Raw genomic sequence first — 114,083 nt, 5'->3', positions numbered from 1 at the left:
AAAGCATGACGCGGCCCAGCACCTGGAGGCCCAGGACGAGAGCGACGTCGAACGCGGCTTCCCGCTTGGAGTTCCAGAGCAGCCGCCACAGCGGACGCTTCACGGTCACCACACTAGGCAGGATCGCGCTGCCGAACCGGGAATCACCGCCTTTCCGCCCACAGCTCTAGACGAAAGTTGTGAGGGCGACGAGACGGCACGACTTTCGGCCAGGCAGGAGACAACCGGCGGCCGTGTCGCGGAGGTGCTCGCCCGGGCTTCACTCGGTGCCGTTCCGCACGACGACTGGGGGAGACCATGCGAACCGAGCTCATCGACCCGGTGGCGACGGAGGGCCGGCCGGGCGCACCGGACCACCGGTTCGCCCGGTGGCCGGTGCTGTCCATCACCGGGCTCGTCGCCGCGCTGCACCTCGCGTTCAGCGCGTCCGGCCAGCACTGGATCGACGAGGTGTACATGCTCGCGGCGGGCAGGTTCCACCTCGACTGGGGTTTCGCCGACCAACCGCCGCTGGTGCCGCTGCTGGCCGCGGCGATGGACCTGCTCGCACCGGGTTCGTTGCTGGTCCTGCGGCTGCCCGCCGTGCTCGCCACGGCCGCGGCCGTGGTCGTGACGGCCCTGATCGCGCGGGAGCTCGGAGCCGACCGGCGGGCCCAGGTGCTGGCCTCCGGTGCCGCCGCGACCGGCCTGTGGGTGAGCACCGTCGGCCACTGGCTGACGCCCTACACCGTCGAGCCGCTGCTCTGGCTGCTGATCACGCTCGTGCTGGTGCGGTGGATCCGGTTGCACCGGGCGGGTCGGGACGACGACCGGCTGCTCCTGCTGCTCGGCGTCGTCGTCGGGATCACCGTGCAGGCCAAGTTCCAGGTCCTGCTGCTGTGCGCGGTGCTGCTGGCCGGGGTGGCCCTCTTCGGCCCGCGGGCGCTGCTCCGGCGTCCGGCCTTGTGGGGCGGTGCCGGCATCGCCCTGCTCATCGCGCTGCCGACCCTGCTCTGGCAGGCGTTCCACGGCTGGCCGCAGCTCGCGATGGGAGCGGTGGTGGCGGGGGAATCCTCGTTGCTGTCCGGTGGGCGAGCGGGCACCGCGGCATCGCAACTGGTCTACGCCGGGCTGGCGGGCCTCTTCCTGCTGAGCTACGGCCTCTGGCGGCTGCTGCGGTCCGCCGAGCTGCGGAGCTACCGGTTCTTCGGGATCGCCTTCGTGTTCCTGTACGTGTTCTTCGTCGCCACCGCCGGGCGGCCGTACTACCTGATCGGCCTGTACGGCATCGCGATGGCCGCCGGTGCGGTCGGGCTGCAACGCCGCCGGGAGGCGGTGCGGGCCCGCGGACGCACGCCGCGCCTGAGCTGGACCGCGTGGCCCGCCTACGCGCTGTCGATCGCGCTGGCCGGGTCCTCGATCGTCGCCAGCGGCGGCCTCACCTCCCTTTTCGGAGCCATGAACGATCAGCGGATCATCGCCGAAACGATCAGCACGTACCGGCAGCTCCCCGCCCAGCAGCGCTCGGACCTCGGCCTCGTCGTCGAGAACTACATCAGCGCCGCGACGATCGAGGTCGGCGCGCGGGGCACCGAAGTGCCGCCGGTGCACAGCCCGCACCGCGGCTACGGGTACTTCGGCCCGCCCGCCGAGCACGTCGACTCGGTGCTCTACGTGGGGAAGGACCCGTCCCGCCTGCGCGAGCACTTCGCCGAAGTCCGGTTGGTGCGCGAGGCCACCACGAGCTACTGGTTGTGCACCGGGCGCGAGGGCCCGTGGTCCTCGATATGGCCTGAACTGCGGTTCCTGTGATGTCCGTGCTGCCACAATGGAACCTCGCCCCGCTCGACGGAAGAGAGGCCGCAGTGCCCGCCGAACGACCTCCGCTCCAGCTCCGACCACCCCGTCACCGCGTGGAGCGACGCGCCATCGCGTGGTGGACCGCGCAAGCCGCCCTGCTCGTCCTCCCGCTGTTGGCCGCGCTCCTGGTGTGCGCCTTGCTCATCCCACCCGCGCGGTTCTGGCTGCTACTCGCCCTGGTGGTGGTCGGTGTCCTCGGCTTGGCCTACATCGGCGTGATGCCGCAGTGGCGGTACCGGGTGCACCGCTGGGAGACCACGGAGGACGCCGTCTACGCGTCCGCCGGCTGGCTCAGCCAGGAATGGCGAGTGGCGCCCATGTCGCGCATCCAGACCGTCGACACCGTGCGCGGCCCGCTGCAGCAGCTCTTCAACCTGTCCAGCGTCACGGTCACCACGGCTTCGGCCGCCGGGCCGCTGACCATCGACGGGCTGGACCGGCAGGTCGCCGCGGACGTCGTCGCCAGGCTGACCGAAACCACCCAGGCGACCCCGGGAGATGCGACATGAACGCCGCGGCGGACGACGACTGGCAGCGGCTCGATCCCAAGGTCGTGCTGGCCGTGCTGGCGCTCGTGCTGGCCCCGATGTTCCCGGCCCTGGCGGTCATGCTCATCGCCGGAGCGGAGCCGACGGCCGTGCTCACGACGCTGGGGATCTGGCTGGCGTCGGCGGTCGCGATCGGTGGCCTCACCGCGTCGAGCTGGTACTTCACCCGGTACCGGGTCACCGGCGAGCGGTTGGAGATGCGCACGGGCGCCGTGACCCGGAGCCACCGCTCGGTCCCGCGCGACCGGATCCGCAGCGTGGACATCACGGCCGGTCCGGCGCACCGGGTGTTCGGCCTAGCGGTGCTGAAGGTCGGTGCCGGGAGCCAGGGCAGCGGCAGCACCGAGCTGAAGCTCGACGCGGTCACCCGGCCGGTGGCCGAAGCGCTCCGGCAGGAACTGCTCTACGGCAGCGCGACCGCACCGCAGGAACAGGCCGCCGAGGAAACACCCGACGGCGCGCTGGCGGTGATGCGGCCGGCGTGGTTCGGCTACTCGGCCCTGACCCTGTCGATGATGGCGGTGGTGTGGGGTGCGATCGCCTCGGCGGTCGGCTCGTTCTCCGAGCTGCTGACCGCGTTCGGGTTCTGGGGCGCCGTCTACACCGCGGCGACGTCGATCCCGCTGTGGTTGATCGTCCTCGCGAGCGCGGCCGTCGTGCTGCTCACCGGAATGCTCGGCTCGCTGCTGCTCTCCCTGGAGGCGTGGTGGGGCTTCCGGCTGACCCGCGATCGCGGGGACACGCTGCGGGTCCGGCGCGGTCTGCTCACCACGAGGTCGATCTCGCTGGAGGAACGGCGACTGCGCGGCGTCGAGCTCGTCGAACCGCTGCTGCTGCGGTGGGTCCGCGGGGCGCGGGTGCACGCGGTCACCACCGGGCTCAGCGAGTCCAAGGGCGACAAGCAGCCGGACAACAACACCCTGCTCCCGCCCGCCCCTCGGGGCGTGGCGCAGCAGGTCGCCGCGAACGTGCTGCGCGACGAGGAACGACCGACCGCCCTGGCGCTGCGCGGCCACCCGCGCGCGGCGCTGCGGCGACGGCTCAACTGGGCCGTCCTCTGGGCGCTCCCGGTGGTGATCGCCGCCGTGGTGCTCGGCGTGCTGGACCTGGTCCCGGTGTGGCTCGCGGTGGTGGTCCCGGTCGCGGTGCTCGCGGTGGGCGTGGGCTTCGCGGTGGACGCCTACCGCGGTCTGGGACGCGCCTTGGGCGAGCGGTACCTGGTGAGCCGGTCGGGTTCGGGCTTGCGGCGCACCGTCGCCCTCCAGCGGAGCGGCATCATCGGGTGGCGGATCAAGCAGTCGATGTTCCAGCGGCGCTCCGACCTGATCACCGTGGGGGCCACCACGGCGGCGGGGCGCGGGGTCTACCACGTCCACGACGTCCTCTCGGCGGATGGCTTGGAGTTCGCCGACGAAGCAGCTCCGGGGATCCTGGCGCCGTTCCTGGAACGGCGCTGACGTGGCGAGAGGAGGGAACGCGCGGTCCGATCGGTGAGGAAGCGGTGGCTCCGCTCCGGCAGAGCGGAGCCACGTGCGCCTAGCAGTCGTACTGTCCGCGCTTGATCTCGCTGACGAACTCCCACCAGCGCTGCGGTGCGATCATGAGGTGCCCCGAGGCACGATCCTTCGTGTCCCGGATGCCCACGCAGTCGGCACCGAAGCCGACCTCGACGCACTGGCCCTGCCCCTGGGTGCGGGTGCTCGTGCGCCAGTCGGTGATGTATCCCATCCTAAAGCTCTCCAATGCGTTCGTTGATGAGTTGCAGAGACCCTTCAGGGCTTATCGCATGAGCCCGCAAATGGTCCATCATCGTCACGTAGTTGTGCAGTTCTATCTCTCTTTCGAGGTAGAGGCCGCCCACGTGAGTCTCCAAATAAACCACGTCCGGGTCGATGTGATTCGAGTAACGCAGGATCACGAACGGCCCGGCCTGTGCCGGGTGAGCACCCGCGTCCAGGGGCATGACCTGAAGGGTCACATGCGGTAATTCCACCAGTTTGATGACGTGCTCGAGTTGTCTGCGGAGGACGTCCGCACCGCCCACGCAACGGCGCAGCGCCGCTTCACCCACCACTGCCCACAACTCGAGAGGGTTGGAACCGGTAACGCGTTGTTGGCGTTGTATGCGGAGATCAACTCTTCGGGTTATTTCGGAGTCGTCCGCTCGAATGAGCGTGGATTTAGTAATGGCATACGCATATTCGCGCGTTTGGAGCAGACCGGGAATCGCCTCGGACTCGTAGGTGTGGATCGACGATGCCTCCGCCTCCAGCCCGACGTAGGTCTCGTACCACTCGGGCAGGACGTCGCTGTAGGAATGCCACCACCCGCGCTTGCGCGCATCGCGGGCCAGGTTCACGAGCTGTTCCCGCTCGGAACCGTCCACTCCGTAGAAGTCCAGGAGCGCCGAGACGTCACCGACCGAGGGCGACCGCTTGGCCGTCTCGAACCGTCCGATCTTGGCCTGGGTGCAGCCGAGGTGCGTCGCAGCCTGCTGTTGGGTGACCTCCGCCCGCCCCCGGATGCGGCGGAGCTCGGCAGCCAGACGACGGCGACGCACAGTGGGGCTCACTGTCATGCGGACAGTCTCCTCCGCGTGTCCACACCAGGTGATCACCCCGTCACCCTTGTGACATCTAGCGATTTGGCATATTCCAACGGATGCTGGTGCGAGGACGACGAAGCGGTCCGCACCAGGGGGTGTTCAGCAGATGTACTACCTTCTCGCGGCGTCCGTGCTGCTCTGGGCGTTGCTGTTCGGGGCGGGTTTCGCCGCGTGGTGGGTGGCGAGCAGGCCCCGGCGGCCACGCCCGAAACCGCGCTCGCGCTGACCCGGCCGCCGAGCTGCCCGGGAGAACTCGCCGGGCTCCGACCGGGCGCGCCCGCGATCTCACGTCACGTGATCAACTTCGCACTCAAGATCACCCGACCGGTTCCGATCCGTTCGGGCGTCCGCTCCGAAACATCCGCGACGAACGCTCACGGACGGGGGACGTTCCGGAGGTTGCTCCGGGCGAGCTGCACCATCTTGCCGACCCCGCCGGAGAGCACCGTCCGGCTGACCGCCAGGGCGAATCCCTTGACCTGAGCGCTGGTGATCTTCGGCGGCAGGGACAGCGCGTTGGCGTCGGTCACGATGTCCACCAACGCGGGACCGGGGCGGCGCAGCGCTTCGGCCAGCGCCTCCCGCACCTCCGACGGCCGCTGCACCCGCACCGCGTGCAGACCGGCGGCCGTCGCGATGGCCGCGTAGTCGATGCCGTCGTGGTCGGTGCCGAAGTCCGGCATGCCGTCCACCAGCATCTCCAGCTTCACCATGCCCAGCGAGGAGTTGTTGAAGACGACCACCTTCACCGGCAGGTCGTGGGTGCGCAGCGTCAGCAGATCACCGAGCAACATGGACAGCCCGCCGTCCCCGGACATCGAGATGACCTGCCGTCGCCGGTCGGTCTGCTGCGCCCCGATCGCCTGCGGCAGCGCGTTGGCCATCGACCCGTGCACGAAGGACCCGAGCATCCGCCGCCGCCCGTTCGGCGTGATGTACCGCGCCTGCCACACGTTGCACATGCCGGTGTCCACGGTGAACACCGCGTCGTCGGCGGCCACGTCGTCGAGCACGTCGGCGACGAACTCGGGGTGGATGGGCTCCTGCGACTCGACGTCGCGGGTGTAGGCCGACACCACCCGCTCCAGCGTTTCGGCGTGCTCCCGCAGGCAGCGGTCCAGGAACGAGCGGTCCTGCTTGGTTTCCAGCAGCGGCAGCAACGCCTCGATCGTCTCCCGGACGTCGCCCTGCACGGCCAGGTCCAGCACCGTGCGCCGTCCCAGGTGCGCCGGCTCGATGTCCACCTGCACCGTGTTGGCCTGCGGCAGGAAGTTGTCGTACGGGAAGTCGGTGCCCAGCAGCACCACGAGGTCGGCCCGGTGCATCGCCTCGTAGCAGGCGCCGTAGCCGAGCAGCCCGCTCATCCCGACGTCGTACTGGTTGTCGTACTGGATCCACTCCTTGCCGCGCAACGCGTGCCCGACCGGCGCCTTGAGCACCTCGGCCAGCTCCATCACCTGCTGGTGCGCCCCGCGGGTCCCCGCGCCGCAGAACAGCATCACGCGTTCGGCCCCGTTGAGCTTGTCGGCCAGCGCCTCCACCTGGGCGGGGGCGGGGACCACGGTGGGCGGCGCGCAGTCCACCACGCCGTGCCCGGTCGCGCGCACCGCCTCCTGCTGCGCGACGTCGCCGGGCAGCACCAGCACCGACACCCCGCGCCGCCCGGCGGCGGTCTGCATCGCGGTGCGCAGCAGCCGCGGCATCTGGGCGGGCTGCGACATGAGCTCGCAGAAGTGGCTGCACTCGTTGAACAGCTCCTCCGGGTGCGTCTCCTGGAAGAACCCGGTGCCGATCTGCTCCGACGGGATGTGCGAGGCCAGCGCGAGCACCGGGGCTCCGCTGCGGTGCGCGTCGTAGAGGCCGTTGATCAGGTGCAGGTTGCCCGGGCCGCAACTGCCCGCGCACACCGCGAGCCGCCCGGTGAGCTGAGCTTCCGCGCTGGCCGCGAAGGCCGCGGTCTCCTCGTGCCGCACGTGCACCCATTCGATGCCCTCGGTCCGGCGCACCGCGTCCACCACGGGGTTGAGGCTGTCCCCCACGATGCCGTAGATCCGTTCGACGCCCGCCTGCACGAGCACGTCGATGAACTGGTCGGCGACTGTTGGCATGGGCCCCTCCGGATCTGCGGCTGACCCTGTCCCGTCTACGCGGGCACCCGGCTACCTGCAACTCGAGGACGTCACCACCCGGGCGGGTGAAAGCGGTAACGATTCCGGTGAATCCCGCGATCTCCACGACGTCGCACGCCCCAACTTGAGAGAGGAACAGCGGTGAGCATCCGCGTCTACACCTTCTGCGCGACCGCCGTGACGGTCTCGGCAGTCGCCGGTCTGCTGGTGGGTGGCTATCTCGCGACGACCGCTGAGCAACCGAGCACCCGGCATGCCGAGGTGACCCACGTGACCGAGGTCGGTCCCGCGGAAGCGACCCTCCCGCCGCGCTGAACGCATCGGCTAGCGTCGGGCGCATGACCGAACAACGACTCTCCGTCGGCGATCAGGCGCCCGACTTCGCGCTGCCCGACGCGGACGGCAAGACCGTGGCGCTGGCCGACTACCAGGACCGCTCCCTGGTCGTCTACTTCTACCCCGCCGCCAGCACGCCGGGCTGCACCAAGGAGGCCTGCGACTTCCGGGACAGCCTCGCGCCGCTCAACGAGGCGGGTTTCGACGTGGTCGGCATCTCGCCGGACAAGCCGGAGAAGCTGGCGGCGTTCCGCGATGCGGAGGGCCTGACCTTCCCGCTGCTGTCCGACCAGGACAAATCGGTGATGACGGCGTGGGGCGCCTTCGGCGAGAAGACGAACTACGGCAAGGTCGTGCAGGGCGTGATCCGCTCCACGTTCGTGGTGCGGCCCGACGGCACGATCGGCTCCGCCCTCTACAACGTCAAGGCCACCGGCCACGTCGACCGGCTCCGCAAGGAGCTCGGCGTCTGATCGCGCGCGGGGCGTCCGGGACCTCCCGGGCGCCCCGCCCGGCTCAGTCCACGACGAGGTAGACGGCGACGGCGGCGGCGATCACCACCACCAGGTAGCGCAGGAAGTTGGCCGGGAGCCGCTGGGCGAGCTTGCCGCCGACGAACCCGCCGAGCACGGTGGTGGGCACCAGGGTCAGCACCGCGATCCAGTCCACCGGCGCGACCAGCGCGTACACCACCAGGGTGACGGCGCTGCCCACCATGCCGAGCCAGCTCTTGAGCGCGTTGAGCCTGCGCATCACGTCGGAGGCGGCCAGCACCAGGATCGCGATGAGGATCACGCTGCGCGCCCCGCCGAAGTACCCGCCGTAGATCGAGGCCAGGAAGATCCCGATCGTCAGCAGCACGAGCCGGTCGGACCCGCCGGCCTCGGGACTGCCCATCCAGCGGCGGATGGTGGTCTGGAACGCCATGAGCACCGCGGACAGCCCGACCAGCGCGGGCACCACCGCGTCGAACACCGAACCGGGCAGCACCAGCAGCAGCACGCAGCCGATCGCCGATCCCACCGCCGCGGCGCCCGTGGTCAGCCACAGCCGCTTGCGCGAGTCCTTGAGGTCCGCCCGCTGGCTCACCGCCGCGCCGACGAACCCGGGCCCCTGGGCGACGGAGTTCGTCACGTTCGCGACCAGGGGCGGCATCCCGGTCGCCAGCAGCGCGGGGAAGACCAGCAGGGAGCCACCCCCGGCCACGGCGTTGATCGCCCCGGAGAAGAACCCCACGACGATCAGCAGCGCCAGTTCCAGCGATTCGGTCAGCACGACTTCGCAAGTTAGCCGGTCGGTGCCGCCGACCTCCCGATGGGGCGAGCCGTCTCACACCCCCGGCTTGTGGTGTCACTCGGGGTGACGGGAAGATCACCGGAACGAGAACGGAGGTTCACGTGTCCGGTGTGGAAAGCGCGGCGCTGCGGCTCGGCTCGGCGGTGGTCGGGCAGGTGGCGCGGACGTGGCTCGGTCGCAAGCGCGCCGAAGTGCGCCGCGGTGCGGACCTGACCGAGCTGATCGGCTTCCGCTTCGGCGGGCTCCGCGAACGCGACCGGCGCGGCCTGCACCGCAGGCTCGACGAGGTCGCCGAGCACGTCGGCGACCGCCTGGAGCAGCTCTGCGACCGCGAGTTCGCCGCCCTGCCGGAGCACGAGCGCGTCGCCGCGCTGGACGCGGTGGCCGACGCGCTCGCCGAGGCCGACCTGTCGGACACCGCGCTGCTCGGCGCCGACCTGGACCCGGTGCGGCTGGCCCGCCGGGTCCGGCGGCAGGTCCCCCCGGCCGCCCCGCGCACCGGGCTGGGCGAGGTGGGCCGGGCGCTGTTCGACCGCGCGCTGGACGACGGCTGCGTGCAACTGGTCCACCTGGTCCGCGAACTCCCCGAGTACGACGCCCGGCTCGCCGAGGAATCGCTGCGCCGCGCCACCGGCATCCTCGCCGAGGTCCGCGAGGTCCTGGACCGGCTGCCGGTCACCAGCCTGGACGCCCCGTCCGGCACCGACCACGACGAGGCGTTCCGCCGCCGCTACCTCGACCTCCTCGCCCGGCACCACGACGACTTGGAGCTCATCGGCGTCAGCGTCCGCAACTTCCGCCCGCGCACCCGCCTCTCGGTGGCCTACCTGAGCCTGACGGTCAGCGGCGGGCTCCCGAAGCCGGACCACCACGAGCACTGGCTCACCGGCCACGACGACCGGGCCCGGAGCCTGCGCGTGGAGGCGGCGCTGTCGCTGACCCAGCGCACCCTGGTGCGCGGGGACGCCGGGTCGGGCAAGAGCACCCTGCTGCGCTGGATCGCGGTGCGCGCCGCGCGCGGTGACTTCGGCCCGGACCTCGCCAGCTGGAACGACCGCGTCCCGGTGCTGATCAAGCTGCGCAGCCACGCGGGCGGCGCGCTGCCCAGGCCGGAGGATTTCCTCGACGAACCGGACGGGCCGATGCCGGGACCGGCACCGGAGGGGTGGATGCACCGCCAGCTCACCGCGGGCCGGGTGGTACTGCTGGTCGACGGCGTGGACGAGCTCACCGCCGCGGAGCGGCCGAAGGTGCGCCGCTGGCTGGACGCCCTGCTCACCAGCTACCCGGACACCCGCATCGTGATCACCTCGCGCCCGGCGGCTGCGGGAACGAAGTGGCTCCGCTCCGAAGGATTCACCACCGTCGACCTCGAACAGCTCACGCCCGGCGACGTGCGGGAATTCCTGCGCCGCTGGCACGACGCGCTGCTGGCCGCCGACACCGGGGCGCTGCCGTTCAGCCGAGCCGAGGTCGAGCAGCAGCACCGGGGTCTGCTCGCCAAGCTCGACGCGCGCCCGCACCTGCGCAGCCTCGCCCGCAGCCCGCTGATGTGCGCGATGCTCTGCGCGCTCAACCTCGACCGGGGCGGCGAGCTCCCCCGGGACCGCAAGGGCCTCTACGAGGCGGCGCTGGAAATGATCCTGGACCGGCGGGACTCGGTCCGCGAGATCCCCTCGACGGTCGCGCTGGAGTACCGGGACAAGCTCGTCCTGCTCCAGGAACTCGCCTTCTGGCTCAACCTCAACGGCCGGGCCGAGCTCCCCCGCGAGCAGGCGCTCGCGCTGCTCGCGGCCAAGACCGCCGAGCCCGAAGCGGTTCTCACTCACCTCATCGAGCGCAGCGGCGTCATCCGCGAACCCGCCGAAGGTCGCGTCGACTTCGTGCACCGGACCTTCCAGGAGTTCCTCGCCGCCCGCAAAGCCGCCGACGAAAGCCACGTGGGACTCCTGGTCCAGAAGGCGCACTCCGACCAGTGGCGCGAGACGGTGATCATGTCCGCCGGTCTGCTCAACCGCCGGGGGCGGGCCGACCTGCTCAACGGCGTGCTCGACCGCGCCGACTCCGGCAGGCCGAAGCCGCGACGACGGCTGCGCCTGCTCGCCGCGGCCTGCCGGGAATCCGCCCACGACCTCCCACCCGAGGTCTCGGACCGGCTGGACGCCGCGATCGGGGCGCTCGTACCGCCGCGCAGCCATCGGGAAAGCCAGTCCTTGGCGACGATCGGCGAACCCGTGCTGGACCGCCTCCCGGACGACCTCAGCGCGCTCACCGAGGCGCAGGCAGCGGCGACCGTCCGCACCGTCGCACTGGTCAACGGGCCGGAAGCGCTGCACAAGCTCTCCCGCTTCGCCGCGGACGAACGTGCGGCGGTGCAACGCGAGCTCGCCGAAAGGTGGCCCCTCTTCGAACCGGAGAGCTACGCGCGCAGCGTGCTCGCCAACGCACCACTCGACGGAGGGGACCTGTTCGTGCGGGAGTGGGGCCTGCTCCCGCACCTGCACCACGTGCGGGAACTCGCGGATCTCAACGTGTCTGTGACAGGCAGCGGGGAACACGGCCTGAGCCCGCTCAGCCACGCCCGCCACCTGTCGGCGCTGAGCCTCCACGATGCGGGCGAGATCTCCCTGCGACCACTCGAAGAGCACCTCGGGCTGCAATCGGTCATGCTCGACACCCGAGTCCGATTTCACGACCTCGACGTCCTCTCGGGGCTGCGGCAACTCACGGACTTGGTCCTCGTCCAACAAGCACCCTTCGAGGATCTCTCGTTCCTCGAAGGGTGCCCGCCGTTGCGAGGGCTCGCTCTGAGCAGCAAACCGCTGGATGTCGACTACGGTCCCGCCGCCTCCATCAAGTCGCTGTACTACCTCCACGTCTACAACGTTCACCGGGCGTCGGCCCTGCGCCCGTTCAGCACGCACAAGGGGCTGAACTCGCTGTCGGTGTCGACCAGCGACACTTCCGGCTTGGCCGAGGTACTGCCGAACTTCACCGGTATCCGAGAGCTCTACGTGTTCATGGGATCGCTCACCGACTTGGAACCGCTGCCGAGCATGGAACTCGCGAAGCTCGTGCTGTCCCGCCATCCACCGACCCTCGATCTCACACCGGTGCGCTCGATGAGTTCGTTGCGAGACCTCCACCTGTCGTACTGCGACGGCCTCGACCTGGCGCCGCTGGCGGACCTGGACCTGCGGTTGAAGCTCCACCGCCGGGGCACCTACCGGGGGCTCGACCAGCTCGGCCCCGGCGTGCGCGTCACCTGGATCCGGTAGCCAACTCCCGCAGGGCGGGCAGCAGGAGCCGGAGGGCTCGGCCGCGGTGGGAGTCGGCGTCCTTCTCCTCGGGGGTGAGCTCCGCGCTGGTGCGGGTCTCGCCCTCGGGGACGAAGATCGGGTCGTAGCCGAAGCCGTTCGCGCCGCGCTCGGCCCGGACGAGGGTACCGCGCCATTCGCCGCGCACCACGGTCTCGGTCCCGTCGGGCAGCACGAGGGCCGCCGCGGAGACGAAGCCCGCGCCCCGGCGCTCGTCCGGGACGTCGCCGAGCTGGCCGAGCAGCAGGTCCAGGTTGGCCTGGTCATCGCCGTGCCTGCCGCTCCAGCGCGCGGAGAGCACCCCGGGCATCCCGTTGAGCGCGTCGACCTCGAGACCGGAGTCGTCGGCGACGGCGGGCAGCCCGGTGGCGCGCGCCGCGTCGGCCGCCTTGGCCACCGCGTTGTCCTCGAAGGTCGCGCCGGTCTCCGGCGCCTCCGGGAATTCCGGCACGTCGGCGAGGCCGATGACCTCCACGCCGTGCACCCCTTCGGCGTCGAGGATGCGCCGCAGCTCGACGAGCTTCTTGGTGTTGCGGGTCGCCAGCAGCAGCCGGGTCACGCCTTGCCCCCGGGCAGCGGGCCGGGGTAGGGCTGGGCCAGCGCCTCGGTCTGGAGCTCGGCGAGCCGGGTGCAGCCCGCCAGCGCGTAATCGATCATGGTGTCCATCGTGGAGCGGGTGAAGGTGGCGCCCTCGCCGGTGCCCTGCACCTCGACCAGCGTGCCGTGGTCGGTGGCCACCACGTTCATGTCCACCTCGGCGCGGGAGTCCTCCTCGTAGGGCAGGTCCAGCCGGACCCGGCCGTCCACGACGCCGACGCTCACCGCCGCGACCCCGCAGGACAGCGGCTTCGGGTCGGACAGCCGCTTCGCGGCGCCGAGCCAGGTGATCGCGTCGGCCAGCGCCACGTAGGCGCCGGTGATGGCCGCGGTGCGGGTGCCGCCGTCGGCCTGGATGACGTCGCAGTCCAGGGTGATGGTGTTCTCGCCCAACGCGGACAGGTCGATGCAGGCGCGCAGCGACCGGCCGACGAGCCTGCTGATCTCGTGGGTGCGACCGCCGATGCGGCCCTTCACCGATTCGCGGGCGCTCCGGGTGTTCGTCGCCGAGGGCAACATCGCGTACTCGGCGGTCACCCAGCCCAGCCCGGAGCCGGTCCGCCAGCGCGGCACGCCCTCCTGGACGCTGGCCGCGCACAGCACCCGCGTCCGGCCGAACTCGACCAGCACCGAACCGGCAGGCCAGTCCTGGTATCCCCGGGTGATCCGCACCTCGCGGAGCTCGTCGTCGCTCCGCCCGTCAGCTCGTGCCACGCCCCCACCCTATGCCCGAACCCGCACCACGCTCGCCCGGGGCAACCAGAACCCCCACCGCCAAGCAAGCGGGCGAAGCCGCTCCCGCACAACCGGCACCACCGCCAGGCAAGCGGCGAAGCCGCTTCCGCTTCACCCCACCTCAGCAACCGGCACCGCCGCGGGTTCTCAGCGGCCTTCTCGCGAGGACGCCCTGACGCTGTGTACGCGCTTGTACATGAGGAAGGGCGCCCGGAGCGAGAAGGCCGCTGAGGTTCCGCCACCCGCACCGCGCGCCAAAACGACCACAACACCTTCCCGACGAGAAGGCCGCTGAGGTTCCGCCACTTGCACCGCGCGCCAACCGGACCACGGCACCATCAAACGACATACTCGCGGCCTGGTTCTACTACTTCTACCGGCCCGTCGAACACGGCCGCCGCCTCGGCGCGGATGGCGTGCGGGTCGGACCACGGTTGCAGGTGGGTCAGCAGCAGCCGCCGCGCTCCCGAGGACACCGCGGCCTCCGCGGCTTGGAGCCCGGACAGGTGCAGGCCGTCGGGCGCTTCCGGGTGGTGCGGCCAGGACGCCTCGGCGAGCAGCACGTCGGCGTCGCGGCCGAGTTCGTCGAGCGCCGGGCAGGGGCCGGTGTCGCCGGTGTAGGCCAGCACGGCGTCGTCGGCGGTGATCCGGAACCCCCAGGCCGGGCAGACGTGCGCCACCGGCACGGGCTGGACGTGGAACGGGCCGATCCGCAGCTCCTGGGGCATCGGGACGAAGTCGAACACGTCGCTCAGGTCGGTCTGCTGCCGTTCGGCCTCGTCGGTGGCGTGCAGCGCGGCGAAGCGCTCGGGGGCCTCGGCCGGGGCGAACACCGGCAGCCGCCGCTGCCGGGTGTCGTAGGGCGGCGCCGGGTGGTAGCGGCGCAGCACCGTCAGCGCGCCGAAGTCCGCGCAGTGGTCCGGGTGCAGGTGGCTGAACAGCACCGCGTCCAGCTCGAACGGGTCGGCGACGCGCTGCAGCGCCCCGAGGGTGCCGTTGCCGAGGTCGAGCACGATGCGGCTGCCGCCGGATTCCACCAGGTAGCCGGAGGCCGGTGACTCCGGCCCGGGGATGCTGCCGGAGCAACCGAGGATCGTCAGCTTCACGCGGTCGAGCTTGGCACGAGCAGCGGCCCGACGGCATCCACCGGGAGCGCGGGACCGAGGAACCGGCCCGCCATCCGGGCGAACCGCTCCGGGGTCCCGGTGACCCGGAACTCGTGGCGCACCGGTTCGGCGCCCGGGGTGAGCAGGTCGTGCTCGGTGAGCTTGCGGACCACGTCCTTGGCGGTCTCCTCGGCGCTGGAGACGAGCGTCACCTGCTCGCCCATCGCGAGCTGGAGCACGCCGGTGAGCATCGGGTAGTGCGTGCAGCCGAGCACGAGGGTGTCCACGTCGGCGCGTTGCAGCGGGTCGAGGTAGTTCTGCGCGAGGCCGAGGACCTGCCTGCCGCTGGTGATGCCGCGCTCCACGAAGTCGGCGAAGCGGGGGCAGGCGGCGGTGGTCAGCTCGATGTCCGGGGCGGCGGTGAAGGCGTCGTCGTAGGCGCCGGACCGGATGGTGGCCTGGGTGCCGATCACGCCGACCCGGCGGTTGCGGGTGGTCGCCACGGCGCGGCGCACCGCGGGCAGCACCACCTCGACGACCGGCACGTCGTAGCGCTCGCGGGCGTCGCGCAGGCAGGCGGACGAGGCGGTGTTGCAGGCGATGACCAGCATCTTGACGCCCTCGTCGACGAGCGCGTCGGTGATCGCGAGGGTGCGTTCGCGGATCTCGGCGACCGGCATCGGACCGTAGGGCGCGTTGGCGGTGTCGCCGACGTAGCGCAGCGCCTCGCCGGGGAGCTGGTCCATGATCGCGCGGGCCACCGTGAGCCCGCCCACCCCGGAGTCGAAGATCCCGATCGGCGCGTTGGTCACCCGTTCAGTCTGCCAGAGCGGGGCCGGGAGCGGCGGGCCAGCAGCAACGCCGCCAGCAGCCCGCCGAGCGCCCCGAACAGGTGACCTTCCCAGGACACGTTCGGCTGACCCGGCAGCACGCCCCACAACATGCCGCCCCAGTAGAAGAACAGCACCAGGGCGACCACGATCTGCCCCGCGCTGCGCTGCACGAACCCGCGCAGCAGCAGGAACACCATCCAGCCGAACACCACGCCCGAGGCCCCCGCGTGCGTCGTCCCGCCGTCGGCGACCAGCCAGGTGCCCGCGCCCGCGACCAGCCACACCACGGCGGTGACCCCGAGGAACTGCCGCACCCCGCCGGACAGCAGCAGCCAGCCCAGCACGAACAGCGGCACGCTGTTGGCGATCAGGTGGCCGAACCCGAAGTGCAGCAGCGGCGCCCACAGGATGCCGTCGAGCCCGTCGACGTCGCGCGGCTCGATGCCGGCGCCGTCCAGCCTCAACGTGGGCAGGAGCAGGTCGACGAGCTCGATCGCCCAGAGCACCACGAGGAACCCGAGCATCCCGACGGCGGATCGCAGCGGCTTCTCCGGCAACACCCGCGCCCGGCGCCGCTCAGGCAACTCATTCACACCGACGAGGTTACGCGGTTCGTCCGGTTCCGGGCTCCGGAATCACCCTGAGTCCACCCGTGACCGCCGGTGGGCGGAACCTCCGCTTCGCCCGGGTGACCTCGGGCGCTCGCCCGGTGACGACCCGGGGCGTCGCGGGCGCGGTCGGCTCCTAAGATCGAGGGCCGTCGGGTCCGGGTTCGGAGAGGTGACGTGGTGGGCGTCGAGGTCGACATCGCGGTGCGGGCGCAGGCCCGCCGAGGCGGGGCACCCACCTGGGACGTCCGCACCGACACGGTGCTCTGGGTGGACGGCCCCGCGCGCAGCGTGCACCGCTTCACGCCGGGCCGCGCGGATCACGAGATGGACGTCCCGCAGCTCATCGGCGCCGGGAAGCCGCGCGCCCTCGGCGGCCTGGTGCTGCACCTCGACGAGGGCATCGCGCTGTTCGAGTCGACCGGGACCACCCGCACCTGGCTGGTGTACTGGGCGCGGGAGGGCGTCACCGCCGGGGCCACCGCGATCGACGGCAAGGGCCGGTTGTGGGCGACCACCATCAGCCCCGACCGGTCCGACGGCTGGCTGGCGCGGGTCTCCGCCTCCGGTTCGGCGACCATCGCGCTGGGCGGGCTCACCGCCGTCACCGGCCTCGACTGGAGCCCGGACGGCGCCCTGATGTACCTGGCGGTGGACGGGCGGCTCGACGTGCTCGACCACGACCCCGCCACCGGTGAGATCGCTGCCCGACGCCCGTTGTGCGAGGTCGGCGAGGCCCTCGGCGGGATGTGCGTGGACGCCGACGGCGGGATCTGGGTCGCCCTGCGCGAGGCCGGGGAGCTGCGGCGGTTCACCCCGGACGGGGCGCTGGACCGCACCGCGGCGCTGCCCGCGCGGCGGCCGACCGGCTGCTGCTTCGGCGGCGAGGAGCTCACCGACCTCTACGTCACCACCGCCCGCGACGGCGTGGACGAACCCGGGGAGGCCGACGGCGCACTGCTGGTGCTGCCGGACGCGGGCACCGGCCTGCGCCCCTTCGCCTTCGCAGGCTGACCACCCGCACCGGCGCACGGCTCGCACCCGGCTTCACCCGGAAGGGGAATGAGTGAGGGGCACCCTTGTCCCAGTTACTTGGTCAAGGGTGCCCCTCACCTGGAACAGGTCAGGCCCAGAGTTGGCCTTCGAGGCCGCCCGCCGCCTCGTCGAGGGTGCCCGCGTAGGCGCCGGTGGACAGGTACTTCCAGCCCGCGTCGGCGACCACGAACACGATGTCGGCGCGCTCGCCCTGGGCCGCGGCCTTCTCCCCGATGGTCAGCGCCGCGTGCAGCACCCCGCCGGTGGAGATGCCCGCGAAGATCCCCTCGGACTCCAGGAGCTGCCGGGTGCGCCGCAGCGCGTCGTAGGAGCCGACCGAGAACCGGCGGCTGAGCACCTCGGCGTCGTAGAGCTCCGGGACGAAGCCCTCGTCGAGGTTGCGCAGCCCGTAGACCAGCTCGCCGTAGCGCGGCTCGGCGGCCACGATCTGCACGCCCGGCTTCTGCTCCCGCAGGTAGCGCCCGACACCGACCAGCGTGCCGGTGGTGCCCAGGCCCGCGACGAAGTGCGTCACGCTCGGCAGGTCGCGCAGGATCTCCGGGCCGGTCCCGCGGAAGTGCGCGTCGGCGTTGGCGGGGTTGCCGTACTGGTACAGCATCACCCAGTCGGGGTTCTGCTCGGCCAGCTCCTTGGCCACCGCGACCGCCTGGTTCGACCCGCCCGCGGCCGGGGAGGACACGATCCGCGCGCCGAACGCCTGGAGGAGCTGCCTGCGCTCCTCGGAGGTGTTCTCCGGCATGACGCAGACCAGCCCGTAGCCCTTGAGCTTGGCGGCCATCGCCAGCGAGATCCCGGTGTTGCCCGAGGTCGGTTCCAGGATCGTGCACCCGTGGGTGAGGCGGCCCTCCTTCTCGGCCGCCTCGATCATGGCCAGCGCGGGCCGGTCCTTGATCGAACCCGTGGGGTTGCGGTCCTCCAGCTTCGCCCACAGCCGGACGTCCGGCGACGGCGACAGGTGCGGCAGGCCCACCAGCGGCGTGTCGCCGAGCGCGTCCAGCAATGAGTCGTAGCGAGCCACTGCGGTCTCCTCCTAGCGCGGTGTGGGTGGCGGCTGCGGCGTCCCGGCGGGACCGGGACGCCCACCGGACTTCAGCGCATGCCGCCCGCGACGGCCGGGAGGATGGTCACGCTGTCGCCGTCGGAGACCTTGGCCTCCAGACCACCGCTGAACCGGACGTCCTCGTCGTTGACGTAGACGTTGACGAAGCGGTGCAGGGCGCCCTCCTTGACCAGGCGGTCCTTCAGGCCGCTGTGCCTGCTGTCGAGGTCGTCGATCACCTCGGCGAGGGTGTTGCCGCCGGCCTCGACCGACTTCTGCCCGTCGGTGTGGGTGCGCAGGATGGTGGGGATGGAGACGGTGACTGCCATGGGAGGACCTCCTGTCCACGGGGATGTTGCTCTCGACATGAGAATGCGGCCGCCGGAGCGGCCAGCGGGTGAGCGGGGCTCAGTCCCGTTGCGGGACCTCGTCGGCGCCGGTGTGGGCGAACATGTAGGACTCGACCACCTCCACCGGTTCCTCGGTCACCTCGCCGTCGAGAATCCGGTACGACCGCAGCTCGTGGGTCTGCGGGTCGCGGGTGGACACGAGCACGTAGTGCGCGTTGGGCTCCGAGGCGTAGGCGACGTCGGTGCGCGACGGGTAGGCCTCGGTGGAGGTGTGCGAGTGGTAGATGACCACCGGCTCCTCGTCGGCGGCGTCCATGCCGCGCCAGACCTTCAGCTGCTCCGCGGAGTCGAACCGGTAGAAGGTGGGCGAGCGCTCGGCGTTGACCATCTCGATCAGCCGTTCCGGGCGGTCCGACCCTTCCGGGCCGGCAATCACGCCGCAGGCCTCGTCGGGGTGGTCCCGCCGGGCATGGGCGACCATCGCGTCCACGAGGTCACGTCGGATCACCAGCACAGACACCATCCTAATAGGTGAGGCACCGGCCTCCCACGATGTGGAAACCGCGGGACCGGTGCTGTTTCCAGGCGCAACGCCGACCCACGATGCTTCATTCCCGGCAGGACGGGTAGAGGACCGTGCAGGAGGTCACCTCGCCCACCGGCTCGGCCGCCAGCACCGCCCGGACGATGGCGCGGGCGAGCACCTCGGCCGCCGCCGAGGCCAGCTCGTCCAGCCGGAGCGACCACCCGGCCGCGCCGCGCTCGGGCAGCTCCGGTCCGGTGCCGGTGGCCAGCGCGAACACCGTGTCGCCGTCGCCCATCAGGTGCGCGGGCCGGATCGCCCGGGCCAGCCCGTCCTGGGCGGCGACCGCGATCCGGCGGCACTCCGCCTTGTCCAGCACCGCGTCGGTGGCCACCACGCCGATCGTGGTGTTCACCGGCCGACCGATCGGGCCACGCCGCCCGGGACGCACCCCGGCCAGCAGGCGTCCGGCCGCGACCTCGGCGGGGGCGGGCGCGGGCAGGCCCACGTCGAACCACGGCCGCCCGGTCTCGGGGTCGATCACCGAGCCGGAGGAGTTCACCGCGACCAGCGCGCCGACCACCGCGCCGTCGTCGAGCACCGCGCTTGCGGTGCCGATGCCGCCCTTGAGCTGCCCCGCGACCGCGCCGGTGCCCGCCCCGACGTTGCCCTGGCGGACCTCGGCGCGGTCGGCGGCCGCGCACGCCCGGTAGCCGAAGTCGGCGTCCGGCCGGTTGCCCCAGTCGCCCATCGGCAGGTCGAACAGCACCGCGGCGGGCACGATCGGGACCACGTGCGCCGGGTCGGAGCCGACCGGGAAGCCGTGCCCCCGCTCGGCCAGCCAGCGCATCGCCCCGTCGGCGGCGGCCAGCCCGTAGGCGCTGCCGCCGGAGAGCACGACCGCGTGGGCCCGCTGCACCAGGTGGGACGGGTCGAGCACGTCGGTCTCCCGGGTGCCGGGGCCGCCACCCCGCACGTCCACCGCCGCCGCGGCGCCCTCGGGCACCAGCACCGCGCTGGTCCCGGTCGCCCAGCGCTCGTCCAGCCGCTCGTGGTGGCCCACGAGGACCCCGCCGACGTCCACGATCGCGTCCCGCTCACCCGGTCGAAGCACCACCAGCCGCTCCCTCCGCCGCACCGGAGGCCACGGTAACCACCCCGGGCCCCAACCCCGGAAGGACACCACGAGGGCCAGCACAAATCCGATCCACCCGGCCAGCGGCGAAGCCGCTTCCTGCCCACGCACGCGCGAAACCCGATCACCGTCAGGCAAGCGGCGGGAGCCGCTTCCGCACTACCCCACCCTCGCAACTTGCACCGCCGCGGGTTCTCAGCGGCCTTCTCGCGAGGACAGCCGCGACGCTGTGTACGGGTGGGTACATGAGAAGCGGCTCCCGGAGCGAGAAGGCCGCTGAGGTTCCGCCACCGGCACCGCTCCGCACAAGAACCACAACACCATCACGTCAAAAGCGCGCCGACGAGGCTGTCCTGGACCCAGGTCAACCACTGGTAGACGCCCAGGTGCTCCCGCCGCATGTCGTCCTCGGGGAGCTCGTCGGGGGTCTCCTCGTCGATCTCCAGGGCGGTGCCGAGGGCGAGCCGCACGTCGTTGAGGGCGGTGAGCCAGCCGTCGGCCTGCTGGTCGGTGAGGGCGATGCCGCCGCCCTGCGACGGGCAGGTCTCCAGCACCATCGTCGCGACGTCGCTCTTGGCCTGGACCACCTCGGGTTCGTAGAGCGAGCGCATCGCCCCGGCGGCGTCGTCGCGGTCCTCCCCGGTGTCGCCGGGGTCCTCCTGGTCGAGCCGGTAGAAGTCGGGCAGCAACCGGGCCAGCACCCGGTCGTCCGGCGCGGTGGTGGGGCCGGTGCGGATGCCGGTCAGCTCGGCGAGCTCGTCGCGCGGCGCCTCGTGCGCCCGTCCCGCGAGCATGTCCCGCACCTGGCCGACGAGCCCGCGGATGACCGCGGCCTCCTGCGGCGTCACGGTCGCCACCAGGCGCTCGTTCTCTCGGCTCCAGCCTTGCACGCTCAGGAATCCTTCTGCATCGTCGCCCAGAGGCCGGCCGCGTGGAGCTTGGCCACGTCGCCCTCGACCTTCTCCTTCGATCCGGACGAGACCACGGCGCGGCCCTTCTGGTGCACGTCCATCATGAGCTTGGTGGCGTGGTCCCGGGTGTACCCGAAGATCTTCTGGAAGACGTAGGTCACGTAGGACATCAGGTTGACCGGGTCGTTCCAGACCACGGTCACCCACGGCCTGTCCTCGGAACCGAGTTCGTCCGGTTCGAGTTGCGCGCGCTCGAGTTCAGCGGGCGAAGTCATGGCCCCATCGTCGCACGGCCCACGCCCGGGGTTGTCGACCACACGGGCATTCCGGGCGGAGCGCCGGTTCACCGCGTGCCGGTAGTGCCGTGCGACCACGTAATCTCACCCGCATGAGGGGCGCACCCAACGCGAGCACCGCACTGCTGACCGACCACTACGAGCTGACCATGCTCGCCGGCGCGCTGCGGGACGGCACGGCGCACCGGGACTGCACCTTCGAGGTGTTCACCCGGCGGCTGCCGGGGGCCCGGCGCTACGGGGTGGTCGGCGGCGTCGGACGGCTGCTGGACGCCATCGAGGACTTCCGGTTCGACGAGGACGAGCTGGCCCACCTGGCCGAGCACGAGGTCGTCGACGAGACCACCCTCGAATGGCTGCGCGACTACCGCTTCACCGGGGACATCGACGGTTACCCGGAGGGCGAGCTGTTCTTCCCCGGTTCCCCGGTGCTGACCGTGCGCGGCAGCTTCGCCGAGGCGGTGCTGCTGGAGACGCTGGCGCTGTCGGTGCTCAACCACGACAGCGCGATCGCCGCCGCGGCGACCCGGATGGTCTCGGCCGCCAACGGGCGCCGGATGATCGAGATGGGTTCGCGGCGCACCCAGGAGGAAGCGGCCGTGGCCTCGGCCCGGATCGCCTACCTGGCGGGTTTCGCCGCGACCTCGAACCTGGAGGCCGGGCGCCGCTACGGCATCCCGACCGGCGGCACCTCGGCGCACTCCTTCACCTTGCTGCACGACGACGAGCGGGCCGCCTTCCAGGCGCAGGTCGAGGCGCTGGGCACCGGCACCACGCTGCTGGTGGACACCTACGACATCACCCGGGGCATCGAGCTCGCCTTCGAGGTCGCCGGTACCGAGCTCGGCGCGGTGCGGATCGACTCCGGCGACGTCGGCGTGCTGGCCAGGCAGGCCCGGGAGCAGCTCGACTCGCTGGGCGCCACCGGCACCAAGATCGTGGTGTCCGGTGACCTCGACGAGTACGCGATCGCCGCGCTGCGGGCCGAGCCGGTCGACGGCTACGGGGTGGGCACCGCGCTGGTCACCGGCTCCGGCGCGCCGACCGCCGAGATGGTCTACAAGCTGGTCGAGGTCGACGGCAAGCCGGTCGCCAAGCGCAGCTCGCACAAGGAGTCGCGCGGTGGCCGCAAGTCGGCGATCCGCAGGCACAAGGACACCGGGACCGCGGTCGAGGAGGTCGTCTACACGGTGTCCCCGGGGGCGTCCGAGCCGGTGCCCGGCCCGCACGACCGCTTCGTGCCGGTGCCGCTGGTGCGCGGCGGGACCCGGGTGCCGGGGTTGCCGACGCTGGCCGACAGCCGGGAGCGGTTGCGGCACGCGCTGGTCACGCTGCCGTGGGAGGGGCTGAAGCTGTCCCGGGGCGAACCGGCCATCCCCACGACTTTCCACCGGGCGTGATCACGTCCACACTGGCCACCGGCGGCGGAACGCGGCACGAGGGGATGCGGGCATGGCCAAGGCGCTGATCATCGTCGACGTGCAGAACGACTTCTGCGAAGGCGGTGCGCTGGCGGTGACCGGTGGCGCCGGGATCGCCGCGACGCTGAGCCGGGAGCTGCCCGGCTACGACCACGACGTCGTGGTGGCCACCCGCGACCACCACATCGACCCGGGCGAGCACTTCAGCGAGACGCCGGACTTCGTCCGCTCCTGGCCGGTGCACTGCGTGGCGGGCACCCCGGGCGCCGAGTTCCACCCCGACCTGGACGTCTCGCGGGTCGACGAGGTCTTCCGCAAGGGCCAGTACAGCTCCGGCTACTCGGGGTTCGAGGGCGTCGACGAGCAGGGGCTCGGGCTGGCCGACTGGCTGACCGGGCGCGGCGTCGACCACGTCGACGTGGTCGGGGTGGCCACGGACCACTGCGTGCGCGCCACCGCGCTGGACGCGGCCGGCGCCGGGTTCACCACCACCGTGCTGCTGGACCGCACCGCCGGGGTGAGCCGCGAGACGGTCGCCACCGCGCTGGCCGACCTGCGCGCCGCCGGGGTCCGCCTGGTCGGCGAACCCCTCGTCGCGGGCTGAGCGCCCCCGTTCCACCCGAACCGCGCTCCGGCGTTCGCCGCGGGGCGGGACCGCATCGGGTGAGGTGGGCACCACCGGCCCCGGACGGGGGTGCGCGGTAGCGTCTCCTGCCGTGCCGACCTCCGTTCCGCGCTGGTCCGACCCGACCGGCTTCGACCTCGACGAGTCCGACGAGCTGCCGCCGGAGCTCGCGGCCGAGCTGGGGACCGGGGTGTTCGGCCAGGGCAAGCCACCGCACGAGGTGCCCGCGCTGCCGGAGCTGCTGCGGATCGCGGTGGGCTCGGTGGGCGGCGAACCCCGCGAGGGCCAGGCCCGGATGGCCGAGGCGGTGGCGCACTCGATCGACAGCGGCGAGCACCTGGCCGTGCAGGCCGGGACCGGCACCGGGAAGTCGCTGGCCTACCTGGTCCCGGCGATCCGGCACGCCGTCACCCGCGGCACCACGGTGGTCGTGTCGACCGCGACGATCGCGCTGCAACGCCAGCTCGTCGACCGCGACCTGCCCCGGCTGGCCGGCGCGCTGACCGAGGCGATCGGCAGGCGCCCGACGTTCGCGATCCTCAAGGGCAGGCGCAACTACCTGTGCCTGAACCGGCTCCAAGGCGGCACGCCCGAGGAACCCGACGAGGACGCGCTGTTCGACGCCTTCGCCGCCTCCGCGCTGGAACGCCAGGTGACCCGGCTGCGCGACTGGGCGGGCGACACCGAGACCGGCGACCGCGACGAGCTGGTCCCCGGGGTGAGCGACCAGGCGTGGCGGCAGGTGTCGGTCACCGCCAAGGAATGCCTCGGGGTGCACCGCTGCCCGGTCGGCACCGACTGCTTCGCCGAACGCGCCCGCGCCACCGCCGGGCGGGCCGACGTGGTGGTCACCAACCACGCACTGCTGGCCATCGACGCCCTGGACGACCGCCCGGTGCTGCCCGAGCACGACGTGGTGCTGGTCGACGAGGCGCACGACCTGGTCGACCGGGTCACCTCGGCGGCCACCGGGGAGCTCGCCGCCGGGGCGGTGCGGCTGGCCGCCCGCCGCTGCGGCCGGGTCGTCCCCGAGGACGTCGCCGACCGGCTGGTCGAAGCCGCCGAAGGCCTGGAGGTCCTGCTCCGCGACGCACCGCCGGGCCGCCTCGACGAGCTCCCCGACGCGGTGGGCGCGGCGGTCCGCGCCGTCCGGGACGCCGCGCGGGCCTGCGTGGACGCGCTGGGGCCGGAGCGCAAGGAGGACGCCGACGGCAACGCCGCCCGGAAGATGGCCGCGGCGCTGACCCAGGAGGTGCACGACACCGCCGACCGGCTGCTGGACGCCTTCGACGAGGACGCCGGGCACGACGTGGTGTGGGTGGCCGCCGACCCGAACCGGCCGCCCGCGCTGCGGGTCGCCCCGCTGAGCATCGGCGGGCTGCTCCGGGAGCGGCTGTTCGGCCAGCGCACCGCGGTGCTCACCTCGGCGACCCTGGCCCTCGGCGGCTCGTTCGACGCGCTGGCCCGGCAGTGGGGGCTCCCGCCGCAGCAGCAGGCCCGGCCGGTCGGCGGGATGGCCACCGCCAAGGAGGCGCCGTCCGACGCGGGCGGCCCGAACTGGACCGGGCTGGACGTCGGGTCGCCGTTCGAGCACGGCCGCAGCGGCATCCTCTACCTCGCCCGGCACCTGCCACCGCCCGGCCGGGACGGCTTGCCGCCGCAGTACCTCGACGAGCTGACCGAGCTGGTGCGGGCCGCGGGCGGTCGGACGCTGGGGCTGTTCTCCTCGATGCGCGCCGCCCGGCAGGCCGGGGAGGAGCTGCGGGAACGGCTGGACACCCCGGTGCTGTGCCAGGGCGAGGACGCCACCGCGCAGCTCGTCGCCCGGTTCGCCGAGGACCCGGCGACCTCGCTGTTCGGCACCCTCTCGCTGTGGCAGGGGGTGGACGTGCCGGGCGAGTCGCTGCAACTGGTGGTGATGGACCGCATCCCGTTCCCGCGCCCGGACGACCCGCTGGCCTCGGCGCGGCAGAAGGCGATCTCCGAGCGCGGCGGCAACGGCTTCATCACGGTGGCGGGCACCCACGCCGCGCTGCTGCTCGCGCAGGGCGCGGGACGGCTGCTCCGCTCCGCCGCCGACCGGGGCGTGATCGCGGTGCTCGACCCCCGGCTGTCCACCGCCCGCTACGGCGGGTTCCTGCGCGCGTCGCTGCCGCCGTTCTGGACCACCAGCGATCCGGAGGTGGTGCGCGGCGCGCTGCGGCGGCTCGACTCGGCGGCCCGCGATTTGTAGGTCGTCCACAACGAGGCGTTGAGCTTTCTGTACCGGCGCGGGGGCCGGGTAGGTTGTGCTCGCCGCCCCCGACCGCAGGGAGAGATCGTGTCCGGATCGCGTCCCACCACCTCCGCCGCCGCGCTGGCCACCACCGTGGTGTTCGCCGCGTTCATCGCGGTGCTGGGCATCTTCCCCGGCTTCTACCTCGGCGGTGCGGCGGTGCCGATCGTGCTGCAGAACATGGGTCCGCTGCTGGCGGGGAGCATCCTCGGCGCCCGGCGGGCGGGCGCGGCGGTGCTGCTGTTCCTGGCGCTGGCCGCGCTCGGGCTGCCGCTGCTGTCCGGCGGGCGGGGCGGCATCGGACCGTTCCTCGGACCCAGCGGCGGGTTCCTGTTCGGCTGGCTGCTCGCCGCCGTGGTGGTCGGTCTGATCGTCCGGCGCAGCACCCGCCCGGGGCTGCTCGTCCTGTTGATCGCCAACATCGCCGGGGTGCTCGCGGACTACTTGATCGGCATCCCGTACTGGGGTCTGATGATCGGCGACCTCGGTGCCGCGGCGGTGCAGTCGCTGGTGTTCGTGCCCGGTGACGCGGTCAAGCTCGTCGCCGTCTCGCTGGTGGCCGCCGCGGTCCACCGCGCGGTGCCCGCGCTGACCGGCCACCGCGCCGCGACGCGGGGATGACCGGCGTGCTGCCCGTCCTCGGCGGCCCGCTCACCGGGCGGGTGACCCACGGCCGCACCGCGCTGACCGCCGCGGAGCTGCTGCCCCTCGTGCACGGCGCCGCCGCCGCGCTGCCCACCGGCCGGGTCGCCCTGGACGGGGGCGGCGCGCTGTCCCGGCTCGTCTGGTTCCTGGCCGCCGACCTGCGCGGCTGTCCCGCGCTGCTGGTCGAGGAGTCCTGGACGCCGCGCGAGCGGGACGCGGTGCTCGCCGATGCGGCGGCCACCCCGGTCGACGCGAGCGCCACGCCCACCGGTCCGGTGCGGGACCGCAGCACCGGCGGCGCCGACGAGCCGTTCTACCTGCCGACGACCTCGGGCAGCACCGGGCGCCCGCGCGTGCTCCAGCGGTCGCGGCGGTCCTGGCAGCGCAGCTTCGCGCTGTTCGACGTCCCGCTGGAACCCGCCGACGAGGTGCTGGTCCCCGGACCGCTGAGCTCCTCGCTGTTCCTGTTCGGCGCCCTGCACGGGTTGCGCGCGGGCGCCCCGGGAGCAGGTGCCGGGGTGCGGCTGCTGGACCGCTGGTCGGCGGTGGCCGCCGCGCGGGAGGCCCGGACCGCGACGGTGGTGCACCTGGTGCCCGCGATGCTGGCCGCGCTGCTCGCGGTCCTGGAACGCGACCCGGTGCTGCGCGCCGGCTGCGCGCTGCGCGCGGTGATCTGCGGCGGCGCCCGGGTCGACCCGGCGCTGGCCGACCGGCTGGCCAAGGCGTTGCCCGGCTGCGAGCTGATCGAGTACTACGGCTCGGCGGAGCAGTCGCTGATCGCGCTGCGCCGGGGCGGCGGGGCGCTGCGCCCCGTGGTGCCGGTGGCGGTGGAACCGGTGGACGACGAACCGGTGGCGGGCGCCGGGGAGCTGCACGTCCGCTCCGAGCTGGCCTTCGACGGCCACTTGGAGGACGGCGTCCTGGTCGAGGCGAGTCCCGGGTGGATGCCGGTCGGCGACCGGGCGATCCAGCACCCGGACGGTGCGCTGGAGGTGCTCGGCCGCGCCGCCACGACCATCAGCAGCGGCGCCCGGCTCGTCTCCGCCGAGGAGGTCGAGGCGGTGCTGCGCACCGGCGACGGGGTGGCCGACGTGCTCGTCGCCCCGACCCCGCACCCCCGCTTCGGCGCCCTGGTCACCGCGCTCGTCGAGGTGGACCCGGGGCGCCCGCCCGCGCTGGGCGAGCTGCGCGCCCTGGCCCGTCGCGAGCTCGCGCCGGGCAAGCGGCCGCGCCGCTGGCTGCTCACCACCGCGCTGCCGCGCACCCCGGCGGGCAAACCGGCCCGCGCGCTGGTCGCCGAGCGGTTGCGGGCGGGCACCCTCGACGCCTGGGAGCCGGCGTGACGGGCCCGGTGGTGATCGCGGCCCGCCGCAGCCCGATCGGCACCGCCGGGGGCGCGCTGCGGGACGTCCCGGTGGACCGGCTGGCGGCTCCGGTGCTGCGCGCCGCGCTCGACGACGCCGGGATCGACGCGGTCGACGACGTGCTGCTGGGCAACGTGCTCGGGCCGGGCGGCAACCCGGCGCGCAGCGCGGCCCTGCGGGCCGGGTTGGACGCCGCGGTGCCCGGGATGGCGGTGGACCGCCAGTGCGCCAGCGGGCTCAGCGCCATCACCACCGCGGCGGCGCTGCTCGACGCGGGCGGTGGGACGCACCTGCTGGCCGGTGGCGCGGAGAGCCCGTCCACCGCGCCGTGGCGGGCGTGGCGACCGCGCTCCGCGACCGAACCGCCGCGCTTCTACGACCGCGCCCCGTTCGCACCGCCCGAGATCGGCGACCCGGACATGGGCCCGGCGGCGGACCTGGTGGCCGCCGAAGCCGGGATCGCCCGCGAGCGGCAGGACGCGTTCGCCGCGCGCAGCCACGCCCGCGCGGTCGCCGCGCAGGACGCCGGGCGGTTCGCCGCCGAACTCGTCGAGGTCGCCGGGTGCGGCGCCGACGAGCGCCCCCGGCGCGGGTTCGACGAGCGGCGGCTGGCCCGGTTCCGCCCCGCCTTCACCGCGACCGGCACCGCCACCGCCGCCAACTCCTGCGGCATCAGCGACGGCGCCGCCGCGGTGCTGCTCACCACCGAGCAGCGCCGCCGGGAACTCGGCGTGCCGGGGTTGCGGTTGCTCGGCTGGCGCACCTCGGGCGTCGACCCGAACCGGCTGGGGCTCGGCGCGGTGCCCGCGATGCGGGCGCTGCTGGAGCGGTGGACCCCGGAGGTCGTCGAGTTCACCGAGGCCTTCGCCGGGCAGGCGCTGGCCTGCCTGGACGCCGCCGGGATCGATGAGGAGCGGGTCAGCCCGGACGGCGGCGCGATCGCGCTGGGCCACCCGTGGGGCGCGTCCGGGGCGGTGCTGGTGGTGCGGTTGTTCAGCCGCATGGTGCGGTCGGACGGGCCGCGCCTCGGGATGTCGGCGCTGTCGTCCGGCGGTGGGCTGGGCGTGGCCGCGATGTGGGAGCGAGTGGGTTGATCGAGTTCGAAGCGGTCGGGCACGACTACGGCGGGCACCCGGTGCTCGACCACGTGGACCTGCGGCTCGCCGAGCAGCGGGTGGCCTTCGTCGGGGCCAACGGGTCCGGCAAGTCGACCCTGGCCCGGATGGTCAACGGGCTGGTGCACCCGACCCGCGGCCGGGTGCTGGTCGACGGCGTCGACCCGGTCCGCGACGGGCGCACCGTGCGCCGCCGCGTCGGGTTCGTCTTCACCCACCCGGACAGCCAGATCGTGATGCCCACCGCGGGCGAGGACGTGGCGTTCTCGCTGCGCAAGCAGGGCCTGTCCAAGCGGGAGCGGCAGCGGCGGGCGGCGGAGGTGCTCGCCCGGCACGGCCTCGACGGCTACGCCGAGCACCCGGCGCACCAGCTCTCCGGCGGCCAGAAGCAGTTGCTGGCGCTGTGCTCGATGCTGGTGCTGGAACCGGACGTGCTGGTCTGCGACGAACCCACCACGCTGCTGGACCTGCGCAACAAGCGGCACTTCGTCGAGGTCCTCGAAGGACTGCCGCAGCAGGTCGTGCTGGTCACCCACGACCTCGACCTGCTGGACCGCTTCGACCGGGTGGTGGTGCTCGACGGCGGGAAGGTGGTCGCCGACGACGCGCCCGCCCCCGCGCTGGCCCACTACCGGGAGCTGATCGGATGAGCCCGCTCGGCCTCTACGAGCCCGGCACCGGTCCGCTGCACCGGCTCCCGGCGGGGCTGAAGTTCCCCGCGCTGCTGGTGCTGGCGATCACCACGTTCGTGCTGGGCAGCCCGGCGGCGCTGGCGGTGCCCGCCGGGCTGGTCGTCCTCGGGTACGCGGTCTCGGGGCTGCCGCCGCGGCGGATCTGGCAGGCCGCGCGCCTGCTCGTCCCGCTGCTGGTCGTCGTCTTCCTGCTCCAGTGGTGGATGCTCGGCGCGCACACCGCCGCCGTCGTCGCGCTGCGGCTGTTCACCGCGCTCGCGGCGGCGAACCTGTTCACCCTCACCACCCGGGTCGACGACCTGGTCAGCGCGGTCGAACGGGGTCTGGGCCCCACCCGGCGGCTCGGCGTGCGGCCGGAGCGGATCGGGCTGCTCGTCGGGCTCACCCTCCAGGCGGTCGCGGCCCTGTCCACCCTCGCCGCCCAGACCCGCGAAGCCCAGCGGGCCCGGGGCGCCGAACGCTCGCTGAAGGCCTTCGCGATCCCCTTCCTCGTCCGCACCCTCCGCCACGCCGACCACCTGGGCGAAGCCCTGGCAGCCCGAGGAGCCGCGGACGACTGATCCACCCCCCGCCCGCCGAGCACCCACGTTCACCCGTTGGTTCGGCAGGTGAGGGGCACCCTTGCCCAAGTAACTTGGGCAAGGGTGCCCCTCACCTGGAAGAACACCATCCGAACGGGTGGGGCTTGCCTCCGCTGGAGCACGCACTCGCGATGGCAGCCGACCGGAGCCGCGGCTCAGCGCCACTGGCCGAGCACCGTCACCGTTCCCGGCGCCACCTCGGTGAACCCCGCGTCGCGCACGGCCACCACCCCTCGCTCCCGCCACGCCCGCTCCGGGTCGCCGGGGCACAGCCGCGCCCACTCCTGCTCGGTCGCCGTCCGCACCGCGCACGGGTACCCGGCCTCGCGCCACCGGGCCAGCTCCGCGTCCCGACCCGCGCCGTGCACGGCGGCGGCCAGCAGCATGGTCGCGTGGCCCGCCTGGGCCGCCGTCTTGCCCGCGCTCATCTCGGCGTCGGGGCTGAGCAGCAGCAGCGGGCGGTCCGCCGGGGGTTCACCGGGGGTGTCGGCTTCCAGCTCGCTGCCGGAGATCTGCAACCGGGACAGCTCGCGGGGCATCTCGGCCACCCGCATCGGCAACATCGCCCGGACCTCGGCGCCGCCGACCTCGACGGTCCGGCCGGGCAGTTCCTGCACCGCCGCCCAGTGCGCGCCCCGCGCCCGGCGGGCCACCTTCCGGATGCGACCGGAGATCCAGCGGTGCATCGACTCGTGCCACTCGCCGCCGGGGGCGCAGCGGTCGTCGAGGCAGACCGCGAGCGCCGCCGCGGCGGCGGCTTCGAGCAGCGCGGTGCGCGCCGGCGGGTCGCGGCGTTCGATCCGCAGCACCATCGGCATGAGCACCACCTGGTCCGGGTCCTCGTCGGACACGTCGGCGGTGGCCGCGCCGGGCATCGCGAGCCAGGACGTGTAGCGCGCGATCAGGGGGTCGAGGACGGAGGCGACGTCGAGCACGGTGCTCATTGTCGCCCCGCCCCCGGCTCAGTCCTCCAGCGGTACCCGCCGCAGCACGCCGTCCTCGGCGTCGGCGGCCTCGATCTCGGCGCGGGTGACGCCGAGCACGAACAGCACCGTGTCCAGGAACGGGTACGACAGCGCGGTGTCGGCGACCTCGCGCAGCGCCGGCTTGGCGTTGAAGGCCACGCCGAGCCCGGCGGCGGCGAGCATGTCGATGTCGTTGGCGCCGTCGCCCACCGCGACGCACTGGGCGCGCGGCACCCCGAAGGACTCGGCGAACCGCTGCAGCGCCTTGGCCTTGCCGGGCCGGTCGACGATCTCCCCGAGCACCCGGCCGGTGAGCTTGCCGTCGACGACCTCCAGCTCGTTGGCGGCGCTGAAGTCCAACCCCAGGTCGTCCACCAGCCGGTCGATGATCTGGGTGAAGCCGCCGGAGACGACCCCGGTGTGGAAGCCGAGCCGGCGCAGGGTGCGGATGGTGGTGCGGGCGCCGGGGGTGAGTTCGAGCTCGGCGGCGACCTCGTCGAGGACGGTGGCGGGCAGCCCGGCCAGCACCTCGCACCGCTGCCGCAGCGACTCGGCGAAGTCGAGCTCGCCGCGCATGGCGCGCTCGGTGACCTCCCGGACCTGGTCCTCGCAACCCGCCCGGGCCGCGAGCATCTCGATCACCTCGCCCTGGATGAGCGTGGAGTCGACGTCGAAGACGACCAGCCGCTTGGCGCGGCGGAACAGCCCGGCGCGCTCCACCGCGACGTCGACGCCCGCCTCGGCGGTGACGTCGGCCATCGCGGTGGTGAGCCGGGCGTCGGTCTCGTCGCCGACCTCGGCGGCGCTGACCTCCAGCTCCAGGCCCGTGACGGGGTAGTCGGCGACCCGGCGGATGGAGTCGATGTTCACGTCGATCTCGGCGAGGCGGCGCGAGATGACCCCGAAGGCGCGCGCGGTGACCGGCTGGCCGAGCACCACGACGACGTGCGTGGAGGCCAGCTCGGCGCTGGCGTCCTCGGCGCCGATCTCGACCTCCACCGCCATCCCGACGGTGGCCATCGCCTGCTCCACCGCCTCCTGGAGGTGCTCCGGGTCGCGGTCGGTGGCGACGAGCACGCCGAGCACCAGCCGGTGGCGGATCACCACCTGTTCGACGTCGACGATGTCCACGCCGTGCCGGGTGAGGGCGGCGAACAGCACGGAGGTGACGCCCGGCTTGTCCTCGCCGGTGACGGTGATCAGCACGGTGGTCGCGTTCGGCGTGCTCACGACAGGCTTGGTCCTTTCTGGCCGCGAATGACCACGAGCCCCGGCGAGGGATGCCCGCCGGGGCTCGTCGAGCTAGTCACACCCTGGCACAGCCGTGCCGGGTCGAACTAGAACGCAGGTCACTTCTCCGGTTCGGATTCCCCCTTGCCCTCGACGGGCGCGGCGTGCTTGTGGGCGAGGGCCTTGCCGGTGAAGGACAGGTGCCCCTCCAGCCGCATCTGCTCGGAGACGTGCGGGTAGTGCAGCTCGAACGCCGGGCGCTCGGAGCGGATCCGGGGCAGCTCGGTGAAGTTGTGCCGCGGCGGCGGGCACGAGGTCGCCCACTCCAGCGAGTTGCCGTAGCCCCACGGGTCGTCCACCGACACGACCTCGCCGTAGCGGTAGCTCTTGAACACGTTGTAGAGGAACGGCAGCATCGACGCGCCGAGCAGGAACGCACCCGCCGTGGAGATCGTGTTCAGCAGGGTGAACCCGTCGGACTCCAGGTAGTCGGCGTAGCGCCGCGGCATCCCCTCGTTGCCCAGCCAGTGCTGCACCAGGAACGTGGCGTGGAAGCCGAAGAAGGTCAGCCAGAAGTGCAGCTTGCCGAGCCGCTCGTCCATCATCCGGCCGGTCATCTTCGGGAACCAGAAGTAGATCCCGGCGAAGGTCGCGAACACGATCGTGCCGTAGAGCACGTAGTGGAAGTGCGCCACCACGAAGTAGGTGTCCGACACGTGGAAGTCCACCGGCGGCATCGCCAGCAGCACGCCGGTCAGACCGCCGAAGAGGAAGGTGACCAGGAAGCCGATGCTGAAGATCATCGGCGTCTCGAAGGTCAACTGGCCCTTCCACATGGTGCCGATCCAGTTGAAGAACTTCACACCGGTCGGGATCGCGATGAGGAACGTGGTGAACGCGAAGAACGGCAGCAGCACCGCGCCGGTCGCGTACATGTGGTGCGCCCAGACGACCACGGACAGGGCCGCGATGCCCAGCGTCGCGTAGACCAGACCGGTGTAGCCGAACAGCGGCTTGCGGCTGAACACCGGGAAGATCTCCGAGACGATGCCGAAGAACGGCAGCGCCACGATGTAGACCTCGGGGTGGCCGAAGAACCAGAACAGGTGCTGCCAGAGGATCACGCCGCCGTTGGCCGGGTCGAAGACGTGGGCGCCGAGGTGGCGGTCGGCCAGCAGGCCGAGCAGCGCGGCGGTCAGGATCGGGAACGCCATCAGCACCAGGACGCTGGTGACCAGGATGTTCCAGGTGAAGATCGGCATCCGGAACATCGTCATGCCGGGAGCGCGCAGGCAGACCACGGTGGTCAGCATGTTGACGCCGCCGAGGATGGTGCCGAGACCGGAGACCACCAGGCCGCTGATCCACATGTCGGCGCCGTGGCCGGGCGAGTGCAGCGCATCGGACAGCGGGGTGTAGGCGAACCAGCCGAAGTCGGCGGCACCACCGGGCAGCAGGAACCCGCTGACCACCATCAGGCCGCCGAACAGGTACAGCCAGTACGAGAAGGCGTTGAGCCGCGGGAACGCGACGTCCGGCGACCCGATCTGCAGCGGCAGGATGTAGTTCGCGAAGCCGAACAGGATCGGCGTCGCGTACAGCAGCAGCATGATCGTGCCGTGCATCGTGAAGAGCTGGTTGTACTGCTCCTGGGACAGGAACTGCATCCCGGGCACGGCCAGCTCGCCCCGGATCAGCATCGCCATCAAGCCGCCGACCAGGAAGAAGGCCATCGACGTGACGAGGTAGAGGATGCCGATTTGCTTGTGATCCGTGGTGCGGAGCATCCGCGCCAGGAAAGATCCCTTGACCGTTTTGCGCACCGGATAGGGGCGCGTGGCGATCGGCTGTGGCGCGACGGCCGTCACGGTGCCTCCTGCACTGATCCTTCGAGAATGCCTGCCGGGTCCGGCCAGCGAACCCGTCCGGCCCGGGTGGACCGGATGCCCGCCCGGCCGGCGGTCCGCAGCGGAGCTGCAGAGCCGACCGGCCGCGTTGCGTGCCGTCTGCGGATACTAGACCGACCTCGCGACCGACCTTCCGGCGGGCCGTAGCCACCCTATTCATCACCGGCGGCGAGGTCACCAGGGGTGAGATCAACGCGACAGGGCGTGCGGCGGGCGTACTTCCGCCGCGTGGTTCGCCCGGACCTGTCCGATGTCGCTCGCAGGTTCCGGCGGCCGGGCGGTTAGCCTACTGGGCAAGAGGTCCGGCAGTTCTGCGATCAGCCGATCCCGGGACCGCTCTGGGACGACGACCACCAGTGGAGGGGAAGCGCGTGCGGAGGAGCACGATCATCGGCGCGGTGCTGGCAGGCGGTCTCGCACTCGCGGGCTGCTCACCGAACGAGGTTGACAGCGAGATGCCCCCGGCCCCCGGGACCCCGCCGCCGTCGGCGGCCCAGCAGCTCCCGGTCCCGGTCGAGTCGCCGGAGGAGTTCACCGCGACCGACCGCGAGTTCGCCCAGGACCTCCGCAACGTCCAGCAGCAGATGGTCGAGCTGTCGCTGCTGGCCGAGCGGAACGCCCAGAGCGCGGAGCTCAAGCAGGTCGCGGGCCGGATCCACCAGGCCGCGGGATCCCGCGTCTCCGCGCTCAACGCCTGGCTCACCACGGTCGCCAGCCAGCAGTCCGGCAGCGCCCCCGAGGAAGAGGGCACGCCGCCCGCCGGCACCGAGGGCGTGCTGCCGGAGCAGCAGGTCCAGCAGCTCCAGACCACCACCGGCGCCGCCTTCGACCAGCAGTGGAAGCAGGCGATGCTGACCCTGCAGACGAACTCCTTCCAGCTCGCGCAGGCCGAGCTCGACGAAGGCACCTCCGACCAGATGCGCACTCTGGCGCAGGAGCTGGTGGGCCAGCAGCAAGGAACAATCGCAGACCTCAACGCTTTGCCTTGAGTTTTTGTGTCCGCGCTGCGTGGCGGTGCGGGTAGCGGAACCTCAGCGGCCTTCTCGCTCCGGGCGCCCTTCTTGATGTATGCCCATACACGGCATCAGGGCGTCCTCGCGAGAAGGCCGCTGAGAACCCGCGGCGGTGCAAGCTGCGAAGGTGGGGTACTGCGGAAGCGGCTATCGCCGCTTGCCTGACGGTGGTTCCGCTTGGCGCGTGCGTTGCCCGGAAGCGGCTTCCGCCGCTTGCCTGACGGTGGTCGCTGGTGGCGCGTGTGCTTGGCGCTTCGCCTTTGCGTTTTGGTGCGGTGCTTGCGCTGCGGGGTTGTGGTTGTGGTCAGGGTTTGCGGCCCACTCCTGCGTAGACTCCGGAGCGTTCCGCTTCCTCGTCCTCGTTCTCGGAGGGGTCCTCGTCCGGGCGCCACTGCGCGGTGAAGACCACGCCGGGGTCGAGGAGGTCGTACCCGGCGAAAAAGCGGGCGCACTCCGCCCGGTCGCGGACGATGAACCGGTTGGACACCCCGCGCGCGTAGTGCCGCACCAGCGCGGCGATGTCCGGCCGGTTGTCCAGGGTGCCGTGCGAAACGGCCAGGTAGGAACCGGGCGCGGTGGCGTCCCGGTAGCGCGCGACCAGCCCGTACGGGTCGTCCTCGTCGGGGACGAGGTGCAGGGCGGCGCAGAACAGCACGGCGATCGGCTCGTCGAAGTCCAGCACCGAGCGCACCTCGGGGTGGCCGAGCACCTCGTCCGGGCGGGTGAAGTCGGCGCGCACCGCGACGACCCCGTCGACGTCGCCGACCAGCATCCGGGAGTGCTCCACCGCGACCGGCTCGTTGTCCACGTAGGCGACGCGGGCGCGCGGCGCGGTGCGGCGGGCGATCTCGTGCACGTGGCCCGCGGTGGGGATGCCGGAGCCGAGGTCGAGGAACTGCTCGCAGCCGAGCCCGGCCAGCTCCCGCACGGCGCGTTGCAGGAAGGCCCGGTTGCGCCGGGCCAGCTCCCGGGTCGCCGGGAACATCGCGATGGCCTTCTCCGCGAACCGCCGGTCGACCTGGAAGTTGTGCGCCCCGCCCAGGTAGTAGTCGTAGACCCGGGCGACGTTCGGGGTGTCCAGGTCGATACCGCTGCCGCCAGCCCAACCGCTCATGTTCCTGATCATCACCCATCCCGGTTCTCCGCGGAGATCGTTCCGGGAACTCTTCCGCAACGACCCGGCACAACCTACTATCAGTAGCCTACCGCCGAGTAGGAACTGCCGAGGGAGTGCTCATGCCGAAGCTGGCAGGCAAGGTCGTCCTGATCACCGGAGCCGCGCGCGGGATCGGCGCGCAGACCGCCCGGGTGCTGGCCCGGCGCGGCGCCAAGCTCGCCCTCGTCGGCCTCGAACCGGCCGACCTGGCGGCGGTGGCCGCCGAACTCGGTGACGAGCACTTCTGGGCCGAGGCCGACGTCACCGACCCCGAGTCGATCCAGGCCGCGGTGGACCGCGCCGTCGAGCACTTCGGGCGGCTCGACGTGCTCATCGCCAACGCGGGGGTGGCGCCGCTGGGCACCGTGCGCAACACCGATCCGCGCGCCTTCGTCAAGACCGTCGACGTCAACGTCAACGGCGTCTTCCACACCGCGCGCGCCGCGCTGCCGCACCTGATCGAGCGCCGGGGCTACGTCCTGGTGGTGTCGTCGCTGTCGGCGTTCGCCCCGATCGGCGGCATGGCCGCCTACACCGCGAGCAAGGCGGGGGCCGAGGCGCTGGCCAGCGCGCTGCACTCGGAGGTGATGCACCTCGGCGTCGCGGTCGGCAGCGCGCACCCGTCGTGGATCGACACGGACATGGTCCGCGACGTCGAGGCCGACCTGGGCAGCTTCGCCGCGATGCGCGGGCGGCTGCCGTGGCCGATGCGGGCCACCACCAGCGTCGGCGAGTGCGCCACCGCCTTCGCCGACGCCGTCGAACGGCGATCGCGCCGGGTCTACGTGCCCAAGCCGATCGTCCTGATGCACTGGCTGCGCAACCTGCCCGCCTCGCGGCTGGTGGAGCGGCTGATGCTGCCGACGACCCGGCGGCTCGTCCCGCGGATGGAGCAGGAGGCCGCCGCGCTCGGGAGGTCGTTCAGCGAGCGCAACCAGAAGCTCCAGGGCTGAGCGGCCACGCTCAGGGGCGGTGCGCGGCGGCGGCCCGCTCCCGCTCCACCCGCTCGATCACCGCCCACGCGGTGTGCCGGTCGCCGCGCCGGGACGCCCCGTGGGCGGCGACCGCGGGCACCCGCCAGGGCGGGCGGACCAGGAGACCGCCGAGCGCGGCGCCCGCGGTGTTGAGCACCACGTCGTCCACCGAGGCCACCCGCCCGCTCACCGCGAGAAATTGCACGAGCTCGATGCCGCACGCCGCGACCAGTCCGCCGAAGGCGACCGAGGCGGCGCGGTCCGGCCAGCCCAGCCGCATCGGGACGAGCATTCCCAACGGCATCAGCAGCACGAGGTTGCCCGCCAATTGCAACCACGGCAGGGAATCACCCGGCGGCGCCGCCAACGCCACCGAGAAGTCGGTACCGATCTCCGGCCGGAAACGTTCCGCGGACGGACGTTGCGGGGTGAACACGAGAAATCCGACAGCGAGGGCGGAAAAGCACAGGAGCGCGTCCAGCACCGCCTCCCGGGCCGCGGCCACCGACCCGGACCAGCGCCGCACCACCTGCGAGAACGCCCCGACCAGCAGGGCCGCCACCAGCGGGACCACGATGGCCGGGACGAGGCCGTCGAAGGCCGCGAAGATCTGCTCCATGTTCGCCGCACTTCCCCCGGCCGGAAGGCCGGCGTCGAGCGAACACCGGAAATGACACTCCGCTGTGGATTCCCGATGCGGTCACATCCGAACGTAACGAGTCACGCCGTCGAATCCCCCGCGCTGGCGGGAAAGCGCCATTCGCACTCCGACGATCTCACGAATTGCGAAGTTCCACGCAAAATCGCGATGAACGCGGATGAATTCCCCGCGAACGCCCACCGCCCACAGTGGACGACCCGGGCGGAGCGGAGGCGGCGCGGCCGGCTCCGGCGGGGCGATGGCGCCCGTCATGCCCGCGTTCACCTCCGGTCGACCCTCGGGGGATTCCGCCTCCACGAGTACCCGCCCCCACGCCACCACCGACTATGACGATGATCACCGAGAACAACGATCCGGTCGCGCCGCCCCCGCGGCCCGCGCCCGCCCGCCACGCTCCTCGGGTGAGCATCGTCCGGATCGAGGACCTGAGCCATTCCTACGGCTCGCACCGAGCGTTGGACCAGGTCCGCCTGCACCTGTCCACCGGCGTGACCGCCCTGCTGGGGCCGAACGGGGCGGGCAAGAGCACGCTGCTGGGGCTGCTGTCCTCGTCGTTGCGGGTGCAGCGGGGGACGATCGAGCTCGCCGGGCTCGACCCGGTGCGCGACGCGCGGCGCTACCGGCGGGCGATCGGCTTCCTCCCCCAGCGGTTCTCGGTGCCCGGTCACCTGACCTGCGCGGAGTTCCTCGAACTGACGGCGTGGTGGCGCGAGGTCGCCGCGCGGGACCGCCGGGAGCTCGTCCGCGGTGCGTTGCGGTCGGTGGCGCTGGAGCAGCGCGGGTCGAGCACGGTCCGCGCGCTGTCCGGCGGGATGCAGCGGCGGCTGGGGATCGCCCAAGCGCTGGTGAACGCGCCCGACGTGCTGCTGCTGGACGAACCGACGGTCGGGCTCGACCCCCGGCAGCGCGCGGGACTGCGCGAGGTGATCACCGAGCTCGGCCGCACCCGCACGGTGCTGGTCAGCACGCACCTCACCGAGGACGTCGCGGCGCTCGCGCACCACATCGCGATCCTCGACCGCGGCCGGGTCGTGTTCCGCGGCGCGCCTGCGGAGTTGACGACGACCCCGGCGCCCACCGCGGCCGACCTGGACCGGGCCTACGAGCGGCTGGTCGGGGACGGTGAGCCGTGGTGAGCATCGCGGGGATCGTCGCGCGGCGCAGCGCCGCGCTCCCGGCCGCGCCGCTGGTCGTCGGCTTCGGCTGGTTCGCCGGGAAGCAGCAGGAAGGGCTCTGGTCGGTCGACTGGGCGATGGGTTCCGGCCAGGTCAACACCGCCCTGTTGTGGCCGGTCGCCCTGGTCGCGGCGATCGCGGCCTGGGACACCTCCCGGATGCGCCGCATCGACGCGGACGTCCTGGAACGCACCTATCCGCGCTCCGGCCTCGCGCACCTGCTGCTCAGCGGGCTGCCCGCGCTGCTGGTCGGGTTGCTCGCCTCCGCTGCGGCGCTGCTCGCCGTGGCGACCTCGATGCGCGGCGGTGGGCAACCGCTGTGGGACTACCTGCTGGTCGCCGAGCTGATGTTCGTCGCGGCGACGGCCTCCGGGGTCGCCGCCGGGTACGTGCTGCCCCGCTACCTGGCCGCTCCGGTGGTGGGCATCGGGCTGTGGTTGCTGCTCGCCTACGGCTCGATCAGCGACAACGCCTACCTGCGCCGACTGGTCGGCGTCGACATCGAGTGCTGCGCCGCCGCGCAGGAGCCGCTGGTCACGACGCTCGCCGGACAGGGGTTGTGGCTGGTGGCCGTCGCGATCGGCGCTGCCGCGGTCCTGTGCTGGCGCCGGCCGCGGCTGGCAGCGCGGGTCGGCGCGCTCGCGGTGGTGGTCGCCTTGGCCGGGCTCGGCTTCCTGCACCGCGGCGACGCCCGGCTGCTGACCGCGCGCCAACCCTCCGAAGCGGTGTGCCGCACGGGGTCCGAGGTGACCGTCTGCCTGTGGCCCGAGCACGCCGACCAGCTCCCGCGCTGGCTCTCGGTGGCCCGGGAGTACCGCGCGACGTTCGACGCCCTCGGCCCGGCGCCGGTGCTGTTCGCCGCGGACGGGACGAGGTGGTCGGCTCCCGAGGCCGTGCCCATCGGCGTCATCCGGCCGCACCAGACCGACGCGGACCTGCTCGAATCGCTGGCGCTGTCGACGGTCCGGCAGCCTCCGGACTGCGCCCGGATCCCCTCCGCGCAGCCCGGTGTGGTGAGCTACGGCCCCTACCCGGCGCGGGCCGGGCAGGACCTGGTGGCGGCGTGGATCAGGCACCAGGTGCGCCCGCACCTGCCGCCGCGCGCGCTGGGCGCTCCCGGGCGCACCGCCGAGGTCGAGCGGCTGCTGGCCGCCCCCGAGAACGCCCAGCGGGACTGGATCGCGCGGGCGGTGCGGGCCGGGGACGACTGCACCACCCCGACCCCGGAGCTGCCGTGAGCACCGCGGTCCTGATGCTGCGCGCCGTGCACTGGCCGCTGTTCGCGGCGGGGTGCGCGGTGGTCGCCGCGCTGAACGCGGTGCTCGGCGCGATCGAGCTCCCGGTACCCGTGCCGAACACCGGTGAGGTCGACGTCCCGCTGGGGCTGTTCAGCCCGCTGCTGCTGGCGTGCGGGATCGGCCTGCACGTGAAGTCGCCGACGCGGTTGTGGGACACCAGCCCGCGCCCCCGCTGGCCGGTGCGCGCGGGCTGGGCGACCGCCGCGTTCCTGCCCGCCGTCCTGGCGTGCACGCCATTGCTCCTGCACGGCGGGCCGCTCTGGGCGGCCGGGGTCCGCAACGTCCTCGGGCTCGGCGGAATGGCGCTGCTGACCGCCGTGGCGGCCGGGGCCACCCGGAGCTGGATGGTGCCGTTCCCCTACGTCCTCGCCGCCCTGCTGCTGGGGACCGCCGGGCCGGAACCGCACTCGTGGTGGGCCTTCGCGGTCCACGACGCGAGCGACGCCCGGGGCGCGGCGCTGGCCCTCGCCCTGCTGTGCACCGGAGTCACCGCGTTCGTCATCCGCGGCGCCCGCCCCGAGCACTGAACACCAACCCAACCACCGCCAGGCAAACGGCGAGAGCCGCTTCCGCCCGCGTACGCGCTCGTCCGTACCACCGTCAGGCAAGCGGCGAAGGCCGCTTCCGCCTTGCCCCACCCTCGCAACCGGCACCGCCGCGGGTTCTCAGCGGTCTTCTCGCGAGGACGCCCTGATGCCGTGTATCGGAATACATCAAGAAGGGCGCCCGGAGCGAGAAGGCCGCTGAGGTTCCGCCACCCGCACCGCCACGCAAAGGGAGCAACGGGACCCTCACCGGCGGAACAGCCAGCGGAGGGGGTCGTAGCGGCGGTCCGCCACCCGCTCCTTGAGCGGGATCAGGGCGTTGTCGGTGATCTGGATGTGCTCGGGGCAGACCTCGGTGCAGCACCGGGTGATGTTGCACTGGCCGAGCCCGTGGTCGCCGCGCGCCTGCTCGGCGCGGTCCTCGGCGGTGTCGAGCGGGTGCATCTCCAGTTCGGCGACGCGCATCAGGAAGCGGGGGCCCGAGAAGGACTCCTTGTTCGGCTCGTGGTCCCGGATGACGTGGCAGGTGTCCTGGCACAGGAAGCACTCGATGCACTTGCGGAACTCCTGCGAGCGCGCCACGTCGACCTGCTGCATCCGGTACTCGCCCGGGCCGAGGTCGGCGGGCGGCTGGAAGGCGGGCACCTCGCGGGCCTTGACGTAGTTGTAGGAGACGTCGCAGACCAGGTCCTTGAGCACCGGGAAGGTGCGCATCGGGGTGACGGTGATGGTCTCGTCCTCGGCGAAGGTGGACATCCGCGTCATGCACAGCAGCTTCGGCCGCCCGTTGACCTCGGCGGAGCACGACCCGCACTTGCCCGCCTTGCAGTTCCACCGCACCGCCAGGTCGGGGCACTGGGTGGCCTGGAGGCGGTGCAGGATGTCGAGCACCACCTCGCCCTCGTTGACCTCCGCGGTGAAGTCGCGCAGCTCGCCGCCCTCGGCCGAACCGCGCCACACCCGGAAGCGCGCCTGGTATCCCATCGGTCCTCCTGCGGTTTCAGCTCGCGGGCAGCTCGTCCTCGGTGAGGTACTTGCGGAGTTCCTCCAGCTCGAACAGCGCCAGCAGGTCGGCGCGGATCGGCTGCTGCTCCCGCTCGGTGACCTCGACACCGCTCCCGGTGTCCCGGCACACCAGCAGGGAGCGGCGCCAGCGCGGTTCCATCGACGGGTGGTCGTCGCGGGTGTGCCCGCCCCGGCTCTCGGTGCGCAGCAGCGCCGCGCGGGCCACGCACTCGCTGACCAGCAGCATGTTGCGCAGGTCCAGGGCGAGGTGCCAGCCCGGGTTGAACTGCCGGTTGCCCTCCACCGACAGCCGTTCGGCGCGCCGTCCGAGGTCGCCGAGCCGGTCCAGCGCGTCGTCCATCTCGTCGGCCTTGCGGATGATGCCGACCAGGTCGTTCATCACCTGCTGGAGCTCGGCGTGCAGGCCGTAGGGGTTGGCGCCGCCCTCGGTGCCGAACGGTGCCTCGGCGCGGCGCGCGGCGGCGGTCACCTCGGCGTCGTCGACCTCCGGCCGGGCGGCCAGCCCGCCGACGTACTCGGCCGCGCCGAGCCCGGCCCGGCGGCCGAAGACCAGCAGGTCCGACAGGGAGTTGCCGCCGAGCCGGTTGGACCCGTGCATCCCGCCCGCGACCTCCCCGGCGGCGAACAGCCCGGGCACCGAGGCCGCGGCGGTGTCCGGGTCGACCTCCACCCCGCCCATCACGTAGTGGCAGGTCGGCCCGACCTCCATCGGTTCGGCGGTGATGTCGACGTCGGCCAGCTCGCGGAACTGGTGGTGCATCGAGGGCAGCCGCCGGGTGATCTCCTCCGCGGAGAGCCGGCTCGACACGTCGAGGAACACCCCGCCGTGCTCCCCGCCGCGGCCTTCCTTGACCTCGTTGTTGATCGCGCGGGCGACCTCGTCGCGGGGCAGCAGCTCCGGCGGTCTGCGGTTGGCGTCCGGGTCGGCGTACCAGCGGTCGGCCTCGGCCTCGTCGTCGGCGTAGTTGTCCTTGAACACCTCGGGGATGTAGTCGAACATGAACCGGCTGCCCTCGGCGTTGCGCAGCACCCCGCCGTCGCCGCGCACCGACTCGGTGACCAGGATGCCCTTCACGCTCGGCGGCCAGACCATCCCGGTCGGGTGGAACTGGACGAACTCCATGTTGATCAGCGACGCCCCGGCCCGCAGCGCCAGCGCGTGCCCGTCGCCGGTGTACTCCCAGGAGTTCGAGGTGACCTTGAACGACTTGCCGATGCCGCCGGTGGCCAGCACCACTACCGGGGCACGGAACAGCACGAACCGCCCGCTCTCCCGCCAGTAGCCGAACGCCCCGGAGATGGCCCCGTCGCTGGTCATCAGCTCGGTGACGGTGCACTCCTGGAACACCCGCAGCCCCGACTCGGGATCACCGGTGCGCGCCTGGTCGTCCTGCTGGAGGGCGACCACCTGCTGCTGGAGGGTGCGGATGAGCTCCAGCCCGGTGCGGTCGCCGACGTGCGCGAGCCTCGGGTACTCGTGGCCGCCGAAGTTGCGCTGGCTGATCCGCCCGTCGGGGGTCCGGTCGAACAGCGCGCCGTAGGTCTCCAGCTCCCACACCCGCAGCGGCGCCTCCTTGGCGTGCAGCTCGGCCATCCGCCAGTTGTTCAGGAACTTCCCGCCGCGCATGGTGTCCCGGAAGTGGACCTGCCAGTCGTCCCGCGAGTTCACGTTGCCCATCGAGGCCGCGATGCCGCCCTCGGCCATCACCGTGTGCGCCTTGCCGAACAGGGATTTGCACACCACGGCGGTGCGCAGCCCGCGCGACCGGGTCTCGATGGCGGCGCGCAGCCCCGCGCCGCCGGCTCCGATCACCACGACGTCGTAGTCGTGCCGCTCGATGTCCACGCTCACTCCTCGCTCGCGGTCTTGCGGGTGGCCGCGCCGCTCAATTGATCAGCCTCGGGTCCGGGAAGGCCCCGCTGGCCACCAGCAGCACGTAGAGGTCCACCAGGGCCACCGAGAGCAGCGACGCCCAGGCCAGCTGGGCGTGCCTGCCGTTGAGCCAGGTCGCCTTCGTCCACAGCCAGTACCGCACCGGGTGCCGGGAGAAGTGGTTGATCCGGCCGCCGACGAGGTGGCGGCACGAGTGGCAGGACAGCGTGTAGGCCCACAGCAGCGCGGCGTTGACGACCAGCAGCACCGTGCCCAGCCCGATGCCGAACCCGCCGTCGGCGCCGCGGAACGCGATCACCGCGTCGTAGGTGAGCACCGCGGCGACCGGCAGCGCGGCGTAGAAGAAGTAGCGGTGGGAGTTCTGCAGCAGCAGCGGGAAGCGCGTCTCGCCGGTGTAGCGGCGGCGCGGCTCGGGCACCGCGCAGGCCGGCGGCGACGCCCAGAACGACCGGTAGTAGGCCTTCCGGTAGTAGTAGCAGGTCAGCCGGAAGCCCAGCACGAACGGCAGCACGAACGTCGGCGGCGGGATCCACGGACCGAGGTCCGGGAACGGCTGGCCCCAGTGGCTCGACCCCGGCACGCAGGCCGCGCTCAGGCACGGCGAGAAGAACGGGGCGAGGTAGTGGTACTCGGGCACCCAGTACCACTGGTTGAGGAAGACGCGGACCACGCCGTAGACGACGAACGCGGTCAGCGCGAGGAAGGTGGCCAGCGGCGGCAGCCACCAGCGATCGGTGCGCAAGGTGCGCGCGACGACGCGCGCTCGGCCGGCGGGAGGTGCGGACATTCAAGACCTCGATGTCGTGCGGTGTCCTGTTCACCTGCGCTGCCCATTGTGGAACGGCGGCACGGCCCGCAGGTAGCCCACCAACCGGGTCAAACCCGCCGCGCCGTTGCGCCGAACGAGTTGCCGAGTTCCCCGGAACGCGCTATTGCCTCCGGCCGCCGATGCCCTCGTCGTCGGCGTCGCGCCACAGCTCCGGGTCGTACGGGGTGTCGGGCACGAGCACGACGTCCTCGGCCTCGACGCTGCGCCGGGGCACCGGCATCGCGGCGGACAGGTCGGCGAGGTCGATGTCGAACCGGTCCAGGTCGTTGCTGAGCCGCCGCACGCCGGGGACGTCGCCGTAGCGGGTCCGCAGCGCGCCGACGCCGCTGCGGAGCTGGTTCAGGGTCCGGCGCAGCTCGGCCAGGTCCTGCGTCGAAGGCATGGGCACCACCTCTCACCCGGGGACGCGGGCCGGTTCCGCCCGCCCCCTCGACTGTGCCGCCCGCGCCGCGATGTGACAAGGGTCACTGGAACGATCGTGAGCGCGATTCGCCCGTTCGGCGGTCGCCGCCGGGCGGCACCGGACCCACCCGAGGAGCGGCGTCCGGCCGCGGCGACGCGCTCGCGCCCGCGCCACGGACGGTCCACTGTGGTCCCGCCGCGTCCCGTTCTCCGCGCCGTGCCGCGGATCGCCCCGCTGCCGGGCCGAGGAGCGTTGCACCGGGCGAGTCCGCTGCCCTAGTCTCCGCTCCGGGAAGCCGCGCGACCGCCTTCCCCGACGGCGCCCGCCTCCGACGCGAGGGCAGCGTCCGGGACGTCCACCGCGCACCGGCCGGTCGGCCGCACCGAGGAGGAAAATGGTGTCGCTGCGAGAAGTCCTGACATCCGGCGAGCCGACCATCGGGGGCTGGTGCTCGCTGCCGAGCGCGTTCAGCGCCGAGCTGATGGGCCGGTCCGGCTTCGACTGGGTCTGCGTGGACACCCAGCACGGGCTGATCGGCTACGACCAGCTCGTGCCGATGCTCCAGGCTCTCGCCGCCACCGGCACGCCCGCGCTGGTCCGGGTGCCGTGGAACCAGCCGGACCACATCATGAAGGCCCTCGACGCGGGCGCCCAGGGCATCATCGTGCCGATGGTCAACGACGCCGAGGACGCCCGGCGGGCCGTGCGCGCGGCGAAGTACCCGCCGCTGGGCACCCGGAGCTGGGGTCCGATCCGCGCCGCCCTCGACGTGCCGGACTACAGCCCCGCCCGCGGCGACGAGCGCACCGTGCTGGCCGCCATGATCGAGACCCCGGACGGCGTGGCCAACCGCGACGCCATCCTGGCCACCCCCGGGATCGACGCCTGCTACGTCGGACCGTCGGACCTGGCGCTGGGGCACGGGATGACCCCGACCCTGGACGTGGTCGACGGCGCGCACGCCGGGCTCGTCGGCGCGATCCTGGAGAGCTGCCGCGAGCACGGCGTGCTCCCGGGCATCCACTGCGACGGCGTCGAGGGCGCGCGGCGCTGGCGGGAGGCGGGGTTCCGGATGACCACGCTGGCCTCGGACGCCGCGCTGGTGCGGCGGACGGCGACCCAGTGGGTCGACCGGTTGCGCGGCGGCCGGGAGGAGGCGGTGAGCCCGGACTCCTACGCCTGACGGACCGGACGGATCCGCCGGTGGCCGCAAGGACCCGGCCACCTTTACTCGGCCGCGCTTCCCGCGTAAGAACTAGATCGAGGGAAGCCGATCAACCGCCCACCGATACTGCGTTGACTGCGAGGAAGCATTGAGCATTCTCGGCACACGGGTCGAACGACGCGAAGACCCGCGCCTTCTCACCGTCGGCGGCATCTACGGTGACGACCTGCGGGAACCGGCGCTGGACGGCGCCCTGCACGTCACCTTCGTCCGCAGCCCGATGGCCCACGCCCGGATCACCTCCATCGACACCGAGCAGGCCGCCGCGGCACCGGGCGTGGTCGCCGTCGTCACCGGTGCCGACGTGGACCTGCCGCCGTTCGCCCCGGACGCCGGGATCAGCGGGATGCCCCCGGCCGCGATGGGCCGTCCGCACCTGGCCACCGACGTGGTCCGCTACGTCGGCGAGGCGGTCGCCGCGGTGCTGACCGAGACCCCCGCCCAGGGCGAGGACGCGGCCGAACTGGTCGAGGTGGACTACGACCCGCTGGACGCGGTGGTCGACGTGGGCGAGGCGCTGCGCGACGAGAACCTGGTCTTCGCCGACGCGGGCACCAACCTGGTCGGCGCCACCGAGGAAGCGGGCGACGCGCTGTTCGAGGGCTGCGAGGTCGTGGTCCGCCGCGAGATCGAGAACCAGCGGGTCGCCCCGGTGCCGCTGGAAGGCCGCGCCGCCGCCTGCGCCTGGGACGGCGACAAGGCGACCTTCTGGCTGTCCAACCAGAACGCGCAGGCCTGCCGGGACGCCCTGATGGCGAACATGGGCCTGTCCCAGGAGCAGGTCCGGGTGATCACGCCCGACGTCGGTGGCGGGTTCGGCGCCAAGATCGGCGTGGAGTCCGAGGCGGCGCTGCTGGCGTGGCTGGCCAAGCGGGTCGGGCGTCCGACGCGCTGGTCGGAGAACCGCGGCGAGAACCTGATCGGCATGACCCACGGCCGCGCCCAGCGGCAGGTCGTCACCATCGGCGGCGGGCGGGACGGCACCATCCAGGCGTACCGGCTGGAGATCGTCCAGGACGTCGGCGCCTACCCGAGGATGGGCGCGTTCCTGCCCTTCTTCACCAAGATGATGGCCAGCGGCGTCTACGACATCCCGGCGGTGGAGTGCAGCGCGAAGGCCGTGGTCACCAACACCACGCCGATCGGCGCCTACCGGGGCGCGGGACGACCGGAGGCCACCGCGGCGATCGAGCGCGCCGTGGACCTGTTCGCCGCCGAGATCGGCGCCGACCCGGCCGAGGTCCGCCGCGCGAACCTGATCAAGCCGGAGCAGTTCCCGTACCGCACGCCGGGCGGGCTGGTCTACGACACCGGCGAGTACATCGCGGCGCTGGACGCGGTGCTGGACTCCGCCGACTACCGCGCGCTGCGCGCCGAGCAGGCCGCCCGCCGGGAATCCGGCGCGGTCAAGCAGCTCGGGCTCGGGCTGGCCTGCTACGTCGAGATCACCGCGCCGAACAACACCGAGGGCGAGACCGGGCACGTCGAGATCCGGCCGGACGGCAGCGCGCTGGTGCTCACCGGCAGCTCCCCGCACGGCCAGGGGCACTGGACCTCCTACGCGATGCTGGTGTCCGAGCGGCTCGGCATCGACCTGGACCGCATCGAGGTGGTGCACGGCGACACCGACCGCATCCCGAACGGCGTCGGCACGATGGGGTCGCGCTCGTTGCAGCTCGGCGGGTCGGCGGTGCACCGCGCCGCGCAGGACGTGTGGGAGAAGGGCCGCAAGCTGGCCGCCGAGATGATCGAGATCGACGAGGCCGACCTGGAGATCAGCGACGGCCGCTGGGCGGTGCGCGGCACCCCGGGCGTGTCGGTGTCCTGGGCGGAGCTGGCCGAGCGCGCCGGCGCCGAGGGGCTGGCCGCCGACGTCCACTTCACCGAGGACAGCCCGTCGTTCCCGTTCGGCACCCACCTCGCGGTGGTGGAGGTCGACGTCGAGACCGGCAAGGTCGACTACCTGCGGCACATCACCGTCGACGACGCCGGGCGCATCCTCAACCCGGTGCTCACCGAGGGGCAGCGGCACGGCGGCATCGCGCAGGGCGCCGCGCAGGCGCTGCTGGAGGAAGCGGGCTACGACGCCGACGGCAACCCGCTCAACGCCAACCTCGCCGACTACGCGATCATCACCGCGGCGGAGCTGCCGTCCTTCGAGCTGCTCACCATGGAAACACCCACCGACCTCAACCCCTTGGGCGCCAAGGGGATCGGCGAGGCGGGCACGATCGGGTCGACGCCCGCGGTGCAGAACGCGGTCGTGGACGCGCTGTCCCACCTCGGAATCCGGCACGTCGACATGCCCACCACGCCCCAGCGGGTGTGGGCCGCGATCAACCAGGCTTGAGGAGCGTTGCAGTGCACGTCAAGATCAACGTCAACGGCGAGCAGCAGAGCCACGAGGTCGAGGACCGCACCCTGCTCGTGCACTACGTCCGGGAGAACTGCGGCCTCACCGGCACCAACGTCGGCTGCGACACCACCTCGTGCGGCGCCTGCACGGTGCTGCTCGACGGCGAGTCGGTGAAGTCCTGCACGGTGCTGGCCGCGCAGGCCGACGGCCGCTCGGTCACCACCATCGAGGGCCTGGCCGACGGCGAGGAGCTGCACCCGATGCAGCGCTCCTTCCAGCAGCACCACGGCCTGCAGTGCGGGTTCTGCACGCCGGGCATGGTGCTGGCCTCGGTGTCGCTGGTGGCGGAGAACCCCACGCCGACCGAGGCCGAGATCCGGTCCGGCCTGGAGGGCAACCTCTGCCGCTGCACCGGGTACCACAACATCGTCGAAGCCGTGCGCGCCGCGGCCGAGGAGAAGTCCGGAGCCGTCGAATGATCCCCGCCGCGTTCACCTACCGCAAGGCCGCGACCGTCGAGGAGGCGCTGGGCCTGCTCGCCGAGCACGGCGACGACGCCAAGCTGCTGGCGGGCGGGCATTCCCTGCTGCCGCTGATGAAGCTGCGGCTGGCCGTGCCCGAGGTGCTCGTCGACGTCGGCGGCATCACCGCGCTGTCGCACATCACCGACGACGGCGAGCGGGTCCGGATCGGGGCGCTGACCCGGCACCACGACGTGGCGACCTCCGAGCTGCTGACCGCCGAGATCCCGCTGCTCGCGCACGCCGCGGGCACCATCGGCGACCCGCAGATCCGGCACCGGGGCACCGTCGGCGGTTCGGTCGCGCACGGCGACCCGGCCTCGGACCTGCCCGCCGTGCTGCTGGCCCTGGACGCGGTGTTCGTCCTGCAAGGACCGTCGGGCACCCGCGAGGTGGCGGCGACGGAGTTCTTCACCGACTTCTTCGAGACCGCGCTCGGCGAGGACGAGCTGCTGATCGAGATCGCGGTGGCCAAGACCCGGGGCCAGGGCTGGGACTTCCAGAAGTTCACCCGGCGGGCGATCGACTGGGCGATGGTCGGCGTGGCGGTCGCGGGCGACCGGGTGGCGCTGATCAACATGGCGTCGACGCCGGTGCGGGCGCGCGGCGTCGAGGAGGCCCTGGCCGGTGGCGCGTCCGCCGCCGAGGCCGCCGAGCGCGCCGCCGACGGCACCTCCCCGCCGGACGAGCCGGGCGCCAGCGCCGAGTACCGACGCCACCTGGCGAAGGTCCTCACCCGCCGAGCCCTGGAGGCGGCCACCACCCGAGCCACCTGACCCGTCCGGCGCCCAACCCGATCCGGCGCCCTAGCCCGCCCGGCTGATCGACACCCAGGTGAGGGGCACCCTTGTCCCAGTTACTCGGTCAAGGGTGCCCCTCACTCACGTCACGAACGGGTGAGAGCGAGCTGAGTGAGGGGCACCCTGTACCAAGTGACGTGGTACAGGGTGCCCCTCACCTGCCACCCGTCCGTGTGAGGCTGCCCCTCACCAACCGGGGCCCTCACGCACCCGGGCCCCTCACTCACCCGGGCCCCTCACTCACCCGGGACCCTCAGTCACCCCGGGACCCTCAGTCACCCCGGGACCCTCACTCACCCGGGGGCCCTAGTCAGCGGGGGCGGAGGGTGCGGGCCACTGCGAGGTGGAGGAGGCCGCCGAGGAGCCAGATCGGGCCCCACAGCCAGACGTAGTGGACGTGGTTCGGCCCGGCCTCGACGCCCGGGAGCGCGCCCGCCACCACCAAGGCGTTGCCGACCGTCTCGTAGAGCCCGTACAGGGTGAGCACGACCCCGACGCCGAGGGCGATGCCGCGCGCGGCCGGGCGGGAGCGGCGGAGGTCCCGGCGGACGGCCACGACCAGCGCGATCGCACCGAGCAGCACCTTGATCGCGGCGGCGGCGAGGTTCACCGGGCCGATGCCCATCGCGTCCTCCACCGGGTGCAGCCCGGTCCGGCCGCCGAGGGCCCAGAACACGTTCAGCCCGGCGAACCCGAACGCCCACACCGCCGCCGCCCAGCCGGGCCACCTCCGCACCACGTTCCGCTCCCTCCGCCGCTCCCGACCGATGGTGCCAGCGGCGGGTCAGCCCAGCACCGAATCAGCCCGGCACCGGATCAGCCCGGCGCCGGATCAACCCAGCGCGGCGGTGAGCAGCTCCTCGCCCAGCTCCGGGGTGGCCGCGACGACGCCGGACCACCGCCGGTGCAGGTCCGGGTCGATCTCCAGCGCCCGGCCGTGCAGGTCCAGCACCACCCCGCCCGAGGCGGGCAGCATGACCAGCGCGGCGGCGAGGTCCACGATCCGGTGGGTGTCGGATCCGGCGTCGAGGAACGCGTCGGTGGAGCCCTCCGCGACCAGCGCCGCCTCCAGGCAGCTCGTGGACAGGATGCGGATCCGGCCCGCCCGGCGGCTGATCCGCCACCACGGCTCGGCGTTGCGCTCGTGCGGGCGCAGCAGGCTCACCGCCGCGCCGTCGAGCTCGCGGCGCCCGGTGGTGCGGTAGCCGGTCGGCCGGCCCGCCACCGCGTGCCAGCAGCGTCCGGTGTCCAGCCAGCAGGTCAGGGCTTCGACCGGGGCGCCGTCGACGGCCAGCGTCCCGGCGAAGGCCGACAGCGGCACCCCGGCGGCGGCGTTGGCGGTGCCGTCCACCGGATCGGCCACCAGCGTCGTGGCCGAACCCCGGTCGACGAAGCCGATCTCCTCGCTGAGCAGGTTCACCCGGTGTTCCTCGGCGACCTCCGCGATGGCGGCCTCGACCAGCAGGTCCAGCCGCATCGAGGCGGTGCCGTCGGCGCCGGTCCGCCCGGTCTCGGCGAGCCGGGCGCGGGTGAACTCCGCGCGCGCCCGCCGGAACGCCGCCGAGGCGGCCTTCGCCGCCCCGGCCAGCACCGGGTGCGCCTCGCTCGGCACCACCGGGTCGGGGGTGGGCCAGCCGATCAGGCTCATCGGTTCCCCCCGTTCAGCACGGCGCGCACCACCGGCCAGTCCGGACCCCGCTCGACCAGGGCGAGGTCGGCGCGCAGCCCCTCGGCCAGGCGGCCCCGGTCGGCGAGCCCGGCGACCTCGGCGGGTCCGGTGGTGACCAGGCCCAGCGCCGCGGGCAACCCGACCTCCCCGGCCAGCGCGAACGCGGCGGCCAGCAGCCCGGAGGGCAGGTAGTCCGAGGCCAGCGCGGTGACCAGGCCGCGGGCGACCAGCTCGCGGGCCGAGACGTTGCCGGAGTGCGAGCTGCCGCGCAGCGCGTTCGGCGCCCCGGCCACCACCGGCAGCCCGTGCTCCCGGGCGGCCTCGGCGGCGGCGACCGTGGTCGGGAACTCCGCGACCGCACCGCCCCGGGTGCACAGCGCCGCGACCTCCTCGGCCGACTCCGGGTCGTGCCCGAGCAACCGGATCCGCCCGGCGCGGGCCAGCCCGCCGAGCCAGCCGAGGCTGGCCTCCCGCACGTCGAGGCGGCTCGCCCGCTCGGCGGTGAGGTCGGTGACGTGCTGCCGGGCCTGCTCCGGCGACATGCCGTCGGCGCCGATCAGGTACTCCGCCATCTTCTCCGGGTCGGCGTACTGGCCGATGCCCGGCGTGTGGTCCTCGTGCGAGACCAGCGCGACGCCATCGGCCCCGTCGAGCTCGGCGGCCAGCGCTTCCGCCCCGGCGTCGGACCGGACGTCGAGCCGGTACAGCACCCGGTGGTCCACGACGGAGCCGTCCCGCTGCCCCACCGCCGCGCACAGGTCGTGGGCGTTGCGCACCGACCGGTCACCGACGCCGCGGGCGTTGCCGTTCTGGAACGACGCGCCGTGGAAGGTGGTGGTGACCGCTGCCGCCCGCAGCTTGCCCTCCAGCGACAGCAGCGCGAAGTCCCACGGCAGCTCCGCCGACGGGCGCGGGGCGCGTTCCCGCTCCAGCGCGTCGCTGTGCACGTCGACCAGCCCGGGCAGGCAGAGCAGGCCGCCACCGTCCACATCGCACCCGGTGGCCGCCGGGTGCGGGCCGACCTCGGCGATCCGCCCGCCGCGCACCACGATCCGCGCGTCGTCCAGCAGCCGGTCGGGCAGCACCGCCCGGACGTGCCCGAGCACGTAGTCCCGCGGCGTGGCGGCCAGCGACCAGCCGGTGACCTGTTCCGTCGCGCTGCTCATGCCGCCGCCCCCAGCACCTCGGCGGGCGATCCGACCCGCGCGATCCGTCCCCCGGCCATCTCGACGACCCGCGTCGCCAGCCGCCGCATGGCGTCGAGGTCGTGGAACACCGCCAGCACCGCGACGCCCTGACCGCTCAGCGAGCCGATCAGCTCCAGGGCGCGTTCCCGGTTCGCCGGGTCCAGCGCCGAGACCGGTTCGTCGAGCAGCAGCAGGCGCGGCGGCCGGACGGTGCCCGCGGCGAGGTTCACCCGCTGCCGCTCCCCGCCGGAGAGCACGCCGCAGTCCACGTCCCACAGCGCCTCGTCGAGCCCGAGGCGGTGCAGCGCGTCGCCGGCGGCCTCGCGGGCCTCGGCGCGGTCCAGCCCGCGGCGGCGGGCCGCGGTGGCCACCACCTCCAGCGGACCGGTGCGCGGCGGGGCGGCGAGGAACTGCGAGACGTAGCCGAGCGCCCGCCCGCGCAGCCGGGCCAGCGCCCGGTCGGGCAGCGCGGTCAGCTCGACCGGGCCGCCGTCGGCGTGCAGCACCACGCTGCCCGCGTCCGGCAGGTAGCTGCGCTGGACGCAGCGCAGCAGGCTGGACTTGCCCGCCCCGCTGGGGCCGGCGACGGCGACGTGCTCGCCCGCCGCCACGTCGAGGTCCACGCCGTGCAGCGAGACCGAGGTCCGGCCGTCGATGGTGTGCAGCGTGAAGGACTTGCGCAGACCGCGCACGGTCAGCACCGGGTCGTCGGGGATCACCGGGTTCACCTCCGGGCCGCGGCCACGAGCCGCTGGGTGTAGGGGTGGTGCGGGTCGGCGAAGAGCTGGTCGGTCAGCCCCTGCTCGACGACCCGGCCGAGCTGCATGACGAGGCTGCGGTCGGTCAGCGCCTCGATCACCGCGAAGTCGTGGCTGACCACCACCGCGGCGATGTCGCGTTCGGCGAGCAGCCCGCGCAGCAGGTCCAGCACCCCGGCGGCGACGGAGGCGTCGAGGCCGGTGGTGGGCTCGTCGAGCAGCAGCACCGGCGGTTCGGTGGCCAGCGCCTTGGCGATCTGCACCCGCTGGCGCATCCCGCCGGAGAAGGTGGCGACCGGATCGTCCATCCTGGACAGCGGGACCTCGACCCGGTCGAGCAGTTCGGCGGCGCGCTCCCGGATCGCCCGGAACCCGCGCCAGCCCGCGGCGGTGAGCCGCTCGGCGACGTTGCCGCCCGCGGTGACCCGCAGGTCCAGCCCGGCCGAGGGGTCCTGGTAGACGACCGACATGGTGTCCACCCGCAGCTTGCGCCGCCGCGCCCGGTCCAGGCCGAGCACGTCGGTGCCCCCGCCGTCGACCGCCGCCAGCCGGACCGCGCCGCCGGTCGGGGCGTCGTCGCCGATGACGCAGCGCAGCACCGTGGACTTGCCGGAACCGGACTCGCCGATCAGGCCGAGGGCCTCCCCGGGCGCGACGTCGAAGGACACGTCCCAGGCGGCGACCACCGCGCCGGTGCCGGGGCTGACCGCGGTGCCGTGCTCCGGTCCGGTGCCGGGCACCGCCGCCGCGCCGCCGGGCCCGTGCACCTTGCCGATGCCGTCGACCCGCAGCGTCCACTCCGGACCGTCCGGGTCGCGCGGCGGCGGCGCGGTGACCGGCCGCTCCCGCACCGCCACCGGGCCGGGGCGCGGGGCGCGGGCCGCGTGCGCCTCGACGTCGGCGTCCCCGGCGGTCACCCGGGTGCACCAGTCGGAGTCGCTGCACACGTAACCACCGTCGCCGCCCTCGACCAGGAAGCTGTGCTCGCTGCCGCAGTAGGAGCACCGGGCGCCGGGCACCCGCTCCACCTCGAACGGCACGTCGTCGAAGGTCAGCGGCACCACGTCGGTGTGCGGCGGGATCGCGTAGAGGCGCTTCTCCCGGCCCGCGCCGTAGAGGTTGAGGTGCGCGCACCGGTCCAGCTTCGGCACGTCCCAGCGCGGCACCGGGCTGGTCGCCACCACGTAGCGCCCGTCGACCAGCACCGGGTAGCCGGTGGACTTGGTGATGACGCCGTTGCGGACCAGGTCCTCGTAGAGGCTGACCCACATCGCCGAGTAGTCGTCCTCGGCGTGCATCCGGTCGCACTCGGCGACCGACTTCTGCACGCCGCGCAGCGGTTCGGGCACCGGCACCTGGTAGACCAGCACCTGCCCGGGCCCGAGCGGTTCCTCCGGGATGCGGTGGCGGGTCTGGATGACGGTGGCGTTGCGGGTGTCGGTGTCGGCACCGCAGCCGGTGGTGCTGGCGATCATCCGCCGCAGGTTCACCGCGTTGACGCCGCCGTCGTCGCCCTGGTCGATCACCTTCACCACGTCCTGCTCGCCGATCACCGAGAGGGTGACCTGGAGGCCGCCGGAACCCCAGCCGCGGGCCACCGGCATCTCCCGGGAACCGAACGGCACCTGGTAGCCGGGCACGCAGACGGCGGTCAGCGCGGCGCGCCGGATCTCGCGCTTGGCGCCCTCGTCGAGCAGGCCGCCGTCCAGCGCGGTCTCCCCGGCGAGCTCCCGGACCGCGAGCGCGTCGGATGTCGTGGTCATCGGCATTCCTCTCCGAACGGTTCCGGCGCCCGCTCGGCCGCGTCGGCGGCCTGCCGGGTCGCGGTCTTGCGGTCCACCATCGACCGGAACGTCACGTAGTGCGGCAGCTTGAGGTGTTCGAGGAAGCCACCGGAATCGAGGCCGTCGGTGGTCAGCAGCAGGAGCTGCTCCAGCGCGCTGCCGGATTCGGTGCGGCGCCAGGCGATGTCCAGGTTGGCCATCGCGATGGCCTTGCGCTCGTTGTGCCCGAAGCACAGGCCGTAGCCGACGTCGAACTTGGTGCGGTCCTCGTCGGCGCCGTCGAGGTCCTCGATGCCCTCGGCCTCGGTCACCCGGATCCGCCCGATCTCCACCGGCCGCCCGGTGTGCGGGTGGGTGATGGACAGCCCGACCCGGCCGTGCCGGGTGTCGCCGAGGGTGATCTCGTGGACGTCGCCGTCGGGCCCGAGGATCGACCGGTACCAGAGCCCGACCAGGGCGCCGGTCTCGGCGCGCGCCATGCTGGCCAGGATCGCCGAGCGCGGCGCCGGGGTCCGGGGCGCCCGGCGGGTGATGTCGAACGGCTCCGGGTCGTCCTCGGGATCGGGGTGCTGCACGACCAGGTCGAGCTCGGCCAGCAGCCGGTAGAAGCGGCGCGGGTGGCGCTGCTCGTCGGTGCGCGGCTGCGGCTGCCCGGCCTCGGCGGGCACCGGCGCCGGGCGCTCCCGCGGGCGCTCCAGCAATCGACCGGTGTAGTCGGTGGTGCGGCCCAGCAGCTGCGGACCGCCGGGGGTGCGGTGGGCCGGGACGATCCGGCGCAGCACCACCATCCGGTCCGGGTCGACGGGTTCGGTCACGGCCAGCTTGGGCAGCGTGGAGCGGTGCGCGCGGACCAGGTGCGCGGCCTCCAGCACGTCGCCCTCGGCCTGCCGGAACGCGTCGGCGGCGATGCCTTCGTCGTAGAGCCCGGCCTCGCCCATGATGCGGTCGACGGCGAGCCGGAAGCGCCGCGCGATCTGCTCGGTCCCGGCCCACTCCACCGGCGCGTCGTCGCGGCGGCGGCGGACCAGCCGTTCGGCGGCGAGGATGGCGTCCATCCCGCCTCGGACACCGGAATACCCCATCAGGCACCTCCTTCGATCCGGGTCGAGCGCGGCAGTCCGAGCACCGCGCCCGACCGGGTCACCAGCAGCAGGTCGCGGCCGGCCGGGAAGTCGGCCGCCGCGCGCCGCCGCTCGGCGAAGTCCGCGGGCAGCCCGGCGATCCGGACCTCCCGCGCCCCGTCGACCCCGGGGCCGCTGAGCCGCAGCGCCGGGCCGTCGTCGAACCCGTCCGCGGCCAGGGCGACCAGCGCCCCGCGCTCTGGCGCGGCGGCGGACCCGACCGGCAGCCCGGACAGGTCCGGCCCGTCCAGCGCCGCCAGCGCGGCGCGCTCCCGCTCGACCAGCGGTGCTCCGGTGACCGCGCGCACCGGGTCGGCCCACTCCGACCGCGCCACGTGCACCGGGGTCTCCAGGTCGGACAGCGCCAGCACCGGCAGCAGCACCGCCGGGAAGGGCGTCTCGGGCAGCCGGGTCACCTCGCCGGGCCGGGACAGCGCGTCCAGCACGGCGCGGAAGACGAGCTGGTTCTGCCGTGGCGCCAGCGCCACGACCGGGCTCGCGGTCATCACAGCTCCTCGAATTCGACGATCGTGGGGGCCAGTTCGGCCCACTCCGCCTCCTCGGCGGCGCGGTGCCGGTCGGCCACCCGCAGGCACAGCTCCTCGACCTCGGCGGCCAGCGCGGCATCGGCCTCGGCGGCGGCGTCGAGGAGCGCGGCGGCCAGCGTCGCGGGCCGGTCGTCGCCCAGCCGCATCGCCCACCCGCGCGCACCGCGCAGCTCGACCTCGGCGCGGCAGGCGAGCACGTCGCCGAGCAGGAACCGCTCCCGCACCACCGGCTCCCTGACCTGCACCGACACGCAGCCGACCTCGGGGGCGCGCAGCACCGAGGGAGGTGCGGCGCCGGCGAGGCACCGGTCGGCGAGGTCGATGACCTCGTCGGGTTCGGCGACCGCGAGCAACGCGGTGCGCTCTTCCCTGTTCACGTGACCTCCGGGGAGAAGTAGGGCCCGTCCATCTCGACGACGATCCGGGCGGAATCGGGACGCGACCAGGAGTGGCTGGACAGCAGCGGGACACCGGAGTCGGCGTCCCGGCTGAGGCTCTCGACGAGCCACACCGGTCGGCAGGACTCGGTGCCCAGGCCCGCGGCGACCGCCGCGTCGGGCAACGCGTAGCTGACCCGGCACCAGGCCCGCACCGGCCGGACCCCGCTCATCTGGCGCAGGATCGAGTCGACCGACTCCACGGCGTGCACCGCGAGGTCCACGTCGGCGAGCACGTCGGCCGGGATCCACTCGTTGGACCACCCGCTGAGCAGCTCGTCGATGTAGTACTGGCGGACCAGCAGCGTCGCGGGGCTGCCGGGCGGGCGTTCCAGCCGTTCGGCCGCGTCCTCGGGCAGCGGGGCCCGCCGCACGTCGCGGACCAGCGACCTCGGCTCGGCGCCCGCCTCGCGCACCGTCTGGTGCCAGGAGGGCGCGCGACGTTGCGAGATCGCGTAATCGATGCGGCGGTTGACGAAGGTGCCCGCGCCGCGCACCCGCCGCACCAGCAGCCGGCTCTCCAGCTCCTGCACTGCGGCGCGGGCCGCCGCCCGGCCGACGCCGAAGCGCTCGGCGATCTCGTGCTCGCTGGCGATGCGGGTGCCCGCGGGCAGGGCCGCGAGCTCGGTCGCGAGCTCGTCGGCCATCTCCAGGTACCGGCTTCTGACCACGTACGACAGCGTGGCCCGGGGCCTTGTCCGGACAACTTCAGCCGGACCAACGCCCCGGGCCCCGGAGGTGAACAACGCAGCAGCTTGTCACCGGTTCGACAGCCGCACCGCCACGCCAGGTGAGTCCGGCACCACCTTCAGCCGCCGGTGCACTGCTTGTCCCTGGTGACCGCGCAGACGTCTCGGACGCTGTTGAAGGTCGCGTCGTCGACGGGCGTGAAGCCCCAGTAGCCGCTGATCTGGCACTCGCCCTCGCAGTAGCCGTGCTGCCGCAGGTAGTCGGCGTTGGCGTCCCGGAAACCGTCGGTGAGGGCCTGCTTCACCGCCGGGTCGAGGTCGTCGGAGATCGCCGCGGGCGAGCCCGGGATCATCTCCGACTTCCACACCACGCGCAGGTCACCGGGCTTGATGGCGCCTTGGGCGGGCAGCAGCTCGTTGATCATGGTGTCGGTGGCGAACCCGGCGTCGCACTGGCCGCTGGCCACCCCGAGCGCGGAGGCGTCGTGCCCACCGGCCATCACGGCCTGCACGTCGCGGTCCGCGTTCACCCCCGCTTCGGCCAGCCCGGCCTTCGGGTAGAGGTAGCCGGAGGTGGAGTTCGGGTCGACGAAGCACACCGTCTTGCCCTTGAGGTCCGCGAGGCTCCGGATCGGCGAGTCCTTGGGCACCACCCCGAAGGACTGGTAGCCCGGCGGCTTGCCCTTGCCCTCGGTCTGGGCGCCGACCGGGGTGATCGACACCCCGTTGTTGCGCGCCACCACGTAGGACAGCGGTCCGTACATCGCGATGTCGATCTTGCCGCTGCGCTGGCCCTCGATGACCGCCGCGTAGTCGGTCGCCTTCTCCATCCGGATCTGCTTGCCGGTCCGGTCCTCCAGCATCCGGATCAGCGGCTCGAAGTCCTGCTCCAGGCTCGTGGACTCCTCGGACGGGATGGAGGCGAACACCAGTTCGCCCGAATCGCCCGCGCCGCCCTGGGTCGCGGCACTGGGGCCGCACCCGGTCAGCAGCGCCAGCGGCAGCACGGCACCGGCGAGCAGTCGGACTCGCCGTGGAACGTCGAACATGCCTGGTCCTCCCTTGGGTGTCGGCGCCAGCCTGAACACCGCAGGTGAGAGGGCACCCCGATCGAGGTTGCCGGAGCCCGAACACCGGACGACGGTCCGGCGAAGCTGACCCGACAGGTAGCGACGGCGGGAGAACGGGTACGTGCAGGTTCGTGGAGCACTTGCGGATCGGCACCTCGGGGTGGGTCTACGCGCCGTGGCACGGCGACTTCTACCCGCCCGACCTGCGACGCGGCGGCGAGCTGGCGCACCTGTCCGGCCGGATGAACTCGGCCGAGATCAACGCGTCCTTCTACTCGCTGCAACGGCCCCGGCACTTCCGCGCGTGGGCGGCGGCGACCCCGGCGGACTTCGTGTTCGCGGTGAAGGGCAGCCGCTACATCACGCACCTGAAGAAGCTGCGCGGGGCGGAGACGGCGCTGGCGAACTTCCTGGCCTCCGGGGTGCTGGCGCTGGGCCCCAAGCTCGGCCCCCTGCTGTGGCAGCTCCCGCCCTCGCTGCGCTTCGACGCCGACCGGATGGCGGAGTTCTTCGCGCTGCTGCCGCGCACCACCGGCCGCGCCGCCGACCTCGCCGCCCGGCACGACGAGCGGGTGACCGAGCACGCGCTGCCCCGGGGCGGCCGGAGCAGACCCGTGCGGCACGCCGTCGAGGTGCGCCACCCCAGCTTCGCCACCCCGGAAGCCGTCGCGCTGTTCCGGGAGCACGGCATCGCGCTGGTGGTGGCCGACACCGCGGGTCACTGGCCGTACCTGGAGGACATCACCGCCGAGCACGTCTACGTCCGGCTGCACGGCGACGAGGAGCTCTACACCAGCGGTTACACCGCCGAAGCGCTGGACAGGTGGGCGTGGCTGATCGACGCGTGGCGGCGCGGCGAGAGCCCGCGCACCGAGCGCACCGCCGCCGAGCCCGCACCGCCGTCCGGCCCGCGCGAGGTGTTCGTCTACTTCGACAACACCGCCGCCGGGCGCGCCCCGCACGACGCGATGGCGCTCGCGCGGCGGCTTCAGGCGCTCTCGGCGCCGTAGCGGTCGCGGACCTTGGTGGCCAGCTCGTGCTGCCCGTTGTCCTCCAGCACCCGCGCGACCTGGCCGCCCAGCCGGGCCCGCTCCGCGTCCTCCGGCGAGGTGACCTCGATGAACGAGAACACCTGCTGCTCGATGTCACCGCCGCCGTTGGTGCCGGGCTCCACGGACATCTCGTGCTGGAAGGCGCGGAACAGCGTCGGCTGCTGGGCGCCGTCGGCGTCCCGGAGGTCGCCGAGGTGGGCGGGGTTGATGAAGCTCCACCGCGCGGCCGGTTCCTCCGGCGGCCGGGTGTCGTGCGCGGCGGCGGTGAGCTTGCGCAGGTCGTCGATGCTGCCGACGACCTCGGGCATCCGGTCCTCGTTGCGCGCCAGCCACCACACCACCGCGCTGCCCGGGTTCTTCAGCACGTCCTCGCCCAGGTAGGCGCGCTTCTTGCGCTCGTAGTCGCGCTCGCGCTCCCACACCTCCTGCTCCTTGCGGACCTCGGCGAGCCGGTGCAGCCGGTCGGCGTCGGCGGTCGGCAGCGACAACCGCACGTCCACCGCCCAGGTCTCCACCCGCCCCGACGGGTCGGCGCGCACCACGCCGAGCGCGGCGGCGAGCCGGTGCCGGGCCAGCTCGGTGTCCCCGGCGACCGCGGTGGCGGCGATCTTGCCCGCCTGCTCCAGCAGCACGTCGGCGGCGAGCCCGGCCGGGTGGGCGTGCGGCAGCCCCGGCGCGTCCGGCAGCGGGCGCCAGTGCACGGTGGCCGAGAACAGGAAGGAGTAGTCCGGCTCGGCCGAGCGCAGCCGGATCCCGGTCACCGCGTGCTGCTCCGGTTCGGGCGCCGGCTCCGGGCGCACCGGTTCCGGCGGCACGATCGGGACCTCCTTGCTGGTGCGCAGCCGCAGCAGCGCGAACGGCAGCACCACCGACGGTCCGATCAGCGTCACCACGCCCAGCGGCAGCCACACCCACAGCGGCCACCCGTAGCGCACCCCGACCACGGCCCACAGCGCGGCGCCGAACGCCGACGCCACCCGCATCGCGGTCACCTGATCCCGATTCATCCGGCTGGCTCCCGTCCGATTCCCGGTATTCGCCCCACTCCTGTACCGCGAAGGCGGGGCCCGGGGGAGGTCTCAGCGCCCAAATCCCCACGATCAGAGCAAGCGCCGGTCGCGCGGGTGACTACCCGGTGAACCGGACCAGGGCGGCGGTGAGGTCGTCGTGGCGCTTGCCCGGGCGGTGCGGATCGGCGTCCTCGGCCGCGCGCACCCGCCGCCGCAGCAGCTCCGGCCCTCCCCCGTCGAGCAGGTCCAGCAGCGCGGTCCAGTCCCCGAGCCCGAACCGGTCGACCCAGCGGGCGGCACCGTCGCTGAGCACCGCGGCCCGACCCAGCTCGGCGACCGGGACGGCACCGGTCAGCGCGTGCCGGGCGGCCTCCGGATCGGTGCCCGCCACCCAGAACCCGCCCTCGCGGTTGCGCCAGTGCTCCACGGCGGCGATCGTGCGCTCCGGCAACCGGTCCACCCGGTCGTCGAGGACCACCGCGACCTCCCCGGCGATCTCCAGCACCACGGGGCTGTCCGCCAGCACCAGGTACTCGACGGACCCGCCGCGCCTGCGCAGCAGCGAGGCGGTGCTCGACGGGCTCCACGAGTTGGTCAGGTCGCATTCCGGGTGCGCGCGCCGCGCGGCCTCGATGGCCTCGGCGAGCAGGTCGTCGAGCGGCGCGTCCGACCGGGTCAGCCCCGCGGCCAGCGCCGCCGCGAGCTGCCGCACCAGCCACGGCACGTCGTGCGCGCAACCGGTCTCGACGCCGGGCTGCTCGGTCGCGCCGTCGAGCACCACCACCCAGTCCGGCCCGGCCAGCGCGCAGTCCTCGTTCACCGCCCCGGGCGCCGCCCAGCTCCCCAGCTCAACCCGCACCCCCGCAGCCTGCCACGGGCCCCGCACCAGCGCCGCGAGCGGTGACCGGACCGGCCACCCGACCCGCCGCGGGCTTGGGTGAGGGGCCACCTTCATCCGGCATGGTCGGATGAAGGTGCCCCTCACTCAGTTCGCGGGCGGTGCGCCAGGCGGTGCAGTTCCCGGACGCCGTCGGCGAGGGTGCGGGAGCCGAGCGCGTCGAGCACCGCGCGCTCGGCTTCGGCGGTGAGGTCGGCGAAGAACTCGGTGGTGTGCGCGGTGACGAGGCACACGTGCTCGCCCTCCGGTCGGCACGCCCACAGCGGTTTGTCGCCGACCGCGCAGCGGTAGACCTCGGCGAGCGTGATCTCCTCCGCGGGCCGCGCGAGCCGGGTGCCGCCGCCGCGGCCCTTGGTGGTCTCGACCAGCCCGTCCCGCACGAGCGGGGCCAGCAGCTTGCGGACCAGGCTCGGGTTCGTGTTCAGCCCCTCGGCGAGCTGGGCGGAGCTGTGCACCCGCTGCTCCTCGGTCGCCAAGAGCAGCATCACCTGCAGGGCGCTGGAGAACCTGATGTCCAGCACGGCGGCGCACCTCCTCCCGGGTCGGCTCCGCAGCGTACCCGCACCGCGCGGTTGCACTCCCGGGGAGAAAATGTATCTTGAACAAGTACATTTCTTCCGGCGCACGTCAGGAGCAGCATGTCCACTCGCGCGGCCCAGGCCCTCGCCCGCCCCTTCACGTTGGGCTCCGCCGAACTGCCGAACCGGATCGTCATGGCCCCGATGACCCGCGGCCACTCCCCCGGCGGCATCCCCGGTGCGGACGTCGCCGCCTACTACGCCCGGCGCGCGGCGGCGGGCACCGGCTTGATCATCACCGAAGGCACCTACGTCGACCACCCCTCCGCCGGGGACATGGCGAGCGTGCCGCGCTTCCACGGGGAGCAGCAGCTCGCCGGGTGGGAACGGGTGGTCTCGGCCGTGCACGCCGAGGGCGGCCGGATCATGCCGCAGCTCTGGCACGTCGGCATCCAGCGCGCGGCCGGGAGCCCGCCGTTCCCGGACGCGCCCTCGGTCGGACCGTCGGGCATCGCGCTGGACGGCACGGCGGGCGCCGGTGCACCGCTCACCCTCGCCGACGTCGAGGCGATCGTCCGCGCCTTCGCCGACGCGGCGCGGGAAGCCGAGCGGATCGGGTTCGACGGCGTGGAGCTGCACGGCGCGCACGGCTACCTGATCGACCAGTTCCTGTGGGAGCGCACCAACCGCCGCACCGACGACTACGGCGCGGAGCGCACCCGGTTCGCCGCCGACGTCATCGCCGCCGTCCGCGAGCAGGTCGCGGCCGACTTCCCCGTCGTGCTGCGCTTCTCGCAGTGGAAGGCGGACAACTACGGCGCCAAGCTCGCCACCGGACCCGACGAGCTGGCCGCCGTGCTCGCCCCGCTGGCCGACGCCGGGGTGACCGCCTTCCACGCCTCCGGCCGCCGCTACTGGGAACCCGAGTTCCCCGAGTCCGGCTCCGACCTGAACGTGGCCGGCTGGACCAAGAAGCTCACCGGCAAGCCGGTCATCACGGTGGGTTCGGTCGGCCTGGACGCCGTCTTCGACCCCGCCGCCCTCACCGCCGACGCCCGGGTGGACAGCGTCGAACGGCTGCTGGAACGCCTGGACCGCGACGAGTTCGACCTCGTCGCGGTCGGCAGGGCGCTGCTGGCCGACCCGGAATGGGCGCGGAAGGTCCTCGAGGGCAAGGAGAACGAGCTCATCCCCTACAGCAAGGAAGCCGTCGCCACCCTGCACTGACACCCCAACCCAGGTGCGGACCGCTTTCGCATGTCCTGCGGAGCGGTGCGGGTGACGCCGCGTGCCCGACGGTGGTGACGCTCGCGCGAGCGGTGAGCTCCTCGCTTTTCGAGGTGAGGGGCACCCTTGTCCGAGTTACTTGGGCAAGGGTGCCCCTCACTCACGACTCGTTCGGGTGAGGCCGAGGGGCGGGTTCAGAAGCGGCAGTACATGACGTGCAGCCCGACGCGGCCCAGCTCCGGGTGCTCGAACGCCTCCGGGACGGTGCCGATCACCTCGAAACCGTACCGCTCGTACAGCCGCACCGCGCCGGTGTTGGACTCCACGACGGCGTTGAACTGCATCCCGGCGAACCCGCGCGCCCGCGCCCACGCCAGCGCGTGCCGGACCAGCGCGTCGCCGATGCCGCGCCCGCGCGCCTCGGCGGCCACCATGAAGCTCGCCGTGGAGACGTGGGCGCCCGGCCCCTCGCGGTTCGGCCCCATCTTCGCGGTGCCGAGCACCCGGCCGTCCTCGACGGCGACGACGGTGACCGCGGGCGGCACCTCGATCCACCCCCGCGCCGCGGCCTCGTCCATCGCCGGGTCGTAGGCGAACGTGTCGGCCGCCCGCACCACCTCCCGGACGATCCGCCACACCCCGGGCCAGTCCTGTTCCTCGAACTCCCTGATCAGCACGTGCTGCACTCCACCACCGCACCCGCATCGTTGCCAAGTCCGGCCTCCTCCGCCACGATCGACCGGTGAGCGCGCACCCGCAGCACGACGATCCCGCACCGCCGCGTCGCGGGGCGGGCACCCGGACGCTGGGGCTGATCGTGTCGGCGGCCGGCGGGGCGGAGCGGATCCGTTCGGCCCTGGTGGTCCCGGCGATCGAGCGCGGCTGGCGGGTGGCGGTGACGCTGACCCCGACGGCGGGGAGCTGGCTGGCCGACAGCGGCGAGATCGAGGCGATCGCGGCGGTCACCGGCCTGCCGTGCCGGGTCGCGCCCCGGATGCCGACGCAGCAGCCGCCGCACCCGCCGATCGACTGCTTCCTGGTCTGCCCGGCCTCGGCGAACACGATCAGCAAGCTCGCGCTGGGCATCGGCGACAGCCAGGCGCTGACCACCGCGTGCGAGGCGATCGGGGCCCGCACCGCGCCGGTCGTGGTGTTCCCCAAGGTCAACGCCGCGCACGTCGGCCACCCGGCCTGGCAGTCGCACCTCACCGCGCTGCGCCGGGCGGGCGTGCGCCTGCTGCTCGGCGACGAGTTCTGGCCGCTGCACCCGCCGCGCAGCGCCCCGGTGCGGGACCTGCCGTGGCGCAAGATCCTCGGCGTGCTGGACGACCTCGTCCCGGCCCGCTGATCAGCTCCGGAGCAGCAGCACGGCGTACTCGTCACCGGGCCGGGCGTCCTGCCGGACCAGTCCGGCGCGCTCGGCGACCCGGATCGCCGCGGTGTTGCCCGGCCGGGTCTCCACCAGCACCGGCCAGCCGGGGCGGGCCTCGGCCCCGGCGGCGATCGCCTCCCGCGCGACCTCGGTCGCGATCCCGCGCCCCCACCACCCGGGATCGACCCGGTAGTACAGGTTCCAGCAGCGCTGCCCGCGCCACTCCTTCGGCTGCACCCCGCCGAAGCCGACGACCCGGTCCGCGCACTCGACGGCCCAGTAGCCCAGCGGGCCGTCGGCCCACGCCCGGACGAACGCGTCGAGGAACCGCGCGGACTCGTCCCGGTGCGGAGCGGCCCGCGGCGGCACTTCCCGGGCCCGCAGCGCGGTCTCCAACCCGACGAACGCGTCGAGGTCCGCTCCCCGCACCGGCCGCAGCCGCAGCCGCCCGGTGGTCCGCTCGATCGACACCATCCGCCGACGGTACCGGCTCGGCGGCGCCAGATAGAGTCAACTACTCTGCTACTAAGATCGCTTACGTACCGTCTCTTTCAGTCCACCCATCTTACGCTTGTGGCACGTGGACCTCGCTTGTCAGTATCAGTCACATTAAACGAAACCATCCCACCCTCGGCCAGATGCCCCCAATGTGACTCATCAGCAAGGTCACGAAGATGAAAGAAGTAGTCGACTGAATCAATACTTGCGAACGCGTACAGTTTATCGGAGCGAATTGTTTTCACACGTGCCAATTTGCGCTCAAGCAATCCCGATTCGACACACCGAATCCTTTCGCGAAGACGCGATCCGAACTCTGCGGCCTTGCGTGCATGGAATTCTTCGCCGAGCATTTGGTTAAGCTCTAGAGACAACGCGCTCAACTGCAGGAGCCGGTCACATGATTCACCTGGCAGAAACTCAATACTTGTCATTTCTGCAAACTCGACAACGAGCTCAAGGAATTCGAGCGCCGACTCAACATCGCCTTCTTCCATGATTTTCCGAAGTTGATACACTCCGGCACGCAGCCCTAAAGCCACTGACGCAATCCCTTGAGGCCTCGCCAATTTGAGGCCGAGTACATGTCTTGTGGTTTCGAGAACGTCTGCAAACCTGCCCTGCAAAAGGCTTCCCCACGCAACGTGGAATAGTACATCCGGGTGCTCAATATTCTTACGTGCAGCTTTCCTCAGGTAGCTTACCCCGGCTTCGATATCGATGCTTTCATCGATCAAAAAAGAGCCAAAGAAGTAGTACAATGGAGCATAGTCGTGGGCCAGCTCACAAGCCCTTTCATAAGCATTTCTTGCGGACGTGTAGTCGGACATGAATGTGTGCACAAAGGCTTCTACACGCCAGGTCTCGAAGTAGCTGGGCGCAAGACGACGAGCTTCACCACAGCCTTCGAGCGCCTCTCGGAATTGACCATTGCGCGCTGCTCGAATTGATTCGCGCAGCAACCGTGCAGCACTGTAGTCACCAGGACTCTGCACACTCACAGTGTACGGATCGAAGGGCGAGGCGGTGTTTTCTGCCCGCAAAGAGATACCGAGGTCTAGCAACTTTTTATTTCGTTCCTGGAACACACGCCGCTCGTCTTGCCCAACGCGGTGCCTTTTGTCCAAGTAGCTTCGGCCAAACTCGGTTACCTCATAGTTTGTTTCAGTATCTTGATTTCCTGACGACATCCGCATCTGCGTGAAGTTGGTCGTCAGGAGCTCAAGCAGGGAAGCATGCGTTCGATCAGCGGACATTTCGGTCAAAAAAGCAATTTCGGCGTGCGTTCGCTGCCCAGGTAATACTTGAAGACACCGTAAAACAACCCGAGCATCGTCACCAAGATATTCGTAGACGTTGGACATGCAGTAGTCGAGCAGAAGCTCGTTATCCGCCAGCAACTCCTCGGGCCGAAGCCCTGCTTGAATCCCCGAGACAAACCACTTAATATAGGCTGGGCGACCGCCCATTCGCGCGGAGATCCCGGCAATAGCTTCTTGAGACAGACCCTCTAGTGCCCTGACATCTCGCATGCCAGCCAATTTTCGCAAAAGCGTTTGGGCTTCGCCTTCTTCTAAGGGGGGAAGACTTACCGGATTCTCTACACCGACCCCGATCCGACTAGTAATGATCACCTTGCTGCCGATGGGAATTTCCAGCAGAAACTCGCGCAATCGAGCATCGAGCACAGTTTCTAGATTGTCCAAGATTAGCAGGACCTTGAAATGCTCCAGATAGTCTAGCACTTCACTTGCCGGGTCTTCAGGCTCTGCTGCCCCCAGTGTTTTAGCTGCATTCATAAACAGCCCGAGTGAATCTTCGATTGCGCCATTAATGCGCTCTATCTCATTAATTGTTAAGTTCTGCGACTTGGCGGTCACCCACACGATCGCATCGAAACCAGCGTTTTCGTCTAATAGTTCATAGGCGACCTTGAGGGCAATAGCGGTCTTTCCGATGCCGCCATCCCCAAGGATTGATATTACAGGATATGCACCTTTGACAATTTTTTTAATCCTTTGCACTTGCTTGCGTCTGCCGTAAAATCCTGTTTCTTCAAAGTCAGGTATGGGCAGGTTGTGCATCGGAGCATTGTCTTTTTCTCGAGGAAGGTCAACAGTCAACCCCAAGACATAGTATGGTTCGTTCTCAAGCCTGGCAAGCGCATTAGCCAGCATAGGCCAATTTGATAACGCCGCCCCACTGCAAAGATCCTTACACAGGTCATACATTCTAGCGAGATCATCGATCTCCATAGGGCGAGTATGTGCCACACGGTTCCTGATCGGCACTACTCCTGAAAGCCGATCTTTCACCGATTCCAACTGTACAGCGAGATCATTCGGAATATGCGCCCTGTTGCGTCGCAAAATTTGGAAGCCATCGGCAAAGTCAATATAGGAGAGCAATGCAGTCGGGGAATCGTTTTTTACAGCGCCTCGCTCGCGTCGAATCCGCTCGCTCGCCTTCTGATATTCAGCATCCGAGAATACTTTGCCAGGAATTGTGTCCACCAGAAGGGTGTCAATATGAAGCCTAAGGTCCTCCTCCAGCGCAGAGATCAGCGCGAAGCAAGTTAATCTTGACTGACTATGGGCCATAACGCCTACTTTGGTGATATTATTGATCTTACCCAGGTGGACATCCTATGACACTAAGCGCTGGCATAACCGTGTTGTGCGCGAAGCAAAGTGCAAGACATTACTAATTAGTCCATACGGCGGAACTCAGACGTTCAGATGGTCTGCTCGTGCAAAGCATTCGGGTGCGCTAACAGCGCCTTGGGCGCAGATACTCAAAGACTCTCGCCTCCATGCTCGCTGCCATCGCGCCGTCTATCATCTGTTTAGCCTAAACACGCCACTCTAATAGTTCTTTGTCCGAGAGCACAAGTACCTTGTCAATTCGAACTAAATCACGAGGAAGTCATCTAGGAGCTATGTCCAAGAACGGGCAATGGCGCGATCGCCCAGACTTATCGGCACCACCGGGCGAAAAGGTTTTGCAGGGAGCTCGCACAGGACCCAGCCCGGTGGGTCTAAGGCCCTGCCTGTGGTGCGGCGACAAATGCTGATACGGCGCCGACCGACGATGGTGACCGACCCGCCCCGCGCGGAGCACCTCCGCGCGGGGCGGGTCGGTCACTCGAAGGCGCCGAGGGCGACCTCCGCCGCCCGCGCGATGAGGGCGTCGTCGTAGGCGGCGTCCTTCGCGTCGCGGTCGGACAGCACCGAGATCATGATCGGCGCCCGGTCCGGCGGCCGGACCACGGCGATGTCGTTGCGGGTGCCGTAGTCGGCGGCGCCGGACTTGTCGCCGACCTGCCAGCCCGCCGGCGCGCCCGCCTTGATCAGGGCGTCGCCGGTGGTGTTGGTGCGCAGCAGTTCGTTGAGCAGGGCGCGCTGCGGCTCGGGCAGGGCGTCGCCGACGGTGAAGGCGCGCAGGCTGGTGGCCAGGGCGCGCGGCGTGCTGGTGTCCCGCGGATCACCGGGCGAGGTTTCGTTGAGCTCGGTCTCGATCCGGTCGGACCGGGTGGTGGTGTCACCGAGGGCGCGCAGCGCCGCGGTGAAGCCCTCGGGCCCGCCCAGCTCGCCGAAGATCAGGTTCGCCGCGGTGTTGTCGCTGTAGCGGACCGCGGCGTCGAGCACCGCGCGCAGCGTCATCCCGGTGTCGACGTGCTGCTCGGTGATCGGCGAGTAGCTCACCAGGTCGTCGCGGTCGTAGTGGATCACCCGCTCCAGCCCGGCCATGTCGGTGCGCTGCAGGACCGCACCCGCCGACAGCGCCTTGTGCGTGGAGGCGAAGGCGAAGCGCTCGTCGGGCCGGTACGCGATCTCCTCGCCGGTCGCGGTGTCCACGGCGTAGACGCCCAGCCGGGCGTCGAACTCGCGCTCCAGCGCGCGGAAGTCGGCGTGCGGGGCGCGGGTGCCCGGTTCCGGGGCGGCCGGTTCCGGGGCCGCTCCGGCGCTGCCGCAGCCGACGAGCGCGAGGAAGGCCACGGGCGCCACGAGTACCCGCAGGATGCGCGGTGCGTGCACGGATTTTCCCTTCGTCGTCGATCAGCCCGGGGAATCCGGGCGATCATCCGACGTATATCACCGCACCACCGGGCGAACCGGCGGAGACCGCGGAAGGTGACCGGAACCACCGGCGGCTCACGCGCGCGCGACCACGAGGGCGTAGCCGATCGCGGTCAGGTCGTTGAGCTGCTCGGTCACCGCGGCGATGGTGTCGACCGCCGCGGTCCCCAGGTCGCCGAACTCCGCCGCCTTCGCCCGCAGCGCGGGCAGGAACGCCTCGACGAAGGCGTCGTCGGCGCGGATGGTGTTGGCCGAGATGTCGGCGACCTCGACGGGGGCGAGCCCCGCCCGGCGGACCAGGTCCGGGTACTCCGCGAGCGGGCAGAACCCGCCGAGGTGGAACGAGGCCATCACCTCGGCCGCGGCGCCGCGCTCGTGCGCGGTCATCGGGGCGAGCTGGACGAAGTCGGTCAGCGCGACCAGCCCGCCCGGCCGGACCACCCGCGCCACCTCGCGCAGCACCCGCACCCGGTCGGGCAGGTGCGGCGGCGATTCGAACAGCCACGCGGCGTCGAACGAGTCCGCCGGGAACGGCAGCGCGGCGGCGTCGGCGAGCAGGAAGGACAGCCGGTCGCCGAGCCCGCGCTCGCGGCCCAGCCGGGTCGCGGCGGCCACCTGCTCCGCGCTCACGGTGATGCCGACGACCTCGACCCCGCGGTCCTCGGCCAGGCGGACCGCGGGCTGCCCGGTGCCGCAGCCCACGTCGAGCACCCGCTGCCCCGGGCCGACCTCGATCCGGTCGATCATGATGCCGGTGAGCCGTTCGGAAGCCGCGGCCATCGCGTCGACGCCCGGCACGGCGTCCTCGTCCCAGTAGCCGAGGTGGATGCTGCCGCCCAGCACCTCGGCGAAGAAGTCGCTGAGCTGGTCGTAGACGTCGGCGACGTCGCTGAACGGCGCGTTCTGCTGGGACACGGGCTGCTGGGGCACGGGCTGCTGGGGCACGGGCTGCTGGGGCACGGGCTGCTCCTCCTGGTCGGTGCGTCAGCGGATCCGGGTGACCCGCATCCGGTCGCCCAGCCGCCGCCACTGGGCGACCGTCCTCGGGTGGCGGCGGGGCGCGCGTTCCGGCCGGACCGACCACCGCGCGACGATGGTGGCCAGCCCCAGCACGACCTCGGCGAGGGCGAACTGGTCCCCGATGCACTTGCGGGCCCCGCCGCCGAACGGGAGGAAGGCCTCCCGCGGCGGCTGCGGGCGCGACGCGCGGTCCCAGCGGTCCGGGTCGAAGCGGGCCGGGTCCTCGTACAGGTCGCCGCGGTGGTGGATGAGGCAGGAGCTGTAGACGATCGTGGTGCCCGCCCGGATCCGACGGCCGCCGAGCTCGGTGTCCCGGGTGGTGGTCCGGGTGAACATCTCGCCGGCGGGCGGGAACAGGCGCAGCACCTCGGTCACCACCCGCCGGGTGAACTCCAGCTCGGACAGGTGGCCGAACTCGGCGGGACCACCGGCGAGCACGGCGTCGGCCTCGGCGCGCACCCGCCGCTCCGCGTCCGGGTGGAAGGCGAGCAGCCGCAGCGCCCACACCAGCGCCAGCGCGGTGGTCTCCAGCCCCGAGGCGAAGAAGGTCAGGACCTGGTCGCCGATCTCGGCGTCGGACAAGCCCCGGCCGTCCCCGTCGAGGTCGCGGGCGGCCAGCAGCGCGGAGAGCAGGTCGCCCCGGTCCGCGCCGGAGGCCCGGCGCTCGGCGACGATGGTGGTGACGATCCCGCGCAGCCGCGCGCGTGCCCGGCGCAGGCGGCGGTGGCCCGGCAGCGGCAGCTCGGCCACCACCGCCGGCGCCGAAGCCCGCAGGTACAGCCCGCGCACCACGGCGGTGACGTCGTCGACCGCCTGCCGCAGCGCGTCCGGCGGCAGCGCGTCGCGGAACATGGTCTGCACCGCGATCCGCGCGCTCAGCGCGCCCATCTCCCCCGGCATGTCGAGCACCTGGCCGTCCGCCCAGCCGCGGGTGACCTCGTCGATGCCCGCGGTCATGGTCTCGCCGTAGCCGGGCATCCGGGTGTGGTGGAACGCGGGCTGGATGAGCCGCCGCTGCCGCCGGTGCCGGTGGTGGGCGCAGGTGCCGAGGCCGTCGCCGAGCCACTCGCGGATCCGGTCGAACAGCGCACCGCCCTTGTCGAAGACCTTGTCGTCGCGCAGCACCCGCTGGGTCAGCTCCGGGGTGCAGACGACGACGGCCCGGTCCGGCCCGAGCCTGATCCGCACCAGGTCGCCGTGCGCGGGCAGCGAGGTCAGGAACGCGTGCGAGTCGCGCAGCAGCGCCGGGGCGTGCCCGATCCCGGGCAGGCCGCCGGGCGCCATCGGGATGTCCGCCGGGCGGGATCGCGCGGTCACCACGTGACCGGTAGTTCGACCAGGCCGCCGGTCTGGGTGTTGCGGTGGACCCGGAGCTCCTCGACGTCCGCCGCCAGCCGCATCCGGGGGAAGCGGTCGACGAGCTTGCGGAAGACCGTCTCCAGCTCGACCTTGGCCAGCGGGGCGCCGATGCAGTAGTGCGGGCCGTGCCCGAACGACAGGTGCCCGCCCGCCTCGCGGCCGACGTCGAACCGGTCGGGCTCGGGAAAGGCGTCCGGATCGTGGTTGGCCGCGCCGTTGTCCAGCAGCACCAGGTCGCCCTCGCGGATGGAGACCGCGTCGAGCTGGAAGTCCTTCCGGGCGTAGCGCGGGATGTCGCCGCCGGCCGGACCCGGGGTCGCGCGGATCAGCTCGTCGACGGCGTTCGGGATGACGTCCGGGTCCGCCACGATGATCCGCCACTGGTCCGGGTTGAGCAGGAACAGCAGCATCCCGTAGCCGATGTGGACGGAGGTGGTCTCGAAACCCGCGAACAGCAGGACCATCGTGTAGTACGCGGTCTCGGCGTCGTCCACGCCCTCGGTCCCGCACAGCCGCGAGGTGATGTCGTCACCGGGATCGGCGTGCTTGCGGGCCACGAGGTCCTGGCAGTACCGGTACAGCGCGTCCACGGCGCGGGCGGAGCCCGCCCGGTCGGTGACGTCGGCGGCGGCGTGGATCCAGGCGCGGAACTCGGCGCGTTCGGCGTAGGGGACGCCGAGCAGCTCGCACACCACCAGGACCGGCAGCGGCAGCGCGAGCGCCTCGACGAGGTCGACCGGCCGCTCCCGGTCGGCGAGCGCGTCGACGAGCTCGGTGGCCAGCACGTCCACCCGGTCGCGGAGCTCCCGGATCCGCTTCGGGGAGAAGTGCGGTTGCAGCAGGGCGCGGGTCCGCGCGCTGTCCTGCGGCTCGGTGGCGTAGTTGCCGAGCGGACCGCTCACCAGCACCGATTCGCCGATGCGGGCGGCGCGGTCCGGATCGGGGTGGGAGCGCCCCAGCACGTCGCCCGCGAGCAGCCGCTTGACCTCGGCGTAGTCGGTGACCAGCCACGCCGGGTCGCCCACCGGCGTCCGGACCGCGTGCACCGGTCCCCGGGATTGCAGCTCGCGCAGCAGGGGCGGCACGCGGAGCGGGTGGGTGCGTTCGAAGGGCAGGGCGGTGGTGTCCATGTCGTTCCCGTCTGGTCGGCTACCGGAGGTTGCGTCCTGCGGGCGCGAGCTCACTGGTCCCGGTCGATGGCGGCTTGGGCGAACCCGCGCAGCCGGTCGCGGCTGGGCGTCGGCGGCAGCACCCGCAGCGCGGCGATCGCGTTCTCCGAGTACTCCCGGGCCATGGCGGCGGCGGTGGTGATCGCCCCGGTGCGCTCCAGCACCGCGACCAGGACCTCGCGCCGCACGGCGGGGTCGTCGTCGCCGACGAGCACCTCGGCGATGGCGATCCGGTCCTGCGGGGAGGAGGCCCGGTGCGCCAGCAGCACCGGCAGCGTCAGCCGCCCGTTGCGGATGTCGCTGGTGTCGGGCTTGCCCATCGCGCCGGTGTCGCGGGTGTAGGACATCAGGTCGTCGTGGAGCTGGAAGGCGCAGCCCAGGTTCTCGGCGTAGACGCCCAGCGCCCGCACCAGGTCCTCGCCCCCGCCGGCCAGCAGCGCGCCGCACTCGCACGCGCCCCGGAACAGCGCGGCCGTCTTCAGCCGGACCATCGTCAGGTAGGCGTCGAGGTCGAAGTCCCGCCGCGCGCACAGTTCGGCTTCGAGGCTCTGGCCCCGGCACAGGTCGATCCCGCACCGCGCCACCACGTCGAGGGCCGCGACGATCCGATCGGCCGCCGCGCCGGTGCCGCGGCACTCGGCCAGCGCGGCGAACAGGTCGAAGATCAGCGCGTCCCCGGCCACGATGGCGTTGTCGGCGCCGAACCGGTACTGCACCGAGGGTTTCCCGCGCCGCAGCTCGTCGTCGTCGATGATGTCGTCGTGGACCAGGCTGGCCACGTGCCCCGATTCCGCGCCGACCGCGGCGGGCAGCACCACGTCGGCGTCCCCGCCGACGGCGAGCGCGGATTCCAGCAGGAGCACCGGCCGGAACAGCTTGCCCGCGGGCACCAGCGCGTGCGCGCACATCGCCCCGAGCATGCTGGTCTCGGCCTGCCAGCGGTCCGCGAGCCCCGCGCCCACCTTCTCGGCGAGCAACGCCGGTCCCGGGTCGCCCGGGGCCCGGTCCTGCGGGTCGGCACCGCCGAACGACGGGTCCATCGTCACACGACCAGCCATCGCTATCCCTCCGTGGTTCGCGAAGAGCCCACCGCCGGGTCACCGGCCTGCGAGCGGGTCACCGTCGGGCGAGCTGCCGTTCGAGGCGGCCCATGTAGTAGATGATTTCCTCGTGGTTGGTGGACGGCAGGAACCGGTCGGCGCCGACCTTGTAGTAGAGGGAGCTCACCGTCTCGGTGAGCAGGTGCTCGTAGGGTTCGTCGCGCCGCAGCGCCAGGGTCACCGCGGGCACGTCGAAGCCCTTCCAGACGTCGCGCCACACGTAGTAGTCCTCCCCGTCGACCACCACCCGGGGCAGCGTCTCGTTGGCGTAGCGCGGGGACGGTGCGCGACCCGGCACGGTGTAGGCGGGCAGCGTGCGGAGGTCGAACTCGAAGACGGTGTCCAGCAACGGGTGCGACTCCTGCGGCACGCGCGGCAGCACCGATTCGCGCCACCAGCGCCGCAGCATCTCCTTGGCCTCGTCGTCGCCGTAGAGCAGGGTCAGCACCGGGGCGAGCACGTCGGAGTCGGTGAACGAGTTGACCATGCCGCTGCGGAACGGCTCGGTGGCCGGGTTCGGGTCGTGGTCGAACCAGTCCATCAGCGACCGGATCAGCTCGGACTGGGTGATGCCGCCCAGCGCGCGCAGCGGTCCCCAGACGTAGCGGAACACCGGGTTCTCGGCGACCAGCCGGGACACGAAGATGAACCGGTGCATGTACCGGTTGTCCCGGGGCGACATGGTGTCGTGCGACAGCAGGTACTCGAAGTCGTCGGTGTTGCCCCGGACGGTGACCAGGCCGAAGCGGTCCCGGTCGGTGTGGTAGGTGGTGTTCGGCAGGATCAGCATCGGGTACACCGCGACCCGGGAGACGTGGCCGGCGAGCCGGTCGTAGCCCTTCATGAAGGACTCGATGGTCTCCCCCGGCGCGCCCCAGATGAGCTCGGCGTAGCAGTCCAGGCCCTCCTTGCCCAGCCACTCCGCCAGGCCCTCCCAATCGTTGACCTTCATGTTGCGCCGGTTCATCAGGTCCAGCGTGGTGTCGTCGAGGGTCTGCAGGGCGAGGGTGAAGGAGCTGTGCAGCCCGGCTTCCTTCATCACCTTGACGATCTCGTAGAACACCGCGGACTTGTTCTTGGCCCACGAGGTCTCGATGCTCTTGGGGTAGCCGTACTCGCGCCGCACCGCGATGACGTCCTCGACGAATTCGAGGTCGATCGGCATCATCCCGAAGTTGGCGTCGCACAGCACCAGCGTGTGCACCCCGTGCCGGGCGAACAGCTCGATCTCCTGGCGCAGCCGCTCCCGGGAGAAGGCGCGCACCCGCTGGCCCACGGCCCCGCCCCAGTAGCAGAACGAGCACTTGTACGGGCAGCCGCGGTTGGTCTCCAGCAGCGCGACGTCGTAGGGGAACTCGCCGTTGTCGTCGGTCAGCGGGATGGCGCCGGTGAGGAACGGCGAGGCGATCGAGTCGAGGTCGTCGATCCGGGGCCGGTCGGCGGTGGTGACGACCTGCCCGGCGGTGTCCTGGAACGAGATCCCCTCGACGTGGTGCAGGTCCCGCGCCGAGGCCCCGTCCAGCCGGGCGCGCAGCAGGTCGCGGAAGGTGAACTCGCCCTCGCCGTTGACCACGACGTCGACGAAGGGGTGCATGCCGAACACCCGGGTCGCCTGCTGGGACACGTGGTTGCCGCCGAAGACCGCCCAGCCGTCCGGGTTGAGCTGCTTGAACGTCTCGGCCAGCGCGGCGAACTCCTGGTAGTTCCAGCCCAGCACGGAGAACGCCAGCACGTCCGGGACGCCGTGCTGGAACAGCTCGTTGGCCATGCCGAAGAGGGTTCCGCCGCCGTCGAAGTTGCGGATCCGGATGTCCGCACCGGCCGCGATGCGCTCGTCCTGCAGCGCGGTCGCCTTCAGGTAACCGGAGGCCAACGGCATCGACTCCAGCGACATGGCCCAGACGCCCTGCTGCACCAGCCATACCTGCAGCGGTCGATCCTCCATGGGAAGTCCCCCTTGCGCTCGTCCCTGTTCGTCGGGGTGGCCTGTTGGTCGGGTGGCCGGTCGTCGGGATGGGCCGGTCGTCGGGTGCGGCGGCTCGCCGGGCGGTTCGGTCGTGGGCCGGTTCACCAGGTCGCGGGCACGCGTTCCGGGCCGGTGTCGATCGGGTGGTCGGTCCACGGGAGCTCCTCGGGCGGCGTGCTCAGCGCGAGGCCGGGGAGCTGGTCGGCCAGCGCGCGGACCGCGGCCACGAGCTCCATCCGGGCCACGGCCGCGCCGATGCACCGGTGCGGGCCGTAGCCGAACCGCACGTGCGGGCGGGGCGTCCGGGTCGGGTCGAACCGGTCCGGGTCGTCGAACACCGCCGGGTCGCGGTTGGCCGCCTCCAGCCGGACGAGCACCATGTCGCCCGCGGCGATGCGCAGCCCGGCGAGCTCGACGTCCGCGCGCGCCCAGCGGGGGATCGCCTCGCCGCTGAGCCCGGCCTGGTGGCGCAGCACCTCCTCGACGGCCCGCTCCGCCGCCGCCTCGTCGCCGAGCCCGCCCAGCCCGCCGTGCGCCAGCAGCTTGACCAGCCCGATGGACAGCGAGTTGATCGTGGTCAGGTAGCCCCCGGAGAGCAGCGCCGCCGCGGCCAGCACCAGTTCGCGGTCGTTGAGCCTGCCGTCGTCGCGGATCGCGACCAGTTCGCTGAGCAGGTCCGCACCGGGATCGGCGCGCTTGTCCGCGATGAGCCCGCCGAGGTGGTCGATCAGTTCCAGCCAGGCGTCCACCCCGCCGTCCAGGTCGTCGACGATGGCCACCGACACCGACTCGGCCCACGCGTCGAACCGGGACCGGGCGCCGGCGGGCACCCCGAGCACCTCGGCGATCACCGCCCGGGTCAGCGGCCGGGACAGCCCGGCCACCAGGTCGCCGGGCGCGCCGCCCGCGCGCAGGTCGGCGACGAGCCCGTGGGCCAGCCCGTCCACCCGCGGCCGCAGGCGGTCCAGCGTCCGCGGGCTCAGGCCCCGGGACAGGGCACCGCGCAGCCGGGCGTGCGGCTCGCCGTCGCACAGCAGCGACTCGGTGTCGACCTCGTCGCCCTCCCGCGTGATGGCGAACCTGCGGTCGGCGAGCACCCGCTGCGCCTCCGCCGCACCGAGCACCAGCCAGGCCGGGGTGCCCGCGCCGGTGGTGGTGCGCACGACCGGGGAGTCGCGGCGCAGCGCGGCGTACTCCGGCGGGGGCGCGAACGGCGAGGTCCGCTGGAAGGGCAGCGCGAACGACTGGGTGTCCATGGTCCTCCCGTCAGGTCCGACCGGTCAGGCCGTCGAGGAACCGCCGCACCGAGGCGTTGAACCGGTCGGGGCGTTCCATGTTGACCAGGTGGCCCGCCCCGGCGACGACGTCGAGCTCCGCGCCCGGGACGGTGGCGGTGATCCGTTCGAGCATCTCCCGCACGTCGACGACGTCGAGCTCGCCGAGGATGCCCAGCAGCGGCGCGGACACCTCGGGCAACCGGGCCCAGGTGTCGGCCGCCTTGCCCGGCAGCACCGGGTCCGGCCGGGCGTGCCGGGTGGCGGTGTGCATCGCCATCGCGCGGCACTCCGCCCGGATCGCCGGGTCGACCTCGTGCGGATCGCGGTGCGGGCCGTCGACCCACAGGTCGAGGAAGCACTCGACGTAGCCCTCGGTGTCCCGCTCGGCGACGCACCGCGCCTGGCGCTCGAGCAGGCCCACCACGAACTCGCCGCGCCAGTGCTGCTCGGAGGTCCCGCACCCGCTGATCACCAGGCCGTCGACGCGCTCCGGGTGGTCCAGCGCCACGTCCAGGGCGCTGGTGCCGCCCATCGACTGCCCGACCAGGAAGGCCGAGTCCAGCCCGAGGTGGTCCAGCAACGCCGTGACGTCGTCGCCGCGCCGGTACTCGGTCGTCGGCGTCGAGGACTCGCCGTGGCTGCGGGCGTCGAGGTTGAGCAGGCGGTAGCCGTCGAACGCGGCGAGCTGCCGCCGCCACACCCGGCGGTCGAGGGTGCCGTCGTGCAGCAGCACGACCGGTGGGCCGTCGCCGAGGTCGTCGTAGGCGAGGTGGCCGTCCGCGCAGGGCGCCCGGTTCATCGGCGGCCTCCCGGTGCGTCCAGCAGTCCCAGCAGCGCCGCCTTCACCTGCGGGCGGCTGGCCACCACGAGGGTGAACAGCGACTCGCGCGCGAGCCGCTGCGCCGGGTGGTCGCGCAGCAGGCCACCGCCGCCCGCGGCGACCACGCAGGCGCCGCCGGCCCGCAGCGCGAGCTCCGAGCACTCGGCGCGCAGGCCGGGCAGGCTCGCCGGTTCGCCCAGCGCCGCGTCGAACCGGGCGCGCAGCGCCCCGGCCTCGGCGCGCAACCGGTCGGCCACCTCCGGCCTGCCCGCGGTCTCCACCGCCGTTGCCGCCCGCTGCACCAGGCCCAGCGGCAGCGCGCCGTCGACGCGCACGCCCAGCGCCAGGCCGTCGAGGAACTCGGCGCGGTCGACGACCGAGGTCACCCGCTCGTCGGGCAGCACCAAGCCGTCGAAGACCAGCCGCACGGTGCTGCTGGCCTGCGCCGCCACCAGGTCGAGCTCGTGGACGGCGGCGACTCCGGGACCGCGTTCGGCGGCGACGAGCCCGTTGACCACCTCCCCGGTCTCCTCGTGCAGCGCCGAGACGTGCAGCACGTCGACCAGCCCCCAGCCGCTGACCAGGGGGACCTCGCCGGTGAGCGACCAGCCGCCGTCGGCACGGGCCGCCCGCAGCCGGGGCGGCACCGGCAGGACGCCGGAGAACGCCCCGCCGCCGCGCAGCTCCCCGCCGGCGGCGCGGGCCAGGAACCGGTCGCGCAGCGCGGTGTTCGGCGTCGTCGCCAGGCCCATCACCACGCCGTGGTGCTGGAGCCAGGTGAAGGTCGTGGTCAGGCAGGCGCTCGCCAGCGTCTCGATCACCTGGAGGAACTCGGTGAACTCCACCCCGGGGCCGCCGAACTCGGGCGGGGCCACCAGGCCGTAGAAGCCGTCCTCGGCGAGCCGCCGGAAGTGACCGCCCGGGATCGTCCCGGTGCGGTCCACCTCGTCGGCGGCGGGCAGCAGCACCTCGTCGGCGATCTTGGCCGCTCGCCGGAGCATCTCGGTCATGCCGCGCGGCCCCCGTTCGCGGTCGGGGCCAGCTCCAGCAGGTGCAGGTGCCACTCGGCGAACCCCTCGGCCCCGCCGCCGATCAGCTCGCCGGGGAACGCCTCGGCGAGCGCGTCGGGGATCTCCGACATCCGCACCTCCGTGAGAACGCCCAGGACGTAGCCGAATTCGGCGGCCAGGTCCGCGATCAGCGTCGGGTTCCCCATCGCCTCGCCGAACCACAGGTAGACCCGGCCGCCGGGGTGCAGCAGCTCCCGGCCCTCGGCCAGGAACCGGCGCAGCTTCGCGTAATCCGGGTCGAACATCGTCTCGTCCCACAGCGACGAGTCGACGACCTCGGCCGGGGCGTTGAGGAACGGCGGGTTCCAGTAGATGCCGTCGAACCGCTCCCCCGGCCGGACGGCCGAGTACAGATCGCTCTCCCGCGCGGTGACCCGGTCGGCGACGCCGTGCCGCGCGGCGTTGAGCTCGGTGTTGCGCACCGCCGCCGGGTTGAGGTCCAGCCCGAGCACGCGCTCGGTGCCCGCCAGGGCGGCGAGCACGGACATGATGCCCGTCCCGCAGCCCATTTCCAGGAATGCCGACATCCGGGCGAAAGGAATCCGGTCGGCGTACAACTCCCCGCCCGGCGAATAGGCGGGCGGCCACACCCCGTCGAGCAGATCCCACTTCCGGCCGAGCAGCTCGAACACATCCGGGCGATCGTCGTCCGAATGGTAGCGATCGATGATGTTCCGGCCGATCAGGAGCTCGAAATCCCGTGCTTCCATGCTGTCCCATCTTCACGTCGGAAGTTTCCGGCGGCAGCCGGCCACCGGGAAAAGGAAAGGAAGAACAACCCCAGCTCGAGCGATTCCCATTCAAACAGCGGCCGGAAAAGGGCGCAACGAAACGCGGACGAACGCGTCACCGGACGGGCGGCGGGGACCACCGCACCATGGCGTCCATGGAACGCCGGGACACCGCCTCGGGGAGGAAGCCGCCGATCCACACCCCGGCGTTGCGCGCCGCCACCGCCACCGGGGACGACAGCTCGGCGAACCGGCCCATCCAGCGCGACAGCGCGCCGAGCCGGGACGTCCGGGCCCGGCGGCTCCCGTCGTAGACCGCGAGCCCCGCCCGCAGCCGCTCCCAGGACCCGGCCCGGCCGATCGCGTGCGCGAGCTCGACGGCGTCCTCCAGCGCCAGGTTCGCCGAGCCCACGTTCGGCGTCATCGGGTGCGCCGCGTCGCCGACCAGGACCGCGCGGCCGTCGGCGAACCCCTCGACCGGGACGGCGATCTCCTCGATCTCGTCGAAGAACAGCGGTTCCGCCGCGGCGCGCGCCAGGAGCTGCGGGATCGGGTCGTGCCAGTGCCCGAACAGCGGTCCGGGCCCGGCGCCGGTGCGCACCGGGCGGCGCCCGCCGGTGGTCCTGGCCAGCGCCGAGAAGTGCACCCGCCCGTCCGGCAGCGGCAGGATCGACAGCCGCAGCCCCGGGCCCCAGGTCTCGGCGGCGACCGGCGCGAGCCCGTCGGCGGGGACCACGCAGCGCCAGCTCACCGAGCCGGTGGCGCGGAGGCCGGGGTGCCGCGGGTGCATCGCGCGGCGGGCCGCGGAGCGGATGCCGTCGGCCGCGACGACCAGGTCCGATTCCAGCAGCGCGCCGTCGACCCGGATCGCGGCCGGCCGGTCCGCGCCGCCGGGATCCACCGGTTCGGCGCCGGAGCCGTAGCGGATCGCGCCGGGCCCCACCGCCTCGGCCAGCGCGCGGACCAGCTCCAGGCGGGGCAGCGCGCGGATCGACTCGCCGTAGCGGCGCTCGACGAATCCCAGCTCGCTACGGGCGATCCACCGCCCGCCGGGCGCCCGCACCCCGCCCTCGCGCTGGACCACGGCGCGGGCGCGCACCGCGTCGCCGACGCCGATCGCGTCCAGCGCCCGCATCCCGTTGGGGGTGATGCCGATCCCGCCGCCGGTGGCGCGCAGGTCGGGGCTGCGCTCGAAGACCCGGACGGTCCAGCCCTGACCGGCCAGCGCGGCGGCGGTCGCCAGCCCCGCGATCCCGGCACCGACCACGTGGGCGCTGCGCACCATGTCAATTTCCTCCCGTGTTCCGCGGAAAAAACCGCCGTTCGATCAATTCTGGAGGAAATGCCGTTCCTTGCTACCTTCCGGAACATGCACAGCGTTCCCTCCGTTCGGGTTCGGCTACTGGCCCACGTCGAGGCGTGCCGCCCCGACACCGTCTGCTACGCGGGCGCCGTCGGGTTGAGCGGCGCGATTCTGAGCGATCCCGCCGCGCGTCCGCACCAACTCCTGTTCGCCTGGCTCGTCCCGACCCTCGCCTGGATCGCCTCGCTCTACGGCGGCGATTACTTCGACCGCGAGCTCGACGCGCTGGTGAAACCGCACCGGCCGGTTCCGTCGGGCCGGATTCCGGCGACCACCGCCAGGAACCTGATGGTCCTGCTCATCGGCGCCGGCGGGCTGCTGGCGGTGCTGATCAACCCGCTGGCGCTGCTGCTGGCGCTACCGGCGACCGCCTTCGGCATCGCCTACGCGTGGTGGCTGAAGGGCAAGGGCCTGTGGGGCAACGTCAGCCGCGGCCTGCCCACCGCGCTGGCGTTCCTCTTCGGCTCGATGACGGTCCAGCCGCTGCCCGCCGCCGCGCTGGTCCCGCTGGCCCTGATGTTCTGGGTGCACGATTCCGGTTCGAACCTCCTCGGTGCGCTGTGCGACCGCGACGGCGATCGCCGCGGCGGCTACCTCACCTATCCGGTGCTGCACGGCGACGACGCCACCGTCCGCGGGTTGACCGGCTTCCACGTCGGGTGGCTCGCGCTCGCGGTGGCCTGGCCGCCGGCCTTCGGCGACCGGATCGACCCGCTCGCCTACTACCTCCCGCTGGCCGGTTGCGCCGCGCTGGCCTGGATCTCGCTGCGCGGTGTCGTGCGGGCCCCGCGCCCGATCGCCCGCGCGGTGGGCGTGCGCGCGCACGAGGTGCTGGTGCTGGAGCGGGTCGTGCTCGGCACCTTCCTCATCGCCGCCGCCGGGCGGGTCGGCCTCGCCGCGCTGGTCTGCGTCCCGTCGCTGGCCGTCACCGCGCTGGCCCGCCGGATGATGCGCGGCCGGTACGAACCCGCCGGGTGAGCGCGGTCGGCGGACCGGCCCGCCGACCGCGGCCGGACCGGCGCTCAGACCTGCTGCAGCGCGTTCCTCGGATGACCGCCCTTGTAGAGCCCGAGGACCAGCTCGTGCGAGTAGCCCAACAGCTCCTGGAGTTCCGGCGGCAGCTCCACGACCTTCTCCGGCGGGACGCTGAGCAGGCTGTTCTCCACCTGGCGCAGCCAGGCCACCTGGAACCCGAACGAGAGGATGTGCCGGACGTCGGACGCGCTGTTGTTGGCGCCCCCGGCGTGGAACAGGTCGGCCCGGAACATCAGCGCATCGCCCTGGGCCATCTCGGCCTGCACCGCCTCGCTCCAGTCCGGGGCGGGGGCGGTCGGCGGACCGGTGTGGGCGCCGGGCACGACCCACGTCGCCCCGTTCTCGGCGGTGAAATCGCTCATCGCCGACATCACCGAGATCGCGACCGGGTTCTCCCCGCACGGCGCGTGCTGCCACGAGAACGTGTCCCGGTGCAGCTCCTGCACCGGTGCGCCGGGCTTGCGCGCCATGTACTCGGCGATGGTCAGCAGCATCGTGTCCGACAGCGGGGCCAGCACCCGGCGGCAGGCGTCGACGATGTCCCGGTGCAGCACCATGTCCGGCACGCACGGGATGGTGCCGATGAGCTGGTGCATCGTCTGCGAGGTGTCGCCCTGGAACTGGGCGAGCAGCGATCCGTCCGCGTACTCCTTCTCGTCCGGGTTGTCGGCGAGGTAGGTCCGCACCTGCTCGACGTAGGTCTCGCACTCCTCGCGGGAGTACGCCCCGGACAGGACGACCGCGCCTTCGTCGCGGAACGCCGCGTCCACCTCCGCCGGGTCGTAGGGCCGCGTCAAGCGGGGAATCGTGTTGCCCATGGTCACCGATCACCTTTCTCCTCGGGTGCCGCGATCGCGGCCTCGGTGCGGTCCGGGGTCACCAGGTGACCGGGAGCCGCTCGATGCTGACGTCCATGCCCTCGGACCGCCACCGCACCTCGTGCGGCGGATCGGCCGGTCGCAGGCCCGGGATCCGCAGCAGCGCGTCCAGCGCGACGGTCAGCTCCATCCGGGCCAGCGCGGCGCCGAGGCAGTGGTGGATGCCGTGCCCGAACGCCAGGTGCGGGCTGCGCGCCCCGTCGGTGCGCAGCGAATCCGGCCGCTCGAACTCGGCCGGGTCCCGGTTGGCGCCCACCCGCGAGGCGATCACCGTCTCGCCGGTGCTGATCCGCACCCCGCAGAGGTCCACATCGGACTGCGCGATGCGCTGGATGCCGGTCTCCTCGTCCTGCAGCCGCAGCAGCTCCTCCACCACCCGACCGGTCTCCAACCCGCCGGAGCGCAGCCCGTCGAGCACCTCGGGGTGGTCGAACAGCCGGAGCAGCCCGTGCCCGATCGCCGAGGCGGTGGTGACGTAGCCGGCCATCAGCAGGCCCATCGCCATCGAGGCGACCTCCACCCGGTCCAGCCCGTCGGGCTCGTCGCGCTGCCGCACCAGGTCGCTGATCAGGTCGTCGCCGTCGGGTTTGGCGTCGACCAGGTCCACCACGAACCGCTGGAGGTCCAGGAACGCCAGCCCGACCTCCTCCGGCGCACCGCCCACCGAGCGCAGCACGATGTCGGCCCAGCCCCGGAACCGGCCGCGCTCGGCGGCGGGGATGCCCAGCAGCTCGGAGATGATCGCGATCGGCAGCGGGTAGGCGAACGCCTCCTGCACGTCGGCGACCGGCCCCTCGGCCAGCATCGCCTCGACCAGGCCGGTGGCCAGCGACAGCGCGTGCTCGCGCAGCCCGGCGATCCGCCGGGCGGTGAAGGCCCGGGTCACGCTGCGGCGCAGCCGGGTGTGGTCGGGCGGGTCCTTGAGGAACATGAACCCGGAGGCGAGGTCGTCCTCGTCGGCGGTGGGGATCGAACCCGGGTACTGCGTGCCGAACGCCGGGTGCCCCAGCAGCTCCCGCACGTCCTGGTAGCGGGTGACCAGCCACGCCTCGCCCCCGTCGGCGGTGCGGACCTTCCGGATGGGCGCGGTCTCCCGCAGCCGCGCCAGCGCCGGCGGGGGCTCGATGGCCGAGTCGCGGGCGAACGGGTACCCGATCGGTTCGGCGCTCTGCTGGTGTCGCACGTCAGCCCTCTCCCTCGGTGGTGCCGTCGAGCACGACCTCGACGGCGTCGGCGAACTCCCCGCCGCTGCGGCCGCGGCGCAGCTCGTGCCGGAACGCCCGCAGCCGCTCGGCCAGTCCCGCGTCGTGGGCGACCCGCTGGAGCAGGTCGGCCAGATCGCCTGCGGTGAAGGGTTCGCGCAGCCGGACGCCCAGCCCGAGCCGCTCCACGCTGTCGGCGACGGCCCGCTGCTCGCCGATCTGCGGTGCGACCAGCACCGGCACGCCCTGCGCGAGCGCCTCGATGGTGCTGGTCAGGCCGCCGTGCGAGACCGCGGCGGAGGCGTGGGCGAGGGCGTCGAGCATCGGCAGCCGGGCGCGCAGCAGCACCCGCTCGGAGACCGGTCCGACCTCGTGCGGCGCGACCTTGTCGCCCAGCGCCGCGGCGCAGTGCCAGCCGAGGCGCCGCACCCCGCCGACGCAGGTGCGGAAGAACCCGAGGTTCTCGTTGAACACCGTGCCGAGCGAGACCACGGCCAGCGGCTTCGACCGGCGCAGCCACGCCAGCTCGGGCGAGCGCTCGGCGGGCCGGATGCACGGGGTGATGAAGGTGAACCGGGGGCCGAACGTCTCGCCCTTCGGCTGCAAGGCCCGCGGGAACAGCACGATGTCGCGGTCGGCCGCGTTGTCGAAGAGCTGCTCCGGCGAGACCTCGGCGGACAGCCCGATCTCGTCCAGGAACCCGGTGGCGTCGGCGAAGAAGCGCGCCATCGACTCGTCGGTGTCCGACCGCGACCCGTAGTCCTGGTGCAGCGAGAACTCGGCGTTGGAGGCGAACACCGGCCAGGTGCGGACCACCGGGAGGTCGTGGGCCCGCCCGAGCAGCCACCCTGCCATCGACAGCACGTCGGCGACGACCACGTCCGGCCGCTCCTCCCGGACGGCCCGGTCCAGCGCCGCGTGCGCCGCGCGCGCCTCGGCCAGCATGAGCGGCAGGACGCCCGCCATGTCGGACAGTTCCGCGCCCGCCCCGTCCATCGGGGAGTCGTAGCCGACCACGTCGACGACGCCGCCCACCTCGGGCGCGAAGCTGCGCGAGGCCAGGCAGCGCACCCGGTGACCGCGGCGGCGCAGCTCGGCCAGCCCGGCCAGGACCGGGTAGACGTGCCCCCACGCGGGGGTGGCGGCGAACAGCACGCGGGCGCCCATCACGCGGCCCCGCCCGCGACCGGGCGCACCGGCATCCGCTCCGGGAACCGGTCGCCGAGCATGTTCACCTTCCACGGCACCGCTTTCCAGTCCTCCAGCATCGCGAAGTCCGCGCCGCACTCGACCAGGGCGTCCACGGCGACCTGCAGCTCCAGCCGCGCCAGGTTCGCGCCCAGGCACCGGTGGATGCCGAAGCCGAACGCCAGGTGCCGGACCACGCCGGGCCGCCGCGGGTCGAAGGTGTCGGGGTCGGCGAACAGCGAGTCGTCGCGGTTGGCGGCGATCAGCGGCGCCACCACCACGTCGCCCTTGCGGATCAGGGCCGCGCCCAGCTCGACGTCCTCGGCGGCGAACCGCGGCATCGACTCGCCGTTGTCGCCGGACTGGATGCGCAGGACCTCCTCGACGAAGCCCTTGCGCAGCTCCGCGCCGTCCGGTGCGGTGCGCAGCGCGCGCAGCCACCCGAACTCCAGCAGGTAGCGCATCGCGACGGCGATCGCGTTGGCCGTGCTGACGTAACCGGCCACCGGCAGCCCGAGCACCATGGTGGCCAGCTCGACGTCGTCGACGGTGCCGTCCTCCTGCTGCGCCCGGATCATGTGCGCGAGCAGGTCCTCGCCCGCCGGACCGGTGCCGCGGCGGCGCTGGGCGATGAGGTCCCGCACGTAGTCGTTGAGCTGCTTCCAACCCTGCCGGGCCACCACGCCCTGCGCCTCGGAGAGCGGGACGAGGAGCTGGTCGGAGAGCCGCTGGAACATCGCCCGGTCGGGTTCGGGCACGCCGACGACCTCGGAGATGACGTTCATCGTCAGCGGCTTGGCGAAGTCGGCCATCACGTCGACCGGGCCGGTGGCCGCGGCCATCGGCACCAGCAACCGGTCGGCGGTGGCCCGGATCACCTCGCGGTAGCGGCCCACGTGGCCGACCGCGAACGGACCGGCCACCAGGCCGCGCAGCCGGGTGTGCTCCGGCGGGTCCTGGAAGATCGACTCGTTGGCCTCCTCGGTGCCGCCGCCCCGCTCCAGGTCGATCGGCGACACGCTGAACACCTGCCCGCCCAGCACCTTGCGGATGTCGCGGTACCGGCTCACCAGCCAGACGCCGGTGCCGTCCGGCGCAGTGGTGCGCGAGACCGGGCAGGACGCGCGCAGCTCGCGCCAGTCGCGCGCGTCGATGTCGGCCGGGCGGAAGCGTTCCACCGGCGGTGGCTCGCGGGAGGTCACGGCGTCCGCGGGGGGCTCCTGCGCTGTCATGGTCGTCCTCCGTTCGGCGGATGCGCTCAGGCGGTCAACGTCAGCCGGGAGGGACCGCGCACGAGCATCCCGGTCTTCCAGTCGATGCCGGACTCCCCGACCAGCCGCAGGTCCGGCGCGACCGAGGTCAGGACCTCCAGCGCCACCCGCAGCTCCAGCCGGGCCAGCGGGGCGCCGAGGCAGAAGTGCGCGCCGAGGCCGAAACCCAGGTGCGGGTTGGGGTCGCGGCCGAGGTCCAGCCGGTCCGGGTCGGCGAAGACCGCCGGGTCGCGGTTGGCGATCACCGAGGCGGGCACCACCGGCGACCCGGCCTCGACCAGCACCCCGCTCAGCGCCACGTCGGCCGTGGCGTAGCGCGGTGAGGTGCCGCCGGATTCCAGCGGCACGTACCGCATCAGCTCCTCGACCGCCGTCGGGATCAGCGCCGGGTCGGCGACCAGGTCCGCGAACCGGTCGCGGTCGGCCAGCAGCACGTAGAGGAAGTTGGGCAGTTGGGTGGAGGTGGTCTCGTGCCCGGCGACGAGGATCGTCATGACCAGCATGACCAGCTCGTCGTGGCTGACGGTGCCGCGCGCGGTGAGCATGGCCGAGATCAGGTCCTCGCGGGGCCGCCGCTCGCGCTCGGCCACCAGCGCGGCGATGTAGTCCCACATGGCGGCGGTGGCGCTCCACCGCTCCTCCTCGGAGATCGCGGTGGCCGCCAGCCCCGCCTCGGCCCAGTGCCGGAAGTGCTCCCGGTCCGCGAACGGCACGCCCAGCAGTTCGCAGATCATCTTGAGGGTGAACGGCAGGGCGAAGTCCTCGACGGCGTCGAAGGTCCCCGCCGCGAGCGCGTCGCCGGCCAGCTCGGTGGCGATGCCGGTGGCGCGGGCGCGCAGCCGGGCCACCGTCCGGGCGGTGAACGCGGTGCGGCACACCGAGCGGACCCGGGTGTGCTCGGGCGGGTCCATCGCGACGATCCCGGCGCTGAAGTCCGCCGCGGCGACCCGGGGGACGTCGCGCCCCACCGCGGCGGCGCGGGAGAACCGCGGGTCGGTGAGCACGGTGCGGACGTCGGCGTGCCGGGTGACCAGCCACGCCTCCTCGCCGTAGGGCAGGCGGACCCGGCTCACCGGTTCCTCCTGCTGCAACCGGCGGTACTCCGGTTCGAGGTCCAGCCGGGGCGCGGGCGGGAACGGGAAGGACCGGGTCGGCATCCGCGCTCACCCCCGTCCCGGGGCGGCGGGCACCGCGCCGCGCACCAGCTCGTTGCGGGTGACGACGACCTCCGCGCCGCGCCGGGGCACCAGCATCGGCCCCTTCGGCGCCACCCCTTCCGGCTCGGACCGGGCGGGTTCCAGCCGGACGTGGCGCAGGATGGTGCTGATCACGGTGCGCATCTCGACCATCGCCAGCGACGCCCCCAGGCACCGGTGCCTGCCGCCGCCGAAGGGCAGGAAGTGCGCGCTGGGCGGCTCGGTCGGGAAGAACCGCTCGACGGAGTACACCTCGGGCTCGGCGTGCAGGTCGCCGGACAGGTGCAGCAGCCCCAGCGACACCGCGAACATCGTGCCGGGCGGGAAGGAGTAGCCGTCGGCCTCCCAGCGCTCGACCGAGCGGCGGCCCAGGTCCAGCGTGGTGGGCCGCGCCCGGATCGCCTCGTGGATGGCCGCGTCGAGGTACTTCCGGTCCTCCCGGGCCACGGCGTCGGCGACCTGCCCGAGCGCGCCCGGGGCGCGCAGCACCCGCTCGAAGAACCACGCGAGCTGCGTCGCGGTGGTCTCCTGGCCGACGGCGAGCAGGGTGACCAGGTGGTCGCGCAGTTCCTGGTCGGTCAGGCCGGGACCGTCGGCGCCCTCGGCCAGCAGCAGCGACATCACGTCGCTGCCGGACGCGGCGGGGTCGGCGGCGGGGTCGGCGGCGGGGTCGGCGGCGGCCCGGCGTTCCCGGATCTCGGCGAAGATGATCCCGTCGACCTCGCGCAGCATCCGCTGGAACGCCGCCCACGGCCCGCGCCCGCCGAACTCGCGCCGGAGCGCGGGCAGCAGGATGAGCAGCGGGTTGACGTCGAGCAGCTTGGGCACCAGCACCCGCAGCCGGGCCAGCCGCGCCGAGTCGGTGATGCCGAAGACGGCGCGGATCATCACCTCCAGGGTGACCCGCTGGAAGCAGTCGATCAGCCGGACGCGGGACCCGGCCCTCCACTGCCGGATCTCCTGCTCGACGATGGAGACCATCACGTCCACGTAGTCGTCGACGTTGCCGCCGTGCAGCGGTCGCATCAGCACCTTGCGCCGCCGGGCGTGCTCGTCGCCGTGCGACATCAGCAGCGAGTGGCCGCCGACGATGAAGTCGATGCACTCGTTGGCGGCGGCGGCGTCGAAGTTCGCCGCCTCGTCCTTGAGGATCCGCCGGATGCCCTCCGGCGTCCCGACGTAGACGACGTCGCCGAAGCCGAGGATGCGCGCGGTGAACAGCGGCCCGTAGCGGTTCATGCAGGACACGCCGAACTTCACCGGCGCGAGCAACCACATCAGGGTCTGCACCCAGGCGGGCAGCCGGGGCCCGGGCGGGAGCGCGCCGGGACCCCGGCGCCGTCGCGGAACCCGGCTCACCGCGCTCCCCCCTCGCGGTTCAGCGTCCGCAGCCACCGGCCGAGCCCGCGCAGCGCGAAGGTGTGCGCGATCAGGTCGTCGGTGTAGCAGAGGTCGTCGAAGTACAGGCCGACGTTGCTCGGCCGCCAGGTCCCCAGGTCGTCCTGGTGGTCCACCAGCCACTCCACGGCCCGCAGCACACCCGGACCCCGCGGGTCCGCACCGGCCTTGAGCAGCGCGAACAGCGCCCACGCCGTCTCCTCGGCGGTGCTGCCCCGCGGCGGGAGCTCGTGGTGCCGCGGCCACCCGCCGTCCTCGGCCTGGTTGGCCAGCAACCACGCCCGCGCCGACTCCGCCGCCGGGGCGCTGCCCCGCGCGGTCTCGACGAACGCCTCCAGCAGCCGGCTGGTGCCGTGGGTGTTGTCCCGGAACCACACCGAGGCGATGGAGCCGTCGCCGTCCTGGTGCGCGCGCAGGTACTCCAGCGCCCGGGCCAGCGCGCTGCCCGGCGAATCCGGCAGCCCCCAGCGGCGCAGCGCCAGCACCACGTGCGCGGTGACCCCGGCGCAGGGCCGGTCGTTCATGATGTGGGTGTCGCGGACCCACTCCGACCAGGAGCCGTCCCGGTTCTGCATCCGGAGCAGCCACTGGATGCCGAGCTGCACCGCCGGGTGGGTGCGCGGCACGCCGAGGTCGGCGAGCACCCCGAGCACGACGGCGGTGTCCTCGGACTCCGGCCAGCCCGACGGGTTGGCCCAGCCCCACCCGCCGGGCGGGATCCCGTACTGGGCGAACGGCTTGTTCCACTGGTTGCGCAGCAGCCACTCCCGGGTGCCCTGGAGCAGCGGCTCGTTCGCGACGTCCTGGAACTCGCCGAGCGCCATGATCGAGTACGCGGTGACCGAGATCTCCAGGTCCCGGTCGATCGCCCAGGACCCGTCCTCGCGCTGGGTCTGCAGGAGGTAGTGCAGGGACGCGAGCTCCAGGTCCTTGCCGACCCCCGCCCGCCGCAGCGCCAGGTAGACGAACCCGGCGATCATCGGGCACTCCTCGATGCCGCCGTTGGTGCCGGAGACCTCCCGGAGCCAGTCCAGCGCCCGGGGCTCGGCGAGGCGGCCCAGCACCCGGCGCAGCGGGCCGCGCGGCAGGGTGCGGCTCTGCATCACGCCCAGGCCGAGGATCGCCGGGAGCGCGATGGAGACCTTGTTGCGCCAGCGGCGGGGCACCAGCACCGCCTCGACCGGCATGTCGGGCTGCTGGTCGAAGTCCCGCAGCCCGGTCAGCGCCCAGATCGTCGGCAGCGCCGCGGGCCAGGTCTTGGGGGCCTCGCCGGTGAGCCCGGGGATGACGTTCATCCCGTCGTTGTCGTCGATGAAGGTCCGGGCCCGGGTGATGGCACCGTGCGAGGCGTCCGGATCGATCTCGTGCAGCGCGGCGAGCCCGAAGGCGGTCATGCCCGGGCTGCTCGGCCACTCCGCGTCGGCCATCGCCCAGCCGCCGTCCTCGCGCTGGTGGGCGCGCAGCCACCGCACCGCGCCGTCGACCCGGTCCCGGTAGCCGACCGGGTCGGCGCGGTGCAGCGACAGCGCGCCCAGCGCGGTCGCGATCGCCGAGGAGGACAGCCGGTCGACCCAGGAGCCGTCCTCGCGCTGCCGGTCGTAGAGGTTGGTGATCGCGCGTTCCGCGGCCTTCTCGGCCCGGACGCGGAGCTGTTCGGCGTCCACTGGTCCGCCTTCCCTTCTCGCGGCTGTGCGGGCTTGCTCGTCATGTCGACGCGGTCGGCCACCGGTGCGGGAATTCCCGCGCGGTGCGGGAATTCCCGCATTCCGGCGCCGACCCGTGGAACAGCGTTTCCGTGGAATCTCCGATGCCGTCGCGAGCCGCGCGGCCGGACCCGAACTCGAACAGGGTTTCCGTTGATACCGGCCGGTTTTCCGCCCGACCGGCGATGACCTCGTCCTGGACGTTAGACCCGGCCCACCCCCTCCGCAAGCGGTTCAGAACAGCACTCGAGCACCGAGCGAGGAATCGATCGTCAGGCGCAGCGCCTCGGCCATCGACACCGAATTCCGGAATCCGAGCGCGCGCAGTTTCGCGTCGTCGCAGTGCTGCCGCCGCAGGGCGCGGGGCATTCCCCTTTCGGCGACGATCTCGTACCCGTTCCGGCGAATCGCCGCCGCGCGACCGGGGTCGTGCGGGGCGCAGGCCGCCGCGGCTCGCTCGATCAGCTCCGCCACCAGTTCCAGCGTCGTGCGGTGCGCCGCGGGGCACATGTTGAAGACCTCGCCGCGGGCCCTCGGGTCGGCGGCGACGGTCCGCAGCGCGCGGACCACGTCGGTCACGTAGACGTAGTCCCGGCCGTGGGACATCGAGCCCGCGTAGATCACCGGCGGCAGCGGTCCGCCCGGGTCGAAGAGGCGGCTCAGCGTCCGCGGCACGATCCGCGAGCCGGTGTTGCGGTCGCCCGGGCCGACGACGTTGCACAACCGCAGCGTCGAGACCGGCAGCCCGTACTCGGAGCCGTAGAGCCGGACCAGGGTGTCCGCCGACATCTTGCCGACGTCGTAGACGCCCCGCGCGTCCAGCGCCGAGCCCTCCACGTAGGCGTCGCCGACCAGCTCGCCGTAGACCTTGTCGGTCGAGGTCAGCACGAACCGGGACAGGGCGGTGCAGGCGGTGCGGGCGGCTTCGAGCACGTTGAGCGTCCCGCCGACGTTGCACGTGAGGGAGCCGTGCGGGTCGCCGAACGCCGAGTCGATGGTCGACGAGGCCGCCAGGTGGAACACGACCAGCGGGTCCACCTCCTTGATGACCTCCAGGCAGTCGTCGAAGCGGGTGATGTCCACCCGCACCGACTCGACGACCGGGTCCGTCCCGGCCGCCCGGTCGACGACGACGACCCGGTGCCCCCGGCGCGCCAGATCGCCCGCCAGGTGGGCGCCGATGAATCCGCATCCGCCGGTGACCAGCACCGGCCGGACGCCGTCCGTGCACTCCATGTCGGGTGTCCCCCTAGGTCCGGGTGCCGGGTGCCCGCTCGGCTATCGGGCCTGGTCGACCGGGCACCCGTCCCGGTCGAGGCCGTCGACCTGCTCGCCGAACTCCGCCCAGAACCGCGCGTTGTGCCGGGCCAGCGCGGCGATCGTGCTCAGGCAGTGCGCCGGGAGGCCGACGACCGGCGGCGCGGCGGCGCCGTCCGGGACCAGGTGCGAGTCGAGCCAGCGGAGCAGCGCGCGGCCCGCTTCGCTGAACCGCAGCGACGGATCGCGCCGGAGGGTGCGCATGATCGCGGCCGGGTCCTGCTCCGGTTCGCCGGGGAGCGGACTCCGGGACCGCGCCGCCCGGTGGTCCGGCCCGCCGTCCCGGCGCGCCGGCGCCGGGTCCTGCCCCGCGCTGATCCGGTTGCGCACGTCGAGCACCGTCGACGGTGCGATGCCGACGGTCCGCGCGATGTCGCGCAGCGACCTGCCCGGGTCGGCGCGCATGAGCTCCCCCGCCAGGCGCCGCCCTGCGGAGCTGTCGAGCGGGCGCAGCCTGCCGTCCCGGCCCATCCGGGCGTTCGACCGCGCGTCCGCGACACTCGAACGCCGGCGCAGCGCCCCGACCGTGGTGGCGGCCAGTCCGCTGACCAGCGCGATCCACCGGTCGGACCGGTCGGGGTGGGTGCGGATGATGCGGGCGGCGGCCGCCTTGCGGTCGGCCAGCGACAGCGGCAGCCCGTTCGCCGTGTTCGCCTCGACGGCGAGCACGAAGGCGTCGTCGGAGTCGCCGTCGAAGAACCGCGCCTCGATGTGCCCGCCCGCGCCCAGTTCGGCGGCGCGCAACCGGTGCGCGCCGTCGATCACCCGCATCGTCGGGCGGTGCACGATGATCGGCGGCAGCGGGAATTCCAGCTTCGCCAGCGCCCGGACGTGCTCGTCGCTGACACCACCCGTCCGGGGGGAATCACCGAGCCGCAACCGGTCCACCGGCACGACTTCCACGGCGGCGGCGCCCGCCTGGTAGGAGCGCCACGGCGAGGGCACGTCGGGCTCGTCGTCGGGGCCGTCGGGAATGCGCGCGGATTCCCCGCAGCTCTGACGATCCATCGGCAGCACCCTTCCGGACGTGGTGGTAGGGACCACGATCAGTGTCACCGGGCGAGCGCATATGAAGCCGCACACGTCCCGCGTACAGTCGGGAAAAAAGCATGTGCTGGGGGAGGCACGATGGACCTGCGCCGGGGAGGTTCGTGCGGTCATGCGGTGGAATTCCGGTTGCTGGGGCCGGTGGCCGTCCACCTGCGCGGGCAGCCGCGACCGCTGGGCGGACCGAGGCAGCGCGCGGTGCTGGCGGCCCTGCTGCTGCACGCCAACGAGGAGGTGCGCACCCAGCAGCTGCTCGAACTCGTCTGGTCCGACCTGCCCAGCTCCGCCGAGTCGAACCTGCGGACCTACCTGGCCCGGTTGCGCCGGATCCTGCGCATCCCCGGGGAACCCGAGTCCCGGCTGCGCACGCTGCGGGGCGGGCACCTGGTGACCGTGCTGCCGGGCGAGCTCGACGTGGCGGCGTTCACCTCGCTCGCCGACCGCGGGGAACAGGCCCCGGACCGCTCCGCCGCCTGCCGCCACTTCGCACGCGCGCTGGAGGTCTGGCGCGGGCGGGCGCTGGAGGACGTGTCGCCGGGCCCGCTGCTGGCCGCCGAAGTGGCCCGCCTGGAAGCGCACCGGGAACGGATCCGCGAGCAGTACCTGCGGGCCCGGCTCGCCCTCGGCCAGCACGCCGAACTGCTGCCCGAGCTGCACGCGCTGCTGCTGCGCAACCCGTTGTGGGAACGCCTGGCCGGGCTGCTGATGCTGGCCCTGCACCGCTCCGGGCAGCGCACCGAGGCGCTCGCCGTGTTCCGCCGGACCCGTTCCCGGCTGATCGACGAACTCGGCGTCGAGCCCGGCACCGAGCTGCGCGAGCTGCACCAGCGGCTGCTGGCCGGGGACGATCCGGTGGACCCGGCCGTCCCGGTACCCCGGCCGACCGCGGACGCGCGATCGCCCGCGGCGCTGGCCCGCATCACCGGGACGGCCGGGCTGCGCGGGATCGGCCTGCGCCCGCCGACCGGGCTGCCCCCGGCTTCGCGCCCCGCGCCGGAGCGCGCCGCGGGGCCGCCCGCCCAACTGCCGGTCGACGTGCCCGTCTTCTGCGGTCGGGCCGCCGAGATCGCCGCGCTCCTCGACGGCGTGCCCCCGGCCGGCGGATCAGCCCCGGACCGCAGGCCGATCATCGCGGTCGACGGCATGGCCGGGGTCGGCAAGACCACCCTCGTCGTGCACGCCGCGCACCGGCTCGCCCCGGACTACCCGGACGGGCAGCTCTTCCTCGACCTGCACGGGCACACCCACGGGGTCGAGCCGCTCGACCCGCACGAGGCCCTGGACCGGATGCTGCGGGCCCTGGGCGTGCCGAGCCGCGACATCCCCCCGGCCACCGAGGACCGCGCCGCCCTGCACCGCTCGCTGCTGGCCCACCGCAGGATGCTGGTGGTGCTGGACAACGCGCACAGCGAGGCGCAGGTCCGGCCGCTGCTGCCGGGCGCGGGCCGCAGCCGGGCGCTGATCACCAGCCGCCGCCGCCTCACCGGGCTGCACCAGGCGCACCCGCTGTCCCTGGACGTCCTGCCGCCGCACCAGGCGGTCGACGTGTTCCGCCGGATCAGCTCCCCGCGCCCGCTGCCGGACGGTGCGGAGGCGCTGCTCGGCGAGGTCGTGGAGCTGTGCGGCAGGTTGCCGCTGGCGCTCCGGATCGCCGCGGTCCGGTTCCGCGACCGCCCTTCCTGGCAGCTCGCGCACCTGCACGAGCGGCTCAGCGACCAGCAGCGGCGGCTGACCGAGCTCGACGCGGGCGAGCACGGCGTGGCCGCCACGTTCGCCCTGTCCCTCGCCGAGCTGGAACCGGACAAGCGGTGGCTGCTCGTCTCCCTCGGCCTGCACCCCGGTACCACCGTCGAGGTCGGCGCCGCCGCCGCGCTGGCCGGGCTGAGCGTCCCGGTGGCCGACCGGCTGCTGGAGGAGCTGGTCGACGCGCACCTGCTCCGCCAGACCGCGCCCGGCCGCTACGAGCTGCACAACCTGATGCGCGCCTTCATCTCCGGACTGGCGCACGACGCCGACCCCGCCGAGGTCCGCGCCGCCGTGCGCCGCCTGCTCGACCACCACCTGCACACCGCCGAGGCGGTGGACCACCTGATCCAGCCGGCCCGGCCGCGCGAGGCGCTCGCCCCGCCGGACCCGGTCGTGGAGCCGCGCGGCTTCTCCTCCCTCACCGAGGCGCTGGCCTGGTGCGACCGCCACCGCTCGGACTTCGTCGGCCTCGCCCGCCTCGCCGCGGAGCACGGCCTGCTGACCCACGCCTGGCAGTTGCCGACCCGGCTGGAGGGCTACTTCGACCTGCGCCAGCACTGGGCCGAGGGCATCGCCGCCTACGAGGTCGGGCTGGCGGCGGCGCGGCGCCTCGGCGACCGGCCGGCGGAGAGCGAGCTGCTGATGGGGCTGGCCTTCGGCTGGACCCAGCTCCGGGAGGACTCCCGGGCGATCTCCTGCTACACCTCGGCGATCTCGGTGTCCCGGGAGATCGGCAACGGCTACGCCGAGGGCGTCTCGGCGATCGGGCTCGCCGAGGTCCACCGCAGCCTCGGCCGGTTCGGCGAAGCGGTGCGGTTCCACCGGCAGGCGCTGGCGGTGTACCGGCGCCTCGACGACACCTACGCCAGCTGCGTCAGCCTCGACTACCTCGGCAGCACCTACCGCGACCAGGGCCGGTTCGAGGAGGCGCTGGAGTGCTACCGGCTCGCCCACGAGGACAGCGAGCGGATCGGCAACCGCTACAGCGCGGGTCGCCACCTGATCAACCTCAGCCAGACGCACCAGGCGCTCGGCCAGCACGGACGGGCGTCCTGGACCGGGGAGCGGGCGCTCGCCCTGTGCGGGAAGGTCGGCGACCGGGACGGCGAAGCCTGCGCCCTGACCACCCTGGGGCTGGTGCGGGCCGAACTCGGCGACACCGACCGCGCCCGGGGCCACCTGGCGGCGGCCCACCGCGTCCTGGACGAGCTCGGCGACGAGCGGGCCGCCGACGTGCGGGCCTACCTCGACGAGCTGCCCGCCGCACCGGCGTCCGAAGTGGACCCCTGCCTCCGCCGGTGACGCCCGGAAGTCCCGGGCGTCACATCAGGCTGCGCGGGGCGAGCCGGACCGGCGGGCGCTGGTCCTCGTCGAGCTGGAGGAACCAGATCATCGGCGCGTACTGGTCGAACACGTTCGCGGGCACGCTCAGCGCCTCGGCGAGCTCACCGCTCTCCTCGGGCGCGACGTAGAAGGCGTTGCACCCGTCGAACAGGGTGCGCCGGTAGCCCAGCCGCGCGAGGTCGTCGAAGTCGGCCGTCGCGGTCCCGTGCAGCGGGACGGTGGCGTCCACCACCACGACGCGGGGTCGCCAGACGTCGAAGGACAGGCCGGCGAGCACGTCGGCCTCGGCGCCCTCCACGTCGATCTTGAGCACGTCGATGGGCGTCGGGGCGCCGACGGCGCGCAGGACGGCGTCCAGCGTGGTGACCGCCGCGGTGCGCGGGACGACCGTCCTGCCCTCGGCCGCGTACCGGCCCGCCAGCTCGGCGTTGGCGGTGGACAACCAGCCGTCGTCGACGTCGAAGAACTCGGCGGTGCCTTCCGCTGCGCCGACCACCGACCGCAGCACGTGATCGCCCGGGTAGGCCGCTTCGAGGCGGTCGGCGAAGTGCTCGTCGGGTTCGATGTGCACCCCGGTCCACCCCAGGTGCTCGGACAGGTTCTTCACCACGTTGGCCAGGACCGGGTCCGCCGCCCCGACGTCCACGAAGTACCCGGGGGCGGTGCCGGCGAACGCGCGCATCAGCACGACGTCCTCGTGGCTGGTCGCGAAGGAAACGAGCTGCCAATAGACGGAATCGTCCGAATTCTGGGCAACCATGATGCCGAGAATAGGGATCCGATTCGAGGCCGTCAACGACCCACAATTCCGGAACGCGCCGCACCTGGAAATCCGCAATTACCCGAAGCGGAATCGGGGTGCGGCATTCGCATGGCGGCGCCGACCGAACGGCCGAATCGGCGATCACCGAACGCGGTCGGCCCGCACCCGTCGACCCGACGTACCAGCACGTCAGCGGCTCGACGTTCCCGCGGCGAGGGCGGCCGGGGTTCCCCGCTGCGGAAAATGCCGCCGAGCCGGTGACCGGAATGCGGCGGGATCACCGCTTTCGCGCCCTTTTCGCCGATCCGGCGCGGGGAATTGCGCGCGCACCGCTTTTCCCCGACCGTTCCCGCGTTCCGCCACCGCTCAGCGCGGGAACACGCCGATGCCGTTGGCGACCGGGCGGGGCTTGCCGTCCGAGGGCACGTTGCGCACCGTGGCCGCGTCCTCGCCGGGCCCGCGCAGCGCGAACGTCGACGAGCCGCCGCCGTCGAGGTTGACCGCGTCGTCGGCGCCGAACGAACGCAGCAGGTCGGCCAGCTCGGCGACGGTCATCCCGGCGCTGACCGCGGAGCGGCCGTCCACCACGACGAGGTAGGCGAACCGGCCGTCGGCGCTGGCCCCGGCGGCCGTGCGGGGCGCGAGCTCACCCGCGTCGAGCCCGGCCAGCGGCGCCCCGTCGCGCAGGATCGGGAAACCGCCCACCGCGAACCGGAACGGCGGGGCGTCCTCGGCGACCAGCCGGGGCCGCACGCGCACCCGGTCGCCCGGATCGAGGGACTCCAGCTCGGCGGCGCCGTCCTCCCGACCCACCAGCACGGTGGTGCCGCGCGGGATCGCCCCGGCACCGGGTTCCTCGTGCTCGGCGACCACGACCCCGTCCCGCACGACGACCTCCTCGGTCTCCGCGCTGCACGGCGTCTCCCGGCTCGCGTCGGAACCGCAGGTCGAGCGCACCCGCGACATGGGGCCCCACTCGCTGGTGAACACGCCGATGCCGTCCTCCGCCAGCGCGTACTGGTTCAGGCCCTCCAGGTCGAAGGTGCCCTCGCTGGTCCGCGCGTACCCGGTGAGGTCGAGGCCGCCGACCCGCGCCCGGCGGTCCACGCCGACGCCGAACACGTCCCAGGTGGAGGTGCCCGTCGGCAGCCCGGGCCCGAACCGCTGGCCCGCGGGCACCGCGCCCTTCCGGTCGCGCCCGCCGGCGATCTCCGGCCCGACCGAGGAGCCGGTCGGCTCGACGCCCTCGTGCACCGAGCTGATGTTGAAGAAGTCGCCGTTGACCCCGGCGACCGCACCCCGCGCGTTGGCCATGTCCGGCACCTCGTCGCGCGCGGCGATCGAGCCCGGGTGGAGCAGCCCGAGCCGCGCCCGGTGCAGGTCGACGGTGAGCAGGTGGCCGTTGACCGCGCCGTGCCCGGTGGTCACGGTGAACGGCCGGTGGTCGATCCCCGGGGCGACCGGCCCGCTCGCCGACGCCGTCGGCGGCACCAGGAGCCCGAGCACGACCGCGACGGCGAACGCGGCGGACCGGCGCGGAGGACGCATCGAAGTCATGGCGAGAAAGCTGCCACCGACCGGTGCCGCCGAGCCGAGTGCCACGCGGCCGGCCCCTGAATCCCCGGTGAACGGCGGGCCGAGGTCAGCCGCCCACCCGCTCCGCCCCGCGCTACGCTCGCGCACGTCGGGCGGCTATCGTGCGCTTCTCCGCCGACGGAAGGGACGAGGACGGTGACGGTGCGGGTGCTGGCGCGGACCCTCCGCGGGCTGGAGGACGTCGCCGCCGAGGAGCTGACCGGGCGCGACCTCGGCCGGGTCGAGCGCACCCGCCACCGCGAGGTGTGGTTCACCGCGGACCGCCCCGACCCCCGCCTGCTGGACCTGCGCACCGTCGACGACCTGTTCCTGCTCGCCGACGTCGTCGACGACGTCGGGCACACGAAGCGGGAACTGGCCCGGCTGGCCGAAGCCGCCCGGACCGGCGATCCGGGCGAGCTGCTGCGGACCCGGGCCCGCTGCGGCGGCGCCGGCACCGCGACGGCCGTGGACGTCGCCGCGTCGTTCCTCGGCAAGCGCAACTACAACCGCTACGACATCGAGGACGCCGTCGGCACCGAGATCGCCGACGCCCTGGGGCTGCCGTACCACTCCCGGCGGGGCGGCAGCGCTCCGCCCGAGGGGTCCCTGTCGTTCCGGGTCACGATCGAGGGCACCCAGGCCGCGCTGGCCCTGCGCATCGCCGACCGGCCGCTGCACCGCAGGCCCTACAAGCAGGCCTCGACCCCGGGCACCCTGCACCCGCCGCTGGCCGCCGCCATGGCCCTGCTGGCCGACGCCGGTCCGGCCGACACCGTGCTCGACCCGTGCTGCGGCACCGGGACCCTCCTCATCGAGGCCGCCGACCTGGGCCTGGGGGCGCGGCTGCTCGGCGCCGACCACGACCCGCGCGCGCTGGCCGCGGCCACGGCGAACGCCGCCGCCACCGGCACCGCGGCGACCTGGCTGCGGTCCGACGCGGGCAGGCTGCCCCTCGCGTCCGGCCGGATCGACCGGATCGTGAGCAACCCGCCCTGGGACCGCCAGGTCGCCGCGCACGGCTCGCTGGCCGCGCGCCCGGACCGCTTGTACCGGGAGATCCGGCGGGTGCTGTCCGGTTCGGGGCGCGCGGTGCTGCTGCTGCACGAGGCGGAGGCGCAGCGCGCCGCGGCGGAGGCCGCCGGGCTGCGGGTCCGCGAGGTCCGCCCGGTGAGCCTGTTCGGCACGCACCCCTCGGTGGTCACGCTCACCGGCTGAGGCTCAGGACCCGGCCGGGGCGAGGACGACGTCGAAGCGGCAGCGGGCCCACGTCCGGTCGCCGAGCTCCCGCCCGTCGGGGGTCGGCGTCCCGGGGTCCTGCTGCTCGAACCGCTTCACCAGCGAGTCCTTGACGCCGAAGACGCAGTCGCCGATCGCGAGCTGCGGGTCGCCCTCGACGAAGATGTGCGTGACGAGCGTGCGCAGGCCCGCCGCGGTGACCATGAAGTGCAGGTGCGCCGCACGCACCGGCGAGCGGCCGGCGGCTTCGAGCATCCGGCCGACCGGACCGTCGTGCGGGATGGGGTAGGGCACCGGTGTCAGGCCCCAGAACCGGTACCGGCCGTCGGCGTCGGAGTGCAGGTGGGCGCGACCGGCGACGCGGCCGTCGGAGTGCTGGACGTCGTAGAAGCCGTCCTCGTCGCACTCCCACACCTCGATGCGCGCGCCGGGCACGGGAGCGCCCTCGGTGTCGGTGACGGTGCCCTCGACCCAGCACGGCTGACCGGGCGCGCTGCCCGCGAGATCACCGCCGAGGGGGATCTCCGGGGAGTCCTCGACGAAGAACGGCCCGAAGACGGTGGCCTCGGTGGCCCCGGCGTACGACCGGTTGTTCACGGCGATGGTCTGCATGGAGGCGCCGAGCACGTCGGACAGCAGCACGAACTCCTGCCGCTCGTCGTCGGTGATGTCGCCGACGGCGGTGAGGAACTCGATCGCGGTGTTCCACTCCCGCTCGGTCAGGCGCACGTCGCGGATGAACGCGTGCAGGTGCCGCGTCAGCGACCGCATCACCTGCTTCAGCCGCGGATCGGGGGTGCCGTCGAAGGACGCCAGGACGTCCTCGACGACGCGGTCCTCGACGGCGGCCTGCTCAGCCGGGGTGGGCTCGTGGTCGTCGGTCATGGCGGGGCTACCTCTCACCGGGCGGGGCTCCAGGTCGGCGCGCGTGGCCTTCGGGGACCACGGTAAGGATCAGCTCGGCCGCTCCGGGAGTCCCGTCCGCGGCGGCGCCCGGGATGGTGCGGTCGGGAACCGGGCTCATGGCTCCGATGCTGTCATCGGCCGGCCGGTGGTCCGGGTGGCGCTGGTCATCGCTTCGTGCCGGGGCCGGGCCGGTGGCCCTGGTGCTGGACGTCCGAGGCCGTGGTCGCCGCTCTCGCCCAGCGGTGGACCCGTCCGCTGCGGCCAGGACCGCGCACCGACGGGAAGGACCCGCTGACCTGGCGCCCCAGGTCAGCGGGTCCTCCTTCGACCGGTGGCGGCGCGGACCACCGGCGCCTGCCGCCGCTCAGGCGGTCACGAAGCCCAGCGGGACTCCGCCCATTCGCGGGCGAGCATGGCGTAGTGCAGCTCGCCGCCCCACTCGCCCTTGAAGATCTCCGATTCGACGAAGTGCGCCTCCTTGCGCAGGCCGAGGCGCTCCATCAGCCGCGCGGAGCCGGTGTTGCGCGGGTCGCAGCGCCCGATGATGCGGTGCAGCCCGAGCTGTTCGAAACCGAGCCGCAGCATCTCCACCGAGGCTTCCGAGGCGTAACCGCTGCCGTGGTGGTCGGGGTGCAGCACGTAGCCGAACTCGCCCTGCTGGTTCTGCTCGCTGAGCCAGATCAGCAGGGTGTAGCCGATGACCGTGCCGCCCTGCTCGATGGCGAGCATCAGCGTGTCGCCCTCCTTGCGCAGCGCGGTCTGCCGCACGCGCAGGGCCAGCTCCTCGGCGTTGTTCTCGCGGGTGCGCGGCTCGTTGAACAGGTAGCGGGCCACCTCGGGGATCGACTCGAACGCGAGCATGTCGTCCTCGTCGGCCTCGGTGAACGGCCGGAGCACCAGGCGCTCGGTCTTGATCGGCTGGGTGATTTCGAGCATTCATTCTCCTCGTCAGCAGCAGCGCTGCGGTGCGAACGGGCGCGCGGAGGAGAACGGCGGCCATCGACGAACCTCCCTCCGACGCACGGCGTCCCGCGCCGGAGCTTTCCGCGCACTCCCCCGCACCCAAGGTACGGGCTGCGCGGAGCCGCTTCTGCGATTCCAGCGCACACCGCTGGGCTCGGGGTCAACTCCTCGTCCCGGCGGCGAAGGCGGACGCCGCGGCTCACAGGTGTGCCGCGGCGTCCTTGATGGCTTCCCGGATCCGGGGGTAGGTGCCGCAGCGGCAGATGTTGCGGAGGGTGTCGAGATCGGCCTCGGTGACGGTGCGGCCTTCGGAGCTCGCGCGGCGGACGAGGGCGACCGCGGCCATGATCTGGCCCGGCTGGCAGTAGCCGCACTGGGCGACGTCGTGGTCGAGCCAGGCCCGCTGCATGGGGTGCAGTTCTTCGCCGACTGTGTCCGGCAGGCCTTCGATCGTGGTGATCTCGTCGGTCGGCCGGATGTCCTCGACCGGCACGGCGCAGGGGTTGAACGCCTCGCCGTTGAGGTGGCTGGTGCAGGCCTTGCAGACGTTGATGCCGCAGCCGTACTTCGGGCCGGTGATGCCGAGGAGGTCGCGCAGCACCCACAGCAGGCGGACGTCGTCGGCGACGTCGACGGTGACCTGCTCGCCGTTGACGCGGAAGGTGTGCTCGGGCAACGGTTCTCCTTACCAGGCGTGGTCCCGGCCGTCGGTGGGCGACTGCGGGACGGGTGGGACGGTCGGTTTGGGGTCGAACGACAGCGCGTCGTGGTTGATCGGGAACCGGGTGGGCATCGTCCCGGTCGCCCGGCCGTAGGCGCACGCGACGGCCGCCATGGACGCGGCGACGCCGAGTTCCCCGGCGCCGCCGGGGGTGTCGCTGGTGTTCGGCAGGACGACGATCTCCAGCTCCGGCGGGGTGTTCCACTGCCGGGTGTAGAAGTAGTCGTCCCAGCTGGCCTCCAGGAAGTGCCCTTCGCGCAGGTGCAGGCTGGAGGTCAGCGCGAGGGCGATGCCGTCGCACACGCAGCCCATCATCTGCGCCTCCAGTCCGCGCGGGTTGACCGCGAGTCCCACGTCGACGGCGAAGACGGCCTTCGTGACGCGAGGTCCGGCGACACCGTCGCGGATGGGGCGGTTGACGGTCTCGGGGCGGCAGTCGATCTCGACGAGGCACGCGCTGACGGCCTTGTACTCGGCGTGGAAGGCGATGCCCTGGGCGACGCCATCGGGTGTCGGCCGCCCCCAGCCACCGACCTCGGCGACCTTTTCGAGCGCCGCGCGGGAACGCTCGTCCCGGAGGAAGGCGCGCCGGAACTCGTAGGGATCCCGACCCATCTCGGCCGCGAGCCGGTCGACGATGAGCTCGCGGGCGCAGGTGACGTCCGGGGAGTAGACGTTGCGCATGCTGCCGGTGTTGAACCCGGTGTCGGTTTCGGACAGCAGCCGGCTGTTCGCGCCGAAGTCGTACGACATCGTCTGGGACAGCTGGAAGAACGTCGCGGCGAAGCCGATGTCGCCCACCGGCAGCCGGGCCGCGGTGGCGGTGATGATCTCGCCGAGCCCGTGTCCGAGGTCGGTGGACACGCTGGTGTGGCGCTGGTCGTAGCCCAGCACCGCGTTGCCGGCGTAGGTGACGCGCACGCGGGACGTGCACATCGGGTGGGTGCGGCCCTGGCGGGAGTCGTCGGCGCGGTGCCACATCAGCTTGACGGGCTTGCCGAATTCCCGCGACGCCTCCGCCGCTTCCAGCGCGGCGTCGAAGAACAGCTTGCGGCCGAACGAGCCGCCGCCCTCGGTGACGTGCACGGTGACGGCGCTGAGCGGGAGCCGGAGCTTGGCGGCGATGGTCTGCTGGGCGACGATCGGCGACTTCAGCCCCGCCCAGATCTCGGCGCGGTCGGAGCGCACGTCCGCGACGGCGCAGTTGGGTTCGAGCGCGCTGTTGCTGCGGAAGTAGAAGGTGAACGTGTCCTCCACCGTGCGGGTCAGCGGCAGTTCCGGGCCGAGCGGCAGCTCCGCGGCGCGCAGCTCGTCGAGGACGGTGTCGTCGGACTTGCCCTCCGCGGTTCCGGGTTCCCACGACACGCGCAGCGCGCGCACGGCGTCGATGCACTGGCCGAAGGTTTCGGCGCGCACCGCCACGCCGGTCGAGATCACCGCGACGTCGGTGACGCCCGGCAGGGCGCGGACCTCGGCGAGGTTGGCCACCGAGCCGACCGCGCCGTTGATGGTCGGCGGGCGGCACACCATCGTCGGCAGCGCGTCCGGCACGTCGAGGTCGAGCGCGAACTTCTTCCGCCCGGTCACCGCGTCGAGCGCGTCGATCCTGTTGTGCGGTTCGCCGATGACGGTGAACGACTCCCGCGGTCGCAGTTCGACCGCCACCTGCTCGGCACGGGTGCTCGCGGCTTTCGCGGCGAGCGCGCCGATGTCCAGGCTGCCGCGCCGGGGGGCGGAGACGACACCGCCGTCGAGCGTGAGGCGCGCCGCGGGCACGCCGAACTCCGCCGACGCGGCGTCGAGCAGCCGCGCCCGCGCGACGGCGGCGGCGATCCGGATCGGGGTGTAGGTCGCGATGGTCGTGTTGGACCCGCCGGTGAGCTGGTTGAACACCAGCTCGGGCCGCGCGTCGGCCAGGGCGACCCGCACCCGCTCGACCGGTACCCCGAGCTCTTCGGCGATCAGCATGGCCGTCGAGGTGGTGATGCCCTGGCCGACCTCGGCGCGGGGCAGCGCGAAGGACACCGTGCCGTCGGGCTGGACCTCGACGGCGATCAGGTTCGCCGTCGGCCACGCCGCCACGGTCATCATGTCGTTGAGGTCGAGGATGTCGGTGATTTCCGGCGACGGCAGCTGCGTCGGTGCGAGCGATGTTCCCTGGGCCGAGGCCGCCGCGGTCCCGCCGAGCTCGGCGGCGGCCACCAGGGTCGGTCCCGCCAGCACGTACCCCAGGAACCGCCGCCGGCCGATCGAATTGCGCACGAGGCTTTACTCCGGTCGGTTGTGGGTCGGGATCTCGATCTTCGTCTCCTCGCCCTTGGTGAGGTAGAAGAGGATGTACTGCCGCAGCGCCTCGTCGATGGTCCAGGCGACCTCGGGCACCAGCGGCAGCGGGATGAGCCCCTCGCGGAACTTCACCAGCAGCGGCCACACCTCGGGGATCACCCGGTCCCACACCGGTTCGCGTTCGATGCCGTCCCAGTCGGCTACCTGGTCGCCGACCAGGTAGCGGGCGAGCGCGTTGCACAGCGGCCTGCTCAGGCTCGCGGGACTGGTCTGCTCGGCCAGCTGGCCGAGCAGGATATCGGTGAGCGCGACGCCTTCCGGGGTCGGCCCCATGTTGCGGGCCAGGATCTGGTCCGACTGCGCGTAGGCCGCCTCCCAGGTGGCGGGGATGTACTCGTCGGAGATCCCGAGCAGGTGCGCGGTCACCTGCCACACGTGCAGGTAGGCCTCCGACTCGGCGTCGGTGATCGGCACCTCCCACTCGCGCATCTTGCGCATCGCGAAGGTCGGCAGGGTGTGCCAGGTGACCAGCATGTCCTCCTGGCTGATCGGGATCTCCTCGTCGGCGCCCGCGCCCTGCCGCCACTGCGGCGACTGCGGCAGCAGGTGGCGCACCGCCGCGTGCACCAACCGCGTCTTCACGCACTCGACGACGCACGTGCCGTCGGGCCGGTAGGCGTTCAACGAGCCGACGGCGAAACCGAACAGGCTCGTCTTCGCGACCCGGTCCTCCATGTCCGCGCCGCCCGCCGAGTGGTACACGGCCCGCGCCTCCTTGGGGATCGCGGTGGCCAGGATGCCGCCGCCCGGCCCGTTGCACAGGTTGAGGTAGAGACCGCGGCCCTTGTTGAACTCGGCCGCCCGCTCCAGCTTGTCGTGGTCCGCCCACGAGGGCAGTTGCCGCGCCTGTTCCAGGAAATCCCGCAGATCGGCCGGCAGCCCTTCCGGTAAGGGCTGGTCGTTGCGCTCCCAATTCCACAGCAGCTCGTTCACCTGCGGGATGACGCCGCGCTCGAACAACGACTCCAGCAGCGGATCGGCTTCGGCGTCCCACACCCAGTGCGGATCCGCACCGGCACCCGAACCCGCCACGGAACCGCTCGGCGACCAGTCCCACCCGACCAAGGACCGCGCCTGCGCCGGAGCGGCCGCCACCAGCGCACCGAGCGTCGCCAGCCCACCGCCGGTGATCAGCGCCCTGCGCCTGCTGAACTCCGCCATTGTTGGACTCCTCTCCAGGACTCGCTATCCCCGCGGGACAGGCGCCGGAGCGGTCCGCGCCCTCCGGCCCTGCCCCTCACCGCGGAGGTCGTGCTAGGACGGACGGTTGGTCTGGGGGATCTCGATGCTGATCGGGTAGTTCGCCTCGGACAGGAACAGCAGGACCACCTGCCGGATCAGCTCCTCGAAGAGCCAGTAGGTCTCGTCGGCGCCCGGGAAGTTGAGCCCGAACTCGCGGGCGGCGATGAACGGCGGCCAGAACGTGTCCAGCAGCGGGTCGAAGATCGGCTCCCTCGGGATCTCCAGCCATTCCGCGATCTGCTCGCCGAGGGTGTAGCGGGTGAACGCGCCGAGCACCGGCCTGCTGAGCACGCCACCGTCCAGTTCGGAGCCGAGGCCGAGCAGGATGTCGGCCAGGTCCTTGCCTTCCGGGGTCGGCGCGAGGATCGGGTGCAGGACCTGTTCGGCCTGGGAGTTGGCTTCGCTCCACGAGACCGGGATGTACTCGTCGCGCACGCCGAGCATGTGCGCGGTCACCTGCCACGAGTGCAGGTACGCTTCCGCATCCGCGGCCGGGACCGGCACCTTCCACTCGGTCAGCTTCTGCATCACGGTGGTGGCCAGGCTGTGCCAGGTGACCATGATGTCGGCCTGGCTGATCGGAACGTCCTCGGGTGCCGCGTCGTTCCACGGCTGGGACTGCGGCAGCAGGTGCCGCACGGCCGCGTGCACCAGGCGGGTCTTCACGCAGGTGACGGTCATTTGGCCGTCGGGCGAGTAGGCGTTGTGCGTGCCGATGTCGTAGCCGAGCTTGGCGGTTTTCTCGATGCGGTCCTTCATGTTCGCTCCGCCGTAGGAGTGGTAGACCGCGCGCGCCTCCTTGGGGATGACGGTGCTCATCATTCCGCTGGCCATCGCGTACAGCACGCCGAGGTAGAGACCCCGCCGCTTGGTGAAATCGAAGGACTGCGCCAATTTGCCGTGATCGACCCACGACGGCAACCGGCGGGCGTTCTCCATCAGGTCCCGCAGGTCCGCGGGCAGCCCGCTCGGCAGCGGCTGGTCGTTGCGCGTCCAGGTCCGCAGCAGCTCGTTGACCCGGGGGACGTCGCCGGAATCCAGCAGCGATGCGATGACCTGGTCGGCTTCCGGGTCCCACACCCCGCGCGGGTCGGCCCCGATTCCCGCGCCCGCCACCGAGCCGTGCGGCGACCACGTCCACAGCGACCGTGCTTGAGCCGGCGCCGCCATTCCCAGAGCCCCCAGGGCTCCCAGCGCTCCGCCGGTGAACAGTGCCTTACGCCTGTTGAGCTCTTCCATCGGACGAACTCCTCCTTGAGTTATCCGCAATCCGGTTGATACTCTGATACAGGTCGTGCTTCTTCGTATCAAGGAGAGCACATTTCCGGACGAAACACCAGACCCCACCAACGGAAAGGCGGCTCCGTGGACCCCGTACTGTCCAGCCTGAACGCGACGGGAACCGACCCCTCGGAGTCGTTGCTGGAACGCGCGTTCGCCGAGTCCGCCGATCCCGCCGACGACCACGACGAGACGATCGGGCGGGTGCTCGAAGCCGCGTACGAGCAGTTCTGCCGCACGGGCACCCGGCGCTCGACGATGGAGGACGTCGCCCGGCGGGCCGGGGTTTCGCGGATCACCGTGTACCGCCGGTTCACCACCAAGGACACCCTGGTCGAGCAGGTGGTCCGGCGCGAGTTCCGCCGGTACTTCGACCAGTTCCGCCTCGACATCAAAGACGCCCGCACCGTGGCCGACCGCGTGGAGCTGGGCTTCGCCAGCTCGTTGCGGGCCATCCGGCGCAACCCGCTGATCGGCGGCCTGATGGCGGTCGAGCCGGACGTCGTCGTGCCGTCGCTGGTCGGTGACGGCGGCCGGACCATGGCCACCGTGAGCCGGTTCGTCGCGGACCGGCTGCGCAGCGAACAACGCGCGGGACACGTCTCCGCGGACGTCGACGTCGACCTCGTCGCCGAGATGATGGTGCGCGTCTCCACGTCGTTCCTCGTGACCCCGAGCGAACTCATCGACCTCGACGACGACGAGCAGGTGCGCGACGTCGCCCGCCGGTTCCTCGTCCCCATGCTGGAACCGCCCACCGCATCGCCCTGACCGGTGCCGCCGTTCGCGACGAAGGGAACAAGGCATGTCCTCAGCACACCGGGTCCACCGCGCCGTCGAAGGACGGACGATCACCGAGCTCCTGCGTCGCAATGCGCTGTCCTTCCCCGACCACCCCGCGCTGACCAGCGGGCTCGGCGGCGACGCGACGACGTGGACGTGGTCGCAGCTGCGTTCCGAGGTCGCCGCGCTCACCCGCGGCCTGTCCGCGCTCGGGCTCCGGTCAGGCGACCGCATGCTGATCGCGATGTCGAGCCGCCCCGAGCACTGGGTCGTCGACCTGGCCGCGATCCACCTCGGCGCGCTGCCGTGCACGACCTACGACACGCTGAGCACCGAGCAGATCCGCTTCGTCGCCCAGCACAGCGCGGCCACCGTGGTCGTCCTGGAAGGGGCCGAGCAGTTGCGGCGGTGGCAGCCGGTGCTGGACGAGCTGCCCGACCTGCGCGCCGTCGTCGCCCTCGACCCCGCCATCGTCGCGCCCGGAGACCTGCGGTTCGTCGGTTACGCGGACCTGCGCGGCGATCCGACGCCGGCGGACGTCGATGCGACGTTCGAGGACCTCACCGAGCAGGCCACGCCCGAGACCCCGCTGACCGTCGTCTACACCTCGGGGACCACGGGCGAACCCAAGGGCGTGGTGCTGTCGCACCGCAACGTCATCCACGAGTCGACGATGCAGGACCACCTGATCCCGGTACCGGAGCACCCGCGGACGGTGGCCTACCTGCCGCTGGCGCACATCGCCGAACGCGTGCTCGGGATCTACATGCCCATTTGCAACGCCGGCCACGTCACCCTCTGCCCCGATCCGGACCAGCTCCTGCCGAGCCTGGTCTCGGCTCGCCCCCACGGCTTCTTCGGCGTCCCCCGGGTGTGGGAGAAGCTCGCCGCCGGGCTGGAGGCGCGGCTCGGCGGACTCGACGACCAGCAGGCGGTCGCGGTGGCCGGTGCCCGGGACATCGCGCTGGAAGTGTTCCGGCTGCGGTCCGCGGACAAGGAGGTCCCCGCCGATCTCCAGGACCGGCACGACCAGCTCGACAGCGCCGTCCTGCGGCCGATCCGCGCCGCGATCGGGCTCGACGACTGCCGCCGCGCCGTCAGCGGGGCGGCGCCGATCCCCACCGCCGTCCTCGAATTCCTGGCGAGCCTGGGACTCGCCGTGTACGAGGTGTGGGGCCTGAGCGAGACGACCGGCGCGGCGACGGTCAGCACGCCGGAGGCGTTCGCGCTCGGCGCCGTCGGTCGACCGGGGCCGGGCATCGAGGTGTCGCTCGCCGAGGACGGGGAACTGCTCGTCCGCGGCCCCGTGGTGTTCCCCGGTTACCTCGCCCCGGACGGAGGCGTCGAGGCGGCCACCGATCCGGACGGCTGGCTGGCCACCGGGGACATCGGCACCGTCGACGAGCGGGGCATGGTCACCATCACCGACCGCAAGAAGGACATCATCATCACCGACGGCGGCAAGAACATCGCCCCGACCCGGATCGAGTCCTTGCTCCGGTCGCATCCCCTGGTCGCCCAGGCCGTCGCGATCGGGGACCGGCGCCGCTACGTCACCGCCCTGCTCGTGCTGGACGAGGAGGGCGGCCCCGCCTGGGCCCGGGCCAACGGGATCGGGACGACCTCCCTGGCGGAGCTGGCCCGCCACCCCCGGGTCCACGCCGCGCTCGACGACGTCGTCGCGGAAGCCAACACCCACCTCGCCCGGGTGGAGCAGGTCAAGACCTACCGGGTGCTCGCCGGCCCGTGGACCGCCGAATCCGGCGAGCTCACCCCGAAGCTCAGCCTGCGGCGCCCGGTCATCGCCGAACGCCACGCCGCCACGATCGACGCCATGTACGCCTGAGGAGGTTCCCCTTCCATGCCACGAATCCTGACCGACGAGCGACGCGACCTGGTCACCGCGATCGGCGACTTCTGCCGCCGCGAGTGCGGCCCCGAGCGGCAGCGCAACAACGGCGAGCCACAGCACGACCAGGAGGTCTACGAGAAGATGGCCGAGCTCGGCTGGCTCGGCATCGCGATCCCCGAAGCCTACGGCGGGGCCGGCCTCGGCATGACCGACCTGTGCCTGTTCCTCGAGGAGACCTCCTACTGGCGCGCCCCGGTCAGCGGCTTCGGCACCACGATCATCGCTGCCGCGGGCTACGAGAAGTTCGCCACCGACGAGCAGAAGAATGTCGTGCTCAACGGCGTCGTGAACGGACGGGTCGAAGCCATCTCGATGTCCGAACCCGGAGCGGGCTCCGACGTCGGAGCACTGATCTGCCGCGCCGAGCGCACCACCGGCGGGTACCTCGTCAACGGGCAGAAGACCTGGTGCTCCAACGCCCACCTGGCCGACCACGTCCTGCTCATCGCCAGGACCGCGCAGGAGGACTCCAAGCACCGGGGGCTCACCCAGTTCATGGTGCCCACCGACGTCGACGGACTGCAGATCAAAGGCATCGACACGATGGGCGGCCGGGAGGTCAACGACCTCTACTTCACCGACTGCTTCCTGCCGGACTCGGCGGTCGTCGGCACCCCGGGGCAGGCCTGGGCGCAGCTCATGACCGGGTTGAACCTGGAGCGGATGATCCTCGCCGCGATGATGCTCGGCGTCGCCCGGCGCGCCTTCGACGACACCCTCGCCTACGTCAAGCAGCGCGAGCAGTTCGGCCGCCCCATCGGCTCGTTCCAAGCCCTCAAGCACCGCATCGCCGACCTGGCCACCGAACTCGAATGCGCCCGCCTCCTGCTCGACGACGTCACCGCCACCATCGACGCCAACCCCGGCGAGGTCTTCGCCCGCGAAACGTCCATGGCCAAGCTCAAATGCACCGAACTCGCCAAGCACATGACCCTGGAAGGCATGCAGATGATGGGCGGCTACGGCTACGCCACCGAGTACGGCATGGAATCGCTCCACCGCGCGAGCATCGTCTCCACCGTCTACGGCGGCACCAGCGAAATCCAACGCGACATCATCGGCAAGACCCACGGCCTCTGACGACCCCCAGCCGCCTCGGGCCAGGCGGGTTGTCCCGACACCTCCGCCGGTGCCCAAGCGGTCCCCAACTCCGCAGCGCGCGAGCAACACCGAAGATCGACGCCGGACCCCGAAGAGACCCCGCTCACCAGGTTCACCGCGGTGAGCGGGGTCTCCAGTCCAGGGGTGGAGCTCAGCGGACGCCACCACGCCGGGACGCCAGGAGCTCGCACCGCGGGGGTCTGGGGGCTCGGCCCCAGAAGCAATCGGCGAAACGCACGAGGTCCGCGCCCTCTGCGGACGCTGGCCGACTGAAACCACCGGGCTCAGGTGGTGTCCATGTCGAAGACCAAGCGGTAGCGCACCTCGTCGCGGACCAGCGAACTCGGGATCGGCTTGTTCGGGTCGGCTGACAATCGACGGGAAGCGTGCCGACGATCCGGCGCACCTGCGGTACTCCACTGAGGACTCCCGGCTCCGACCAGGCGCCGCGCCGCGCCGAGCACCGACTGCCCGCTTTTCGTGAACTCGCCAACGCGAAGCGCCCTGCGAGCGCCCGATGTGGCATAGGCTCGCTCCGGTTCCACTGGCTCCTGGGAGGTTCGACTTGCGCCTCGGTGTGCGCGGCGTCTGCGCCGCGGCGGTGTTCACCCTGCTGGCCAGCGGGTTTCCAGCCACCGCCGGTGCGGTCGATTCGTGCTTCGAACCGAACGCGCCGACGACCGTCGAACAACGGCGGCTGGACAACGACGTCGCCGGCGAAATCCTGCGGCGGAGCGGTTTCGACCGGATCGCCGAGAAGTTCCAGCAGGAGCTGTGCGGCATCGACGACCACGACGACGCGAAGCGGTTCGTGCGATCCGAGGGCAAGCGGCTGTGGGAGACCACCGTCGCCCGCGCGCAGGGCCACTTGCCCGCGATGGGTGACCTGCCCGCGGACGACGACCGTCCGCTGTACTGGGCGCGGCTGCACATGACCAGGTCGCTCGCCCGCTGGCAGCCCGGTTTCGAGCTCGGCCCGGCCGAGCGTGCCGAGCTGGTGGCGTCCTTCGAGCGCGGCTCGCGCGGCCAGAACAGCGTCAAGGCGCCCGCGGGGGTCAAGCGAGTGCTGGTCAGCGGCTTCGACCCGTTCCAGCTCGACACCGACATCCGCCGCAGCAACCCGTCCGGCGCGGTGGCCCTCGCGCTCGACGGCACCGTGCTCGACACGCCTTCGGGCCCGGCCCGCGTCGAGACCGTGATGTTCCCCGTGTTGTGGGAGCCGTTCGAGCGGGGCGTCGTCGAGCGCACCTTCCTGCCACACGTGCGGCCAGGACCGGAACAGGTCGACCTGTTCGCCACGGTCAGCCAGGGCAGGCCGGAGCGGTTCGACATCGAGCGCTGGAACGGGCGCTGGCACGAAGGCATCGACAACAACCGCGAGCTGCGCGGCAACGTGATCACCGTGCCGCCGGAGCTGCCGACGCTCGACCCACCGCCGGAGTTCGTGCCGACGACCCAGCCCTACGCCGAGATCGTCGCCGCCGACACCGGCCGCTTCCCGGTCTTCGACAACACCCAGGTGACCGAGATCCCGCGCGGCGAGACCGAGCCGGTGATCCGGCCCGACGGCCCGACACCCGGTTCGCAGGCCCGAGCGGGCGGTGGTGGCAGCTACCTGTCCAACGAGGTCGCCTACCGGACGACGCTGCTGCGCGACGCGGTGGGCGCCGAGATCCCCGGCGGGCACGTGCACACGCCGATCCTGGAGTTCGGTCCGGGCAACACCACCGAGATCACCGACCCGGCGTTCGAGGCGAACCGGCGCGACATCAACGCCCAGTTCCGCACCATCCTCACCGTCGCGGTGGGCGCCGGAACCGCGGGCGATCCGTTCCAGCAGTCGGTCACACCGAGATCCAGCCCGCTGCCGCCGCCGTCGATGTGATCAGCTCACGAAGCGGGCCCGAGCCCGGCCAGCAACTCGCCCGGCCGGGCAGCCCACCATCGTCAGCGCCAGGTTCGCCAGCAACAACTCGTGCACGGCGGTATCGGCGGTGGCCACCCAGTCGGCGACGGGACGATGGATCGGCTCTTGCCACGGCGCCGCGGGAGGGTAGTCACCCAGTGAGTCACCCACAACGCGATCAGGACCGATGCTTGCTAGCATCGGCCCTGATCAGATGGGTGGAGCTGAGGGGATTCGAACCCCTGACCCCTTGACTGCCAGTACTTCGGACCT

At 72.6% G+C, this 114,083-nt stretch carries 103 protein-coding genes (1 of these 103 running past the window's edge); 34 read left to right on the top strand and 69 right to left on the bottom strand.

Translation table 11 applies throughout. The features are described from left to right. On the bottom strand, positions 1–103 hold the start of the coding sequence (locus tag ABD976_RS13585; RefSeq protein ID WP_345362863.1) for a sensor histidine kinase. The gene continues 1,160 nt to the left of window position 1, outside the view; 103 of the gene's 1,263 nt are visible here — the first part of the coding sequence; it begins with the start codon at positions 101–103; its stop codon lies off the left edge, out of view. 194 nt (positions 104–297) lie between these two features. On the opposite strand from ABD976_RS13585, the gene ABD976_RS13580 reads away from it, so the two are divergent. From ABD976_RS13580 to ABD976_RS13570, 3 genes are read left to right on the top strand one after another with little or no spacing between them, the layout of a single operon-like run. Continuing rightward, a complete protein-coding gene (locus tag ABD976_RS13580; RefSeq protein ID WP_345362861.1) occupies positions 298–1,791 on the top strand; it encodes a glycosyltransferase family 39 protein in 1,494 nt (497 codons plus the stop codon). Then, positions 1,791–2,348, top strand: coding sequence for a PH domain-containing protein (locus tag ABD976_RS13575; RefSeq protein ID WP_369775693.1), 558 nt, complete (start codon positions 1,791–1,793; stop codon positions 2,346–2,348). Before ABD976_RS13580 ends, ABD976_RS13575 begins: the two co-directional genes overlap by 1 nt. Further along, positions 2,345–3,844: a PH domain-containing protein gene (locus ABD976_RS13570; RefSeq protein ID WP_345362857.1), complete on the top strand. Its 1,500-nt coding sequence runs from the start codon at positions 2,345–2,347 to the stop codon at positions 3,842–3,844. The genes ABD976_RS13575 and ABD976_RS13570 overlap by 4 nt, the downstream gene beginning before the upstream one ends. Before the next feature lie 79 nt (positions 3,845–3,923). Here the strand turns inward: ABD976_RS13570 and ABD976_RS13565 are convergent, their stop codons facing one another. From ABD976_RS13565 to ABD976_RS13555, 3 genes are all read right to left on the bottom strand, one after another. Then, positions 3,924–4,115, bottom strand: a complete 192-nt coding sequence (locus ABD976_RS13565) for a DUF397 domain-containing protein (RefSeq protein ID WP_345362855.1) — start codon at positions 4,113–4,115, stop codon at positions 3,924–3,926. A gap of 1 nt (position 4,116) precedes the next feature. After that, positions 4,117–4,965: a helix-turn-helix domain-containing protein gene (locus ABD976_RS13560; protein ID WP_345362853.1), complete on the bottom strand. Its 849-nt coding sequence runs from the start codon at positions 4,963–4,965 to the stop codon at positions 4,117–4,119. Positions 4,966–5,366: 401 nt separating this feature from the next. Next, positions 5,367–7,100, bottom strand: a complete 1,734-nt coding sequence (locus ABD976_RS13555) for a pyruvate dehydrogenase (protein ID WP_345362851.1) — start codon at positions 7,098–7,100, stop codon at positions 5,367–5,369. Between the two features lie 162 nt (positions 7,101–7,262). On the opposite strand from ABD976_RS13555, the gene ABD976_RS13550 reads away from it, so the two are divergent. After that, entirely contained in the window at positions 7,263–7,436 is a 174-nt protein-coding gene (locus ABD976_RS13550) for a hypothetical protein (RefSeq protein WP_345362849.1), read from the top strand. A gap of 23 nt (positions 7,437–7,459) precedes the next feature. Further along, entirely contained in the window at positions 7,460–7,930 is a 471-nt protein-coding gene (gene bcp, locus ABD976_RS13545; protein ID WP_345362847.1) for a thioredoxin-dependent thiol peroxidase, read from the top strand. Between the two features lie 43 nt (positions 7,931–7,973). On the opposite strand, the gene ABD976_RS13540 is transcribed toward bcp, so the two are convergent. After that, positions 7,974–8,732 (bottom strand): sulfite exporter TauE/SafE family protein, encoded by a 759-nt coding sequence (locus ABD976_RS13540; RefSeq protein WP_345362845.1) that lies wholly within the window; start codon positions 8,730–8,732, stop codon positions 7,974–7,976. Positions 8,733–8,854: 122 nt separating this feature from the next. Here ABD976_RS13540 and ABD976_RS13535 point away from each other — a divergent pair, with 122 nt between their 5' ends. Beyond that, positions 8,855–12,031: an NACHT domain-containing protein gene (locus ABD976_RS13535; protein ID WP_345362843.1), complete on the top strand. Its 3,177-nt coding sequence runs from the start codon at positions 8,855–8,857 to the stop codon at positions 12,029–12,031. On the opposite strand, the gene rdgB is transcribed toward ABD976_RS13535, so the two are convergent. The 5 genes from rdgB to ABD976_RS13510 form a co-directional block, all read right to left on the bottom strand. Next, positions 12,015–12,629: an RdgB/HAM1 family non-canonical purine NTP pyrophosphatase gene (gene rdgB / locus ABD976_RS13530; protein WP_345362841.1), complete on the bottom strand. Its 615-nt coding sequence runs from the start codon at positions 12,627–12,629 to the stop codon at positions 12,015–12,017. The two genes, ABD976_RS13535 and rdgB, sit on opposite strands and share 17 nt — an antisense overlap. Beyond that, positions 12,626–13,381: a ribonuclease PH gene (gene rph, locus ABD976_RS13525; RefSeq protein ID WP_345362839.1), complete on the bottom strand. Its 756-nt coding sequence runs from the start codon at positions 13,379–13,381 to the stop codon at positions 12,626–12,628. The genes rdgB and rph overlap by 4 nt, the downstream gene beginning before the upstream one ends. A gap of 359 nt (positions 13,382–13,740) precedes the next feature. Continuing rightward, positions 13,741–14,508 carry an MBL fold metallo-hydrolase gene (locus ABD976_RS13520; RefSeq protein WP_345362837.1) on the bottom strand — a complete coding sequence of 256 codons (768 nt, stop codon included), beginning with the start codon at positions 14,506–14,508 and terminating at the stop codon, positions 13,741–13,743. Then, positions 14,505–15,320, bottom strand: coding sequence for a glutamate racemase (gene murI / locus ABD976_RS13515; protein WP_345362835.1), 816 nt, complete (start codon positions 15,318–15,320; stop codon positions 14,505–14,507). Before murI ends, ABD976_RS13520 begins: the two co-directional genes overlap by 4 nt. Beyond that, positions 15,317–15,934 (bottom strand): rhomboid family intramembrane serine protease, encoded by a 618-nt coding sequence (locus tag ABD976_RS13510; RefSeq protein ID WP_345362833.1) that lies wholly within the window; start codon positions 15,932–15,934, stop codon positions 15,317–15,319. Before ABD976_RS13510 ends, murI begins: the two co-directional genes overlap by 4 nt. A gap of 195 nt (positions 15,935–16,129) precedes the next feature. Here ABD976_RS13510 and ABD976_RS13505 point away from each other — a divergent pair, with 195 nt between their 5' ends. Then, the gene (locus ABD976_RS13505; RefSeq protein ID WP_345362831.1) at positions 16,130–16,963 is read left to right on the top strand and encodes an SMP-30/gluconolactonase/LRE family protein; all 834 of its coding nucleotides are present in this window, start codon (positions 16,130–16,132) and stop codon (positions 16,961–16,963) included. 109 nt (positions 16,964–17,072) lie between these two features. Here ABD976_RS13505 and ABD976_RS13500 read toward each other — a convergent pair whose 3' ends face one another. The 6 genes from ABD976_RS13500 to clpS form a co-directional block, all read right to left on the bottom strand. Then, positions 17,073–18,023 carry a PLP-dependent cysteine synthase family protein gene (locus ABD976_RS13500; RefSeq protein ID WP_345362829.1) on the bottom strand — a complete coding sequence of 317 codons (951 nt, stop codon included), beginning with the start codon at positions 18,021–18,023 and terminating at the stop codon, positions 17,073–17,075. Between the two features lie 71 nt (positions 18,024–18,094). Continuing rightward, the gene (locus tag ABD976_RS13495) at positions 18,095–18,373 is read right to left on the bottom strand and encodes a MoaD/ThiS family protein (RefSeq protein WP_345362827.1); all 279 of its coding nucleotides are present in this window, start codon (positions 18,371–18,373) and stop codon (positions 18,095–18,097) included. 79 nt (positions 18,374–18,452) lie between these two features. Next, positions 18,453–18,908 carry a M67 family metallopeptidase gene (locus ABD976_RS13490; RefSeq protein WP_345363019.1) on the bottom strand — a complete coding sequence of 152 codons (456 nt, stop codon included), beginning with the start codon at positions 18,906–18,908 and terminating at the stop codon, positions 18,453–18,455. Positions 18,909–19,002: 94 nt separating this feature from the next. Next, positions 19,003–20,037 carry a P1 family peptidase gene (locus ABD976_RS13485; RefSeq protein ID WP_345363017.1) on the bottom strand — a complete coding sequence of 345 codons (1,035 nt, stop codon included), beginning with the start codon at positions 20,035–20,037 and terminating at the stop codon, positions 19,003–19,005. Positions 20,038–20,375: 338 nt separating this feature from the next. Next, complete coding sequence (locus ABD976_RS13480) at positions 20,376–20,942, bottom strand: DUF2017 domain-containing protein (protein ID WP_345362825.1); 567 nt, start codon at positions 20,940–20,942, stop codon at positions 20,376–20,378. Positions 20,943–20,944: 2 nt separating this feature from the next. Then, on the bottom strand, positions 20,945–21,238 hold the full coding sequence (gene clpS / locus ABD976_RS13475) for an ATP-dependent Clp protease adapter ClpS (protein ID WP_345362823.1): 294 nt from the start codon (positions 21,236–21,238) through the stop codon (positions 20,945–20,947). Between the two features lie 113 nt (positions 21,239–21,351). Here clpS and ABD976_RS13470 point away from each other — a divergent pair, with 113 nt between their 5' ends. The 8 genes from ABD976_RS13470 to ABD976_RS13435 all read left to right on the top strand — a co-directional run bounded on the left by ABD976_RS13470 (position 21,352) and on the right by ABD976_RS13435 (position 29,956). Beyond that, positions 21,352–22,659 (top strand): nicotinate phosphoribosyltransferase, encoded by a 1,308-nt coding sequence (locus tag ABD976_RS13470; protein WP_345362821.1) that lies wholly within the window; start codon positions 21,352–21,354, stop codon positions 22,657–22,659. A 52-nt stretch (positions 22,660–22,711) separates the two neighbouring features. Further along, positions 22,712–23,284, top strand: a complete 573-nt coding sequence (locus ABD976_RS13465; RefSeq protein ID WP_345362819.1) for an isochorismatase family protein — start codon at positions 22,712–22,714, stop codon at positions 23,282–23,284. 112 nt (positions 23,285–23,396) lie between these two features. After that, entirely contained in the window at positions 23,397–25,538 is a 2,142-nt protein-coding gene (locus ABD976_RS13460) for an ATP-dependent DNA helicase (protein ID WP_369775642.1), read from the top strand. Between the two features lie 87 nt (positions 25,539–25,625). Further along, a complete protein-coding gene (locus ABD976_RS13455; protein WP_345362816.1) occupies positions 25,626–26,201 on the top strand; it encodes a biotin transporter BioY in 576 nt (191 codons plus the stop codon). Beyond that, a complete protein-coding gene (locus tag ABD976_RS13450) occupies positions 26,198–27,568 on the top strand; it encodes an AMP-binding protein (protein ID WP_345362813.1) in 1,371 nt (456 codons plus the stop codon). The genes ABD976_RS13455 and ABD976_RS13450 overlap by 4 nt, the downstream gene beginning before the upstream one ends. Further along, positions 27,565–28,683, top strand: a complete 1,119-nt coding sequence (locus ABD976_RS13445; protein ID WP_345362810.1) for a thiolase family protein — start codon at positions 27,565–27,567, stop codon at positions 28,681–28,683. The genes ABD976_RS13450 and ABD976_RS13445 overlap by 4 nt, the downstream gene beginning before the upstream one ends. After that, complete coding sequence (locus ABD976_RS13440; RefSeq protein WP_345362807.1) at positions 28,680–29,354, top strand: energy-coupling factor ABC transporter ATP-binding protein; 675 nt, start codon at positions 28,680–28,682, stop codon at positions 29,352–29,354. The genes ABD976_RS13445 and ABD976_RS13440 overlap by 4 nt, the downstream gene beginning before the upstream one ends. Then, positions 29,351–29,956 (top strand): energy-coupling factor transporter transmembrane component T family protein, encoded by a 606-nt coding sequence (locus ABD976_RS13435; protein WP_345362804.1) that lies wholly within the window; start codon positions 29,351–29,353, stop codon positions 29,954–29,956. Before ABD976_RS13440 ends, ABD976_RS13435 begins: the two co-directional genes overlap by 4 nt. A gap of 176 nt (positions 29,957–30,132) precedes the next feature. On the opposite strand, the gene ABD976_RS13430 is transcribed toward ABD976_RS13435, so the two are convergent. From ABD976_RS13430 to ctaD, 3 genes are all read right to left on the bottom strand, one after another. Further along, positions 30,133–30,921 carry a peptidyl-tRNA hydrolase gene (locus ABD976_RS13430; protein ID WP_345362801.1) on the bottom strand — a complete coding sequence of 263 codons (789 nt, stop codon included), beginning with the start codon at positions 30,919–30,921 and terminating at the stop codon, positions 30,133–30,135. 18 nt (positions 30,922–30,939) lie between these two features. Next, complete coding sequence (gene serB / locus ABD976_RS13425; RefSeq protein WP_345362798.1) at positions 30,940–32,172, bottom strand: phosphoserine phosphatase SerB; 1,233 nt, start codon at positions 32,170–32,172, stop codon at positions 30,940–30,942. A 119-nt stretch (positions 32,173–32,291) separates the two neighbouring features. Next, positions 32,292–34,040: an aa3-type cytochrome oxidase subunit I gene (ctaD, locus tag ABD976_RS13420; RefSeq protein ID WP_345362795.1), complete on the bottom strand. Its 1,749-nt coding sequence runs from the start codon at positions 34,038–34,040 to the stop codon at positions 32,292–32,294. A gap of 494 nt (positions 34,041–34,534) precedes the next feature. On the opposite strand from ctaD, the gene ABD976_RS13415 reads away from it, so the two are divergent. After that, the gene (locus ABD976_RS13415; protein WP_345362792.1) at positions 34,535–35,068 is read left to right on the top strand and encodes a DUF305 domain-containing protein; all 534 of its coding nucleotides are present in this window, start codon (positions 34,535–34,537) and stop codon (positions 35,066–35,068) included. Positions 35,069–35,396: 328 nt separating this feature from the next. On the opposite strand, the gene ABD976_RS13410 is transcribed toward ABD976_RS13415, so the two are convergent. Beyond that, on the bottom strand, positions 35,397–36,206 hold the full coding sequence (locus ABD976_RS13410) for an SAM-dependent methyltransferase (protein WP_345362789.1): 810 nt from the start codon (positions 36,204–36,206) through the stop codon (positions 35,397–35,399). A gap of 122 nt (positions 36,207–36,328) precedes the next feature. Between ABD976_RS13410 and ABD976_RS13405 the strand changes: the two genes are divergently transcribed. Continuing rightward, complete coding sequence (locus ABD976_RS13405) at positions 36,329–37,201, top strand: SDR family oxidoreductase (RefSeq protein ID WP_345362786.1); 873 nt, start codon at positions 36,329–36,331, stop codon at positions 37,199–37,201. A gap of 10 nt (positions 37,202–37,211) precedes the next feature. Here ABD976_RS13405 and ABD976_RS13400 read toward each other — a convergent pair whose 3' ends face one another. After that, complete coding sequence (locus ABD976_RS13400; protein WP_345362783.1) at positions 37,212–37,841, bottom strand: VanZ family protein; 630 nt, start codon at positions 37,839–37,841, stop codon at positions 37,212–37,214. Between the two features lie 443 nt (positions 37,842–38,284). On the opposite strand from ABD976_RS13400, the gene ABD976_RS13395 reads away from it, so the two are divergent. Genes ABD976_RS13395 through ABD976_RS13385 form a run of 3 tightly spaced genes read left to right on the top strand, consistent with a single transcriptional unit; the run spans position 38,285 to position 40,883 of the window. Beyond that, positions 38,285–39,019, top strand: a complete 735-nt coding sequence (locus ABD976_RS13395) for an ABC transporter ATP-binding protein (protein WP_345362780.1) — start codon at positions 38,285–38,287, stop codon at positions 39,017–39,019. Then, positions 39,016–40,296, top strand: coding sequence for a DUF7224 domain-containing protein (locus tag ABD976_RS13390; RefSeq protein ID WP_345362777.1), 1,281 nt, complete (start codon positions 39,016–39,018; stop codon positions 40,294–40,296). Before ABD976_RS13395 ends, ABD976_RS13390 begins: the two co-directional genes overlap by 4 nt. Continuing rightward, positions 40,293–40,883 carry a hypothetical protein gene (locus ABD976_RS13385; protein ID WP_345362774.1) on the top strand — a complete coding sequence of 197 codons (591 nt, stop codon included), beginning with the start codon at positions 40,293–40,295 and terminating at the stop codon, positions 40,881–40,883. Before ABD976_RS13390 ends, ABD976_RS13385 begins: the two co-directional genes overlap by 4 nt. A 264-nt stretch (positions 40,884–41,147) precedes the next feature. On the opposite strand, the gene ABD976_RS13380 is transcribed toward ABD976_RS13385, so the two are convergent. The 4 genes from ABD976_RS13380 to ABD976_RS13365 form a co-directional block, all read right to left on the bottom strand. Next, the gene (locus tag ABD976_RS13380) at positions 41,148–41,885 is read right to left on the bottom strand and encodes a succinate dehydrogenase/fumarate reductase iron-sulfur subunit (RefSeq protein WP_345362771.1); all 738 of its coding nucleotides are present in this window, start codon (positions 41,883–41,885) and stop codon (positions 41,148–41,150) included. A 16-nt stretch (positions 41,886–41,901) separates the two neighbouring features. After that, a complete protein-coding gene (locus ABD976_RS13375) occupies positions 41,902–43,779 on the bottom strand; it encodes a fumarate reductase/succinate dehydrogenase flavoprotein subunit (protein ID WP_369775556.1) in 1,878 nt (625 codons plus the stop codon). 34 nt (positions 43,780–43,813) lie between these two features. Then, a complete protein-coding gene (locus ABD976_RS13370; protein WP_345362765.1) occupies positions 43,814–44,608 on the bottom strand; it encodes a hypothetical protein in 795 nt (264 codons plus the stop codon). Positions 44,609–44,750: 142 nt separating this feature from the next. Then, a complete protein-coding gene (locus ABD976_RS13365) occupies positions 44,751–45,032 on the bottom strand; it encodes a hypothetical protein (protein WP_345362762.1) in 282 nt (93 codons plus the stop codon). Between the two features lie 415 nt (positions 45,033–45,447). Here ABD976_RS13365 and ABD976_RS13360 point away from each other — a divergent pair, with 415 nt between their 5' ends. The 4 genes from ABD976_RS13360 to ABD976_RS13345 all read left to right on the top strand — a co-directional run bounded on the left by ABD976_RS13360 (position 45,448) and on the right by ABD976_RS13345 (position 49,931). Continuing rightward, positions 45,448–46,236, top strand: coding sequence for an HpcH/HpaI aldolase family protein (locus ABD976_RS13360; protein ID WP_345362760.1), 789 nt, complete (start codon positions 45,448–45,450; stop codon positions 46,234–46,236). Between the two features lie 130 nt (positions 46,237–46,366). Then, the gene (locus tag ABD976_RS13355) at positions 46,367–48,628 is read left to right on the top strand and encodes a xanthine dehydrogenase family protein molybdopterin-binding subunit (protein ID WP_345362757.1); all 2,262 of its coding nucleotides are present in this window, start codon (positions 46,367–46,369) and stop codon (positions 48,626–48,628) included. Positions 48,629–48,639: 11 nt separating this feature from the next. Continuing rightward, the gene (locus ABD976_RS13350) at positions 48,640–49,113 is read left to right on the top strand and encodes a (2Fe-2S)-binding protein (protein WP_345362754.1); all 474 of its coding nucleotides are present in this window, start codon (positions 48,640–48,642) and stop codon (positions 49,111–49,113) included. Then, positions 49,110–49,931 carry an FAD binding domain-containing protein gene (locus ABD976_RS13345; protein ID WP_345362751.1) on the top strand — a complete coding sequence of 274 codons (822 nt, stop codon included), beginning with the start codon at positions 49,110–49,112 and terminating at the stop codon, positions 49,929–49,931. The genes ABD976_RS13350 and ABD976_RS13345 overlap by 4 nt, the downstream gene beginning before the upstream one ends. Before the next feature lie 334 nt (positions 49,932–50,265). On the opposite strand, the gene ABD976_RS13340 is transcribed toward ABD976_RS13345, so the two are convergent. The 10 genes from ABD976_RS13340 to ABD976_RS13295 form a co-directional block, all read right to left on the bottom strand. Beyond that, positions 50,266–50,694 carry a DUF3995 domain-containing protein gene (locus tag ABD976_RS13340; protein WP_345362748.1) on the bottom strand — a complete coding sequence of 143 codons (429 nt, stop codon included), beginning with the start codon at positions 50,692–50,694 and terminating at the stop codon, positions 50,266–50,268. Positions 50,695–50,787: 93 nt separating this feature from the next. Further along, complete coding sequence (locus tag ABD976_RS13335) at positions 50,788–51,603, bottom strand: inositol monophosphatase family protein (protein WP_345362745.1); 816 nt, start codon at positions 51,601–51,603, stop codon at positions 50,788–50,790. Beyond that, on the bottom strand, positions 51,600–52,790 hold the full coding sequence (locus ABD976_RS13330; RefSeq protein ID WP_345362742.1) for an alpha-D-ribose 1-methylphosphonate 5-triphosphate diphosphatase: 1,191 nt from the start codon (positions 52,788–52,790) through the stop codon (positions 51,600–51,602). Before ABD976_RS13330 ends, ABD976_RS13335 begins: the two co-directional genes overlap by 4 nt. After that, on the bottom strand, positions 52,787–53,530 hold the full coding sequence (locus tag ABD976_RS13325) for a phosphonate C-P lyase system protein PhnL (RefSeq protein ID WP_345362739.1): 744 nt from the start codon (positions 53,528–53,530) through the stop codon (positions 52,787–52,789). The genes ABD976_RS13330 and ABD976_RS13325 overlap by 4 nt, the downstream gene beginning before the upstream one ends. Before the next feature lie 5 nt (positions 53,531–53,535). After that, positions 53,536–55,332 (bottom strand): alpha-D-ribose 1-methylphosphonate 5-phosphate C-P-lyase PhnJ, encoded by a 1,797-nt coding sequence (locus ABD976_RS13320; RefSeq protein WP_345362736.1) that lies wholly within the window; start codon positions 55,330–55,332, stop codon positions 53,536–53,538. Beyond that, complete coding sequence (locus tag ABD976_RS13315; protein WP_345362733.1) at positions 55,329–56,435, bottom strand: carbon-phosphorus lyase complex subunit PhnI; 1,107 nt, start codon at positions 56,433–56,435, stop codon at positions 55,329–55,331. The genes ABD976_RS13320 and ABD976_RS13315 overlap by 4 nt, the downstream gene beginning before the upstream one ends. Further along, a complete protein-coding gene (phnH, locus tag ABD976_RS13310; RefSeq protein ID WP_345362730.1) occupies positions 56,435–56,980 on the bottom strand; it encodes a phosphonate C-P lyase system protein PhnH in 546 nt (181 codons plus the stop codon). Before phnH ends, ABD976_RS13315 begins: the two co-directional genes overlap by 1 nt. Then, positions 56,980–57,399 (bottom strand): phosphonate C-P lyase system protein PhnG, encoded by a 420-nt coding sequence (locus ABD976_RS13305; protein WP_345362727.1) that lies wholly within the window; start codon positions 57,397–57,399, stop codon positions 56,980–56,982. Before ABD976_RS13305 ends, phnH begins: the two co-directional genes overlap by 1 nt. Further along, positions 57,396–58,130 carry a GntR family transcriptional regulator gene (locus tag ABD976_RS13300; RefSeq protein ID WP_345362724.1) on the bottom strand — a complete coding sequence of 245 codons (735 nt, stop codon included), beginning with the start codon at positions 58,128–58,130 and terminating at the stop codon, positions 57,396–57,398. Before ABD976_RS13300 ends, ABD976_RS13305 begins: the two co-directional genes overlap by 4 nt. 137 nt (positions 58,131–58,267) lie before the next feature. After that, the gene (locus tag ABD976_RS13295) at positions 58,268–59,197 is read right to left on the bottom strand and encodes a phosphate/phosphite/phosphonate ABC transporter substrate-binding protein (protein ID WP_345362721.1); all 930 of its coding nucleotides are present in this window, start codon (positions 59,195–59,197) and stop codon (positions 58,268–58,270) included. A gap of 161 nt (positions 59,198–59,358) precedes the next feature. Between ABD976_RS13295 and ABD976_RS13290 the strand changes: the two genes are divergently transcribed. Further along, complete coding sequence (locus tag ABD976_RS13290) at positions 59,359–60,228, top strand: DUF72 domain-containing protein (RefSeq protein WP_345363013.1); 870 nt, start codon at positions 59,359–59,361, stop codon at positions 60,226–60,228. Here ABD976_RS13290 and ABD976_RS13285 read toward each other — a convergent pair. The 3 genes from ABD976_RS13285 to ABD976_RS13275 form a co-directional block, all read right to left on the bottom strand. After that, positions 60,207–61,277: a hypothetical protein gene (locus ABD976_RS13285; protein ID WP_345362718.1), complete on the bottom strand. Its 1,071-nt coding sequence runs from the start codon at positions 61,275–61,277 to the stop codon at positions 60,207–60,209. The genes ABD976_RS13290 and ABD976_RS13285 overlap by 22 nt on opposite strands. Before the next feature lie 121 nt (positions 61,278–61,398). Then, entirely contained in the window at positions 61,399–62,139 is a 741-nt protein-coding gene (locus ABD976_RS13280) for a protein phosphatase 2C domain-containing protein (protein WP_345362715.1), read from the bottom strand. A 122-nt stretch (positions 62,140–62,261) separates the two neighbouring features. Further along, complete coding sequence (locus tag ABD976_RS13275) at positions 62,262–62,699, bottom strand: RrF2 family transcriptional regulator (protein WP_345362712.1); 438 nt, start codon at positions 62,697–62,699, stop codon at positions 62,262–62,264. Positions 62,700–62,816: 117 nt separating this feature from the next. On the opposite strand from ABD976_RS13275, the gene ABD976_RS13270 reads away from it, so the two are divergent. Further along, positions 62,817–63,923 carry an NADH:flavin oxidoreductase gene (locus tag ABD976_RS13270; RefSeq protein ID WP_345362709.1) on the top strand — a complete coding sequence of 369 codons (1,107 nt, stop codon included), beginning with the start codon at positions 62,817–62,819 and terminating at the stop codon, positions 63,921–63,923. A gap of 194 nt (positions 63,924–64,117) precedes the next feature. Here the strand turns inward: ABD976_RS13270 and ABD976_RS13265 are convergent, their stop codons facing one another. Further along, positions 64,118–64,609, bottom strand: a complete 492-nt coding sequence (locus ABD976_RS13265) for a GNAT family N-acetyltransferase (RefSeq protein WP_369775560.1) — start codon at positions 64,607–64,609, stop codon at positions 64,118–64,120. A gap of 56 nt (positions 64,610–64,665) precedes the next feature. On the opposite strand from ABD976_RS13265, the gene ABD976_RS13260 reads away from it, so the two are divergent. Continuing rightward, complete coding sequence (locus ABD976_RS13260; RefSeq protein ID WP_345362706.1) at positions 64,666–65,271, top strand: flavoprotein; 606 nt, start codon at positions 64,666–64,668, stop codon at positions 65,269–65,271. Here ABD976_RS13260 and ABD976_RS13255 read toward each other — a convergent pair whose 3' ends face one another. From ABD976_RS13255 to ABD976_RS13195, 13 genes are all read right to left on the bottom strand, one after another. Further along, positions 65,272–65,769 carry a GNAT family N-acetyltransferase gene (locus ABD976_RS13255; protein ID WP_345362703.1) on the bottom strand — a complete coding sequence of 166 codons (498 nt, stop codon included), beginning with the start codon at positions 65,767–65,769 and terminating at the stop codon, positions 65,272–65,274. A 77-nt stretch (positions 65,770–65,846) separates the two neighbouring features. After that, positions 65,847–68,393 (bottom strand): NB-ARC domain-containing protein, encoded by a 2,547-nt coding sequence (locus ABD976_RS13250; RefSeq protein ID WP_345362700.1) that lies wholly within the window; start codon positions 68,391–68,393, stop codon positions 65,847–65,849. A 540-nt stretch (positions 68,394–68,933) separates the two neighbouring features. Beyond that, positions 68,934–69,830 carry a class A beta-lactamase gene (bla, locus tag ABD976_RS13245; protein WP_345362697.1) on the bottom strand — a complete coding sequence of 299 codons (897 nt, stop codon included), beginning with the start codon at positions 69,828–69,830 and terminating at the stop codon, positions 68,934–68,936. 117 nt (positions 69,831–69,947) lie between these two features. Then, entirely contained in the window at positions 69,948–70,832 is an 885-nt protein-coding gene (locus ABD976_RS13240) for an SAM-dependent methyltransferase (protein ID WP_345362694.1), read from the bottom strand. 24 nt (positions 70,833–70,856) lie between these two features. Next, positions 70,857–72,209, bottom strand: a complete 1,353-nt coding sequence (locus ABD976_RS13235; protein WP_345362691.1) for a cytochrome P450 — start codon at positions 72,207–72,209, stop codon at positions 70,857–70,859. Continuing rightward, positions 72,206–73,381, bottom strand: a complete 1,176-nt coding sequence (locus ABD976_RS13230; RefSeq protein WP_345362688.1) for a cytochrome P450 — start codon at positions 73,379–73,381, stop codon at positions 72,206–72,208. Before ABD976_RS13230 ends, ABD976_RS13235 begins: the two co-directional genes overlap by 4 nt. Before the next feature lie 50 nt (positions 73,382–73,431). Further along, the gene (locus tag ABD976_RS13225) at positions 73,432–74,478 is read right to left on the bottom strand and encodes a polyprenyl synthetase family protein (RefSeq protein ID WP_345362685.1); all 1,047 of its coding nucleotides are present in this window, start codon (positions 74,476–74,478) and stop codon (positions 73,432–73,434) included. 58 nt (positions 74,479–74,536) lie between these two features. Continuing rightward, a complete protein-coding gene (locus ABD976_RS13220) occupies positions 74,537–76,465 on the bottom strand; it encodes a KedN5 family methylcobalamin-dependent radical SAM C-methyltransferase (RefSeq protein ID WP_345362682.1) in 1,929 nt (642 codons plus the stop codon). A gap of 122 nt (positions 76,466–76,587) precedes the next feature. Further along, positions 76,588–77,742 carry a cytochrome P450 gene (locus ABD976_RS13215; protein ID WP_345362679.1) on the bottom strand — a complete coding sequence of 385 codons (1,155 nt, stop codon included), beginning with the start codon at positions 77,740–77,742 and terminating at the stop codon, positions 76,588–76,590. Between the two features lie 10 nt (positions 77,743–77,752). Continuing rightward, positions 77,753–78,562 (bottom strand): alpha/beta fold hydrolase, encoded by an 810-nt coding sequence (locus ABD976_RS13210; RefSeq protein ID WP_345362676.1) that lies wholly within the window; start codon positions 78,560–78,562, stop codon positions 77,753–77,755. Beyond that, positions 78,559–79,593, bottom strand: coding sequence for an acyl-CoA dehydrogenase family protein (locus ABD976_RS13205; protein WP_345362673.1), 1,035 nt, complete (start codon positions 79,591–79,593; stop codon positions 78,559–78,561). The genes ABD976_RS13210 and ABD976_RS13205 overlap by 4 nt, the downstream gene beginning before the upstream one ends. Then, on the bottom strand, positions 79,590–80,363 hold the full coding sequence (locus ABD976_RS13200) for a methyltransferase (RefSeq protein ID WP_345362670.1): 774 nt from the start codon (positions 80,361–80,363) through the stop codon (positions 79,590–79,592). The genes ABD976_RS13205 and ABD976_RS13200 overlap by 4 nt, the downstream gene beginning before the upstream one ends. 136 nt (positions 80,364–80,499) lie before the next feature. Continuing rightward, positions 80,500–81,669 (bottom strand): FAD-dependent oxidoreductase, encoded by a 1,170-nt coding sequence (locus tag ABD976_RS13195; protein WP_345362667.1) that lies wholly within the window; start codon positions 81,667–81,669, stop codon positions 80,500–80,502. An 84-nt stretch (positions 81,670–81,753) separates the two neighbouring features. Between ABD976_RS13195 and ABD976_RS13190 the strand changes: the two genes are divergently transcribed. Further along, on the top strand, positions 81,754–82,725 hold the full coding sequence (locus ABD976_RS13190) for a UbiA family prenyltransferase (protein ID WP_345362664.1): 972 nt from the start codon (positions 81,754–81,756) through the stop codon (positions 82,723–82,725). 44 nt (positions 82,726–82,769) lie between these two features. Here ABD976_RS13190 and ABD976_RS13185 read toward each other — a convergent pair whose 3' ends face one another. From ABD976_RS13185 to ABD976_RS13145, 9 genes are all read right to left on the bottom strand, one after another. Beyond that, a complete protein-coding gene (locus ABD976_RS13185) occupies positions 82,770–83,579 on the bottom strand; it encodes a phytanoyl-CoA dioxygenase family protein (protein ID WP_345362661.1) in 810 nt (269 codons plus the stop codon). Positions 83,580–83,658: 79 nt separating this feature from the next. Beyond that, positions 83,659–84,843: a cytochrome P450 gene (locus tag ABD976_RS13180; protein ID WP_345362658.1), complete on the bottom strand. Its 1,185-nt coding sequence runs from the start codon at positions 84,841–84,843 to the stop codon at positions 83,659–83,661. Between the two features lies 1 nt (position 84,844). Continuing rightward, positions 84,845–86,029, bottom strand: a complete 1,185-nt coding sequence (locus tag ABD976_RS13175) for a nucleotide disphospho-sugar-binding domain-containing protein (RefSeq protein ID WP_345362655.1) — start codon at positions 86,027–86,029, stop codon at positions 84,845–84,847. Next, entirely contained in the window at positions 86,029–87,282 is a 1,254-nt protein-coding gene (locus tag ABD976_RS13170; RefSeq protein ID WP_345362652.1) for a cytochrome P450, read from the bottom strand. Before ABD976_RS13170 ends, ABD976_RS13175 begins: the two co-directional genes overlap by 1 nt. A 26-nt stretch (positions 87,283–87,308) precedes the next feature. After that, on the bottom strand, positions 87,309–88,478 hold the full coding sequence (locus ABD976_RS13165; RefSeq protein ID WP_345362649.1) for a cytochrome P450: 1,170 nt from the start codon (positions 88,476–88,478) through the stop codon (positions 87,309–87,311). A 6-nt stretch (positions 88,479–88,484) separates the two neighbouring features. After that, positions 88,485–89,876 carry a cytochrome P450 gene (locus ABD976_RS13160; RefSeq protein ID WP_345362646.1) on the bottom strand — a complete coding sequence of 464 codons (1,392 nt, stop codon included), beginning with the start codon at positions 89,874–89,876 and terminating at the stop codon, positions 88,485–88,487. Beyond that, a complete protein-coding gene (locus ABD976_RS13155; RefSeq protein WP_345362643.1) occupies positions 89,873–91,579 on the bottom strand; it encodes a prenyltransferase/squalene oxidase repeat-containing protein in 1,707 nt (568 codons plus the stop codon). Before ABD976_RS13155 ends, ABD976_RS13160 begins: the two co-directional genes overlap by 4 nt. A 273-nt stretch (positions 91,580–91,852) precedes the next feature. After that, entirely contained in the window at positions 91,853–92,854 is a 1,002-nt protein-coding gene (locus tag ABD976_RS13150; protein ID WP_345362640.1) for an NAD-dependent epimerase/dehydratase family protein, read from the bottom strand. 42 nt (positions 92,855–92,896) lie between these two features. Next, positions 92,897–93,943, bottom strand: a complete 1,047-nt coding sequence (locus ABD976_RS13145; RefSeq protein WP_345362637.1) for a ParB/RepB/Spo0J family partition protein — start codon at positions 93,941–93,943, stop codon at positions 92,897–92,899. Positions 93,944–94,099: 156 nt separating this feature from the next. Here ABD976_RS13145 and ABD976_RS13140 point away from each other — a divergent pair, with 156 nt between their 5' ends. Beyond that, positions 94,100–97,030, top strand: a complete 2,931-nt coding sequence (locus tag ABD976_RS13140; protein ID WP_345362634.1) for an AfsR/SARP family transcriptional regulator — start codon at positions 94,100–94,102, stop codon at positions 97,028–97,030. A gap of 19 nt (positions 97,031–97,049) precedes the next feature. On the opposite strand, the gene ABD976_RS13135 is transcribed toward ABD976_RS13140, so the two are convergent. Together ABD976_RS13135 and ABD976_RS13130 are read right to left on the bottom strand one after the other, a co-directional pair. Then, a complete protein-coding gene (locus ABD976_RS13135; protein WP_345362631.1) occupies positions 97,050–97,832 on the bottom strand; it encodes an FkbM family methyltransferase in 783 nt (260 codons plus the stop codon). 369 nt (positions 97,833–98,201) lie between these two features. Next, positions 98,202–99,392, bottom strand: coding sequence for a phosphodiester glycosidase family protein (locus ABD976_RS13130; protein ID WP_345362628.1), 1,191 nt, complete (start codon positions 99,390–99,392; stop codon positions 98,202–98,204). A 174-nt stretch (positions 99,393–99,566) separates the two neighbouring features. Here ABD976_RS13130 and ABD976_RS13125 point away from each other — a divergent pair, with 174 nt between their 5' ends. Then, on the top strand, positions 99,567–100,628 hold the full coding sequence (locus ABD976_RS13125; RefSeq protein WP_345362625.1) for a methyltransferase domain-containing protein: 1,062 nt from the start codon (positions 99,567–99,569) through the stop codon (positions 100,626–100,628). Positions 100,629–100,631: 3 nt separating this feature from the next. Here the strand turns inward: ABD976_RS13125 and ABD976_RS13120 are convergent, their stop codons facing one another. The 6 genes from ABD976_RS13120 to ABD976_RS13095 all read right to left on the bottom strand — a co-directional run bounded on the left by ABD976_RS13120 (position 100,632) and on the right by ABD976_RS13095 (position 108,066). Beyond that, positions 100,632–101,534, bottom strand: coding sequence for a dioxygenase family protein (locus ABD976_RS13120; protein WP_345362622.1), 903 nt, complete (start codon positions 101,532–101,534; stop codon positions 100,632–100,634). A 393-nt stretch (positions 101,535–101,927) separates the two neighbouring features. After that, entirely contained in the window at positions 101,928–102,491 is a 564-nt protein-coding gene (locus ABD976_RS13115; protein WP_345362620.1) for a GNAT family N-acetyltransferase, read from the bottom strand. A gap of 226 nt (positions 102,492–102,717) precedes the next feature. Next, on the bottom strand, positions 102,718–103,194 hold the full coding sequence (locus ABD976_RS13110; protein WP_345362618.1) for a (2Fe-2S)-binding protein: 477 nt from the start codon (positions 103,192–103,194) through the stop codon (positions 102,718–102,720). A 9-nt stretch (positions 103,195–103,203) separates the two neighbouring features. After that, positions 103,204–105,501 (bottom strand): molybdopterin cofactor-binding domain-containing protein, encoded by a 2,298-nt coding sequence (locus tag ABD976_RS13105; protein WP_345362616.1) that lies wholly within the window; start codon positions 105,499–105,501, stop codon positions 103,204–103,206. A gap of 6 nt (positions 105,502–105,507) precedes the next feature. Continuing rightward, the gene (locus ABD976_RS13100) at positions 105,508–106,746 is read right to left on the bottom strand and encodes an oxygenase MpaB family protein (protein ID WP_345362613.1); all 1,239 of its coding nucleotides are present in this window, start codon (positions 106,744–106,746) and stop codon (positions 105,508–105,510) included. A 93-nt stretch (positions 106,747–106,839) separates the two neighbouring features. Next, positions 106,840–108,066: an oxygenase MpaB family protein gene (locus tag ABD976_RS13095; RefSeq protein ID WP_345362610.1), complete on the bottom strand. Its 1,227-nt coding sequence runs from the start codon at positions 108,064–108,066 to the stop codon at positions 106,840–106,842. 126 nt (positions 108,067–108,192) lie between these two features. Between ABD976_RS13095 and ABD976_RS13090 the strand changes: the two genes are divergently transcribed. From ABD976_RS13090 to ABD976_RS13075, 4 genes are all read left to right on the top strand, one after another. Beyond that, positions 108,193–108,879, top strand: coding sequence for a TetR/AcrR family transcriptional regulator (locus ABD976_RS13090; protein ID WP_345362607.1), 687 nt, complete (start codon positions 108,193–108,195; stop codon positions 108,877–108,879). 34 nt (positions 108,880–108,913) lie between these two features. Then, positions 108,914–110,737, top strand: a complete 1,824-nt coding sequence (locus ABD976_RS13085; protein WP_345362604.1) for an AMP-dependent synthetase/ligase — start codon at positions 108,914–108,916, stop codon at positions 110,735–110,737. 15 nt (positions 110,738–110,752) lie between these two features. Then, on the top strand, positions 110,753–111,883 hold the full coding sequence (locus tag ABD976_RS13080) for an acyl-CoA dehydrogenase family protein (RefSeq protein WP_345362601.1): 1,131 nt from the start codon (positions 110,753–110,755) through the stop codon (positions 111,881–111,883). 586 nt (positions 111,884–112,469) lie between these two features. Further along, the gene (locus ABD976_RS13075) at positions 112,470–113,789 is read left to right on the top strand and encodes a pyroglutamyl peptidase (RefSeq protein WP_345362598.1); all 1,320 of its coding nucleotides are present in this window, start codon (positions 112,470–112,472) and stop codon (positions 113,787–113,789) included. The last annotated feature ends 294 nt before the right edge of the window (positions 113,790–114,083 follow it).

This window comes from Saccharopolyspora cebuensis (assembly GCF_039542665.1).
GTDB lineage: Bacteria > Actinomycetota > Actinomycetes > Mycobacteriales > Pseudonocardiaceae > Saccharopolyspora > Saccharopolyspora cebuensis.
This window is presented reverse-complemented; position numbering and strand designations above follow the sequence as displayed.

Bases quoted from the DNA above. Each gene is read 5' to 3' on its own strand.
- ABD976_RS13580 (WP_345362861.1), top strand. From the start codon at position 298: ATGCGAACCGAGCTCATCGACCCGGTGGCGACGGAGGGCCGGCCGGGC.
- ABD976_RS13575 (WP_369775693.1), top strand. From the start codon at position 1,791: ATGTCCGTGCTGCCACAATGGAACCTCGCCCCGCTCGACGGAAGAGAG.
- ABD976_RS13570 (WP_345362857.1), top strand. From the start codon at position 2,345: ATGAACGCCGCGGCGGACGACGACTGGCAGCGGCTCGATCCCAAGGTC.
- ABD976_RS13565 (WP_345362855.1), bottom strand. From the start codon at position 4,115: ATGGGATACATCACCGACTGGCGCACGAGCACCCGCACCCAGGGGCAG.
- ABD976_RS13560 (WP_345362853.1), bottom strand. From the start codon at position 4,965: ATGACAGTGAGCCCCACTGTGCGTCGCCGTCGTCTGGCTGCCGAGCTC.
- ABD976_RS13555 (WP_345362851.1), bottom strand. From the start codon at position 7,100: ATGCCAACAGTCGCCGACCAGTTCATCGACGTGCTCGTGCAGGCGGGC.
- bcp (WP_345362847.1), top strand. From the start codon at position 7,460: ATGACCGAACAACGACTCTCCGTCGGCGATCAGGCGCCCGACTTCGCG.
- ABD976_RS13495 (WP_345362827.1), bottom strand. From the start codon at position 18,373: ATGGCAGTCACCGTCTCCATCCCCACCATCCTGCGCACCCACACCGAC.
- clpS (WP_345362823.1), bottom strand. From the start codon at position 21,238: ATGACTTCGCCCGCTGAACTCGAGCGCGCGCAACTCGAACCGGACGAA.
- ABD976_RS13470 (WP_345362821.1), top strand. From the start codon at position 21,352: ATGAGGGGCGCACCCAACGCGAGCACCGCACTGCTGACCGACCACTAC.
- ABD976_RS13465 (WP_345362819.1), top strand. From the start codon at position 22,712: ATGGCCAAGGCGCTGATCATCGTCGACGTGCAGAACGACTTCTGCGAA.
- ABD976_RS13450 (WP_345362813.1), top strand. From the start codon at position 26,198: ATGACCGGCGTGCTGCCCGTCCTCGGCGGCCCGCTCACCGGGCGGGTG.
- ABD976_RS13435 (WP_345362804.1), top strand. From the start codon at position 29,351: ATGAGCCCGCTCGGCCTCTACGAGCCCGGCACCGGTCCGCTGCACCGG.
- ABD976_RS13430 (WP_345362801.1), bottom strand. From the start codon at position 30,921: ATGAGCACCGTGCTCGACGTCGCCTCCGTCCTCGACCCCCTGATCGCG.
- ABD976_RS13415 (WP_345362792.1), top strand. From the start codon at position 34,535: ATGCCCCCGGCCCCCGGGACCCCGCCGCCGTCGGCGGCCCAGCAGCTC.
- ABD976_RS13410 (WP_345362789.1), bottom strand. From the start codon at position 36,206: ATGAGCGGTTGGGCTGGCGGCAGCGGTATCGACCTGGACACCCCGAAC.
- ABD976_RS13405 (WP_345362786.1), top strand. From the start codon at position 36,329: ATGCCGAAGCTGGCAGGCAAGGTCGTCCTGATCACCGGAGCCGCGCGC.
- ABD976_RS13400 (WP_345362783.1), bottom strand. From the start codon at position 37,841: ATGGAGCAGATCTTCGCGGCCTTCGACGGCCTCGTCCCGGCCATCGTG.
- ABD976_RS13380 (WP_345362771.1), bottom strand. From the start codon at position 41,885: ATGGGATACCAGGCGCGCTTCCGGGTGTGGCGCGGTTCGGCCGAGGGC.
- ABD976_RS13370 (WP_345362765.1), bottom strand. From the start codon at position 44,608: ATGTCCGCACCTCCCGCCGGCCGAGCGCGCGTCGTCGCGCGCACCTTG.
- ABD976_RS13365 (WP_345362762.1), bottom strand. From the start codon at position 45,032: ATGCCTTCGACGCAGGACCTGGCCGAGCTGCGCCGGACCCTGAACCAG.
- ABD976_RS13360 (WP_345362760.1), top strand. From the start codon at position 45,448: ATGGTGTCGCTGCGAGAAGTCCTGACATCCGGCGAGCCGACCATCGGG.
- ABD976_RS13345 (WP_345362751.1), top strand. From the start codon at position 49,110: ATGATCCCCGCCGCGTTCACCTACCGCAAGGCCGCGACCGTCGAGGAG.
- ABD976_RS13335 (WP_345362745.1), bottom strand. From the start codon at position 51,603: ATGAGCCTGATCGGCTGGCCCACCCCCGACCCGGTGGTGCCGAGCGAG.
- ABD976_RS13330 (WP_345362742.1), bottom strand. From the start codon at position 52,790: ATGAGCAGCGCGACGGAACAGGTCACCGGCTGGTCGCTGGCCGCCACG.
- ABD976_RS13320 (WP_345362736.1), bottom strand. From the start codon at position 55,332: ATGACCACGACATCCGACGCGCTCGCGGTCCGGGAGCTCGCCGGGGAG.
- ABD976_RS13315 (WP_345362733.1), bottom strand. From the start codon at position 56,435: ATGGGGTATTCCGGTGTCCGAGGCGGGATGGACGCCATCCTCGCCGCC.
- phnH (WP_345362730.1), bottom strand. From the start codon at position 56,980: ATGACCGCGAGCCCGGTCGTGGCGCTGGCGCCACGGCAGAACCAGCTC.
- ABD976_RS13295 (WP_345362721.1), bottom strand. From the start codon at position 59,197: ATGTTCGACGTTCCACGGCGAGTCCGACTGCTCGCCGGTGCCGTGCTG.
- ABD976_RS13285 (WP_345362718.1), bottom strand. From the start codon at position 61,277: ATGAATCGGGATCAGGTGACCGCGATGCGGGTGGCGTCGGCGTTCGGC.
- ABD976_RS13270 (WP_345362709.1), top strand. From the start codon at position 62,817: ATGTCCACTCGCGCGGCCCAGGCCCTCGCCCGCCCCTTCACGTTGGGC.
- ABD976_RS13255 (WP_345362703.1), bottom strand. From the start codon at position 65,769: ATGGTGTCGATCGAGCGGACCACCGGGCGGCTGCGGCTGCGGCCGGTG.
- ABD976_RS13250 (WP_345362700.1), bottom strand. From the start codon at position 68,393: ATGGCCCATAGTCAGTCAAGATTAACTTGCTTCGCGCTGATCTCTGCG.
- ABD976_RS13230 (WP_345362688.1), bottom strand. From the start codon at position 73,381: ATGGACACCACCGCCCTGCCCTTCGAACGCACCCACCCGCTCCGCGTG.
- ABD976_RS13225 (WP_345362685.1), bottom strand. From the start codon at position 74,478: ATGGCTGGTCGTGTGACGATGGACCCGTCGTTCGGCGGTGCCGACCCG.
- ABD976_RS13220 (WP_345362682.1), bottom strand. From the start codon at position 76,465: ATGGAGGATCGACCGCTGCAGGTATGGCTGGTGCAGCAGGGCGTCTGG.
- ABD976_RS13215 (WP_345362679.1), bottom strand. From the start codon at position 77,742: ATGGACACCCAGTCGTTCGCGCTGCCCTTCCAGCGGACCTCGCCGTTC.
- ABD976_RS13210 (WP_345362676.1), bottom strand. From the start codon at position 78,562: ATGAACCGGGCGCCCTGCGCGGACGGCCACCTCGCCTACGACGACCTC.
- ABD976_RS13205 (WP_345362673.1), bottom strand. From the start codon at position 79,593: ATGACCGAGATGCTCCGGCGAGCGGCCAAGATCGCCGACGAGGTGCTG.
- ABD976_RS13200 (WP_345362670.1), bottom strand. From the start codon at position 80,363: ATGGAAGCACGGGATTTCGAGCTCCTGATCGGCCGGAACATCATCGAT.
- ABD976_RS13195 (WP_345362667.1), bottom strand. From the start codon at position 81,669: ATGGTGCGCAGCGCCCACGTGGTCGGTGCCGGGATCGCGGGGCTGGCG.
- ABD976_RS13190 (WP_345362664.1), top strand. From the start codon at position 81,754: ATGCACAGCGTTCCCTCCGTTCGGGTTCGGCTACTGGCCCACGTCGAG.
- ABD976_RS13175 (WP_345362655.1), bottom strand. From the start codon at position 86,029: ATGGGCGCCCGCGTGCTGTTCGCCGCCACCCCCGCGTGGGGGCACGTC.
- ABD976_RS13170 (WP_345362652.1), bottom strand. From the start codon at position 87,282: ATGACAGCGCAGGAGCCCCCCGCGGACGCCGTGACCTCCCGCGAGCCA.
- ABD976_RS13165 (WP_345362649.1), bottom strand. From the start codon at position 88,478: ATGCCGACCCGGTCCTTCCCGTTCCCGCCCGCGCCCCGGCTGGACCTC.
- ABD976_RS13150 (WP_345362640.1), bottom strand. From the start codon at position 92,854: ATGGAGTGCACGGACGGCGTCCGGCCGGTGCTGGTCACCGGCGGATGC.
- ABD976_RS13145 (WP_345362637.1), bottom strand. From the start codon at position 93,943: ATGGATCGTCAGAGCTGCGGGGAATCCGCGCGCATTCCCGACGGCCCC.
- ABD976_RS13135 (WP_345362631.1), bottom strand. From the start codon at position 97,832: ATGGTTGCCCAGAATTCGGACGATTCCGTCTATTGGCAGCTCGTTTCC.
- ABD976_RS13130 (WP_345362628.1), bottom strand. From the start codon at position 99,392: ATGACTTCGATGCGTCCTCCGCGCCGGTCCGCCGCGTTCGCCGTCGCG.
- ABD976_RS13120 (WP_345362622.1), bottom strand. From the start codon at position 101,534: ATGACCGACGACCACGAGCCCACCCCGGCTGAGCAGGCCGCCGTCGAG.
- ABD976_RS13115 (WP_345362620.1), bottom strand. From the start codon at position 102,491: ATGCTCGAAATCACCCAGCCGATCAAGACCGAGCGCCTGGTGCTCCGG.
- ABD976_RS13100 (WP_345362613.1), bottom strand. From the start codon at position 106,746: ATGGCGGAGTTCAGCAGGCGCAGGGCGCTGATCACCGGCGGTGGGCTG.
- ABD976_RS13095 (WP_345362610.1), bottom strand. From the start codon at position 108,066: ATGGAAGAGCTCAACAGGCGTAAGGCACTGTTCACCGGCGGAGCGCTG.
- ABD976_RS13085 (WP_345362604.1), top strand. From the start codon at position 108,914: ATGTCCTCAGCACACCGGGTCCACCGCGCCGTCGAAGGACGGACGATC.
- ABD976_RS13080 (WP_345362601.1), top strand. From the start codon at position 110,753: ATGCCACGAATCCTGACCGACGAGCGACGCGACCTGGTCACCGCGATC.